Annotated in this window: 82 protein-coding genes and 4 pseudogenes; 46 read left to right on the top strand and 40 right to left on the bottom strand. The window is 37.4% G+C overall.

What is annotated here, in order from left to right:
* From SAGCYANO_RS10815 to SAGCYANO_RS10760, 13 genes and pseudogenes are all read left to right on the top strand, one after another.
* Positions 1-459, top strand: a 459-nt coding sequence (locus SAGCYANO_RS10815; protein ID WP_202220082.1) for a metallophosphoesterase, incomplete at its 5' end; no start/stop codon positions are given.
* A 312-nt stretch (positions 460-771) separates the two neighbouring features.
* Positions 772-930, top strand: a complete 159-nt coding sequence (locus SAGCYANO_RS10810; protein ID WP_202220081.1) for a hypothetical protein — start codon at positions 772-774, stop codon at positions 928-930.
* A gap of 21 nt (positions 931-951) precedes the next feature.
* Positions 952-1,299: pseudogene (locus tag SAGCYANO_RS47495) on the top strand (L-histidine N(alpha)-methyltransferase); the annotation flags it as partial.
* 41 nt (positions 1,300-1,340) lie between these two features.
* A complete protein-coding gene (locus SAGCYANO_RS47490) occupies positions 1,341-1,739 on the top strand; it encodes an L-histidine N(alpha)-methyltransferase (RefSeq protein WP_202220089.1) in 399 nt (132 codons plus the stop codon).
* A 455-nt stretch (positions 1,740-2,194) separates the two neighbouring features.
* Positions 2,195-2,926, top strand: a complete 732-nt coding sequence (locus SAGCYANO_RS10795) for a metallophosphoesterase (protein WP_202220080.1) — start codon at positions 2,195-2,197, stop codon at positions 2,924-2,926.
* Positions 2,927-3,072: 146 nt separating this feature from the next.
* Positions 3,073-3,252 carry a hypothetical protein gene (locus tag SAGCYANO_RS10790; protein ID WP_202220079.1) on the top strand — a complete coding sequence of 60 codons (180 nt, stop codon included), beginning with the start codon at positions 3,073-3,075 and terminating at the stop codon, positions 3,250-3,252.
* Between the two features lie 80 nt (positions 3,253-3,332).
* Complete coding sequence (locus tag SAGCYANO_RS10785) at positions 3,333-3,476, top strand: hypothetical protein (protein ID WP_202220078.1); 144 nt, start codon at positions 3,333-3,335, stop codon at positions 3,474-3,476.
* Positions 3,477-3,992: 516 nt separating this feature from the next.
* Complete coding sequence (locus tag SAGCYANO_RS49165) at positions 3,993-4,100, top strand: helix-turn-helix domain-containing protein (protein ID WP_202220519.1); 108 nt, start codon at positions 3,993-3,995, stop codon at positions 4,098-4,100.
* Positions 4,093-4,725, top strand: a complete 633-nt coding sequence (locus SAGCYANO_RS49160; RefSeq protein WP_307785865.1) for a transposase — start codon at positions 4,093-4,095, stop codon at positions 4,723-4,725. The genes SAGCYANO_RS49165 and SAGCYANO_RS49160 overlap by 8 nt, the downstream gene beginning before the upstream one ends.
* On the top strand, positions 4,709-4,996 hold the full coding sequence (locus tag SAGCYANO_RS49155; RefSeq protein WP_202220077.1) for a transposase: 288 nt from the start codon (positions 4,709-4,711) through the stop codon (positions 4,994-4,996). The genes SAGCYANO_RS49160 and SAGCYANO_RS49155 overlap by 17 nt, the downstream gene beginning before the upstream one ends.
* Positions 4,997-5,065: 69 nt before the next feature.
* Positions 5,066-5,218, top strand: coding sequence for a zinc ribbon domain-containing protein (locus tag SAGCYANO_RS49150; RefSeq protein WP_202220076.1), 153 nt, complete (start codon positions 5,066-5,068; stop codon positions 5,216-5,218).
* Between the two features lie 199 nt (positions 5,219-5,417).
* Entirely contained in the window at positions 5,418-7,667 is a 2,250-nt protein-coding gene (locus SAGCYANO_RS10765; protein WP_202220075.1) for a WD40 repeat domain-containing protein, read from the top strand.
* Positions 7,668-7,950: 283 nt separating this feature from the next.
* Positions 7,951-8,586 (top strand): FAD-dependent oxidoreductase, encoded by a 636-nt coding sequence (locus SAGCYANO_RS10760; RefSeq protein ID WP_202220074.1) that lies wholly within the window; start codon positions 7,951-7,953, stop codon positions 8,584-8,586.
* Here the strand turns inward: SAGCYANO_RS10760 and SAGCYANO_RS10755 are convergent.
* Positions 8,490-9,695 (bottom strand): RNA-guided endonuclease TnpB family protein, encoded by a 1,206-nt coding sequence (locus tag SAGCYANO_RS10755; RefSeq protein WP_202220073.1) that lies wholly within the window; start codon positions 9,693-9,695, stop codon positions 8,490-8,492. The two genes, SAGCYANO_RS10760 and SAGCYANO_RS10755, sit on opposite strands and share 97 nt — an antisense overlap.
* Before the next feature lie 116 nt (positions 9,696-9,811).
* On the opposite strand from SAGCYANO_RS10755, the gene SAGCYANO_RS10750 reads away from it, so the two are divergent.
* The 3 genes from SAGCYANO_RS10750 (at position 9,812) to hemB (ending at position 12,900) form a co-directional block, all read left to right on the top strand.
* Complete coding sequence (locus SAGCYANO_RS10750; RefSeq protein ID WP_202220072.1) at positions 9,812-10,519, top strand: FAD-dependent oxidoreductase; 708 nt, start codon at positions 9,812-9,814, stop codon at positions 10,517-10,519.
* 17 nt (positions 10,520-10,536) lie between these two features.
* The gene (locus SAGCYANO_RS10745) at positions 10,537-10,803 is read left to right on the top strand and encodes a hypothetical protein (RefSeq protein ID WP_202220071.1); all 267 of its coding nucleotides are present in this window, start codon (positions 10,537-10,539) and stop codon (positions 10,801-10,803) included.
* 1,092 nt (positions 10,804-11,895) lie between these two features.
* Positions 11,896-12,900 (top strand): porphobilinogen synthase, encoded by a 1,005-nt coding sequence (gene hemB / locus SAGCYANO_RS10740; RefSeq protein WP_202220088.1) that lies wholly within the window; start codon positions 11,896-11,898, stop codon positions 12,898-12,900.
* A gap of 1,596 nt (positions 12,901-14,496) precedes the next feature.
* Here the strand turns inward: hemB and SAGCYANO_RS10735 are convergent.
* The 10 genes from SAGCYANO_RS10735 to SAGCYANO_RS10690 all read right to left on the bottom strand — a co-directional run bounded on the left by SAGCYANO_RS10735 (position 14,497) and on the right by SAGCYANO_RS10690 (position 29,376).
* Positions 14,497-15,885, bottom strand: coding sequence for an MFS transporter (locus SAGCYANO_RS10735; RefSeq protein ID WP_202220070.1), 1,389 nt, complete (start codon positions 15,883-15,885; stop codon positions 14,497-14,499).
* Between the two features lie 159 nt (positions 15,886-16,044).
* Positions 16,045-16,860: a DNA repair protein RecO gene (recO, locus tag SAGCYANO_RS10730; RefSeq protein WP_202220069.1), complete on the bottom strand. Its 816-nt coding sequence runs from the start codon at positions 16,858-16,860 to the stop codon at positions 16,045-16,047.
* Between the two features lie 521 nt (positions 16,861-17,381).
* Positions 17,382-18,059, bottom strand: coding sequence for a deoxyribose-phosphate aldolase (gene deoC, locus SAGCYANO_RS10725; protein ID WP_202220068.1), 678 nt, complete (start codon positions 18,057-18,059; stop codon positions 17,382-17,384).
* 536 nt (positions 18,060-18,595) lie between these two features.
* On the bottom strand, positions 18,596-18,784 hold the full coding sequence (gene rpsU, locus SAGCYANO_RS10720; RefSeq protein WP_011613894.1) for a 30S ribosomal protein S21: 189 nt from the start codon (positions 18,782-18,784) through the stop codon (positions 18,596-18,598).
* Between the two features lie 643 nt (positions 18,785-19,427).
* On the bottom strand, positions 19,428-20,063 hold the full coding sequence (locus SAGCYANO_RS10715; protein ID WP_202220067.1) for a Uma2 family endonuclease: 636 nt from the start codon (positions 20,061-20,063) through the stop codon (positions 19,428-19,430).
* 89 nt (positions 20,064-20,152) lie between these two features.
* The gene (locus tag SAGCYANO_RS10710) at positions 20,153-20,296 is read right to left on the bottom strand and encodes a hypothetical protein (protein ID WP_202220066.1); all 144 of its coding nucleotides are present in this window, start codon (positions 20,294-20,296) and stop codon (positions 20,153-20,155) included.
* A gap of 64 nt (positions 20,297-20,360) precedes the next feature.
* Positions 20,361-20,504: a hypothetical protein gene (locus tag SAGCYANO_RS10705; protein ID WP_202220065.1), complete on the bottom strand. Its 144-nt coding sequence runs from the start codon at positions 20,502-20,504 to the stop codon at positions 20,361-20,363.
* 53 nt (positions 20,505-20,557) lie between these two features.
* The gene (locus SAGCYANO_RS10700; RefSeq protein WP_202220064.1) at positions 20,558-23,083 is read right to left on the bottom strand and encodes a WD40 repeat domain-containing protein; all 2,526 of its coding nucleotides are present in this window, start codon (positions 23,081-23,083) and stop codon (positions 20,558-20,560) included.
* A gap of 111 nt (positions 23,084-23,194) precedes the next feature.
* On the bottom strand, positions 23,195-26,863 hold the full coding sequence (locus SAGCYANO_RS10695; RefSeq protein WP_202220063.1) for a WD40 repeat domain-containing protein: 3,669 nt from the start codon (positions 26,861-26,863) through the stop codon (positions 23,195-23,197).
* Between the two features lie 1,094 nt (positions 26,864-27,957).
* A complete protein-coding gene (locus tag SAGCYANO_RS10690; protein ID WP_202220062.1) occupies positions 27,958-29,376 on the bottom strand; it encodes a P-loop NTPase fold protein in 1,419 nt (472 codons plus the stop codon).
* A gap of 442 nt (positions 29,377-29,818) precedes the next feature.
* Between SAGCYANO_RS10690 and SAGCYANO_RS47485 the strand changes: the two genes are divergently transcribed.
* The 4 genes from SAGCYANO_RS47485 to SAGCYANO_RS10675 all read left to right on the top strand — a co-directional run bounded on the left by SAGCYANO_RS47485 (position 29,819) and on the right by SAGCYANO_RS10675 (position 31,528).
* The gene (locus SAGCYANO_RS47485; protein ID WP_255502529.1) at positions 29,819-29,941 is read left to right on the top strand and encodes a hypothetical protein; all 123 of its coding nucleotides are present in this window, start codon (positions 29,819-29,821) and stop codon (positions 29,939-29,941) included.
* A gap of 85 nt (positions 29,942-30,026) precedes the next feature.
* Positions 30,027-30,281: a UPF0175 family protein gene (locus tag SAGCYANO_RS10685; RefSeq protein WP_202220061.1), complete on the top strand. Its 255-nt coding sequence runs from the start codon at positions 30,027-30,029 to the stop codon at positions 30,279-30,281.
* Positions 30,281-30,583 carry a hypothetical protein gene (locus SAGCYANO_RS10680; RefSeq protein WP_202220091.1) on the top strand — a complete coding sequence of 101 codons (303 nt, stop codon included), beginning with the start codon at positions 30,281-30,283 and terminating at the stop codon, positions 30,581-30,583. Before SAGCYANO_RS10685 ends, SAGCYANO_RS10680 begins: the two co-directional genes overlap by 1 nt.
* 87 nt (positions 30,584-30,670) lie before the next feature.
* The gene (locus tag SAGCYANO_RS10675) at positions 30,671-31,528 is read left to right on the top strand and encodes an Rpn family recombination-promoting nuclease/putative transposase (RefSeq protein ID WP_375339912.1); all 858 of its coding nucleotides are present in this window, start codon (positions 30,671-30,673) and stop codon (positions 31,526-31,528) included.
* Between the two features lie 573 nt (positions 31,529-32,101).
* Here SAGCYANO_RS10675 and SAGCYANO_RS10670 read toward each other — a convergent pair.
* Positions 32,102-32,971: an MBL fold metallo-hydrolase gene (locus SAGCYANO_RS10670; protein ID WP_202220060.1), complete on the bottom strand. Its 870-nt coding sequence runs from the start codon at positions 32,969-32,971 to the stop codon at positions 32,102-32,104.
* 1,285 nt (positions 32,972-34,256) lie between these two features.
* On the opposite strand from SAGCYANO_RS10670, the gene SAGCYANO_RS10665 reads away from it, so the two are divergent.
* On the top strand, positions 34,257-36,407 hold the full coding sequence (locus tag SAGCYANO_RS10665) for a Tex family protein (RefSeq protein ID WP_202220059.1): 2,151 nt from the start codon (positions 34,257-34,259) through the stop codon (positions 36,405-36,407).
* A 1-nt stretch (position 36,408) separates the two neighbouring features.
* Positions 36,409-37,029: pseudogene (locus tag SAGCYANO_RS10660) on the top strand (S1 RNA-binding domain-containing protein); the annotation flags it as partial.
* A gap of 419 nt (positions 37,030-37,448) precedes the next feature.
* On the opposite strand, the gene SAGCYANO_RS10655 reads toward SAGCYANO_RS10660, so the two are convergent.
* A complete protein-coding gene (locus tag SAGCYANO_RS10655) occupies positions 37,449-37,736 on the bottom strand; it encodes a hypothetical protein (protein ID WP_202220057.1) in 288 nt (95 codons plus the stop codon).
* Between the two features lie 1,284 nt (positions 37,737-39,020).
* Here SAGCYANO_RS10655 and SAGCYANO_RS10650 point away from each other — a divergent pair.
* Together SAGCYANO_RS10650 and SAGCYANO_RS10645 are read left to right on the top strand one after the other, a co-directional pair.
* Complete coding sequence (locus SAGCYANO_RS10650; RefSeq protein ID WP_202220087.1) at positions 39,021-39,815, top strand: radical SAM protein; 795 nt, start codon at positions 39,021-39,023, stop codon at positions 39,813-39,815.
* A gap of 42 nt (positions 39,816-39,857) precedes the next feature.
* Entirely contained in the window at positions 39,858-40,490 is a 633-nt protein-coding gene (locus SAGCYANO_RS10645) for a 4Fe-4S single cluster domain-containing protein (protein WP_202220056.1), read from the top strand.
* A gap of 971 nt (positions 40,491-41,461) precedes the next feature.
* Here SAGCYANO_RS10645 and SAGCYANO_RS10640 read toward each other — a convergent pair.
* Both SAGCYANO_RS10640 and mnmE read right to left on the bottom strand, forming a co-directional pair.
* Positions 41,462-41,854 carry a hypothetical protein gene (locus SAGCYANO_RS10640; protein WP_202220055.1) on the bottom strand — a complete coding sequence of 131 codons (393 nt, stop codon included), beginning with the start codon at positions 41,852-41,854 and terminating at the stop codon, positions 41,462-41,464.
* A 1,149-nt stretch (positions 41,855-43,003) separates the two neighbouring features.
* The gene (gene mnmE, locus SAGCYANO_RS10635) at positions 43,004-44,374 is read right to left on the bottom strand and encodes a tRNA uridine-5-carboxymethylaminomethyl(34) synthesis GTPase MnmE (protein ID WP_202220054.1); all 1,371 of its coding nucleotides are present in this window, start codon (positions 44,372-44,374) and stop codon (positions 43,004-43,006) included.
* Between the two features lie 408 nt (positions 44,375-44,782).
* Here mnmE and SAGCYANO_RS10630 point away from each other — a divergent pair, with 408 nt between their 5' ends.
* The 8 genes from SAGCYANO_RS10630 to SAGCYANO_RS10595 all read left to right on the top strand — a co-directional run bounded on the left by SAGCYANO_RS10630 (position 44,783) and on the right by SAGCYANO_RS10595 (position 52,844).
* Positions 44,783-45,079 (top strand): element excision factor XisH family protein, encoded by a 297-nt coding sequence (locus tag SAGCYANO_RS10630; RefSeq protein ID WP_202220053.1) that lies wholly within the window; start codon positions 44,783-44,785, stop codon positions 45,077-45,079.
* Between the two features lie 264 nt (positions 45,080-45,343).
* Positions 45,344-45,448 (top strand): hypothetical protein, encoded by a 105-nt coding sequence (locus SAGCYANO_RS50200; protein ID WP_202220086.1) that lies wholly within the window; start codon positions 45,344-45,346, stop codon positions 45,446-45,448.
* Positions 45,449-45,498: 50 nt separating this feature from the next.
* The gene (locus tag SAGCYANO_RS10620) at positions 45,499-45,849 is read left to right on the top strand and encodes a XisI protein (protein WP_202220052.1); all 351 of its coding nucleotides are present in this window, start codon (positions 45,499-45,501) and stop codon (positions 45,847-45,849) included.
* Positions 45,850-46,189: 340 nt separating this feature from the next.
* On the top strand, positions 46,190-46,738 hold the full coding sequence (locus tag SAGCYANO_RS10615; RefSeq protein WP_202220085.1) for a DUF2062 domain-containing protein: 549 nt from the start codon (positions 46,190-46,192) through the stop codon (positions 46,736-46,738).
* Positions 46,739-46,852: 114 nt separating this feature from the next.
* Positions 46,853-47,779, top strand: coding sequence for a serine/threonine-protein kinase (locus SAGCYANO_RS10610; protein WP_202220051.1), 927 nt, complete (start codon positions 46,853-46,855; stop codon positions 47,777-47,779).
* The gene (locus SAGCYANO_RS10605; RefSeq protein WP_202220084.1) at positions 47,713-48,237 is read left to right on the top strand and encodes a GUN4 domain-containing protein; all 525 of its coding nucleotides are present in this window, start codon (positions 47,713-47,715) and stop codon (positions 48,235-48,237) included. Before SAGCYANO_RS10610 ends, SAGCYANO_RS10605 begins: the two co-directional genes overlap by 67 nt.
* A 414-nt stretch (positions 48,238-48,651) precedes the next feature.
* Entirely contained in the window at positions 48,652-49,185 is a 534-nt protein-coding gene (locus tag SAGCYANO_RS10600; protein ID WP_202220050.1) for a COP23 domain-containing protein, read from the top strand.
* 362 nt (positions 49,186-49,547) lie between these two features.
* Entirely contained in the window at positions 49,548-52,844 is a 3,297-nt protein-coding gene (locus SAGCYANO_RS10595; RefSeq protein ID WP_202220049.1) for a serine protease, read from the top strand.
* Positions 52,845-52,850: 6 nt separating this feature from the next.
* Here the strand turns inward: SAGCYANO_RS10595 and SAGCYANO_RS10590 are convergent, their stop codons facing one another.
* A complete protein-coding gene (locus SAGCYANO_RS10590; protein WP_202220048.1) occupies positions 52,851-53,075 on the bottom strand; it encodes a hypothetical protein in 225 nt (74 codons plus the stop codon).
* Here SAGCYANO_RS10590 and SAGCYANO_RS10585 point away from each other — a divergent pair.
* The 4 genes from SAGCYANO_RS10585 to SAGCYANO_RS10570 all read left to right on the top strand — a co-directional run bounded on the left by SAGCYANO_RS10585 (position 53,074) and on the right by SAGCYANO_RS10570 (position 56,079).
* Positions 53,074-53,712, top strand: coding sequence for a Uma2 family endonuclease (locus SAGCYANO_RS10585; RefSeq protein WP_202220047.1), 639 nt, complete (start codon positions 53,074-53,076; stop codon positions 53,710-53,712). The two genes, SAGCYANO_RS10590 and SAGCYANO_RS10585, sit on opposite strands and share 2 nt — an antisense overlap.
* A gap of 70 nt (positions 53,713-53,782) precedes the next feature.
* Positions 53,783-54,424: a Uma2 family endonuclease gene (locus tag SAGCYANO_RS10580; RefSeq protein ID WP_202220046.1), complete on the top strand. Its 642-nt coding sequence runs from the start codon at positions 53,783-53,785 to the stop codon at positions 54,422-54,424.
* 70 nt (positions 54,425-54,494) lie between these two features.
* Entirely contained in the window at positions 54,495-55,133 is a 639-nt protein-coding gene (locus SAGCYANO_RS10575; RefSeq protein WP_202220045.1) for a Uma2 family endonuclease, read from the top strand.
* A 391-nt stretch (positions 55,134-55,524) separates the two neighbouring features.
* Positions 55,525-56,079 carry a Uma2 family endonuclease gene (locus SAGCYANO_RS10570; RefSeq protein WP_202220044.1) on the top strand — a complete coding sequence of 185 codons (555 nt, stop codon included), beginning with the start codon at positions 55,525-55,527 and terminating at the stop codon, positions 56,077-56,079.
* A 452-nt stretch (positions 56,080-56,531) separates the two neighbouring features.
* Here the strand turns inward: SAGCYANO_RS10570 and SAGCYANO_RS10565 are convergent, their stop codons facing one another.
* A complete protein-coding gene (locus SAGCYANO_RS10565) occupies positions 56,532-56,780 on the bottom strand; it encodes a hypothetical protein (protein ID WP_202220043.1) in 249 nt (82 codons plus the stop codon).
* 648 nt (positions 56,781-57,428) lie between these two features.
* Between SAGCYANO_RS10565 and SAGCYANO_RS10560 the strand changes: the two genes are divergently transcribed.
* Positions 57,429-59,642, top strand: coding sequence for a serine/threonine-protein kinase (locus SAGCYANO_RS10560; RefSeq protein ID WP_237396045.1), 2,214 nt, complete (start codon positions 57,429-57,431; stop codon positions 59,640-59,642).
* A gap of 1,162 nt (positions 59,643-60,804) precedes the next feature.
* Here the strand turns inward: SAGCYANO_RS10560 and SAGCYANO_RS10555 are convergent.
* The gene (locus SAGCYANO_RS10555) at positions 60,805-62,232 is read right to left on the bottom strand and encodes a PEP-CTERM sorting domain-containing protein (RefSeq protein WP_202220042.1); all 1,428 of its coding nucleotides are present in this window, start codon (positions 62,230-62,232) and stop codon (positions 60,805-60,807) included.
* Between the two features lie 317 nt (positions 62,233-62,549).
* Here SAGCYANO_RS10555 and SAGCYANO_RS10550 point away from each other — a divergent pair, with 317 nt between their 5' ends.
* The 3 genes from SAGCYANO_RS10550 to SAGCYANO_RS10540 all read left to right on the top strand — a co-directional run bounded on the left by SAGCYANO_RS10550 (position 62,550) and on the right by SAGCYANO_RS10540 (position 66,343).
* On the top strand, positions 62,550-62,717 hold the full coding sequence (locus SAGCYANO_RS10550) for a hypothetical protein (protein ID WP_202220041.1): 168 nt from the start codon (positions 62,550-62,552) through the stop codon (positions 62,715-62,717).
* 1,286 nt (positions 62,718-64,003) lie between these two features.
* Positions 64,004-64,876, top strand: a complete 873-nt coding sequence (locus SAGCYANO_RS10545; protein ID WP_202220040.1) for an S-adenosyl-l-methionine hydroxide adenosyltransferase family protein — start codon at positions 64,004-64,006, stop codon at positions 64,874-64,876.
* 372 nt (positions 64,877-65,248) lie between these two features.
* Complete coding sequence (locus SAGCYANO_RS10540; protein WP_202220039.1) at positions 65,249-66,343, top strand: SIS domain-containing protein; 1,095 nt, start codon at positions 65,249-65,251, stop codon at positions 66,341-66,343.
* 645 nt (positions 66,344-66,988) lie between these two features.
* Here the strand turns inward: SAGCYANO_RS10540 and SAGCYANO_RS10535 are convergent.
* The 4 genes from SAGCYANO_RS10535 to SAGCYANO_RS10520 all read right to left on the bottom strand — a co-directional run bounded on the left by SAGCYANO_RS10535 (position 66,989) and on the right by SAGCYANO_RS10520 (position 70,332).
* Positions 66,989-67,792, bottom strand: a complete 804-nt coding sequence (locus SAGCYANO_RS10535) for an SDR family oxidoreductase (RefSeq protein ID WP_202220038.1) — start codon at positions 67,790-67,792, stop codon at positions 66,989-66,991.
* Between the two features lie 47 nt (positions 67,793-67,839).
* On the bottom strand, positions 67,840-68,136 hold the full coding sequence (locus tag SAGCYANO_RS10530) for a putative quinol monooxygenase (protein ID WP_202220037.1): 297 nt from the start codon (positions 68,134-68,136) through the stop codon (positions 67,840-67,842).
* A 579-nt stretch (positions 68,137-68,715) separates the two neighbouring features.
* Complete coding sequence (locus SAGCYANO_RS10525; protein ID WP_202220036.1) at positions 68,716-69,426, bottom strand: glutathione S-transferase family protein; 711 nt, start codon at positions 69,424-69,426, stop codon at positions 68,716-68,718.
* A 285-nt stretch (positions 69,427-69,711) separates the two neighbouring features.
* Positions 69,712-70,332, bottom strand: a complete 621-nt coding sequence (locus SAGCYANO_RS10520) for an NAD(P)H-dependent oxidoreductase (protein WP_202220035.1) — start codon at positions 70,330-70,332, stop codon at positions 69,712-69,714.
* A 102-nt stretch (positions 70,333-70,434) separates the two neighbouring features.
* Between SAGCYANO_RS10520 and SAGCYANO_RS10515 the strand changes: the two genes are divergently transcribed.
* A complete protein-coding gene (locus tag SAGCYANO_RS10515; RefSeq protein WP_202220034.1) occupies positions 70,435-70,797 on the top strand; it encodes a helix-turn-helix domain-containing protein in 363 nt (120 codons plus the stop codon).
* 536 nt (positions 70,798-71,333) lie between these two features.
* Positions 71,334-71,510 carry a hypothetical protein gene (locus tag SAGCYANO_RS10510; protein WP_202220033.1) on the top strand — a complete coding sequence of 59 codons (177 nt, stop codon included), beginning with the start codon at positions 71,334-71,336 and terminating at the stop codon, positions 71,508-71,510.
* Positions 71,511-71,659: 149 nt separating this feature from the next.
* On the opposite strand, the gene SAGCYANO_RS10505 is transcribed toward SAGCYANO_RS10510, so the two are convergent.
* Complete coding sequence (locus SAGCYANO_RS10505; protein ID WP_202220032.1) at positions 71,660-72,415, bottom strand: phycobilisome rod-core linker polypeptide; 756 nt, start codon at positions 72,413-72,415, stop codon at positions 71,660-71,662.
* 637 nt (positions 72,416-73,052) lie between these two features.
* A complete protein-coding gene (locus tag SAGCYANO_RS10500; RefSeq protein ID WP_202220031.1) occupies positions 73,053-73,643 on the bottom strand; it encodes a phycobiliprotein lyase in 591 nt (196 codons plus the stop codon).
* Between the two features lie 238 nt (positions 73,644-73,881).
* Here SAGCYANO_RS10500 and SAGCYANO_RS10495 point away from each other — a divergent pair, with 238 nt between their 5' ends.
* Positions 73,882-74,052, top strand: coding sequence for an NblA/ycf18 family protein (locus SAGCYANO_RS10495; protein WP_202220030.1), 171 nt, complete (start codon positions 73,882-73,884; stop codon positions 74,050-74,052).
* A 449-nt stretch (positions 74,053-74,501) separates the two neighbouring features.
* Here the strand turns inward: SAGCYANO_RS10495 and SAGCYANO_RS10490 are convergent, their stop codons facing one another.
* From SAGCYANO_RS10490 to SAGCYANO_RS10480, 3 genes are all read right to left on the bottom strand, one after another.
* Positions 74,502-75,266 (bottom strand): RNA polymerase sigma factor SigF, encoded by a 765-nt coding sequence (locus SAGCYANO_RS10490; RefSeq protein ID WP_202220029.1) that lies wholly within the window; start codon positions 75,264-75,266, stop codon positions 74,502-74,504.
* Between the two features lie 949 nt (positions 75,267-76,215).
* Complete coding sequence (locus SAGCYANO_RS10485; protein WP_202220028.1) at positions 76,216-77,046, bottom strand: photosystem II manganese-stabilizing polypeptide; 831 nt, start codon at positions 77,044-77,046, stop codon at positions 76,216-76,218.
* Between the two features lie 335 nt (positions 77,047-77,381).
* Positions 77,382-78,695 (bottom strand): RNA-guided endonuclease TnpB family protein, encoded by a 1,314-nt coding sequence (locus tag SAGCYANO_RS10480; protein ID WP_202220027.1) that lies wholly within the window; start codon positions 78,693-78,695, stop codon positions 77,382-77,384.
* A 321-nt stretch (positions 78,696-79,016) separates the two neighbouring features.
* Between SAGCYANO_RS10480 and SAGCYANO_RS10475 the strand changes: the two genes are divergently transcribed.
* Positions 79,017-79,319, top strand: coding sequence for a hypothetical protein (locus SAGCYANO_RS10475; RefSeq protein WP_202220026.1), 303 nt, complete (start codon positions 79,017-79,019; stop codon positions 79,317-79,319).
* Here the strand turns inward: SAGCYANO_RS10475 and SAGCYANO_RS10470 are convergent.
* Together SAGCYANO_RS10470 and SAGCYANO_RS10465 are read right to left on the bottom strand one after the other, a co-directional pair.
* Positions 79,314-80,489 carry a calcium-binding protein gene (locus tag SAGCYANO_RS10470; protein WP_202220025.1) on the bottom strand — a complete coding sequence of 392 codons (1,176 nt, stop codon included), beginning with the start codon at positions 80,487-80,489 and terminating at the stop codon, positions 79,314-79,316. The two genes, SAGCYANO_RS10475 and SAGCYANO_RS10470, sit on opposite strands and share 6 nt — an antisense overlap.
* Positions 80,490-83,778: 3,289 nt before the next feature.
* Positions 83,779-84,441 (bottom strand): phosphoribosylanthranilate isomerase, encoded by a 663-nt coding sequence (locus SAGCYANO_RS10465; protein WP_202220024.1) that lies wholly within the window; start codon positions 84,439-84,441, stop codon positions 83,779-83,781.
* A 181-nt stretch (positions 84,442-84,622) separates the two neighbouring features.
* Here SAGCYANO_RS10465 and psaK point away from each other — a divergent pair, with 181 nt between their 5' ends.
* Positions 84,623-84,904, top strand: coding sequence for a photosystem I reaction center subunit PsaK (gene psaK / locus SAGCYANO_RS10460; protein WP_202220023.1), 282 nt, complete (start codon positions 84,623-84,625; stop codon positions 84,902-84,904).
* An 892-nt stretch (positions 84,905-85,796) separates the two neighbouring features.
* A complete protein-coding gene (locus SAGCYANO_RS10455; protein ID WP_202220022.1) occupies positions 85,797-87,002 on the top strand; it encodes a site-2 protease family protein in 1,206 nt (401 codons plus the stop codon).
* Between the two features lie 3,341 nt (positions 87,003-90,343).
* On the opposite strand, the pseudogene SAGCYANO_RS49145 reads toward SAGCYANO_RS10455, so the two are convergent.
* From SAGCYANO_RS49145 to SAGCYANO_RS10405, 11 genes and pseudogenes are all read right to left on the bottom strand, one after another.
* A pseudogene (locus SAGCYANO_RS49145) lies at positions 90,344-90,993 on the bottom strand (adenylate/guanylate cyclase domain-containing protein); the annotation flags it as partial.
* A 48-nt stretch (positions 90,994-91,041) separates the two neighbouring features.
* Positions 91,042-93,078: pseudogene (locus SAGCYANO_RS49140) on the bottom strand (PAS domain S-box protein); the annotation flags it as partial.
* Between the two features lie 1,175 nt (positions 93,079-94,253).
* On the bottom strand, positions 94,254-95,180 hold the full coding sequence (locus tag SAGCYANO_RS10445; RefSeq protein WP_202220021.1) for a nuclease A inhibitor family protein: 927 nt from the start codon (positions 95,178-95,180) through the stop codon (positions 94,254-94,256).
* Positions 95,181-95,701: 521 nt separating this feature from the next.
* Positions 95,702-96,601, bottom strand: a complete 900-nt coding sequence (locus tag SAGCYANO_RS10440) for a hypothetical protein (RefSeq protein ID WP_202220020.1) — start codon at positions 96,599-96,601, stop codon at positions 95,702-95,704.
* Positions 96,602-97,388: 787 nt separating this feature from the next.
* Positions 97,389-98,300: a nuclease A inhibitor family protein gene (locus tag SAGCYANO_RS10430; RefSeq protein WP_202220018.1), complete on the bottom strand. Its 912-nt coding sequence runs from the start codon at positions 98,298-98,300 to the stop codon at positions 97,389-97,391.
* A gap of 278 nt (positions 98,301-98,578) precedes the next feature.
* A complete protein-coding gene (locus tag SAGCYANO_RS10425; RefSeq protein WP_202220017.1) occupies positions 98,579-102,742 on the bottom strand; it encodes a hypothetical protein in 4,164 nt (1,387 codons plus the stop codon).
* Between the two features lie 87 nt (positions 102,743-102,829).
* Positions 102,830-103,765, bottom strand: coding sequence for a hypothetical protein (locus SAGCYANO_RS44525; protein ID WP_237396042.1), 936 nt, complete (start codon positions 103,763-103,765; stop codon positions 102,830-102,832).
* A 227-nt stretch (positions 103,766-103,992) separates the two neighbouring features.
* Positions 103,993-105,798: a hypothetical protein gene (locus SAGCYANO_RS44520; protein WP_237396041.1), complete on the bottom strand. Its 1,806-nt coding sequence runs from the start codon at positions 105,796-105,798 to the stop codon at positions 103,993-103,995.
* A gap of 190 nt (positions 105,799-105,988) precedes the next feature.
* Entirely contained in the window at positions 105,989-107,020 is a 1,032-nt protein-coding gene (locus tag SAGCYANO_RS10415) for a hypothetical protein (RefSeq protein ID WP_202220016.1), read from the bottom strand.
* A 315-nt stretch (positions 107,021-107,335) separates the two neighbouring features.
* Positions 107,336-108,292, bottom strand: a complete 957-nt coding sequence (locus SAGCYANO_RS10410) for a nuclease A inhibitor family protein (RefSeq protein WP_202220015.1) — start codon at positions 108,290-108,292, stop codon at positions 107,336-107,338.
* 478 nt (positions 108,293-108,770) lie between these two features.
* Positions 108,771-112,976 carry a hypothetical protein gene (locus SAGCYANO_RS10405; protein WP_202220014.1) on the bottom strand — a complete coding sequence of 1,402 codons (4,206 nt, stop codon included), beginning with the start codon at positions 112,974-112,976 and terminating at the stop codon, positions 108,771-108,773.
* Between the last annotated feature and the right edge of the window lie 163 nt (positions 112,977-113,139).

Here is a 113,139-nt window from a genome sequence, read left to right as displayed (position 1 = left end):
TTTGTTCATGGTAGTCCTCATAGTAACCATGAATATTTATTGCCAGATTTAGATGGATTTTTAGCAGTTGAAAGGGTAATTAGTAGTGGTGCTGATGTATTGTTTTGCGGTCATACTCATGTGCCTTATGTTCGTACTCTTGATGCTGGTCAATTATTAGTTAAAGTTAGTAGTTTTGGGAGCGAAAATTTAGAGTCAAAGAGTTGTATTGCTCCTCTGAAAAAAATTGTTAATGTTGGTTCTGTAGGAGAACCTCGTCATGGCAGACCGAATGCTACTTATGTTATTTATGACAATGAAACAGGGGAAGTAAATATTCGAGAGATTCCATACAATTATCAACTTACTTGTGAAGCTATAGTTAATAAGGGGTTGCCAGAAATTTTTGCTTGGCGTTTGGCTAGGGGTTTAGAATATGCTGAAAAAGCTGATGACCCTACTCATATTTGTGAGAGATAAGTAAATAATTAATAATTAATAATTAATAATTAATAATTGAATATTTCTGGTTTAAAGCTTCCTCTTCTAAAGGAAAAAAGAAATAATATTTCCTTATATTCAATTCCGTAACGGTTTTAACCAGAGGTAATTATCAATTATCCATTAATGAAAGTCCACCTACTACCTAAAACTTATAACCCAATACGGTTCAGTTAAGGATTTTTTTGGCAGTTTTGTAGTCTCAAAAGCCTATATAATGGTTAGATATCTTATGAGTTTTCGTTTTAACTCAAATGTATTGGCCGTTAGTATATCTCAACAGAAAAAATTATGATGGACTTTAGCGCTTTATTCCTTTCCGATGCAAAATCCCTATTTTTAGGACAACAGGAAGAAAATATGGCTGCTTATTTGTATAGCACTCCTGACCCAAATATTGAGAACGATCCTGCCAATGGGGAAGTATGTTATATGGAACTAATATCTTAAAATTTAGGTTACTATCTTTACAAAGAAGAAATCCAATTAATTAATAATGTAGCTGAAAAAATCGCTACTTATGTTCCACAAGAAGCTAATATTATAGAATTTGGTCCGGGTACAGATATAGCTTTCCAGAATAAAACTTTACCTTTTCTAAAAGCAGTTGAAAAATTTCAAAGTTATATTCCTGTAGATGTGTGCGAAACTTATCTGCACCAAACTCAAGAAATATTAGGACGGGAGTTACCAGAAATACCAGTTCAAATAATGCAAGATGATTTTATTAAAAATGTCGAACTCGTGCAAAACTTTGCTAAACCTGTAGTTTTTTTAAAGGCAGCACAATTAGTAATCTTTCTACCAGTAATTGCCTGAAGTTTTTCCGAAGAATTTCACAAGCATGAAAACCAGATGGCATTCTAATTGTTGGTGTTGATTCTAATCAAAATGAGTCGTCATTAAGAGAAGCTTATGATGAAGGAAGAATGGCAAAATTGACACTCAGTATTTTATTTTTCATCAATCGTGATTTACCAGTTTCTGGCTTCGATCCAACTGCATTTAATTATGAATTTAATTGGGTAGCTGAAACTCATTGTGTAGAACATAATGTCAGAGCAACTGCAGAACAAAATTTTGTTCTAGATGGTACTCCTATAAATATCAAGAAAGGCACAAAATTTCATCTCTTGAGTTCTTATAAATATCCAGTGGATTATTTTCAAAATCTGGCTATAGAAGGAGGATTAAAACCCATAGATTATTTTGTTTATGAAAATCAACGCATGGTTATTCATGTTTTAGGGGTTAGTTAGAATAACGATACGGTTCAGTTAAGAATTTTGTTTTACATTTCGGTAATCTGAAGTTCTACTCTAATGGTTTCATACCATGGGAGTTTGAATCTTATCTGAACCGTATTGACTTATAACCAAGCAAAGCAATATTTTTTGAAACAGGTATTATTTTTTTATGGCTGATGAAAACTAATTAGGGTTTGCTGAATAAAGTATGAGTGGTAGGGGTAGGAGACAGGAGACAAGAGACAGGAGGAATGGGAATGAGCAAGGAGGTAGAAGCAAGAATTATCCCTTGATTTTTTTGCCCAACTATGCGCCTAAAATACTAACTTTTTGAGCGTTTTACACGTGATACCAGGCGCTTTGTTCGACCCAAAAAATGCTAAAGTATTTATATTCAATGCTTTTAGATTTAATCAGCAAACCCTAATTAATCTCACTTTATCTAACCTAAAAAAGCAAAAAATTATATGAATTATTGGGCAATTTTAACTGGAATCCAAGGAAACATCACAGCTTATGAAGCAGTACTTGCTGATATTAAACGGCAGAAATATTCTGTAGAAGCTTTATATATTTTAGGCGATATAGTCGGGCTAAATATAGATTGCAAAAAATTAGTAGAGCGAGTACGTTATCCCAAAGAAAACGAACTTAAACCCCAAATTTGTACGGGATGGTGGGAAGAACAATGTTTGATTTTACATGGATTAACTACCACAGCTGAACCGACAGAATTAATAGCAGAATATGGCATAGATACTGTGAAAATATTATGGGATAATGTGGATAGAGAAACAGTAGAATGGTTGAGAAATTTGCCCTTTGGTTTTTCTGAACTTGACTGTTTATTAATTCACGGCAGCACTCTGGGGGTAAGCGATAAATTGACTCCCGATACTCCACCAATACAAATGTTAGATAGATTAATGCGTTTTGGCGTTAATAACTTATTTTGTGGTCGGTCTGGTTTAGCTTTTAAATATCAGTTAGAAAATGGTTCGGTGAGTAGTGGGGTGACAAAGTTGGGAGCTGAAGTGGGTGCTATTGAGACAACATCATCTACTCAAACTTTGACAACACTACGTCAGGTTATAGGAGTAGGTAATGTGGGAAGTGTGCCCGGAAATGCTACCTATACTCTTTATAATCCTGGTACTAATGAAGTGAAATTTAGAACAGTTAGGGAGGCATATTCATAATCTTGCTCTTACCTCCAGAACTGTAATTTCAGTTATCAGTTATCATTTCACCTGAGACTATTCTTGCCGATGATATCTTGACTTTTGCTGGATATTATACCAAATGCGGATTCGCATCTGTGGGGGGAAAAAATGGAAGGGTGAAAGTGGCTACCATCGACGTTCCCTATCTGAGGCCACGATGTTTAGACTTCTTCGTGATATTTGGAGGTAAGTTGCGACGACGAAAATTTGATAATCAGGCAGTGGAGTTGTTCATACAATGCGCCATGCTTAACCGTATGATTCAAACAGCTAAACCCAAGAGCTACAAAGTTGAAATCTAGTTCACTCCACTCAGGGGATCCAAGAGCTGGCTAAAGTCATTCCTGCCGAACAGAGAGATTTGTGGCAGGGCGACATCCCCATGTTTACTACTTGTGCTAACTCTAGAGATTTAGTTGCCAGCGATAACCATTTGTACCGAGATTTTTTTGAGGAATCTGGTATAGAATTAGTGGAAAAACGCCTACAGCAGTTAGACGAAAGAGATTTAGAGCGACAAATTTGATTGATCCGTGGTTCTCTCTCTACCCTCCAGTTCACGAATATTTGACCAGTTTATATTTATGGTCTTACTGTATGCTTGACACTCCACGGACTAAAGTCGCGTGGATTCTTCAGAGGAGCTATAAATCGGGTTAAAACCACGATTTTCACATTGCTCGTTTACGAAGTATGCCTTCAGGCAAAACAACCACATTGCCAGTACCGTACCGTAGTACGTATACAGCAGCAGTCCACGCTTACGGTGTCAATTGCCACTACTCTCTCCGGCCAAAAGGCCATTGAGGCTACTTTTTCAATTATTCATTAATAATAACACATTTTTTTGACTACGGGTTAAAACCCGTCGAGTCGTTTCCATCCACCGCTTAAAAGACGGTGGTTTCCCACTTACCGAATTTTTATGATGAAATTAATGGTGACCGAAAAAATGGGTCTCAAGCCTCGCCCTTCTAGGGCGACTTTTTATTGCTTGCGGGTTGATTTTTTTCAATAAATATGTTATTATGTTGTTAGTTTGATGCGTCAAGTTATGAAAGCTAGATTTAAGTACCGTATATATCCAACGCCGGGACAAAAATACCGATTAGCCAAGCTATTTGGCTGTGTCCGTGTGGCGAGTGAATGATAGTCTAGCTTGTTGCCAACAGAAGTATAAATCGGGAGAAAATAAGCCCACTAATTCTGAACTACAAAAGCTTTTTATTACTCAAGCTAAAAAGACTGAATGCAGAGAATGGTTGTCAGAGGTTTCTAATATACCACTGCAGCAGTCCTTGAATGATTTAAACCGTAGGGGCGAACGGCCGTTCGCCCCTACAAACTTTTTTAAATCAACTCAAGGCCAGAGAAAAGGTAAACCTGTTAAACCTCCTAAATTTAAAAGTAAAAAGTCGCTCGCAACTGCTAGATTTACAAAGGGAGGGTTTAAAGTTGGTCAACATAAAGTTTATTTAGCAAAGATAGGAAAGCTGAAAATTGTATGGTCAAGAGAGTTACCTGCTGCTCCATCATCAGTAACAGTAATTAAAGACGTAGGGGCGAACGGCCGTTCGCCCCTACATAGATATTTCTTGAGTTTTGTAGTAGAAATACAACCAGAAATCTTACCTCAAACTGATAATTCAGTAGGTATAGATTTAGGTATTAAAACCTTTGCTACATTTAGTGATGGTACAAAGGTTGATGCTCCTAAGCCACTGAAGAAACGAATTAAGAAATTAAGAAAGGTAAAGTTTGTCATTATCTCATAAAACTAAAGGCTCTAAAAGGTATGAAAAAGCACGGATTAGAGTAGCTAAATTCCATGGCAAACTGAAAGATACAAGAACAGACTTTCTACATAAATTATCCACTGAAATAATTCGTGAAAACCAAACAATTGTTTTAGAAGATTTGAATGTATCTGGTATGGTGAAAAACCGTAAATTATCCAGAGCAATTTCAGATTTAGGGTGGAGACACTTTCAGAACATTCCTAGAAGGAAAAGCAGAAAAATATGGTCGCGATTTCAGAGTAATTAGTCGCCCTTGAACCCACATCTCAAACTTGCTCTAGCTGTGGATTCAAAGGTGGAAAGTTAGACCTTGAAGGTGCGAGAATGGGAGTGTCTAAACTGCGGTGCAAAACATGATAGAGACGAAAATGCAGCCATAAATATATTAGTCGCGGGCGGGCAGTCCGAGACATTAAACGGACGTGGAGGCAAGCGTAAGACTACCGCATCTGGCAGCAGCAGCCTGTGAAGCGTCAACCCACCGAGGAGCTTCGGCTCGGTAGGAATCCCCGCGCCTTTAGGCCGGGGAGGATGTCAAAGATATATCAAGCTAACTTTACAAAAAATTACAATCCTGCACTTTGCTATAACTACGAAGTTCGGGATTGGTCGTAACAGCTTAAAATTAGAATTAACAAAAATTTAGAAAAAATTGCCAATTTTCACTTATGAAAACTAATATCCGATTACATCATCCCCAGTATAGTGAAACTAGAAAATTGTTAGAAAAAATTAATAGGGAAAAACAACAAAAGCGAGATTATCTGCATCTGCCTTTGGGAGCCACATTTCTCGGTGTTTTATTCTTAATCACTTTAGGGGGTCCTGGATGGGCTTTGAATCAGACAAAAAAAGCAAAACTTAATCTAGTAGATTCCTTAGCTATTGCTTCTATGTCTCTATTGGATCAAAGAAAATTGACAAGCAATATTTATGAAGGCAGTCAGCGCAACTATACGCAGGGAGATTATGGCCTAGTCTCAAGCGTCAGTATGAGCAACAACAATGGCAAGACCATTGTTTTCAGGATTCGTAACAACACCATCACAATCTGGGATTTGGCAACTGGAGACAAACTCCGCACTTTCCCTCTCACTGGATTTAATGGCCAAATCTTTAGCGTCAGCATCAGCAATGATGCCAAGACCATTGTTGTTGGCGGTGAAGAAAAAACCAAAGTCTGGGATAATGATGCCAAGACCTTTGTTTCTGGCAGTGAAGACAAAACCAAAGTCTGGGATTTGGCAACTGGAGACGAACTCGGCACTTTCTTTGGACATAATGGCGCAATCTTTAGCGTCGGTATCAGCAACGATGGCAAGACCATGGTTTCTGGCAGTGAAGACGGCACCATCAAAGTCTGGGATGTGGCAACTGGGGCCGAACTCCTCACTCTTATTGGACCTAATGATGCACTTGATGCCATCCAGACCGTCAGTATCAGCAACGATGGCAAGACCATTGTTGCTGGCGTTGGTAACACCATCAAAGTCTGGGATGTGACAACTGGAGCCGAACTCCGCACTCTCTCTGGACATGAGGTCGGAGTCATGAGCGTCAGTATCAGCAACGATGGCAAGACCATTGTTTCTGGCAGTGGTGACAAAACCATCAAAGTCTGGGATTTGACAACTGGAGCCGAACTCCGCACTCTCTCTGGAAATGAAACCACAGTCACAAGCGTCAGTATCAGCAATGATGGCAAGACCATTGTTTCTGTCAATTTTGACAACATCATCAAAGTCTGGGATTTGGCAACTGGAGCCGAACTCTACACTCTTACTGAAGATGAACGCGGAAGGGTCAGTATCAGCAACGATGGCAAGACCATTTTTTTTGTCGGTAAATACAAAACCAAAATCTGGGATTTGGCAACTGGAGCCGAACTCCGCACTTTACCTGGATATGATAGCCCAATCTATAGCGTCAGTATTAGCAACGATGGCAAGACTATTGTTTCTGGCGGTTATGACGAGACCATCAAAATCTGGGATTTGGCAACTGGAGCGGAACTCCGCACTCTCACAGGACATGAAAGCACAGTCAATAACGTCAGTATCAGCAACGATGGTAAGACCATTGTTTCTGGCAGTAATGACAACACCATCAAAATCTGGGATTTGGCAACTGGAGCGGAACTCCGCACTCTCACAGGACATGAAAGCACAGTCAATAACGTCAGTATCAGCAACGATGGCAAGACCATTGTTTCTAGCGGTTATGACGGCATAATCAAAATCTGGGATTTGTCAACTGGAGCCGAACTCCGCACTCTCACAGGACATGAACGCAGAGTCAATAGCGTCAGTATCAGCAACGATGGCAAGACCATTGTTTCTAGCAGTAACACCATCAAAGTCTGGAATTTGGCAACTGGAGCGGAACTCCACACTCTCTCTGGAAATGAAAGCACAGTCTATACGGGGTTTAGAATCAGTATCTTGAGCGTCAGTATCAGCAATGATGGCAAGACCATTGTTTCTGGCAGTAGTGACGGCACCATCAAAGTCTGGGATTTGGCAACTGGAGAGGAACTCCGCACTCTCACAGGAGATGAAAGCGGAGTCAATAACGTCAGTATCACCAACGATGGCAAGACCATTGTTTCTAGCAGTTATGGCAACACCATCAAAATCTGGGATTTGGAAACTGGAGCCGAACTCCGCACTCTCTCTGGACATGAAGACTCAGTCTATAGCGTCAGTATCAGCAACGATGGCAAGACCATTGTTTCTGGCAGTGAAGACGGCACCATCAAAGTCTGGGATTTGGCAACTGGAGCGGAACTCCGAACTCTCTCTAGATCGGGACTGACGGTAGGTAATGTGGGAAGTTTGCCGAGGAATGCTACCTATACTCTTTACAATCCTAATACTAATGAAGTTTCTTTTAGAACCGTAACTTATAAAAATGGCTAGCTTATTTAGTGGAAGAAAAGGTTAAATTTTTCACCAAAAAATGAGGAGGTCGTCGGATATATTTGTCCCTTGATTTTTCCGCCCTTCTGTGCTGAAAATGCTGACTTTTTGTAGCTCTCTAATCAGTAGTTCGACAGATTGACAATTTTGTGGAATCTAAATAAGGAAAATTATAGCAGATAAGCGATCGCTCTACCCTTCCCCAAACACTTTTTGACTATACTTAATGTTTATCAAATTTAGGCTAAAGTAACTAATGATCTTTTGATAAATCTAGCTAAAAATGAATCGACGATTATTACTACATGGAGTTACAAGTGGCTTACTTTTGAATTTCTTGCCCTGGCAAAGTTTTCAGGCAAAAAAACAAAAGCTTCTGGGCTACATCCGAACCAATTGGAGTCGCGATCCCTACACTTATGGCTCATATTCACACATCCCAAAGGGAGCTTCGCGCAGTGACATTGGTGCCCTGGAGCAGCCCATTGACAAGAAGATATTTTTTGCTGGTGAAGCTACTTTTCCAAAGCACAACAGTACAGTTCATGCTGCCTACGAATCCGGGCTTCGGGCAGCTAACTCAATTTTGCAAGGTAGTGCTGATAGGATTGCAATTATTGGTGCGGGAATGAGTGGCCTTGCTTCAGCACATAAACTTTCTACAAATGGTCGAGAAGTTACTGTGTTTGAAGCACGCGATCGCATTGGGGGACGGATATGGACAGATGACCGACTGGGAGTACCATTGGAACTGGGAGCTAGTTGGATTCATGGGATAAATGGAAACCGTACGAAAAAAACTGTAGAAAATCGTGACAGCTTTTATCTTGATACTGGATTAACCAATACTGGCTGTACGGCGCAGCTCACTATTCCCTCGGCAGTAAATGCCCCTGGGAATTTCTTTCTAATTATTTGAAGACTGCCATTGATATCGGCATTAATGACTATACCAGTTCTACTCCTGAATAAACCACGTTTGACTCGTTTACCCCCATAAGTTTCATGTTTAATTGGTTTCTCAAGGTCAAGGGCAGATGTTTTGCTTGTATAGCTTTCCTCTGTTTCAATCACCTTGATTCCTGCTAGCTGACATTTATAAGTAATTTGCTTGATTAACTTATTATGTGGTATTTGGGTGAAATTTTGGTTGTTTTTTTTGCCTATATTTGCACTTTGTTTCCAGTTATCATTTTTTCCTATGACTACAGTACCAATATTATTAATCACTAAATAATTGACAACTAATTTACTGGTGTTATGCAGATAATTCTCCACAAAACGATTTCTATGATAACTTAATGCTTCAATCTTACGACTGGTTTTTCTGTTCCCTTTGAGATAACTTTGGTACTTGGCTTTACGCTTGTTGTAAAGCTGATTAACACTTTTTAGTGGCTTCCCGTTAACAAGCATAGGCTTAACACCAGGCTTGTTTGTAGATAGAGCAACTAATCTGTCAATTCCTAAGTCAATTCCGGCTACATATGTTGAGTGTATTTGTGGCTGATTCGTTTTTTCATACACTACTTCAATTATATAGCAGCTAGTAGCAGGTACTATCCTGACTTCGATTACTGTTTCCACAACTACAGGTATTTTGATCTCACTCATTGATAAGTGACAAATACCATCTTTTAGACTTGCTCTATAGACTGATTCCTTTGAATATATAACTACATTTCTACCTTTGGTTTTGTCCTTATACTTTGGTATTTTTGGTTTACCTAAAAACTTCTCTGGATGTTTTGACCATTCTGTGATTGCCTGAAAATAACCACGCCAAGTTGCAACCAAGCATTTTATTATTTGTTTTGATACTTTAGTTGGTAATGCTCTATAGGCATCGCTATCTTTGGTGGTGTGGTACAGTTTAGTTAAATCTAGACTTTTTCCACACTTGAAAAAATGCTGACGACAATAATAGTTAGCCAAGTTGTACAAGTTTTTTGATTTAAAGGCTAACTCATCACACACTCGCCAATACTGATGTGTTCGGTTAATAATATGTCTGTCAACAAGTCGCATTCACCCGCTATAATTCATTTTAAGTCCTGTACCTGTTTAATATTACAACACTTTTCTTATAATAGCAACTACGCTTTTACAATTTTCATTCAACAGTTAATCACCCCCTTGTGGATTTGGCCGAGGGGTTAGGTCAGCGACTTATCCAAACGGAAAAAGAGGATTACATTATTCGAGGACGTGGTGGGCGTAAAATTAGAGACCGCGATGCCCCAAGATGGTTGGAAAATGTCGTTAGTATCCAGCACACGGCTGGAACAAATGAAGATCAAATCAATCAGTTGGCTTATCTATTTGTGAACGACTATGATGGTCCCGATGTCATATTCCCAAATGGATACGCAGGCATTTTGGAAGCTTTCAAGGGTGACTACAAAATTAAATTGAATACACTGGTTAAGGAAATTTCGAGAACTCAAAAAGGGGTAACACTGGGTTTTGAGAAAATTAATAATCAATCTTTTGATGCGGTTTTGGTCACAGTCCCCCTTGGTGTACTCAAAAGAGGAGATATCAAGTTCAATCCTGTATTGCCCACAAATAAGCAGCGAGCTATCGATAGACTCGGAATGGGGACTTTAGACAAAGTTTATTTGTTATTCGATCGGCCATTCTGGGATTTATCAACTACCTGGATATTAACTCCAGAAAACGATCTTCCTCGGGGGCAGTTTAACCAATGGTTTAATCTTTATCCATACATTAAAGAACCTATCATTATGGTTTTAAATGGGGGGCCCCCAGCTTTAGCTTTATCGGCACTTTCAGATGAAGATATTGTGCAAAGAGCCTTACAAACTATTTACACTGCCTATTCAGTTTAGAAAGGTTTTAAAGAAGATTGCTAATCTTAATTTTATTTTGTGGTCGCTCTGGTTTAGCTTTTCAATATCAGTTGGAAAATGGTTCGGTGAGTAGTGGAGTGACAAAGTTGGGAGCTGAAGTAGGTGCTATTGAGACAACATCATCTACTCAAACTTTGACAAAACTACGTCAGGTTATAGGGGTAGGTAATGTGGGAAGTTTGCCGGGAAATGCTACCTATACTTTTTATAATCCGAATACTAATCAAGTTTCCTTTAGAACTGTAGTCTATCAAAAAATATAGTTAATAGTTAATAGTTAATAGTTATTTATAACAGTTACTAGAAACAAAAACTAAAAACTAACTGAATACTGAAAACTAAAGGCTGTTAACTGTAAACTCTTTACTGATAACTAATAACTGATAACTGATAACTGTAAAGAGGAGGTAGTCGGATATATTTGTCCCTTGATTTTTCCGCCCTTCTTTGGCTTTGTTGCATGAAAGTAGCGTTCTTAACATCCATTCCGCAGCTATATCGCTCTCTTTCTATAGATTGATGTTCTATATCATCTATTGTCCAATAGTTATTGAACTACTGATTAAACCTCAAAGCTATTACAGGTAAAAGTTTCAGAATTTTTATGTAACTATTGTCCAATAGTAACAGCAGTTTCCGCACGTTATGAAGTACATATACTCAGCAAGTGTGGCAGCTATATGCTTTGATGGTACTGATTAAACCTCAAAGCTATTACAGGTAAAAGTTTCAGAATTTTTATGTAACTATTGTCCAATAGTAACAGCAGTTTCCGCACGTTATGAAGTACATATACTCAGCAAGTGTGGCAGCTATATGCTTTGATGGTACTGATTAAACCTCAAAGCTATTACAGGTAAAAGTTTCAGAATTTTTATGTAACTATTGTCCAATAGTAACAGCAGTTTCCGCACGTTATGAAGTACATATACTCAGCAAGTGTGGCAGCTATATGCTTTGATGGTACTGATTAAACCTCAAAGCTATTACAGGTAAAAGTTTCAGAATTTTTATGTAACTATTGTCCAATAGTAACAGCAGTTTCCGCACGTTATGAAGTACATATGCACAAGCAAGTGTGGCAGTTATATACTTTCATGCAACAAAGCTCCCTTCTTTGCTGAAAATGCTGACTTTTTGTAGATTCTCAGCGATCGAAAAGCTGGTACTTTTTTCGTGCTAATAAAGACTAAAGCCTTTATTTATCAATACTTTGGACATTAATCAGCAGAGCAATAATTATAGCAATCGTACTTAACTTGAGACCGGACGGAGATTGTCCCAAATCTCCATTGACTAGGTGTTATTTTCTGATTTATGATGATTGTCGTAATTACCAAGCAAGTTATCTACCCATGACAGAAGGAAATCAGTCTACAGCATCTCCAGTTGTACAACGCCCCCGTCGTCTCCGTCGCACTCCTGCTTTGCGACGTATGGTTGAGGAAACCCAGTTGACAGTCAATGATTTAATTTATCCATTGTTTGTGATGGAAGGAGAAGGGCAAAAAGTCGAGGTTGTTTCGATGCCAGGAAGTTATCGCTATACTCTAGATTTACTGCTCAAAGAAATAGAGGATGCTTATAATTTAGGAATTAATGCGATCGCTTTATTCCCCCTAGTTGAGGAAGCTAAAAAAGACAATGTTGGCACCGAAAGCTACAACCCAGACGGGTTAATACAAAGAACTGTAAAGGCGATTAAACAAACAATACCAGATATTGTCGTTATTACTGATGTAGCCCTCGACCCCTATTCCAGCGAAGGTCACGACGGTATTGTGGGGGAAAATGGAGTCATTCTCAACGACTCGACTGTAGAAGTTTTGGTCAAACAAGCACTATCCCAGGCCGAAGCAGGTGCTGATATTGTCGCTCCCTCAGATATGATGGATGGGCGTATTGGAGCGATTCGCAAAGCTCTTGATGCTGCTGAATACTTCGATGTGGGAATACTTGCCTACTCTGCTAAATATGCCTCAGCTTATTATGGCCCCTTTCGCGATGCTTTAGATTCTGCGCCAAAATTTGGGGACAAAAAGACTTATCAAATGAACCCTGCTAATGCTAGGGAGGCCATCAAAGAAGTAGCTTTGGATATTGCCGAAGGTGCAGATATGGTGATGGTCAAGCCAGCGCTCGCTTATTTAGATATTATTTGTGAGGTAAAAAAGACAACAAATCTACCTGTAGCTGCTTATAACGTTAGTGGGGAATATGCCATGATTAAGGCTGCTGGTCAGAAGGGTTGGATAGATGAAAAAAAGGTGATGTTGGAAACTTTAACCAGTATGAAACGAGCTGGTGCGGATTTAATTTTGACTTATTTTGCTAAGGAAGTTGCATTAATTTTAAAGTAAGCATTTCCTTCGGAATGCTGCGCAAACAGCAGTCAGCCGTCAGCTATCAGCTATAAGTTATTAATATGATTATCTTGGAAGATTGACATCCTCCCGACGCTGCACTTGCGTGACAGCGCGGGATTCCCTAGCATCACTGTTAGAGACTTTCTGTTTCTTATAGACAATTAAAAGAACATCTTTGAAAATATACTCCGAAAAAAAAGTATTCCGGAACATAAAAACTACAGACCAACCCCGACGAAAATTAAATGTAAGAATAGACAGTTAAAGTCTGCTCCGAAAAAAAAGTATTCCGGAACGGAAAAGCTAGGGGCAACCCGAGGAAAATTAAATGTAAGAATAGACAATATAAAAGAACATCTTTGAAAATATACTCCGAAAAAAAAGTATTCCGGAACGGAAAAGCTAGGGGCAACCCCGAGGAAAATTAAATGTAAGAATAGACAATATAAAAGAACATCTTTGAAAATATACTCCGAAAAAAAAGTATTCCGGAACATAAAAACTACAGACCAACCCCGACGAAAATTAAATGTAAGAATAGACAGTTAAAGTCTGCTCCGAAAAAAAAGTATTCCGGAACGGAAAAGCTAGGGGCAACCCCGAGGAAAATTAAATGTAAGAATAGACAATATAAAAGAACATCTTTGAAAATATACTCCGAAAAAAGTATTCCGGAACATAAAAACTACAGACCAACCCCGACGAAAATTAAATGTAAGAATAGACAGTTAAAGTCTGCTCCGAAAAAAAAGTATTCCGGAACGGAAAAGCTAGGGGCAACCCCGACGAAAATTAAATGTAAGAATAGACAATATAAAAGAACATCTTTGAAAATATACTCCGAAAAAAAAGTATTCCGGAACATAAAAACTACAGACCAACCCCGACGAAAATTAAATGTAAGAATAGACAATATAAAAGAACATCTTTGAAAATATACTCCGAAAAAAAAGTATTCCGGAACATAAAAACTACAGACCAACCCCGACGAAAATTAAATGTAAGAATAGACAGTTAAAGTCTGCTCCCGGTAAAAAGTATTCCGGAATGGAAAAGCTAGGGGGCAACCCCGACGAAAATTAAATGACTGATAGACAGTTAAAGTCTGCTCATGAAAATCTGCTCCCGGTAAAAAGTATTCCGGAACATAAAAACTAGAGAACAACCCCGACGAAAATTAAATGTAAGAATAGACAGTTAAAGTATGCTCCGAAAAAAAAGTGTTCCGGAACGGAAAAGCTAGGGGCAACCCCGACTAAAATTAAATGTAAGAATAGACAATTAAAAGAACAAAATGAAAATCTGCTCCCGGTAAAAAGTATTCCGGAATGGAAAACCTAGGTAGTAACCCCTCCTATAAAATCTGCTCCCGGTAAAAAGTATTCCGGAATGGAAAACCTAGGTAGTAACCCCGACGAAAATTAAATGTAAGAATAGACAATTAAAAGAACAAAATGAAAATCTGCTCCCGGTAAAAAGTATTCCGGATTTGTTTAGCTTCTACTACATTCTCAACCAAAGATTCGTATTTGACTATATTTTTATGAACTATTCAACTAAGGTCTATTAGCTCGCTGATTGTTAAGACTCTCAATGCTGGCCTTGATTAGTTGAGCTATGAACGGTACTGAAAAATATACCTGCTAATATTGCCACCCCTGCCAACCCAAGAAGAACTGTCGATAAACCCAAAAAAGTTTCTGCAACTCCCGCTAAAGCCAAAGGTAAACTAAGAGCAATATTAACCGCATTATTCTGGAGACCAAATACCTTACCCCGCATTTCTTCAGGTGTTTCAGCTTGAACAGTAGTTTGCATCGGCACTCCCACTATTGCACCAAACATTCCCAAAAGACCAATCAAACCCATACTCACCCACAACTGTTGGTTAAATATCGACAAACCAACTAAAGAAATTGCCATTCCTATAGATCCAATGAGACTGAGTTGGAAATGGGATAACCAATGTCCAAGTTGACCGACTATTCCAGCGCCTATAGCCATACCTATACCCGCAGCAGCTAATAAAAATCCAAATTCTTCAGCCTCCATACCAGGAATAATCTCTGCCAGACGTACAGCTAAAACTGCCAAAGCTGCAAAAATAGAAAATAAAATGATTTGTTGAATAATCGCGTTACGAACTTGAAGATGATTTTTCAGGTAATTTAGGCCATCCCCCAGGTCTGCCAAAATATGAGGTTGTTCCTTTTCACTTAAGTCCTTCTGTTCCCCAGTCTTGATTAAAATTAGTAATAAACCAGCGATCGCGTAACTCCCTCCCACAACTAACTCTTTACCTATAGCTTCCCCTATACCAATTTTGCTTACTAAACTATCAGCTAATTCTAATAATGGGTCTCCCACTGCAAAGCCAATAATTACAGAAGCCATCATAGTAGTTGTATATAAAGAATTAGCCGAAAGAAGATGTCGCTTTTCCACAATTAAAGGAATAACTGCTTGTTCAGCAGGGGCAAAAAATTGAGTTAGGGTAGAAACTAGAAAAGTCAAAAGCAACATTAAGCAAAATCCCAAAGGTAAATTGCCCAGATTAAAATCATTAGACAGCCACAATATCAGTGGCAGAATCAAAACTAATCCTCCTCTTAGTAAATTTGTGGCCACCAATACTATCTTTTTCGGCCACCTATCCACATAGACACCAGCTCCAGCTCCAAATAGCACCGCAGGAATAGTAAAAGCAATCATAATTGCCGATACCCATCTACTTATAGTCTGGTCTGCTGCTTGGAATTGATTAGCAATAATAGCGATCGTCAGTACCAGGTAAACTTTATCTGCAAGTTGGGAAAATACTTGACCACTCCAGAGGATTAAAAATTTACCATTTTTCAGTACTGGCAAAAGTCCACGTTCGGGTTCCATGTCTGCTAAGGATGTAGCTGAAATAGGATCTACTTTTGGTTGTGTTTGTTGTTTTTCTTCTGTATTTAACTCTGAATCAGACAATTGCATTTTTTATTAAAGGAGATATAGATTTTCATCAATGGATAATGGATAATTACCTCTGGTTAAAACCGAGAGGATTGAATATAAAGAAATCAGATTTATTTATAAACCTTAAAAGGAGAGGCTTTAAACCGAATGGATTAATTATCAATTATCAATTGTCAATTATCCATTTAAAAAGGTATCAATAAGAGCCGCAGAGCGGATAGAGTAACCCAAATGATATTGGGTATATTTTCTTAAAAGTTTTTCAACGATGACCCAATCTTGATGAGAAGTCAGTTCTACCTGAGCATTGAGCTGAGGTTGAGCTAACTGTTGAAATAGTGAAAGTTGATTGGCATTTAGCATAGTATTCATCCTAACTTGCTGCTGTGAAGATGAAATTACAGAATTATCGGCAAGTTTAATGGCTCCACCTGAATCTATACTAAATCCTACTTGCCAATTAGGATGATTAAAGTTTGGCTGTAATGGACGTCCAGTAATACAACAGATTTGTACTTGGGGAGCAATTCCTTCTATGGCTAATAGATGATAAATGCCATGAGCGAGATATGATATGAGTTGGGTATGCCAGAGACGGTCGGTTTTATTTTTTAGTTTTTCGATACGTTCCAAATGTTCGCTGAGAAGATAGAAAAGTTCTGTTTGAGGATGTCCGCTTAAGGCTTGATGGAGAACTAATTCTGCTAGATATTGACCTGCTGCTAGTTTTCCGAGGTTTTGACTAAGACCCGCGTAGGATAATATAGTTTCTGCTTGATTTATTCTATCAAGCGATCGCCCTTGGGAAATTAATAATTGATTTACGACAAATAATTCACTTCTGCCGCCCAATTTGGATTTTGGCTTCCTCACTCCTGGTGCCACTACTCGAATCAAACCATATTCTGGTGTCAAAATCGTTAATAAACGGTCTGATTCGCCTATGGGTATAGCTTTAAGATTTATTCCAGTTGCTTTGTAGGTTCGGGACATATTTTAACAAGGAAGAAGGAAGAGGGAAGAAGGAAGAAGGAAGAAGAAGTTAGAAGTCAAAAGTCAAAAGTGAATAAATAAGAAGTCAAAAGTCAAAAGTCAAAAGTCAAAAGTGAATAAATTAAGAAGTCAAAAGTCAAAAGTCAAAAGTGAATAAATAAGAAGTCAAAAGTCAAAAGTGAATAAATTAAGAAGTCAAAAGTCAGGATATCAATATTTACAGCAGATTTTGGGCAAATGATGTACAGGATAAATCGTGAAAATATTGTAGTGCGGGCATCTTGCCCGCGCGGGTGTACCTCATAACAACGGAAAGCGCTGTAATTACATAATTTAAGGAATATCCGAAACTTTTGATCGCTCCAGTTTTCCCTGTTAAATTTACCTAAAAATTGTGGTTTAAAGCCTCACCTTATTAAGGGGATAATAAATAAAAATTTTTTTTTGAGTCAATCCTATCCGTTTTCAAGGAGAGGTAATTATTAATTATTAATTATTAATTATTAATTATTAATTATTAATTATTGAAACCTATCACTTAAAGCCTTGAGCAATTCTAGACCACGAGATGTACCTAACCGAGTAGCACCCACAGAAATTAGATCCACTGCTTGTTCATAACTTTTAATTCCTCCTGCAGCTTTAATTCCCACATTAGTTTTGGTCATTTCTTTGAGCAGTTGTACATCCGCCACCGTTGCTCCACCATACCATCCCGTATTAGTGACAATAAAGGCCACACCAGAATCCATTAAGACTTCTGTCGCTAATCGCTTTTCTGCTTCTGTAAGTAATGCCATCTCTAAAATGGCCTTAACTGCTTTACCAGTTTCCTCAGAAATTTCGGCAATTTCCTGATGTAATTCATTAGTTTGGCCTGTTTTGATTTGACTCAAATTAATCATCACATCTAATTCTGAAGCGCCATTTTCTACAGCTTCTGAAGCTTCATATAATTTAGCTTTACCAGTAGTTTGACCATGAGGAAAACCAATCACAGTACAAACTTTTGGATGTTTGCCATGGAGAAGTTCAGCTACTTGTTTGACGTAGTAAGGATATACGCAAACTGATGGAAACTTAAATTTTTCAGCGTCCGTACAGAATTTTGAAACTTGTTCTGGGGTTGCGGTAATTGTTAATAAAGAGTGGTCAATAAAAGGGGAAATATCTATAAGTTCCGGCTGTTCTACAGCCATTTTTTTCTCTCCCAAAATATAGTGTCAAATTCAATTATTAAATTAATATTAATTTAACAGAAAATTCTTACTTGTAAAAATGATTTTTAAGATATAGGGTTTTTCACCATAGGTGAGGTACAATTATCTTTTTATTTGCTGTAGCTTGTTGCCTAAAACTTATAATTTTGTACCTCACCAAATATTAGTAATTGCGGATGTTTAGTTCTTTTGTTGTTATACCAATTCCCAAAAGTATTGCTATACTTGGACAGTACTTCAGTTATTAACTAATTAGCAAAAGTAAAATCACTTTTTTACTAATTTCAGCTAAGTTCATGTTAATTATCCTTGTGTTTGCTTCTCCCCCACTCCTCCACTCCCTCACTCCCCTGCTCAACAAAATGTAGAAAAGTTTTTGAGAAATGGTATTAATAGTGTCAGGGAGACGCACCCAGGCGTCTCAGCAACAGTTATCTTCATAGCTTCTTAATGACTAATAGACTTAGAAAGACACTAATTGACAACAAATTCAAATTACAATAAAGCAATAAAGATTAATAGCGGGAACGTCTTTTCCTTTGTTTTTGTAAAGCCATTGCTTTACGCTTCCGTTTTTCAATGGGTGTCTCAAAGTGACGATGCTTTTTCATATCTGGGAATATTCCAGCTTGAGAAACTTGTCGTTTAAACCGACGTAATGCAGATTCAATTCCTTCATTTTCTCCTAGTATCACTTGGGTCATCTATGCATTATCCTCCTAATAGATATTTTTACTTTATTTTTGTTTTGTTGTTTTGTGGAGCAAAAGTAGTTATTCTTTGCTAGTTCAGTTAATAGAAAGCAAGGTTAGCCAATTTTGGCTACTACTTTAAATAGCTCTAACATTTCAAGTTTTAGTATATTAGCATAAATTATCTAATCTTTAAATAAGGAAGAAAGAAATAGTCTAATTGTGGTATAATCGAAGTTAATACTTATGATTCAAGATTATTTCTGAACTTATATTAATCCCACCCCTCAGCAATGCCAAAAATTTTGGTTTTTCATAAGGATTATTTAATCTTGAGCGATCGCTATATAAAAATCCTGAAGCTAAAAAAAAATTGGTTAAGACTTATGCGGATGATGAATTTCAGTCCAGTAGGGTGCGTTAGCGGAACGAAGTGGAGCGTAACGCACCATTTTTGATGTTGCCTGGTGCGCTACGCTATTGCGCTTGAGCACCCCACTCTCTAATGATACAGCGGATTACACTTTAGTTAGGTACAATCACGCGAGCAAGATGCTCGCACTGATAAGATTTAATTATTAATATCTGTACTTCATATACTTGGAATTTGCTGTAAATCTCAAAATCTCGGAAATGTTGTTTCAACTATTCCCTACTATTGAAACTGACTGAATAACCAAGTATAAATTTCGAGTTGATTTTCTTGACGAGTGCGTTGCAGTGCTTCCTCTAATAAAGAAATTGCTAAACCAGGCAAAACTTGAGATTGGTTAATTCTTTGACTACCGACCTTGGCAATGGCAAAGGCAATAACTTCTAGCTTCTGTACGTCAACTATCCAATATTCAGCTACATTCATTGCTTCATACAGCAAAGGTTTTTCCCCTTTATCATCAGCAAGGGAAGTATTGGCAACTTCTATAACTAGATTTGGTGGAGGATAAATATCTAGGTCAATAATAGATGCTTCCCAAGAAACTACATCTGCATTTTCTCTAAAATAATAGGAAGCGTCTGGTTGAGCCACTCGAAGTCCTGTTTTGCGATAAATACACTCATTTCTGCCATCTACCTTAATCTTTTTTGCCATTGCAAATAAGTTAACTATGGTAGTAATAACCATGTGGTCTTTACTGTGCTTGTTTGCTGGTGACATTTCGATTCTGAATTTTCCGTTGTTGTAATAACTTTTGGCTTTTTCGTAACTTGGGTCTTCAATAATTTGGATATATTCTTCCCAAGTTGCTGTTATCCAAGTGTCTGTGGGTAGTTCGGTTTGGGTTTTGTTCATGGGTTTTGTGGGAAAAGTTGAAAAGGTGTATTTTTTATTATAGCCAAAACTGGCGATCGCTCTTTTAAGAAAAATACTTTAGTCAGAACTTACGCAAAATGTGAAACTATACACCAATTGTAGGGCGAATGCCATTCGCCCCTACTATATGTGGTGGTTATGCGTAAGTCCTGTTTAGTTTTATTTTTACGATCGCTTGACACTTCTTTCTCGCACTGCTTGACGATTTTCATCCCAGTTTTGTGCAGTCATGGGTTCGGAGGGACTAGACTCTATACCTTGGATTAATTTTGTTTCTTAGGGTTGCTTGGTTTGGGGTTGTTGATATTGCTGCACTAGGAGCAGAAAATACTCGCTGGCATTTTTATAACTACCAAGTTGTAGTTGTTCTTCGACGTAGACTCGCAGGGAGTGGGGTAGAGAAATTATTATGTTTTCCATACACTCGAATAATAATGAAGTTAATGAATATTGTAGGGTTTTTGAGGAAGGTTTTAATCGCAAAGATGTTTTATATCTTCATTTTCAGTGGTTTTCAGATAAGCACTCGCCCAATTACAAGCACGGTTGAGTAAGTCGTCTAAGTCTGCGTTTAAAAGTAAGACTCCTGACTGGTTTTGTACGGCGATCGCTTTCCCATCAGGACTAAATTTTTCCCCTAAGAATGAATTGGTTGTGTAGAGGTGGGTTTTTTGGGTAAATATGCCATTGAGTAGATAGAGTGTTACTTTACCATTTTTGCGTTCGATGGCTAGGATATCACTGTCAGGGCTAAAACTAATACTTTTAACTCCCTCGTTATTCTTGATCCGTTTTTTGATTTCCCTAGTTTTACTATCCCACAATATTATGTCATCAATATCATTACCAACTGAAGCAATCATCTTACCATCAGGGCTAAAAGTTGCTTTCCAAAGCGTACTCGTATGACCCTTAAAAGTGTCGATAAGTGTTCCATCTAAACTCCAAAGTTTTAACGTTTTATCATCACTGCCAGAAAGTATAGTTCTGCCATCGGGGCTGAAAGTTACAGTGTTTACTTCATCGTTTTCTTCAATAGTATTGATTTCTTCGCCATTCTTGCTGTTCCAAATTTTAATAGTTTTATCGTAGCTACCAGAGACAATTTTTGTTCCATCAGGGCTAAAACTTACACTACTCACCCTAGCATTATGACCTTTAAAAGTTTTGATTAACTCACCATTAATATTCCAGAGTCTTAAAGGATATTCTCTTTTACTCCAAGCAATTATCTGGCCATCAGAAGTGTAATCTAGAAATGAAGCAAACTCCTCACAAAACTCATACTCTTCAGGAGTTTCTAATTTTTTACCATCACGCTGCCAAAATATCAAAGTTCCGCACTTTGGATTATAACTAACGGAACTAATAGTATTGTTATAGTCTAGAAAAGAAAGCTGATTTCCTTCAATATTTTTTAGCCTATTACCTTCTATATCCCAAAAAATTATTGTTTCTTCCTTCTTAGCATATTCACCATCATTATCCATAGAGGCAAAAAAGTTTCCTCCAGGGCTAAAAATTATATTTTTAACAGGGTGTTTATGTCCTCTAAGCGTTTTTATTTCTTGACCATCCTCGCTATTCCAAAGCCTAATAGTTTTATCGTCATTAGCTATAGCAATTATTTCACCATCAGAACTAAACTCTACGTCATTAGTTTTTCCATAATTCTTCTCCATAGTCTCTATAGTCTTAGTTGATTTTCTATCAAGATTCCAAAGTTTGACAAGTTTACTAGAACCGTAAACAATAGCTTTAGCATCTGGACTTAGGCGAAGAAAATTAATAACGTAATCATCAATTTGATATTGCTTGATTAGAGTCCCATTGCTTTGCCATAGTTTAATCATTCTCTTTTCTGGTCTGTCTGAGTTAGAACTAAAAGTAATAATTCTCTTACTATCACGGCTAAAAGACAGACTTGTTATTTGATCTGTGTGTTCTAATGTGCCAATGTAAGTACCGTCTCTTCTCCAAAGCTTGACAAAATTATCATCACCAATAGAAGTAATAATTTGACTATCTGGACTGAAACCTATTGCTTGAAATTGTTGATAATGCCCCTCTAAATTTATAACTAATTTGCTATTCAGATTTAAGAGTTTTATTTTGTTGTGACTTCTAGTGGCAATTAATTGTTCATCTAAGCTGAAAATTGTTCCCTCAATTTTTTCATTATGACCATCAAAAGAATTAATTAACCTACCATCTTTAGTCCAAAATTTAATTTGATTTTCACTGATAGAAGCCAGGGTTTTGCTATCTAGACTGAAATGCAGTTTTTCTACCTGGTAATGTTTTAATTTTTTGATAGGGTCTCCTTGTTGGTTCCATAACTGAATAAACTTTTCATTACCATCACTATTACTACTAATAGTAGCAATTGTCTTTCCATCAGGACTAATTATGAGTTTTCTTACTGAGTTGTTATCAGTCTTTAAAGCTGTTTCTCTCCCATCATTTTTTAATATTGTGGCATAAGAATAATCCAGAGTGCTGCTAGTAATAAAATGTTGATTGCTAGGACTGAAACTTAGACGATAAAAATTTGACATAACAATTGGTTTTCTCGCTGTTAAACTTTGACCATTTTGCCAGATACTTACTTTTAGTTTTCCCAAATCTTGATTAACCGGAGTAATAATTACACTTAAACTTTTGTCAAAATTATTTTTCTGCTCCTTAAAAAATAAATCTCTATGAGCATAAGAATTTTTCAACCAATTATCAAGTTTCCAAAGTTTAACTGTGTTATCTTCACTTGCTGATACTAGAAATCTATTATTAGGACTAAAACTAAGATGAGATATACTATCATTATGCTTATTAAAAGGAATTGAAGAAGAATAAGAAGTAAAATAATGTAGATTTTTTTGTCGTTCTATTATTTGCAAATTATTTTGATCATCCTCATCAACAGTCACTATAAATCTTCGATTTTTGCTAATAACGTTACCAATATAATCTTTTCGAGATTTGCCATATCTCTTAATCAACTTTCCATCCACTTGATAAACTTTAAAATCATTCCCTTGACTAGATAAAATAACAGTTTCATTATCTATAAATTCAATATCAGTTGTAGCATAATTATTGATATTTACATCTTATTTTTCCTCATCAATAAACCAAAGCTTGACATTATCATAATCATCAGCAGAAGCAATAATTTTACCATTAGGGCTAAAAGAAACCTGTGCAACAGGAGCAGTGTGACTATCAAAAAAATTAACTAAATTACCATTTTTAATCTTCCAAATTCGCACTATTTTATCTTTACAAGCTGTAGCTAAAAATTGATTATCTGAACTAATACTAATATCCAAGACATCATCATTATGTTCTAAAACTATAGGCTTTCTACTCCCATCTATCCACCTAATTATTGCCCGATCATCTTTACTAGCAGAAGCAACTATTTTACCATCAGAACTAAAGTCAACCTGAGTAATATCATCAGTATGTTCATCAAAGGTTTTTTCCTCTTGACTACCATCAATCCACCAAAGTTTTACCGTATCATCTTTACTCCCAGTAGCAATCATTTTCTCATCGTTACTAAAGCTAACGTGAGTCACATCATCCTTATGTTTTTCAAATCTATTAAACTCTTTGACTTCCTGAATTGCTGTACTTAATTCTGACAAAACTTCCAGTTTAGTTCCTGGAGTTGCTGCAAAAGATAACCATTTTAATTTTTTTCCCGCTTCAATAGCAGATACTAACCGATCTAATTCTGTATTTGGCTTAGAAGCAGCACTTAAACCTGACAAATAAGTGTTAACTCCTACTAACGCTGCAATAACAGCAACTCCCCCAAATGCTAACACCATTCCCCCTAAAGTAATAGCCGCACGACGGGCAGTATTTAGTTGTTTTCGTAACGCCTGATTTAACATTTTTTCTGTCTGTTTGCGCAGCTCTCTTTCCTTCTCCAACTCAGCATATATTTGAGCTGCTTCAGGCATTTCTTTTCTGACAAAATATGCCAAATAATCGTGAGCTAATTGATAGTTATCTGACGGACTTGTGGGAATTATAAAAACCAACCTAGACTTAACTAACACAGTCAAAACTAATTCCATCCGTTCCGGTTCCTCAGTATATTCCTCCAACTCTACCCGACTTTTGAGAGGGCGAGTATTATTCTCATCTGTGAGGAAATATAAAACTACTTTTGCTAACCTTTCATTCTCCGGTCCACAATACTTTATTACCTCCTCTAAATACCGCCCGACAAATGCTTGTTTCGGACCCTTTTCTTGATATTCTACTAAAGTAGTAATATTCTCATTTTGCAACTGCGACCCCACAATTTGTAACTCAATTGGTCGTACAGTATTCAAACTTCCTGCTAAATCTTTCACTAATTCATCTATTAATTCTGGGGTTAAAGTAAAAGTAGTCTGGGATGTTATTCCTTGAATTACCGACTTAGCATTTTCGATAGAAAAATCACCAATATAATAGATATGCTTTTTGCTGAGAATGTCGTTATTAATAATATCTAAACTGACCAGACGATTACATTCTAAAAGATAGTTGATGAAATCTTCTCGCAGGGAAATAATTACATTAACAAAAGATATTTTCAAACATTCTTGAAGAAAATCATAAAATTGTAGTCGTTGATTTATATCCTTATTATTAAAGAAAAATTCCTCAAATTGGTCGAAGATTAAAACAGTGACTTTATTCTGCTTTTCTAGTCTTCTTAAAATTGACAGTAAGTCATCATTAGAATTAATAAAACTATCGTAGTTCTTTAATCTATGGGGTACAGTTTTAGAACCCCCCCTACCCCCCTTCTTAAGGGGGGAGTTTTCTAAGGGAGTCTTCAAAGTCCCCTTTTCTAAGGGGGAAGTCTTCAAAGTCCCCCTTTCTAAGGGGGATTTAGGGGGATCGTCAATGTGCCTCATATTTCTAAGAGGAGAGTCTTCAAAGCACTCCATTTCTGAGGGAGAAGTCTTCAAAGTCCCCCTTTCTAAGGGGGATTTAGGGGGATTATATTCCCTATTTTCTAACTCTGAAATAGCCTTTGCCAAACTATCACTAAGGTTTTGCCTCCAATTAGTATAAACTTGCTGCAAAACAGGCAAAATATCTCTAGCATCTACAGAATCTCCTTTCAAAATAGGAATTAATCCAGCTTCTACTAAAGAACTTTTACCAACTCCAGAAGAACCATACAAAATTGTGAATCTATGGTGAGAAACTTTAATCCGACTGACTAAATTCTCCACATCCGGCAACCTACCAGAAGTAGCTATTTCTTGAGTTAGTTTTTTTGATGCTTGAATCGAGGATAAAGCAGGATTAGAACGATGTTTTCTTGGCTGTAATTTCCCGGCTCCAATGAAAGCTTTAATAGCAAATTGAGTCTCAATTTCTTGTTGTTCTAGTTTTTGATTAAATGCTGGTAAATAATCTCCTCTATGGAAATAACAATTTCCCAATTCTTTCAAAATTAACCGATAAAGTTCGGGGTCGTAACTAGGCTTAGTAATATTTTTTGCTTCCTCTAAAGTTGTAACTGCTGTTTCTACTTGGTCAAGATTTTTTTGAGCTTTAGCTAAAGAAAATAAATACCAACCTTTGTGATAGTGGAGTTCCCAATCTAATACTTGGTTATTTTTTTCAGAATCATTGGATATTTCAGTAACAGCTTCTGCTAGTAAAGATAATGCTTGTTCAGCTAACTCTTGAGTTTCATGCCAATTTTTTCGATTCGACTTAACTTCTGCTAAAAATCCATAAGCTCTTGCCATCCTAAATTTGGTTTGATGATTTTGATGAATATTTAAAGCCTTTTCAGCAACTTTTTCCAACTCATCCCAATCCAAAAGTCGATGATTAACCTCTGCCAAATAATTAATAAATCTATCAACTAAATCGCTCCTTTGAGCAAATTCAAAACAATCTATACATTCCTGAAAATAATCTTTTGCCCGTAGACAACTATGCTGATATTCCTGACGATTTCCTTCAGCATAGTCTCGCCACCATAAACCCAAATAAAATAACAAATATCCTTGTTTTACCAGATTATTATTTTGTTTCCACAACTCTAAACTCTGCTCATAGTGCTGCCGAGATTCCTCCAAATCATCACCTAATCTTCCCAGAGCAAATTCAAAACTTGCCTCTAATTCCGATTCTATTTTTACCCCACTATTTAATAACTCTTGAAAAGCAGCCTTAAGTTGGATACCAGTGCAACTATCAAAATCATCTTTGCCCAGAAAAATATTCCCAGACTCGAAAGTTTTGCGATAAACATCTTCGCTAGTTGACCGAATAAAATCAACTACATTATTAGTAGAAGCTTCAAAATCAATTGTCACTGCCCAACTATAAAAATCAGGAGCTAAACGAATCATTTCAGCTAACACATTATCCGTCACCCACAGCACCAATGGAAAGTGAAAATTATCGCTAAATTCTCCCCGAATTTGATTAGCACTAGGCAAAAGTTGAGAAATTTCTTTCACAGACTCTAAACCCAATACCATTAAAGCTTGAAATTGTTCATTTCCTATTTGTTTTTCAATAGTAGTATAGAGAGTAATTGCAGATGGTTCTAAATTAAGTTGCTGAATTTTTAGAGAACAGATATTAGCCAATATTTGTATGAGATTATGTTGCAAACTCTTAAAATTACAACGAGCTAAAATCAAAGAAAAATTTTTCCCTTCAGCTTCAAGAGCAAAAGCTAATTCCTGTAAAGAATTTTGATTTTTCTGTGAAAGATTTTCTAATTTGTTTAGGTTTGTCATTGTGTTAGATTAAGTCCCCTAGCATTGATGTAATTAGATTTTGTAGGGGCGGGTTCCGCGTTAAGTTAGTGGTGTAACCCAGGGTAGGAAAACCCGCCCCTAGCATTGATGTAATTAGATTTTGTAGGGGCGGGTTCCGCGTTAAGTTAGTGGTGTAACCCAGGAGTAGGAAAACCCGCCCCTAGCATTGATGTAATTAGATTTTGTAGGGGCGGGTTCCGCGTTAAGTTAGTGGTGTAACCCAGGAGTAGGAAAACCCGCCCCCTAGCATTGATGTAATTAGATTTTGTAGGGGCGGGTTCCGCGTTAAGTTAGTGGTGTAACCCAGGAGTAGGAAAACCCGCCCCTAGCATTGATGTAATTAGATTTTGTAGGGGCGGGTTCCGCGTTAAGTTAGTGGTGTAACCCAGGACTGGGTAAACCCGCCCCCGCTTCACCAACACCTAAATTTGTTGGATTTCCTGCGTCAACCCAACCTACTGGGGCGACACAACTAAAACTGTGCAGAGCGATTATTGGTGCGGGGGCGGGTTTACCAGGTTCTGGGTAAAACCATTTACTTAACGCGGAACCCGCCCCTACCCGGGGAACCCGCCCCTACCCGGGGAACCCGCCCCTACCCGATGCACCATTTGGATTTCCTGCGTCAACCCAACCTACTGGGGCGACACAACTAAAACTGTGCAGAGCGATTATTGGTGCGGGGGCGGGTTTACCAGGTTCTGGGTAAAACCATTTACTTAACGCGGAACCCGCCCCTACCCGGGGAACCCGCCCCTACCCGGGGAACCCGCCCCTACCCGGGAACCCGCCCCTACCCGATGCACCATTTGGATTTCCTGCGTCAACCCAACCTACTGGGGCGACACAACTAAAACTGTGCAGAGCGATTATTGGTGCGGGGGCGGGTTTACCAGGTTCTGGGTAAAACCATTTACTTAACGCGGAACCCGCCCCTACCCGGGGAACCCGCCCCTACCCGGGGAACCCGCCCCTACCCGGGAACCCGCCCCTACCCGGGGAACCCGCCCCTACCCGGGGAACCCGCCCCTACCCGATGCACCATTTTAGGCGTGTTACGCCACTACGGTCTCTTAAATTAAATTTCCCAATTCTGCCAATATTGGATTCACTTGAAACCAAGACCCCTGACTGTCTCGATATTCATATACTAACCTAGTACCAACCAGAATTTGATATTCTTTATCACCCTTTACCTCTTGACTTTCTTGTACTTGACGCAACAACTCCCACTCTTGATCGTCCACTCCCAACTTCATTTGATTACCTTTGTCCCGAATAACTCTTTCTAACAATTCACGAGAAAGTGGTAGTTTCCGCTCTTTTGTTATTAAACTACGCAGCAGTTGTAATAATTCGCGGACGTGACCCCCACTAATTTGACAGAGGCGATCGAGTGTTTCTGGCGCATCAAAAACTTCCGAAATTAAACAAAGTCGCTGTTCGGGGTCTAAGTCAGGAAATGCTCTCGCCAAAACCATCTGTCGTAAATTCTTCATTCCCAAAGCACATTCATTACCATCTCGCAGTCTCACAGGCACCATTGGCAAAACTTTCGGTTCCACCGCAAGACGACTGGTCAGTCTATTGTAATCATTGGAAAACATTAGAGACAAAGGCATAGTATAAATAACATGACATTTGAGTAGGCGTAAATTTTCTCCCCTATCTACAAATAAGTATTCAGGTTGAGGGCGACTTCCAGATTTAATTACATTTTCTACACGGTCAAGGTTATCAACTATTACTACCAAGCCTTTTTTCCCATATTGTTTCAACTTCTCAACGGTAGGTTCAATTAATTCTGTGTTGATAGTTTCCAGAATATTATCTGTTTGTGGTTCCAAATAATCTTTTAATTTCTTGCGCAGTTCAAGACTTTTCTTAGTTTTAGCGGTAATTTTACCAATTCCCAAAGCTAGAGAAACTCCCTCATCATCGCTAGCTTTCACCCCAATACCAGGCAAACCTGCTTCCACAGAAAACTTACCCTCGGAACTAGCGGAAATTTCACCAACCCCAGGCAGTTTAGCTTCCGCAGACAACTCTATCTCTGTTTGTAAAAGTCTGGTCGCTCCATCAATAATTCTTTGAAAACCTCTTGCTTGGGGCAAAGTTATTTTTTCTAAGCTCCCAATACTTTCTGTGATTCGACGAGCGATCGCTAACATGATATCCCCAATATCAACGTCACCCATTTCTAAGTCTTGGGAAGATTCAAAATAAACCACATGAAATTCTGCTTTTTCTAAAGCTGCCTTCAGTCGCAATAATTCTGTAGATTTGCCACAACCGATATGACCTGTAAATAGTTCGCAGGTAGGTTCATCTGGAGAAAAGAATGTGATGTTTTCCCGAAGTTCTTCAATAATTTTGCCACCCCGCACTTGAGAAAAATCTATGTAATACTTTTCGTCTTCTGGGCTATCTGCTTTCAGAACCTGACTAGGGTTTGTCGCTTGATAAAATTTCTGTAAATCTAGTAATCCCATAATATTTAATGGTCAATTTAAAATAAGGAAGAAGGAAGGATTCAACAATTAATAATTAATAATTAATAATTAATAATTAATAATTAACAATTACCTCTCCTTGAAAGCGGATAGGATTGACAAAGAGATGAAAATTTTTCTTGATTATCCCCTTAAAAGGGTAAAAAGCTTGCTTTGTCTGAGTTTTGAGCTTTTGATATATCCTAACATTTTGCTACATCGCTCGCCCCTAAATCCCCCAATTTTGGGGGACTTTGAGAAGCAAATTGACTCTTGTTCCCCCCAAAGTTGGCTTGCTCGGGGGGCAAAATTCAGTATCAAAAAACTTTTCAGATATCCTCTTAATCTATTCTATGTCTATGTACCTGAAGTTGCTACCTCGTCATTTTTGAAAGCACCACAAAAATTCAGAACTTTTTCAGATAGTATTTCATAAAAAATTGTGATACGATATATACATTGGGGGTTGTTCGCCCATACACATGACTTTTTATTCAACCAAGAAATGATTGGTAACAGTAAGCGATCGCAACAACTTGTTGAATCTAAATCTAGATTAATCTAGCCTTGTTGAATTACAAAGCGTGCTTAACCAAACCTATAGTTAAGGTTTTTATTACTAAATTATTTAGGCTTAATACTAAGTATTTATGACACAAGAAATTACTATTACTATACCAGATGAAAGCTTCTCAGCACTGGAAATTACTCCCGAAAATTTGAGTGCAGAAATTCGTTTAATAGCTGCAATTAAATATTATGAAATGGGTAGAATTTCTACAGGTGCTGCAGCAGTCTTTGCTGGTATTCCCAAGGTGTTATTTTTAACAAAATTAGGGGATTATGGCGTTAACACTTTTAAACTAACTGAAGCTGAATTAATTGAGGATTTGGCTAATGCCTAATGTTATTAGTAATACTTCCCCTATCCAGTATTTATATCAGACAAATTTACTTTAATTATTACCTCAACTTTATGGAAATATTATTCTACCCCAGGGGGTCATTTCAGTTATCAGTTATCAGTTATCAGTTATCAGTTATCAGTTATCAGTTATCAGTTATCAGTTATCAGTTATCAGTTATCAGTTATCAGTTATCAGTTATCAGTTATCAGTTATCAGTACCTCATAGATTAAAGAACTGCTATATCATAATAGTTACCAAACCTATTAATGGTGAATCTGGAAAAAATATGCCAATATAAAACTAAATTAAAACCACCATGAAATTTATCAATCCCAAGGTCGATTATGCCTTTAAAAAAATCTTTGGCTCCGAATAAAGCAAAGACATTTTAATTAGCTTTCTCAATGCGATAATTTATGGAGGCAAAAAAGTAATTCAATCTCTAACAATTCTTAATCCCTTTAATCCCGGTCAATTGAGTAGGGGCGAATGGCCATTCGCCCCTAATTTAGACATCAAAGCAGTTTTAGTAGATGGCTCAATTGTAGTTATTGAAATGCAAGTAGCTAGAATGGCTGGTTTCAACAAACGAGTTGCTTACAACCTGGCTAAAGCTTATGCCAATCAGTTAGAAACTGGAGAGGATTATCTGCTACTAAATCCAGCCATAGCGGTCACAATTACAGATTTTATTCTGTTTGAAAAGAGAGATAATTTTATCAATAAGTTTGTGTTTAAGGAGGAGACTAAAAATTTTGAATGTCTTGATAAACAATTACGATTAATTTTCTTAGAGTTGCCGAAATTTAAGAAAGCTTTATCAGAGTTAAACAGTTTGACTGATAAATGGATTTATTTTCTGAAAGAGGCTAACAGATTGGATAGTATTCCAGAGAATTTAGGAGAAGTTTCGGAAATAGAAAAGGCTTTAAATATTGCTAATAGAATTAATATGACGGTAGAAGAATTAGATATAGTTGAGCGTCGAGCAATTGCAATGCAAGATGAAAGAGGACGGATAACTTATGCGGAAGAACAAGGAGAAGAAAAAGGAAGGTTAAATCAAACAATTGCTCTAGTTATACGTTTACTGAAAAAGCGTTTTGGAGAAATTCCGGCGACAATAGGTAGTCAGATTGAAGATTTGCTTTTGTCTGATTTGGAAAGTTTAACGGAGGATATTTTGGATTTTAATAGTTTGGAGGATTTAGAAAGTTGGTTACACGAACATTCGCCTTCTTAATGGGTGCATCTCAATTTTGAATAAAGCCAAAAATTTATCGCTTTTAGGCAACAGGCAACAGGCAACAAGCAACAGGGAATATATAGGAAAAAAGTATTTTTGCAAATATGAGATGCACCCTTCTTAATTGAATAGATTAGAATTTGTTTCATTCAAATAAAAGAGGAGATGTTAACGAAGTCAGAAGTCAGAAGTCAGAAGTCAGAAGTTATTTTTGTAACGGGGATTTGAGCGACTCACCAAAAATATTTCGCCAATCAAGGCGGGGTTTTAGACCCATATTATTTTGATAAAAAATAGGAAGGGAAAAAGCCACCTTGACCTTAATTTTTGAATCCTCTTTTTATAGTGCTATTTTTGATATAGCATTTCTCATAAAGATGAGGTACATTTACGATCCCCCTAAATCCCCCTTAAAAAGGGGGACTTTGAAACCTCCCCCCTTTTTAAGCGGTTCCCCCCTTACTAAGGGGGGTTAGGGGGGATCTAAAACTGTATCTCATAAATTAGAGAAGCGCTATAATTGAGATAAATCCTATCTATTTTACTAATCGTCATAACTGTTAGAAAAACTCATAATTTTTCCATCCAATTAATACACTTTTGTAACTGTTGTTCCATGGTTTTTGTATCAGCATGATATCGATGACCGTGACCAGGTAATATCCATTCAAAACTATAAGGTATGAGTTTACTTATAGATTTAATTTGTTCTGACCAAGAATACCCACAATAACGACGAAAAGCATAAAGTTGATTTAAACCACTAGACCAAGCTAGATGGTCGCCTGTAAATAAAAATTTTCCATATAGTAAGACTGTATGACCTTTACTGTGACCAGGTACAGGAATAATTAATAAATCAGGACTTAGGGAAAATGGTTCTGTACCAGTTAATTTTATTTCTACATCATTAGTATCTGAAGAAATATCATCTACATGAAGGATGCGATCGCAGTTAAAATGTTCTCTAAATTTTTGATGGTCTGCTACGTCATCTTGGTGGGTTAAATACATATATTTAATTCCTCCCATTTCTTCTAAACGCTTCACTAATGAAGGTGAAAATTGGGGTGAGTCAACTAAAATGTTTCCCTCTGGTCTGACAATAAAGTAACTCGCTGCACCAAAAGATTTTTCTGAATGATATCCACAATGATAAACATTATCTGTTACTAAAATTGGCAAGGTTTGCTGAATTTTTTTAATATCTTTTGGTGCTTCAATAGTACCGATAGAATTTGTCGGGCAAGATAGTAAAGCTTGCATTGCTTCTTGTCTTTCTTTGTCGTTTTCTGGTTGATGATAAACTGCCGACTTATCTCCACTTCGATGAAAAACTGTAGGTGACATCCAGCGACAAGTATCACAGTCTATACAGGTACTATCAACGTATATATCGCCATGAATATTTTCAGTACGTCGTAATTGAATTTTAGCCATTTTTACCTATTTTAAAAAGTTTATTATGAATTATGATTAATTTTGTAAGCATTTAGCTATTAGCGGTCAGCGGTCAGCTTTTTATTTTTGCTTAACCTGTTAATAATAATACCATTTCTCAAAAACTTTTCTACACTTTTTTAAGTAGGGGATTCATTAATGGATAATGGATAATGGATAATGGATAATTACCTCTTCCTTTTAGGGAGAGGATTGACTAAAAGGAAAAAAATTATTTTTTTCCCCTTTAAAGGCTATGCTTTATAAACATCTTTCTTAACATAAAACGTAGAGATTAGATGGAAGTTATGTGTTAATCATTGAATGGTTATTCCGGGAGAGTAAACGTATTTAATTAGGGCTTGCTGAATAAATCTAAAAGTATTGACATATATAACGTTTGAGAATTTTTTAGTTGAAGGTAGTCCAACCTTTTAGGTCGTAATGGTTCAAAAAATTAGCATTTTAGGCGCATAGTTGTGCAGAAAAATTAAGGGACTATTCTTCCTTCTAATTCCGCACCGAAAACCCTTTAAAAGTTAACTATTCCCTATTCCCTATTCCCTATTCCCTAGCGCTATAACATTTTCCGAGCTATAGCAATCAGGAATTCAGATGTGAGAATTTGAATGGTAAGCATTCAGCTATTAGCAGTCATCTATTCCTACGAAATGCTACGCAAACAGCAATTAATAATGAATAATTACTTCTCAGATTGGAGAAGGAGACTTTGACAGTAACTTTTTGTTCAAACCCAATTTCAAAGGCTGCTTTTACCTTTCCCAACATTAATAGCTGAAGTCCGCAGTTCCGACCTAGGAGGCTAGCTAATAGCTGACGGCTGACTGCTTACTTTGAATGGGGTGCATCTCTTATGTGCACAAATACTTTTTTCCTATATATTCCCTGTTCCCTGTTCCCTGTTCCCTGTTCCCTAAAAGCGATAAATTTTTGGCTTTATTCACGCATTGAGATGCACCCCTTTGAATGTTCCTTCAAAGTAGAGAATATAGCAGTTATCATGTTCATATATATTCATTTTTTTCTTTTTTTCTTTTTTCTGTTCCCTGTTCCCTGTTCCCTAAAATTATCCAATATTTCACAACTTAAATCATATTGCTATAAAAATAATTGATAATGGATAATTGATAATGGATAATTACCTCTTCCTTTTAGGGAGAGGATTGAATAAAAGGAAAATTTTTTCTTGTTTCTCCTTTAAAGGAGAGGATTTTTACCTTAATTATTCGGTAAAATCAAAAAAATATATTTATATAGATGGTTTATGCTGGACATAAATAAAATTTTAGCTCAAGAATTAAATATCAATTCTCAAAGTATTAAAAATTCTTTGGAGCTGTTAAATGGAGGGGCGACTATTCCTTTTGTGGCTCGCTATCGGAAAGAATATACAAATTCTTTGGATGAAACTCAATTGCGAAATATTTGGGATAGATTTACTTATCTTCAGGAACTTGAAGAAAGAAAAAAGGTGATTCTCAAAGCAATTAATGATGCTGGTAAACTTACTGATGAACTACAGGAAAAAATTGAGTTATGTCTACAAAAAACAGAACTTGAAGACCTTTATCTTCCCTATAAACCAAAACGACGGACTAGGGCGACAATTGCTAGGGAAAAAGGTTTAGAATCTTTGGCAGAATTTATTAAATCTCTGAATAACCCTCAAGCAAAATCTACATCTATTGAGCAAGAAGCTGTTAAATATATTGATGAAGAAAAAGGTGTAAAAAATATAGAAGAGGCTATTCAAGGAGCATCTGATATTTTGGCAGAATCAGTGGCAGAAAAAGCTGAGTTACGTTCTTACATCAGAGAATATTTTCTCAAATCTGGTTGTTTTAGTTCCAAAATTAAAGATGATTATCCTGAAGGTACGACTAAGTTTGAAATGTACCGGAATTTTCGGGTAAATGTTAAAGATATTGCTCCTCATAATATGTTGGCTTTGTTACGAGGAGAGAGTGAAGGGGTATTAAATCTAGAACTTGATTTTGACCGAGATTTTGTACTGTCTTACTTAGCAGATTCAGAAATTAAAACTAGAGTTAAAGAAGTCAGAAATTTTTATCAGGAAATGCTCAAAGATGCTTTGAATCGTTTGATGAAAAATTCTTTAATCAATGAAGTTCGAGGACAAAAGAAAGCTGAGGCGGATATTGAGTCAATTAAAACTTTTGAAACTAATCTCAAAGAGTTATTATTATCTCCACCTGCAGGGATGAAACCTACTTTAGGAATTGACCCAGGATTTAGAACGGGTTGCAAAGTTGTTGTGTTAGATGAAACGGGAAAATTCTTAAAATATCAAGCAATATTTCCCCATAAATCTGCGGCGGAAAAACAACAAGCTGCTACAACTATTAAGCAATTAATTCAAAAGTACAAAATTGAACTTATTGCTATTGGTAATGGTACGGCAGGAAGAGAAACAGATGAATTTATGACTGAAGTAATTTCTACTTTGGATAAAAAACCAATAAAAGTCATAGTAAATGAATCTGGTGCTTCAATTTATTCCGCTTCTAAAGTAGCAATAGAAGAATTTCCCGACTTAGATATTACAGTGCGGGGAGCTATTAGTATAGGCAGACGTTTACAAGACCCTTTAGCGGAACTGGTAAAAATCGACCCGAAGTCTATAGGAGTCGGTCAATATCAACATGATGTAGACCAAAAATTGTTGAAAAAAAAGTTAGATGAGACAGTAGAAAGTTGTGTAAATTATGTGGGAGTAGATTTGAATACTGCTTCAAAAGAACTACTAATTTTTGTTTCTGGTATGAGTTCGACAGTCGCTAAAAATTTAGTTAAATATCGGAATGAAAATGGAGCTTTTAAGAATCGTCAAGAAATTTTGAAAGTGTCAAAATTGGGAGGGAAAACTTTTGAACTTTGTGCTGGTTTTTTAAGAATTCGGAGCGGCGAAAATCCTTTAGATAATACCGCAGTACATCCAGAAAGTTATTCAGTTGTAGAAAATATAGCTCAAGATTTAGCTGTATCGATAAATCAGATTAATCAAATCTCAAATAGAGTAAAATCTCTGGATTTAAAAAAGTATGTAACCGACAAAATTGGCGAACCAACACTCAAAGATATTATTAGTGAATTGGAAAAACCAGGACGCGACCCTAGAGCAGAATTTAAGTATGCAACTTTTAGAGAAGGTATTAAAGAAATTAAAGATTTAGAAGTAGGAATGGAGTTGGAAGGAATAGTAACTAATGTCGCTAATTTTGGCGCATTTGTTGATGTGGGAGTACATCAAGATGGGTTAGTACATATCTCTCAATTAGCAGATTATTTTGTTAAAGATCCAAAGCAAGTTGTGAAAGTTGGGCAAGTAGTAAAAGTAAGAGTTTTGGAAATAAATGAAAAGTTAAAACGAATTGGGTTATCTATGCGAAAGTAATATCATGAAAAATTTAGTTAAATATCGGAATGAAAATGGAGCTTTTAAGAATCGTCAAGAAATTTTGAAAGTGTCAAAATTGGGAGGGAAAACTTTTGAACTTTGTGCTGGTTTTTTACGAATTCGGAGTGGTGAAAATCCTTTAGATAATACCGCAGTACATCCAGAAAGTTATTCAGTGGTAGAAAATATAGCTCAAGATTTAGCTGTATCGATAAATCAGATTAATCAAATCTCAAATAGAGTAAAATCTCTGGATTTAAAAAAGTATGTAACCGATAAAATTGGCGAACCAACACTCAAAGATATTATCAGTGAATTGGAAAAACCAGGACGCGACCCTAGAGCAGAATTTAAGTATGCAACTTTTAGAGAAGGAATTAAAGAAATTAAAGATTTAGAAGTAGGAATGGAGTTGGAAGGAATAGTAACTAATGTCGCTAATTTTGGAGCTTTTGTTGATGTGGGAGTACATCAAGATGGGTTAGTACATATCTCTCAATTAGCAGATTATTTTGTTAAAGATCCAAAGCAAGTTGTGAAAGTTGGGCAAGTAGTAAAAGTAAGAGTTTTGGAAATAAATGAAAAGTTAAAACGAATTGGTTTATCCATGCGAAAGTAAGTTTAAATAGGAGTCAGGAGTCAGGAGTCAGGAGTCATATCACATCCGGTTGAATACTTATTATATAGTTGGGAGTGGGGGAGTAGGGGAGTAGGGAGTAGGGGAGTGGGGGAGTAGGGAGTAGGGGAGTGGGGGAGTCGGTCCGATTAAATATTGAAGTAATTATAGAAGTATAAACAGATATTATATAACCAGATTCTATGTGCAACCCCACTGGATTTGATATCAGGAGGAAAGAAAGAAAAAGAAACAGCAATAGAAGAAGAAAGTTTTTTGTCGCGTAAGTGGAACGGAGTTCTATCACGTAGCGGCACTAGACCAGGATGCTCACACTAAAAAAATAATTTATCAAACAGGATTGGGTCGCGCAACTCCACCTTTGAAGGCGAAATATTTTTGGAGCGGAGATCAAATCCCTGTTACAAAAATAACTTCTGACTCTCTTGGTGCGCATTCCCTCTCTTGGTCAGCATTCCGCAAGCGAGCTGGCGTCGTCGCGGGGTCGCACCGCTTCTGACTTCTGACTTCGTTAATGGTGGTGGTGTATTGTCATTATTTTTGTTAACAGACACGATAGTGGGAGCATCTTGCTCCCGTACTGTTGCTCCCGTACTGTTGCTCCCATACTGTTGCTCCCGTACTGTTGCTTCCGTACTTTCTAGACCAGGATGCTCACATAAGAGAAAAGAGACTATTCCTGATGTCAAGTCTCCTTATACCATTTTGAAAAAAGAATGTTACGAATAATAAGCACCATAAAAAGACTTTCAAATAAAGTCTATTTCACGAAAAAGGTAATTTTAAACATCAAAAATGGTATTAAATCTATGCATTCTGCATTCGCGCATTCGCGCATTAGAATAAATACCCTAACTATTTGTAGCAAACATTTATCAATTTGGTATTATTCCTAGTGCAGGATGGGGGAAATAACTGGTTGCAAAATCGCGCGAACAATTACAAATCAAAAATGATTGACTTTTAAATGCATAACTTTTAACTTCCAGGTAGCGGCACTAAACCAGGATGCTCACACTCAAAAAAATAATTTATCAAACAGGATTGGGTGGCGCAACCCCACCTTTTAAGGCGAAATATTTTTCGAGCGGAGTTCAAATCCCCTACTTCCCTCCTGGGAGGGGTTAGGGTGGGTTGGGAGGGGTTAGGGGTGGGTTGGGAGGGGTTAGGGTGGGTTAACTTCTGAGTTCTGACTTCGTTAAGGGTGGTCGTGTATTGTCATTATTTTTTGTTACCAGACACGATAGTGGGAGCATCTTGCTCCCGTACTCTTGTTCAATAATAAAAATAAAATCAATTATCACACAGAAGTTACGGAATAATTAATAATTAATAATTAATAATTAATAGTTGATGGTTAATAATTATTCATTCAACAATTCACGCCTTGAAGCCGACCCTTTTAAGGGGATAAAGCGGTCGTTTGCGGAGCATGACCTAGGATGGGATGGCTCCGAAACCTGCGCCATATCCAATCGACCAAGAGAATCAAAAAAAATCCTTTTAGTCAATCAATTCCGTTTTAAGAAGAGGTAATTATTAATTGTTAATTGTTAATTGCTGAATAATTCTTTCTCTCTACTTCCTATATGTTGTCAGTTTATTAATTTATGTAAAAAAAGAATATTTGTATACTGCAATACTTCAAAGAATATCTACTTATATCTATCTTCTTAATAAATAGGTGAGGATAAATAAAGGCAATATTAAGGAGGAGGTTTTTAGAACTCGTAAGCGCTAAATTATTTATAGATAATAAATCAATGCAAATGCGAGAAATAAAAATTAAATCAATCATATCATGTCCGGATAATTAGTAATTAGTTATGAAAAAACTATCCTTTCTGTACAGGGCAAATCTTTTTATTTTCCCTACTCCCAAATTCCCTCCTGGGAGGGGAGGGGCGAGGGGTGGGTCCCTGCTCCCTAATCACTTATAAATAATTATTCAACCGGACATGATATCAAATCAAATGATTACAAAATTAACTGATGAATTTATACCAGTCTATGGACCAGTAAAATCTTGGCGATATGGTCGCTCTCTAGGAATAGACCCCATAGGCAAAATTTCTACCTGTTCCTTCAATTGTGTTTACTGTCAATTAGGAGAAATCGAACAAAAAATAAGCGATCGCTCAGTCTATGTCTCTACCACAGAAATATTATTAAATCTACAAAAATTTGCGCCGTGGGATGTAGATATTATCACTCTGAGTGGCAGTGGAGAACCAACATTAGCTCTGAATTTAAAAGAGATTCTACAAGAAACGAAAAAATTAACAAACAAACCAATATTAGTATTAACAAATGGCACAACTTTAACTAATCCAGAAGTTAAATCAGCCTTAGCTTTAGTAGATCGAGTATCAATCAAAATAGATGCAGTAACCTTCAAACAACTACAAGGAATAAATCGACCCGCAGAAATATTAAATCTGTCAGATATCTGGCAAAACATCAAAGATTTTCGAGATAAATATCAAGGTAAATTAGCAATCCAAACAATGATTTTATCTCCATGGAATACTCAAAACAAAATAGAATATATTAACTTGATAAAATCTCTCAAACCAGATGAAATTCAACTTAACACCCCCACTCGACCTAAACCCATAAAACGTCAATTAGATGGCAGAGGAAATCATACAGACGATCGTCCTTATGCAGTACAAAAATTAAAGTGTATTAGCCCAGAAAAGTTACAAAATTTTGCAGAAGAAATTCACAAAAATACTAACATTCCTGTTCGTTATAAACAGAAATAACATCCTGGTTGTTTGACTATAAAAAAAGCATTAAATAGAAATATGAGTAACTTAACAGCCAAATTATCAACCACAACACCAGTAGAAATTCCATCAGGATATCTCAATATTATGGGCTATATTGATGAATCCGAAGTCAACGGTCCTGGTTGTCGTGCTGTAGTATGGGTACAAGGTTGTAAACGTGGATGTACTGGATGTTTTAATCCTGATTCTTGGTATTTTGATATTAACCAATTAATAAGTATTGAAGAACTAGCAAATAAAATACTAAATAATCCTCGGAATACAGGAGTTACATTTTCTGGAGGGGAGCCTTTTTTACAAGCATCAGCACTAGCAGAATTAGCAGAAATCTTAAAAGCTCGTGGTTTAAATGTAATGTCTTTTAGTGGGTTTACCCTCAGAGAATTGCAATCCAAAAATGCCCCAGAAGGAGCTGAAAAATTATTATCTCAGTTAGATATTTTAATTGACGGACCATTTATAGAAACTTTAGCTATTCATTCTCCTAATTCCTTAGTTTCTTCTAGTAATCAAAGAGTGAGAGTATTTAATCCAGCATTAAAAAATCAATTAAATTGGGCAAGCGATCGCCTAGAAATTCATGTACTGAAAGATGGTAGTCGGATATTTACTGGTTATTGGGGACAGTTAGGTTTGGGCGAGAATTAGGGTTTGCGCTCAAAAGTCTTTTAGTAGGGGTAGGAGACAGGAGACAACCCACCCCTCGCCCCTCCCCTCCCAGGAGGGGAATACAGGAGAAATGGGAATGAGCGAGGAGATAGAAGTAAGAATTGTCCCTTGATTTTTCTGCCCAACTATGCGCCTAAAATACTAACTTTTAGAGCGTTTTAGAATGAAACAGGCGCACTTCTTTCGACACCAAAAAGGCTAAAGTCTTTATATATCAATGCTTTTAGATTTAATCAGCAAGCCTTAATTAAAAATCAGCAAGAACTTATCATACAAGTTTGATAAATGTTTGCTACGAATGATAAGTGTGATTAAAATACAAGTACAGGAAATATCTCTTTGACAAAAAAGAGAATTTATGACCTAAAAATTGGTACTGAAGCCATTCCCATACGACTCCTGACTCCTGACTTCCCCTCCCCTCCACGGTCGGGGTTAGGGGTGGGTTGGGAGGGGTTAGGGGTGGGTTGACTCCTAAAAAATACCCTAGCTATTTGTAGTAAACATTTATCAAATTGATATTAGACATCTCCAGAAAAGAGGGAATAGGGAATAGGGAATAGGGAATAGGGGGGAAAGAACTGATAATTTCTTTACGATAATTGATTTTATTTTTGATTTTTGGAGATGTCTATTATATCGTGTCCGTTGGTATCGTTTGTGTAAAAGTTGGGGAAGTATCTACCGTCATATAAGGTTTTTCCTTGCTTTGTAGGGGCGATTCGCGAATCGCCCCTACTTCTTCCTTACCTTCTCTATACAATACCGATGCTACCGGACATGATATTACTCAGAAAACAAAAAATATAGTAATCCTCAGTAGATATAAAAACTTAGCCATTGTGCAATAAACTTACTCAATGGTAAAGTTTCAAACCTGAAATTGGATTGCTATATTTTTCAGTCAAATTGATAATAATTACTTTGCCATCTAAATCTAGCAAAAGTAATTATTTCTTTTTCTTGATATCACGAGCCATACTTTTGAAATCTAGTCCACTATTAGAGTTACTAACGGTACGAGGTTTTACAGGAGTAGAGTTAAATGTAGAAGATTGTGTTGAACTAGAAGTAGATGTGCTAGAAGAAGCAGTTTTAGTTTCTCCTATAATTTCTTTCACTTGCATAGAAGAAGCACTCTTTTCTGTCTCTCCTTCTATCAAGTTAATCTTACCTGCTGCTTTGGGATAGCTCCTCTTAACTGCGATAGATTTCCGCATAAAATCTACATCACCAAGACTACTTGCACTATCTGCATCTAGGAAAAAAGCTTCACCGCTACCCTGATCTTCGGCCTTCTTACCGCTAAATAGTCCAAACAATGCTCCGATAAATCCACTCATTTGTTTTTATCCTTATGTATTATGTTGATATTGTTATGTTATTTGACATACTCCACTCCCTAAAGTGAGTGGATTCTCCCATACTCGTGCATCAGGGATTACTGGATCATTCAGACCACTTAACTATCTCTACTCACGCAGTAGCTAGCCAGAGGTGGAGTTGTCCCCAGTCGTTCAGGTGGTTAACCTCAGTTCTCGGATGCCCTCCGATACTGCTTTACCAGAAATACAGTTTGATTAAATAATTTGTACTTCGTTAGTTTTCCTTACTTTGTAAAATATTATCATAAATTATCACAAATATTCACAAATATTCTCATAATTTTTTCAATCTTCCAAAAAGAGTCAGGAGTCAGGAATCAAAAGTCAGAAGTCAGTGCCGCTACGCGGAAGTTCAAAGTCAAAAGTTATAGCAGAAGAAAGAAGGAAGAAGGAAGAAGGAAGAAGGAAAAGTATTACGTTGTCTGAGTTTTAAGCTTTTGACCTGTCCTAACCTTTACTTCGACTGCTATAAAAGCGAGTGTGTAATTCTGAGGTTTCCTCAGAATGTAAGACACACTCAATACAGTCAAAAGTCTTGATTGGTAAGGCTTTTAGGATTTTGTAACTGGTTAGTTATTTCTACCATCCTGCACTAGGAAGTTAAGAAGAGAGAGTTTTAAGGTATAAGGAGGGGAGATTCATAAGTAGCATAATTTTTTGTATTTCATATAAACATCAGAATAATTAACAATAATACCATTGTGAAAAAAGAATGTTACGAATAATAAGTGCAATAGAACTCCATTCCGCTGACGCGACCAAAAGACTTAACAGTATATGTCCCTTTGACAAAAAAGAAAATTTATGAGGTAAAAACTGGTATTGAACCTATTCATTATGACTCCTGACTCCTGACTTCCCCTCCTGGGAGGGGTTAGGGTGGGTTGACTTCTAAGAAATACCCTAGATATTTGTAGCAAACATCTATCAATTTGGTATAACTGGGGTGCTAATTATCAAAAAAAGTTATTCAGAATAATTGAAGTGTCACCTAAGTTAAGCATTATTTTTTCACCCTTCGCATCATAGAGAATGATGACCCAAATACCCAAATATCGAGATGACAGACAAAATATAGAAGAGACTCAAAAGTAAAACTCTGAGAAATTATTTCCCAATACAAAAGCGACTAAAAATTTTATCTAAAACAGACTCCGTTACATCCTCTCCCGTAACCTCCCCCAAAGCATAAATTGCTCCCCTTAAATCTATAGTCCAAAAATCTAGAGGTAAATTATTTTTAATTGTATTTAAACATTGCTCCAAAGCCACCTTTGCCCTAGTTAAAGCTGCTTCTTGCCTTTGATTAATAGCAAAATCTAGATTTTCTGCCTGCAAATCACCCAAATTTACAGAATTAATAATTGCTGCTTCCAGTTCCTCAATTCCTTGATTATTAATCACTGCTGTAGTCACAACATTCTTAATAGTTTCTGGATAAAAAATAGACTCCATAAATTCCGACTTAACCAGGTCAACCTTATTAATTATCAAAATTAAAGAACGATGTTTTACCTGCTGATAAATAACCTCATCTAACTCCGTCCACCCAGCACTAGCGTCAATAGTCAATAAAACAAGGTCAGCAGACTCAGCCGCTCGACGCGATCGCTCCACCCCCATTTTTTCCACCTGGTCCTCAGTTTCTCGAATACCCGCTGTATCCAAAACCTGCACCGGGATACCACCCACCACTAACTGAGACTCTACCACATCCCTCGTAGTGCCAGGAAGATTAGTCACAATAGCGCGATCGCTACGACTCCAGGCATTTAATAGACTCGACTTGCCCACATTCGGACGTCCGATAATAGCCACCTTCAAACCATTGCGTAACAATTCCCCTTGATTTGCACTTGCTAATATTCTTGACAAATCTACCAAAATACTATCCATTTTTTGACTTATTCCCGACTCATCCAAAGGTGGTAAATCTTCCTCAAAATCAATGCGAGCCTCTATCTCTGCTAAAATATCAATACAGTTAGCCCTTAACTGACGAATTGGACTAGCTAACTTACCTTGCAAACCAGCCAAAGCAACTTGAGCAGCGGCAGGAGACTGAGACCCCACAAGATCCGCAACACTTTCCGCCTGAGTCAGATCCAGTCTTCCATTTAAAAAAGCTCGTAAAGTAAACTCCCCTGGTTGTGCCAGTCTTGCCCCTGCCTCAATACATAATTGTAATACTTTTTGTATGGGAATAATTCCACCATGACAGTGAAACTCAACTATATCCTCACGAGTATAAGAACGAGGAGCTTTCATAATTAATAACAAAGCTTCATCTACTAACTGCCCAGTTTGGGGATGGCGAATATAACCATAGAGAATGCGGTGAGTTTCCCAAACCTGCTTCCCTGGTGCATGAAATAGAGTTTTAGCAATTTTCATTGCCTCAGAACCAGACATCCGGACTATCCCCACACTTCCTTGTTGGGGGATAATAGCAGTAGCGATCGCGGCAATAGTAGTCATTTTTTTCAGTTATCAGTTATCAGTTATCAGTTATCAGCAGGAAGATGGAAATACTGAGTTTGATTTTTTTCTGTGAGAATAATTATAACAATAAAAATCATCAGAATATTAATAGGAGAGAAGCACCCAGTAGGGGCGAATGGCATTCGCCCTTATAGGTAGTGCATAATTTCAGATTTTGTGTAAGTCTTGATAAAGTTAGCGTGGGTATCTACAGGAAATTTAAGCTTTTTTCTTGCCTGTTGCCAGATGAGCTGTTGCCTATTTACTATACAATACCGATGCTACCGGACATGATATAAGTCCTGTCTATATTATACCTGACTCCTAGCTACATTTTGTTGGGTTGCACTGTCGCTTAACCCAACCTACAATTAATTAAATATCAAACTACAGAAAAACTACCCCATGGCTGCTAAGGACTTTCATCACGATACTGTCAAAACTGCCTTAATAAAAGATGGTTGGACTATTACTGACGATCCACTGGTTCTTAGAATTGGCATTCGTAACGTCTTAGTTGATATGGGTGCCGAAAAATTGATTGCTGCAGAACGAGGTGCTACAAAAATAGCTGTTGAAGTCAAAAGTTTTATGAGTGCTTCTCTAGTTAATGAGCTGAAAAAAGCATGGGGGCAATTTTTTTGCGTTGCTGATTCTGGGTATGATTTTGCCCCCCGAGCAAGCCAATTTTGGGGGGAATAAAACTCTAAAAGTCCCCCTTTTTTATCCCCCTCCCGTCCCCCTTGGAAAGGGGGAAGCCAGAGGATGCTTCGCTTTTTGTTGAACGGGGGATTTAGGGGGCTTAACCAGAACCAAACAATCGCGCATTCATACTTCAATTCAGCAACGCCTTTTTTTTATATACAGGACTTACGCAAACTTGTAGATAATACGCTATCTGTAGAGGGCGAATGCCATTCGCCCCTACCAGATATAGTGTTTATGCGTAAGTCCTGATATAGTAGAATACTTAAGAAACAAGACTCGTTACGTCAAATATATTTGGCAGTCGAGCGCAATGTTTTTGAAACTTTCTTTAAGCAGGAAGTTGGAGAACTGCTGTTAGAATAACCTGGTTTTCGCCTGTTTGTTTTTGATGCCAAAATGGAGGAAATTATTCAATGGAAACCACAAGTCAACTCTTAGATCTGGAAAAATGGCGTGAAACACTCATAAAAATCTTGCAATACTACGCCGATCTCCCTTACCGCTATGGTGATGTGAAAACTTATGTAATTGTTAGTAGCGATCGCAACCATTTTCTATTAGTCAACGAAGGATGGCAAAATGGTCTCCGTTTATATGGTACGGTTGTTCATGCTGAAATCAGAAATGATAAAATTTGGATTCACCACGATGGTATCGAAGATGGCATTACCGATGAACTTGTGGATGCAGGAGTACCGAAGGATGGAATTGTACTTGCTTTTCATCCTCCTGAGATTCGTCAACATACTGGGTATGGGGTGTAATTTCAGTTATCAGTTAACAGTTATCAGTTATCAGTACCTCTGCTTGAAGTCAGAGACTTGAAATATTGAACTTGATTTTCTCTTGGTGATCGTTATTATTAACCTAACTGTAGGTTGGGTTGAGGTACGTTAGCGCCAGCTTATCCGTTAGGATAAACCCAACAACATCAGGACTTACGATAGATATACAGCGTTTTCCATTGTTATGAGCTACACCTATCGCGGGCAAGATGCCCGCACTACAATATTTTCACTATTCATCTTGTACATCATTTGCCCGAAATATGCTAAAATCTTACTTTTAACTTTTGACTTTTAACTTCCGTGAAATGCTATGAATATGTTCAAAAATATCTCACAAACTTCTCAGCAACTACTATCTAAACTGACTACAAAAAAATCTCTATCAAATAGAGATAAACCACCAAAATTGTATAGATATGGGCGATATTTATACTGGCGCTTCATTCGGATGCGGGGAACTCCAGAATATATTGCTAGGGGTTTAGCGACAGGGGTCTTTGCCGGATTATTTCCAATTTTTGGTCTGCAAACCATAGTGGGTGTAGCACTAGCAACTTTGTTCCGGGGTCATAAAATTGCTGCCGCTGCTGGTACTTGGGTGAGTAATCCTTTGACTTATGTACCAATTTATGCAATTAACTTTCAAGTTGGTAGATTATTACTCAACTCTAAAGAGGAATTTATGCCTGATAGTATTATTTCATTTCAAGAGTTAATGAAATATGGAACTCAGTTTGTAATAGCTCTATTTTTAGGTTGTTTTGTCATGGGTATAATTTGTGGAACATTCAGTTATTTTGTAGGGTTAAAATTGATTTGTTTGTGGCGTCGCGATCGCGGAAAAAAATCCTCTTCAATTGATTAACAATTTTCCCGATCAAAGCAATTCATAAATGCTGTTTTCTCTTCTTTACTATTGCCCATTTCCTTTTATTAGAAAAATATGACAAAATAGGAATGCTCAATACTCGTACTAAATATGCTAGTTGACAGAACACTACTAGGTCGCTACCGAATTACCGATTTTTTAGGTGAAGGTGGATTTGGAGAAACCTATTTGGCCGTAGATATGGCTTTACCAGGCCATCCCCAATGTGTTGTTAAAAAACTGAAGAAAAATCCTCATCCAGAAGTTTTACAGATAGCACGACGGTTATTTGAAACAGAAGCAAAAACTCTATATGAATTAGGGCAACACGAGCAAATTCCGCAGCTATTAGCACATTTTGAGGAAGATGGTGAATTTTATTTAGTTCAAGAGTTTGTTAAAGGACATGATTTGGATGAAGAAATAATTCCTGGCAAGTTATTAGATGAAACTTCTGTAATTCGGCTTCTTCAAGAAATACTAGAAATATTAAAGTATGTTCATAATAATAATATCATTCATAGAGACCTTAAACCTTCAAATTTAATGCGTCGCGAGCAAGATAATAAGCTGGTGATGATTGATTTTGGAGCGGTGAAAGAACTCAGCGTTTTAAGCTTAAATAAGCAAGGAAAAACAACTCCTACTATTGCTGTTGGTACTCCTGTATATATGGCTCCTGAACAAGCAAATGGCTTTCCTAAGTTATGTAGTGATATTTATGCTGTTGGGATTATTGCCATCCAAGCAATTACTGGTTCATATCCTCAAGAAATACAAAAAGATCATACTGGTGAAATTATTGGTTGGGAAAATTTTCAGATTAGCAAGCAGTTAGCAAATGTTCTGAAAAAAATGGTGCGCTACGACTATAAAGAACGCTATAAAAATGCTAGTGAAGCTTTGCAGGCTCTGGTAAATATTTCCCCAAAGGAACGTAAGTTTCCAATTAAAGTTATTATCACTTCAGTATTTGCTGCAATAGCTGGAATATCTTTATTTGCTATTATAAAAATCAAAATCCACAACCAGAATTAATCGGAAATTACAATCAGCTAGAAAAACATTTAAAAACTCAAGATTGGCAAAAAGCAAATCAGGAAACTATAGATATTATGCTGAAAGTAACTAAACAAAATAGTGAAGATGGTGAAGCTTTTTTCAAAGTAGATGAAATTGAAAAGTTTCCCTGTCAAGATTTAGTTCGTATTAATCAACTTTGGCAAGAATCTTACCAGAAAAAGTTTGGTTTCAGCGTTCAAAAATCTAAGTATGAAGAAACAGGTAATGTAATAGGGGAATACAAGGAAAATACTTTTAATGAATTCGGTAAGACAGTGGGTTGGCAACAAGAAGGAATCTGGATATCTGACCAAGAACTTAATTTTTCTAGTGAAGCATTACCAGGTCATTTACCTAGTAGTGCAATCCTTAGAGATACCTTGCGGAAAGGGGAATTATTCTCTCGCATGAATGCCTGCTCAAGAAACAGGTAATTAGGACTTACTTACCTGCAAAATATTTCCGTCATTGCGACCGACAGGGTTTGCGGAGCATTCCGGAACGGAAAGCAGTCTCAAATCCTAATTTTTCCTACCTTATGCGTAAGTCCTGGTAATATCAAATTCGGTAGCATTGGTATGATTTTAGATAGTTAGAAGTCAGAAGTTATGAGGGAATATAATTTAGAAATATTTGGTAATAGCTAAAGATATAACATTTGGTTTATCAGAAATTATACGGATTTAATATAATTTGTAGTTGACAAACAACCGTGTAATTTCTAGCTTGACAGTTCTTAAATCAAGTTGTTATTTTTAGGATGAATTTTTAGGAATTTAACTGGTAACTTCAGATTATAAATTCTAGTCTTAGCCTTACCTCTCTAGAAACATTACAAAGAATCATTTATGAAACTTAAATCTATTCTGTCAGCCATAGCTGCAAGTGCAGTTGCTATTGGTAGCATTGCTACATTTAGTCAATCCAGCTTTGCTCAAAGGGGCAAAACAGTCTATTTTTGCGGAAAAAGTAGCACAGGTATACCTACTACCTATGCTCGTACTGCAAGTGGAAAAAGAATTCCCATAATTAGCTGGCAAAAACCTTGGAGTAATGAATTTACTCCTGAAAAACGCTGTCAGATTGTTTCTCAGAAGTTCCAGAAAGCTGAAGAAGAAGGGGTTTTGAATTATCTCACTAGCGCAGTTGCCAGCAACTCCAATGTTATTTGTGGTACTCGTCGATATGGCGGACCATGTAACATAGTACTATTTACCTTAAGGGATGAAGATCAGCCTAATGAAGTGCTTGGCGCACTTTTTGGTACAGGTTTTAAAGCAAGTGGTCCACTGATTCAAAGTGAAGATGGTTCTCCTCGGGATTACTATGATGTTGCTTTTATGCTCACTCAAAAATCAAAATTAACTACTAAGTCAAGATAATTTTGGCTTTGTTCATATTTTAGAGGGGTGACTATTATAGCCACCCTCTAATTTAGGTGTATACAAGAGGTTGTCTGAGAAGTCTCATTTGCTACATCACGCGCCCCCGCGCATCCCCCAAAATTGGGGGACTTTTACCAGCTAATAGATTCTTGTTCCCCCCAGAATTGGGGGGCTAGGGGGGCAAAATTCAGTATTAAACAACTTTTCAGATGTCCTCTAAAACAAACAGAACTTAGGCATCAGATTTATAAACCACATTGTCACAACCGAAAACTCGTAGGGACCTTGCATGCAACGTCCTTACAGTGATATACCCTAATTAAAATCGCTGCAAATTATTGGGATTATAGGAAAAAATAATGATACCAGGAAACAAAAAATATAAATCACTAACTCTAATCGCTAGCATAGGAGCAATATTAATCTTACCCATTGTTGGCTACGAAATTAGTATTGCTACTCCCAAAGTTATTGCTCAACAAGTCACTTCCGAAAAATCAGCCGAGCAATTACAAACCCTAGCAAAATCTATTACTGTTAAAGTTTTATCCGGAGAAAATAGGGGTTCGGGAATATTGATTCGCAAACAAAATGGAGTTTATACCGTTTTAACTAACCAGCACGTTATAGAAAACGGAGCGTCTCACCAAATAGAAACCCCTGATGGTAAAATTTACCAAGCTAAAGCTGTTCCTGAAGCCAACTTTGGCAGCAATGACATGGCATTGTTGCAATTTAATGCTAGTCAGAATTATACTGTCGCTTTTCTAGGGAACTTAAAAACTGTTGAGAAAGGTTCTCCAATATATGTAGCTGGATTTCCTTTTGAACCTGAATCCTCGGATGCAAATGGATTTATTTTCCAAACAGGCAGAATTTCCTTAGTATTACCAAAACCATTAGAGGGAGGTTATCTCATTGGCTACACTACTGATGTTGAAAAAGGTATGAGTGGGGGACCAATACTCAATAGTCGGGGTGAAGTTGTTGGCATTAATGGTATTTTTGCACAAGCTCTCAGTTTCAGTCGTCCTTATGTATATGAAGATGGCACTCGCCCCAATGATGACCTAGAAGCTCGAATGAGACGCTCCAGTTGGGGAGTTCCCGTAGATAAGTTGGCTCAACTTGCTCCCCAGTTGGCCTCAGACAATACTGTAACACTAACAGTTGAGAAGCGTTCCCCAGAACCGATGGCTCCATTAGCAGAAAAAGTTAATGGTATTGCCCAAAAGGTTTCTGTATTAATTACTAGGTCAGACCAGGAAAATGGTTCAGGAGTAATTGTTGCAAAAGAAGGAAATACTTACTATGTGCTGACTGCTGGTCATGTTGCTAATGGGAAGGGGCTGAAAGTTTTCACCCACGATGGTCAAGAATATGTAGTTGATTCTAACAAAACCAAAAATTGGAGTAAATCTCAAGGTTTAGACTTAGCACTTTTAGAGTTTACAAGCAACCAATCCTATCAAGTAGTCACTATAGGAGACTATGCTAGAGGAATAGAAGACAGAGTAGTTTTCCTCTCAGGATGGCCAGCATCAAAACAGCCCACAGCAGCAAACCTAGAGTCTGACCGTCAATTTAATGCTGGCTACCTTTTAGGTCTAGGTGGGTTTAACTCAGCAAAAGATGAGCGTTCTTTTATTTCGGGTTTTGGGTTGGTCTACGGCAACTTCTCAGAAAAAGGTATGAGTGGTGGACCAGTATTAGATACAGAAGGTCGTTTAATTGGAATTCATACAGCAGCAGAATCAGTGGAGGGAGATGAAAGTCCAGTTTTGCAAAGGGATTCACAGAAACCTATTCTTGAAGTAGGTTATAGTTTAGGAGTTCCTATTCGCACCTTTTTGGCTAAACTGGAACAGGAAAAAATTAACCTCAGTATTAACCAACAGACTTCTTTGCCACAGCGACTAGACGCTGCAACTCAAGATTTAGTTATTAGTGACTTAATCAATTTACAAGAACCACAAAGTAATGCTACTGCAGTTGAATGGCTTAATTATGGTAACAAATTGTGGCGATTACGTCGATATGAAAAATCACTGGAAGCTTTTGAACAAGCAATTTCAATTGAACCAGATTTTTATCTAGCTTGGTATTCTCATGGCTGGACGTTAATGCGTCAGAAAAATTATCTAGAGGCAATAAAATCTTTGACAGAAGCAGCAAAGTATGCCAAAAATCTACCAGAGGTTGAATATAAGTATCGAGCATTATCTCAAGCTTGGCGTCAAAAGTCTAGTGCCCATTTCGATTTAGGACAATACAATGAATCTCTGCAAGCTTTGGAACAGGCGATCGAATATACGCCTAATGATTTTATTCTTTATCAATGGAAAAGCAGCGTTCTAAAGTATCTGGGATTGTACCAAGAAGCTCTGGAAGCTGCCGATCAAGCGATTGAAATGAATCGTGATAACTCTTATGGTTATCTCAGACGTGCTTGGGCAAGAGTCCACCTGGAAGATTCAGAAAAAACAACCTGGGAAGAGAAAGACTACGAAGAAGCGATCGCAGATATCAATAAGGCATTAGTTCTGAATCCAGGTAATGCCTTTACTTACACCCTTAAAGGACAAATATACACAAGGAAGGAAGACTATGCTCAAGCAATCGAATATTTTGATCGAGCTATAGAAGCGGAGCCAGATTTTGCTACTGCTTACGCAGAGCGAGGATTTGTTTACGCGAAACAAGGAAATAGACAGAAGTTTACGGAATATTTAGAAAAAGCTTTACGCTTACAACCCGATCATGGTGACCTTTACAGGATTCGCGGTAATGGCTATTTTGCTTTGAAGGAAAAGCAGAAAGGAATAGATGATTACGACAACGCCATCAAATTCTCCTCAGACCTACAGGCAAGCGCGCACCAATACTATAATTGGCGTGCTCAAGCACTTTATCACCTAGAAGACTATGAGGCAGCTTTGACAGATGTCAACAAAGCCATAGAATTGAAACCAAATTATGCCTTATATTATACTAACCGAGGCGATGCTTACTTTAAAATGGGAGAAAAGCAAAAAGCAATAGAAAGTTACAACAAAGCTATCAGTCTCGACCCCGAATCAGCCCATGAACGCTATAATGTACGTGCTCAAGCACTTTATCAGCTAGAAGATTATGAGGCAGCTTTGGCAGATTATAACAAAGCCATAGAATTGAAACCAGATCATGCCTTATATTATGCTAACCGAGGCGATGCTTATTTTCAAATAGGAGAAAAGCAAAAAGCAATAGAAAGTTACAACAAAGCTATCAGTCTTGACCCTGAATCAGCACATGAACTCTATATTTCGCGTGGTAATATATTTCTTAGTTTAGGAGACTATGAGGCAGCTTTGGCAGATTACAACAAAGCGATAGAATTGAAACCTGACAATGCTTTGTATTACGGCGAGCGAGGAGCTTTATACTTCCAACAGCAAAAATATAAAGAAGCGATCGCAAATTTCACTGAAGGAATTCGCTTACAACCAGAAGATGCTAGATTTTATGAGTGGCTAGGTCGCTCATACAGTGAAAGTGGAGAAAAAGTAAAAGCTGTTGAAAATTTCCAGAAAGCAGCAGTTCTATATCAGCAACAAGAAAACACTCAAGGATATCAAACAGCAATGGAACAACTAGAAAAGATTCAGGAACAATAACAGTAATTACTCAAAATTAGCAGCTAACTTTTCTAGTATAACCGAGGCGAGATAGCTGCCGCTAGGCTTCGCCAACGCTCTTTTTGTCAGAGAAAGGAGCGATCGCTTTTTACTGATAACTGATAACTGATAACTGATAACTGAAATTACCAGGCTCAAAAATGCTACAATATTCATTAACTTCATTATTATTGGAGTGTACCGACGATCGCTGATAACTGAAATACCCATGAACAAAACCCAAACCCAACTTCCCACAGACACTTGGATAACTGCCACCTGGCAAGAATATATCCAAACCATTGAAGACCCAAGTTACGAAAAAGCCAAAAGTTATTACCACAACGGAAAATTTAGAATCGAAATGTCACCAGGATACAGACACGGTAAAGACCACATGGTTATTATTACTTTAGTTAACTTATTTGCGATGGCCAAAAAGATTAAGGTTGATGGCATAAATGAGTGTATTTATCGCAAAACAGGACTTCGATCAGCTCAACCAGACGCTTCCTTTTATATTGGAAAAAATGCAGATGTAATTCCTCCTGAAACATCTATTATTGACTTAGATATTTATCCTCCACCAAATCTAGTTATAGAAGTTGCCAATACTTCCCTTGCTGATGATATAGGGGAAAAACGTTTGCTATACGAAGCAATGAATGTTGCTGAATATTGGATAGTTGATGTGCAGAATGTAGAAGTTATTGCCTTTGCCATTGCTAATGGAGGTAGTAAAAGAATTAACCAGTCTCAAGTTTTACCTGATTTAGCAATTTCTTTCTTAGAGGAAGTGCTGCAACGGACTTCTCAAGAAAATCAAATCGAAACTTACACTTGGTTATTCAGTCAGTTTCAGTCGTAGAATTTGCCAAGATGGAGCGATCGCTAATTTTGCCTACTAACGATTAAATATACCTTTTCTCATAAAACCCATGAACAAAACCCAAACTCAAATACCCACAGACACTTGGATAACAGGAACCTGGCAAGAATATATCCAAACCATTGAAGACCCAAGTTACGAAAAAGCCAAAAGTTACTACCACAACGGAAAATTTAGAATCGAAATGTCACCATTAGGAAGCCAGCATGGTAGAGACCATGCAGTTATTACCACAACAATTAATATATTTGCTGCTATCAAAAAAATTAACCTCACCTGTATAGATAATTGCACTTATAGCAAAACTGGACTTCGAGCAGCTCAACCAGACATTTCCTATTATATTGGAGAAAATGCAGATGCAATTCCTTGGGAAACATCTGTTATTAACCTAGATATTTATCCTCCACCAAGTCTAGTTATAGAAGTTGCTAATACTTCCCTTGCAGATGATAAAGGCGAAAAGCGTTTGTTGTATGAAGCAATGAATGTTGCTGAATACTGGATAATTGATGTGCAGAATACAGAAATAATTGCCTTTGCTGTTGCCAACGGAGGTAGTCAAAAAATTAATGAGTCTCAAGTTTTACCAGGATTAGCTATTTCTTTCTTAGAAGAAGTGTTGCAACAGACTCGTCAAATAAATCAAGCTCAAGTTTACACTTGGTTATTAAGTCAGTTTCAGTCGTAGAATTTGCTAAAGTGGAGCGATCGCTAATTTTGCCTACTAACGATTAAATATACCTTTTCTCATAAAACCCATGAACAAAACCCAAACTCAAATACCCACAGACACTTGGATAACAGGAACCTGGCAAGAATATATCCAAACCATTGAAGACCCAAGTTACGAAAAAGCCAAAAGTTACTACCACAACGGAAAATTTAGAATCGAAATCTCACCATTAGGAAATAACCATGCTACAGACCACATGATTATTACTACTACAGTTAATTTATTTGGGATGGCTAAAAAGATCGAGGTAGATGGCAAAGATAACTGTACCTACCGCAAAACTGGATTTCGAGAAGCTCAACCAGACGCTTCCTTTTATATTGGAGAAAATGCTAATGTAGTTCCTAGGAAAACATCTATTATTGACCTAGATATTTATCCTCCACCAAATTTAGTTATAGAAGTTGCCAATACTTCCCTTTCTGATGATAAAGGGGAAAAGCGTTTGTTGTATGAAGCAATGAATGTTTCTGAATATTGGATAGTTGACGTGCAGAAGCAAGAAATTATTGCCTTTGCTATTGCCGATGGAGGTAGTAAAAGAATTAACCAGTCTCAAGTTTTGCCAAATTTAGCAATTTCTTTATTAGAGGAAGCACTGCAACGCACTTATCAAGAAAATCAAACTCAAGTTTACACTTGGTTATTCAGTCAGTTTCAATAGCAGGAAATAGGGAGTTTAACGAAGTCAGAAGTCAGAAGTCAGAAGCGGTGCGACCCCGCGACGACGCCAGCTCGCTTGCGGAACGCGCACCAAGAGAGTCAGAAGTTATTTTTGTAACGGGGATTTAAGCAATTCTCCAAAAATATTACGCCTTAAAAGGCGGGGTTTTAGACCCATATTGTTTTGATAAGTGAAAAAAATTCCGCGTTCTCAAGGAATTCCTGGCATGGGAGCAAGATGCTCCCACTACCCTGCATCCTAACAAAAATAATTATGATGCACCACCACCTCAAAATTTTCTAATAACTGATAACTGACTCCCTGTTGCATTTCCAATAAATTTCCTGTTAAAATTCCACCTACAGTCTCAAATATTAACAGGAAATGCCTTATGTCTCTAACAGTTGAAGACTTGGAAAAAATCCAAACCCAACTAACAGAAGCACATTTAGACTACCGCACCGAATTAGTTGACGGGCAAATTATCATCATGGGATTATCAGACTACGTTTCCGAAGTTATTATCGCCCGGTTAACATTTTTCTTGCAAAACTGGGTGATACCAAGAGCATTAGGTTATGTTACTGGATCGGGTGCAGGTTTTCGTCTCCCAGACGGCAACTTACGCGGTCCCGATGTATCCTTTGTTCCTGCTGCCAAGATGCGTAAAGCTCCCCGTGCTTTTGCCGAAATCGTTCCTGACCTAACTATCGAAGTCAGGTCAGCATCGGATAACATTAAACCTCTAGCTGAAAAACTGCAAAGATTTATTGAGTTAGGCAGTCAAGTAGGTATTTTAGTAGACCCGAAAAACTTAACCGTAACTGTATATCGTGCATCTGGGGAACCAATAGTTTTAACCAATGAAGATACATTGACTATTCCGGAATTATTACCCGGTTGGGAACTGCCAATATCAGAAATTTGGCCGCCAGTGTTCGAGTAATATCAACTCAGGTGGAATAGTTGTTATGGCGACGAAAGAAAGCAATCTCCTAAACTCCTGAGATTGCTTCCTTCCACGGAGTGACCGTCGCAATGACTACAGGTATATTCAATAATTGATAATGGATAATGGATAATTAGGCGTTGCTGAATTGAAGTATGAATGTGCGATTGTTTGGTTCTCGCCTTCGCCCCCGCTGGTCCCCCATTCAACACAAAGGGCAGCAACATCTGGCTTCCCCCATTCAACACAAAGGGCAGCAACATCTGGCTTCCCCCATTCAACACAAAGGGCAGCAACATCTGGCTTCCCCCTTTCTAAGGGGGACGGGAGGGGGATCATACAGGGGGACGGGAGGGGGATCATACAGGGGGACTTTTAGAGTTTTATTCCCCCCAATTTTGGGGGGCTAGGGGGGCTTGCATCATACCTAAAATCAGCAACGCCGATAATTAATAATTAATTATTACCTCTCCTTGATAAGTAGTATAAATGCGGTATCCAGGCAAAACTAAACCAACTCCCCAAAAGCTATGAACAGTTCCTGGATAGTTTTCTTCCAGTAAACTACCTCCCAAACGCATTTTCAAGCATCCCAACCAAATGTAAAGACCAGGAATAAGAGTATCCATACTGTAGGCGATCGCTTGTAATTTGCGATCTGGATACTGAGAAGATGACGAAATTGTGTTTTTTTTCATATCTATAGCGGGGGAGCAGGAGAGTAGGGTAGTAGTAAACATAAGAATAATTAACAATAATACCAATTCTCAAAAACTTTGCTATACTTAAAATTTATATTTCTAAATACTATTTATTGACGTGATGTAAGCCTTTAATCATCTTTGCCATTTTGAGGCTTATTTTGACACTTTCCAAGTGTAGCATTACTTTTGATGAATGGTATAACTGGGGTGCTAATTATCAAAAAAGTTATTCAGAATAATTGAAGTTTTACCTAAGTTAAACATTCTTTTTTCACCCTTGGTATAATATAGCCTTTCTCAACCTAATCCTAATGAGGTACACCTATCTTTATTTGTCTTCTATTTGATATTAAAACTAAGAGAACGTAATGTTAGTTCGAGCAAAATAGTTATACTTTTTCTAGTAGTCATGATTCTCAAATCAGAATAAATATTTTATACCAAATCCCAAAAATCAGAAAGAGAATCAATTCTTATCCATAAATATTTTAATATTTCTTCAATGTTCCCTATTCCCCATTCCCTATTCCCTCTTTTATGAAGATATCTAATGCAAAATCTTTTAATTCCCCTGACTATTCATAAAATTTTTTTTAAAATTGGTATAAGACCTACCACCTAAAACCTAAAATCTACCACCTTATGAATAAAACAAAAATGATTGGTCAACTTTTAGATGGACGTTACCGCGTTGTTCAAATCCTGAGTGCTGGTGCATTTGGACAAACCTATCTGGCAGCCGATACTCGTCGCCCTGGGCATCCTCAATGCGTGGTCAAACAACTACGCGCTCCTGGCAATAGTTATACAATAGTTAAAACTGCTCACCGTTTATTCAAACAAGAAGCAGAAATATTAGAAAAATTAGGTAGGCACGACCAGATTCCTTTACTATTAGCTTATTTTGAAGAAAATAACCAATTTTATTTAGTTGAAGAATTCATTCCTGGAACACCATTAAATAAAGAAATTATACCAGGCAAACCTTGGCAAGAAAAACAAGTAATCAAACTGTTGTTAGAAATCTTAGAAGTTTTAGTATTTGTACATAAAAATGGTGTAATTCATCGGGATGTTAACCCATCTAATTTAATTAGGCGTCAACCAGATGAAAAATTAGTTTTAATTGATTTTGGTTCTGTCAAAGAAGTTAGTCATCGAATTGCACTAGAAAATGGAGAAGAACAACGAACAATAGCTACAGGTACTCCTTCCTATATGCCCATCGAACAATTTCAAGGCATTCCTCAATTTAATAGCGATCTGTATGCAGTGGGTATGATTGCCATTCAAGCTTTGACAGGTATTCCCAGTAGTGAACTCCCAAAATTACAAGACCTTAGTCCATCAAATCCTAGTGGTATTCTCTGGCGAAATCGAACTGAATGTTCTTCAAATCTGGCTGATATCCTCGACCGAATGGTACATTACCATCATACAAAACGTTACAAGTCTGCAGAAGAAGTTGTGAAAGCGCTAGAGAAAATTAGCAGTCGTTCTCAAACATTTACAGGACCATCACCTAGAAGTAAAAGCAGTCGCAATTCTCAAACTCAAACAAGCTTACTGAGAATGACATCTCATCCTTTATGGTTTGTTTTATTTGGTTTTGCTAGCGTGGGGGCGATCGCAGTGCTGATTGGGTTAGTGAATTTCTTGAATCGCCCCAACCCGGTCAAAGCAGAGAGAATATTTGAGAAAGGGAGAGAAAGTGCGAACAATGGTAATCAAAGAGCAGCAATTGCCGCTTATGACAAAGCAATTCAACTAAATCCCAATGAAGAAGAATATTACTATAAACGTGGCAATGCTTATTATAACTTAAAAAATTACCCACAAGCTATTGCTGACTACAGCAAGGTAATTAATTTGAACCCTAGCCATGTTAATGCTCATTTTAACCGAGGGACAGTTCGTTATGAGACCCAAGATTATGCTGGAGCAATTAATGATTTCACCCAAGTATTGCGCCTCAAACCGCAAGATGCTGAAGCGTATTATAAAAGAGGATTAGTTCACTACAGCTCTCAAAATTATCCTGCTGCTATTGCTGACCACACTCAATCTATTCGACTGCAACCCAATAATATAGATGCTTATCATGGTCGAGGATTAGCTCGTGCTGCCAATGATAATTTACAAGGAGCAATAGCAGATTATACTGAAATGGTTAGACTTGAACCAAATAAAATAGATGGTTATTATAGTAGAGGCAGAGCGCGCTTTTTTCTGGGAGATTATCAAGGCTCTTTAGATGATTACAACAAAGTTATTGAAATCAACCCGGAAAATGAAGAAGCTTATGCTAATCGTTGCAGCACATATTTGAATTTAGCTACTTATGAAAAAGCTATATCTGATTGCACTCAAGCAATTACAATTAACCCGGAAAATGAAGTTGCTTATAATAATCGATGTATTGCTTACCTAAATCTTAAAGAGTATGAAAAATCTATATCTGATTGTACAAAAACAATTGAAATTGCTCCCAAAAGTCCCTCAGCTTATACAAATAGAGGATTGGCTTACGCTTCGGCAAATCAACTAGAAAAGGCAATAGAAGATTATACTAAAGCAATAGCTATCAGTCCAAATAATGCAGAAGCTTATTCAAATCGTGCTAGTGTTTATTTTCAACAAGAAAATTATGAGCAAGCGATCGCTGACTATGTTCAAGCAATTCGACTTAATCCTGAATATGCTGATGCTTACTATGGTAGAGGATTAGTTAGAGTTAATCTGGGGGATAAAAGAGGGGCAATTAGTGATTTTGAAAAAGCAGCTAAACTTTATTTAGAGCAAGGTCGAACAGGAGGCTATAGAGATGCCCAATATCAAATTGAGCAGTTGAATTAGATAGGGAGTAGGGGAGCGGGGGATTCACAGGGATAGGTCTTTTACCGAAAAATTGGGTTTAAAGCCTCGCCCTTGTAGGGCGACTTTTTATTTTATTTGCAAGTGAATTGAATATATGCTACACTATTATTAGTTGCCGAGGCGCACTCGGAAACTCTAAACGGACGTGGAGGGAAGCGTCAGACTACCGCCAAGGAAGCAGCACCCTGTGTTAGCGACAGCTATGCGAAGCAAAGCGTCAACCCGCCGAAGAGCTACGGCTCAGTAGGAATCCCCGTGCCTTTAGGCCGGGGAGGATGTCAAATTCTCCCCATATTCCGCAGGTTATAGTAGAAATTTTGAATACTTTTCAAGTAAGGCAGGGCAAAGACTTCAATATTTTGGCCATCATAGATTGAGGTGAAAAATTCCTCCCTTTCAGTCCCAAATGCGATCGCATTTAATTAGGGTTTGCTGAAAAAGTCTGATGGGTGAGGGTAGGAGACAACCCACCCCTCGCCCCTCCCCCTCCGGTGGAGGGGAGGGGAATACTGGAGACAGGAGTCAGAATTTACGGGGAGTTTAGAGGTGGGAGTCGGAAGAATAGTCCGTTAATTTTTCTGCCAAGTGTGAGCCTTTAATACTAACACGCATGAACCTTTTTGACCTAACTTCTTGCACTTTTTCAATACCTAAAAAGGCCAATACCAATATCATTCAATGCTTTCATATTTAATCAGCAAGCCCTAATTACTTTCCTACCTACTATTAATATTTCTAGACTATTCACTTGACTTGGTTACTTGGAGAACGAGAATAGCGATCGCTATCTGAGTAAAAAAAATCCCCTTTCCAGCACTGTTAACCTGTGGCACAGGTTGGTTTAAGAAGTATTTGGTATAGTCTGTGGAGAATAATTAGGCCAAGGTTCAGGGTATAAAGGTGGCAAAAAAACTGGTTTACCATTCAGAAAAACTGATTACTACTACAGGGTTTTTGAGCAGGAAATAGCTTAAAGCGCCATTTCTCGCCTCAAACTTTCTGAAAATGACAAAAAAAGCGCAATTTTTGCCCACTTGCAGTATAACTCACTAACTTTGTAAAAAACCTACCCCTGTAAAATTTCCCCATCCCCCCATCTCCCTATCTCCCTATCTTTTATATGGGTTCTATATGACTTCACTTATCCATCTTTATTTGATTTGCGTTTATTTGAGGTCAATGCGCCTAGTGTGCCAAGACCTAAGAGAGCTAACATAGAAGAAGGTTCTGGTGCTTTGGCCAGTTTAATTTCAGTAACTTGGATAGACCATCTGTTACTGCCTGTAGCAATCTCTTGGAATGTCCAAAAGGTCAACGGATCTTCTGGATCGAGAACAGTGGCACTATAGTCCCCCCAACGGTTGCGCCCGATTCCATCGACTACTTCGTAAGTAGCAGTCCCTTCCTCAAGAATCATAAAGTCATCAAAAACTGTGGAACCACCAATATTCTGACCAACTACTGCACAACTACTGACAAACAACGCTTCTCCCGAACAACTGAATCCTATCACGACCTCTTTCCAATCGTTGACAGCTATAGAGCCATAGTAAAAATCAAGATTGGGATCGAAAATATCACCTGTCTCAACCACGGTATTATTAGCTTCATCAATTTTGAACCAGCGAAGCCCTGAGCGACCACCTACCTCTATAGAATGCACGCCCCAGACCCATCCGTCTTTTAGTACTAAATTTGAGCTAAAGCGACTGTTTGATGTATTGATAGTGTCTGGAATGCCAGGCTGCTGGGCAAGTGGAGGGCCAGTAAACCCAGGAACAAAAATATTTCCGTCTGAAATGACTGCCCCGTTATTTATATCCGAGCGCCGGTAAACGCCACTCGAAAAAGAGGAAAACGCCGGGTGCGGGTCTGACGTATTGTCCATATCGACAACAGGCTGCACACTAAAACCTGTGCTGTTGGGGCTGAGATTTTGTTCTAGACCGACAACATCTAAGGTATCCTTGTCCACCTCAAGGATGGTTGTATTAACACCGCTTCCACTCAGGGGAAACATATTGGCAGAGATGAAAAGATTGTCTGCATTGATGCCGAGAGTGGGAAAATCTGCCCAGTGGCTATTATCTGTGTCGCTGTCGATAGAAACTGCTGTCCAGCCATTAAGAGGATTGGAGTCAATGGAGGCAGCAACTAGAAAATTATTGGCATTCCCGGCATTGTCCACTGCAGTAGCATACCACCGAGAGCTAAAGGGATCGTACAAAATCCTCGGATCGAAGGAGAAACTTCCAGCAGGTGTTACTCCCGCATTAATCCAGAACTGGTCAAGAGAAGTTCGGGGTTGGGCTAGTAAACCGTTAGTCCCTTTGTCATAGACCGCATATGTACCATTAATCAATTCAACAATGTGGTCTGGACCGACTGCACCCATTGTATCGGGCGGAATGAAACCCAATGTACCTGGGTCAAAGCGTGTTGTTCCAGTGAAGTTTTCTCCAATTACAACCGATTCAATAAGTTTGGCTGCTTCGGCAGGCGTAGAAAAGCCAAACACAGTTGTTACCCCAAGGGCTGCTGATACTAAGATTTTCGACGAAATTTTCATTTATATAATTGACCCCAATAGTAATTTTAACCGCTAATTGGCGTAGAGCGAATCTGCATTACAACTGAAAGTAATAATAGTGCTAACTAAATAAATAAAGCAATAACAAGTCAGTATCTTTACTGAATTTTTATCTAGTTAAGAAGTATAAATATATTAGTTTTTAAATATTTCTAATTTATAGATAAAGTAATAAAAATTTCCATAACTTAACTAAGTGATACTAATTGTATTCAAAAGACTACAATAATTTGCTTAAAATATTTTGTTGTATAAAATTTTAAAAATTCGGATGAAAAATAATATTTAGATTATTAATGATTAAGGAGAAGGCAGAAGTACGAAGGCATAGGGCAGAAGGCAATCTGGCTGGTACTTCTGGCGACGGTCGGCGATCGAGGGTAAAACATCCCCCACTGAACAGAGTGTCAGTGGCTCCTTTTCAGGAGGAGATTCAAACCCCTCCTAATATAGAATCCGGTTGAATAGTTATTGTATAGTTGGGAGTAGGGGACCCACCCCTAACCCCGACCGTGGAGGGGAAGAGGGGAGTGGGGGAGTAGGGGACCCACCCCTAACCCCGACCGTGGAGGGGAAGTAGGGGAGTAGGGGAGTAGAGGAGATTAAAGGCTTGAAGTAATTATAGAAATTATCAACTATCAACATATACTATATAACCGGATTCTATATGAAAAGTTCCTTCTGCCTTCTTTAATCCCACATTCCGCACTTCAAGAGCGTAACATAAAAATTAGTATAAAATCCGTAGCTTGCTTAGGTATTTATACTGTATAAATTATCTTCATTTACCTCAATCGAGAGTCAAATTCTCAGATTACTTATGGCAGCATAAACACTTACTGAATCCTTGACTCTTATTGACTACTATAATTTACTTCTTACTTCTTACTTCTTAATGCATGACTTTTGACTTTTGACTTATTTTTTATACTACATTTTGTGGTGCGGAATGTGGGTTAATTCTCTCTCCTCAGTCCTCCTGACTCCTGTACGTCCCCAATCCGACGGCTCCCCTACCTGGCTCCTGACTCCTCTTGAAAAATTTATTTACTTTATACAAAATAATGTTGATTTTTGTGAAGTGTTTAATATCTAAAAACCATATAAAAACGGAGATACGTTGGATTTATAAGTAAAATTTATAGTAGATATCCAGAAATAAGAAGGGTTTGTCTTCATCAAATCTTCACAAAACTTGGCGACTACTTGAAAAATAGGTCGATATTATAGCAATGTGCGCTGGCATATTTACATACTATAGATTAATTACTAATGTAGCATTGCGGTAGCTGTATGGTCTGCATTTTTCAGAAATTACGCGATCGCGCCTGGGTCAAGATTATACTACAAATTAATTACCGAAAAATTGTGGGTATGCGCCTCCCCTTGATCGGGGATAATAAGCGGTCGTTTGCGGAGCAGTCCGTTAGGATGGGATGGCGAGGTCTCGGAGCCATATCCAATCGACCAAGAGAAGAAAAATTTTCATGAATTTGTCAATCCTATCCGTTTCAAGGAGAGGTAATTATTCATTATTCATTATTCATTATTAATTGTTGAACAATGTAGTATTGCGGTAGCTGTATGGTCTGCATTTTTCAGAAATTACGCGATCGCGTCTTCGTCAAAGTTTTAAGGATGCGTGTTCAGGTATTTACAATTTACAGCTTATAACTTATGATGTTTATATCTTAAAATAATTAGTGAGTGTTATATGTTGCCTATTGCCTGTTGCCTGCTATGAATAATAATGTCTGATAGAAAAATAGTTACACTCCTAACTGATTTTGGATTAAAAGATGTTTATGTCGGTGTGATGAAAGGTATAATTTATCAAATTAATCCGACACTAACCCTAATAGACCTCACCCATGAAATTCCTGCTCAAAATTTATTTGCAGCCAGATTTTGTTTAAAAAATGCTTATCCCTATTTTCCCCCTGAAACAGTTCATGTAGCTGTTGTAGATCCAGGTGTAGGAAGTGTCAGAAGAGCGATCGCCATTCAATTATCAACAGGTTTTTTCGTCGGACCCGATAACGGTATTTTTAGTGGAGTGCTGGAAAATGTAGAGACACAAGAAATAACAGTTGTCGAACTGACTAATTCTAACTATTGGCGCACAAATGCACCTAGCACAACCTTCCACGGTCGAGACATATTTGCTCCTGTTGGCGCTCATATTGCTAGCGGGGTTTCATTAGAAAATTTGGGAGAAAAAATTGACCCAGAAAGTTTAATAAAATTACCCTTAAATCAAATTACTCTCACAGACTCAGGTATTGAAGGTTCAGTTCAATACATTGACTATTTTGGCAATATAATTACTAATATTCCCAGAAGTAATGTTGAGGGTAAAACCTGGTCAGTCGTGATTCAAAAAAATGACGATCTTTCGTCCTATCAAACTATAGTCAGTGGCAATACTTATAGTGACTGTAAACCAGGGGAATTAATTGCAATTGTTGGTTCTCACGATTTTGTCGAAATCGCGGCTAATGCTAGTAGCGCTCAATCTCAGCTTAATTTGAAGTATGGGGATAGAGTTCAAATTATAGCGCTGCGCGCAGGCAACAGGCAACAGGCAACAGGCAACAGGGGGAATAAAAAGTTGATAATATAAGGCTTTTAGCTATTGGACACCTTCTGAAATTTGTAAATATGCCAGCGCACATTGCTATATATCATGTTCGGATAATCAGTGATCAAAAAACTTGATCCCTTTTAACCCTTTCTTCCCTCTCTTGGTGCGCATTCCCTTGCGTCTGACGCCGACGCGGGGTCGCACCGCTTCTGCCTCCAGCTCCCGCTGCCTTCTGCCTTCCTTCCTCCAAAGTGTAAGTATTCAACCGAACATGATATTACTCGGTTTTAACTCAGGATGGTTTTTTGATTATCGGAGATGTCTAGTATATGATTAATACTGGATAGCATTTTATTATACATTGTTACAAAAAAGTGCGTTTCCTTTATAAAAACAAACAGAAGTCTTATTATGTCTAGCGAACAAAGATCGAAACATCCCTTTCATATGTACGAGGCGATTTTTGCACAACCTCAAGCATTTACTAATGTAGCTAAACGCAATGAAGTCTTAATTGATAATTGCGCTACCCGTATAGCCTCCTGTGAGCGACTATTTTTAGTTGGTATTGGAACTTCATATCATGCAGCTCTCGTCGGTGATCACTTAATGCGTTTGTATGGGGGAGACCTTTTCACACAAACATTTCACTCATTTGATTTTGCCCTTTATAGACCCCGAATAACCCCAAGAGATTGTGTCATTGGTATTAGTCATCGCGGGAATAAACTTTATACAGTTGAATCTCTCAAATATGCTCGTGAAGTAGGTTGTTACACGATATTAATTACCGGTGAAGGTGTGGCTACTGAGGCTGTACAAAGTGATATCACCTTAACTACAGTTGCACAGGATAAATCAGCAGCTCATACCGTTAGTTATATTGGTACAATTTCAGTCTTATCTACTCTTGCAGATCGTATTGGTTTTCATCGTACCGGGACAAGTCTTCTATCGAAAAGTTTTCTAGAGCATGAACTTCCTGAACTACTGTCTGTAGCACTAGAAACGGAGAATGAGATGGTACGCTTCGCCCACGAACAAGTCAATCGGCGACGCATCTGGTTGGTTGGTGGTGGCCCAAATGCGATCGCAGCTAATGAAATCGCCCTGAAAATTAAGGAAACTTCTTATTTGCAAGCTGAAGGTATGTCAATCGAAACGATGCTGCATGGGCCATTTCAATGTACTGAACCAGAAGACCTCTTTATTTTGATTGCGCCGACTGGTCCAGCACAGAGGCGCGTTTTAGAGCTAGCGGGACTTATCCAAGAAATTGGTGCAGCCTATCTAGTGATTAGCGACGGGGCAGCGGAATCGCTCCGTGCTAGCGCAACAGGGTGGGTTATTGTTCCAAAAGTTCCAGAACCATTCTGTTCTCTAACCTGCCTTGTGTCGCTCCAATTATTTACCTATTACTTAGCATTAGAGTGCGGAACAAATCCTGATGGATTTCGGCTTGAAGACCCACGTTTTGGCCGTGCACGCTCATTAATACAGTTGTAGGGAGATGTAAATAATTGATAATTGATAATTGATAATTGATAATTACCTCTCCCTAAAACGGATAGGATTGAATAAAAGGAAAATTAATTCATTGTTTCTCCACGGCGTGTGAGAGGATTTTTACCTTAATCCTACCTACATTCCGCAGGTTTTAACCCACATTCCGCACTTCAATTTGTAACATGAAAATGAGTATAAAATCCTGAGGTTGCTTAGGTATTTATACTATATAAATTATCCTCATTTACCTTGATCGGGAGTCAAATTCTCAGTTAAATATTAAGCATAAATACTTAATGAGTAGTTGATTCCTATTGACCACTATAATTTACTTCTTACTTCTTACTTCTTACTTCTTACTTCTTACTTCTTACTTCTTACTTCTTACTTCTTACTTTTGAATTATATTTTTATGCTAAATTTTGTAGTGCGGAATGTGGGTTCTGCCTTCTGCCTTCTTCAATGAAAATCGCGAACTTAGATTATATCAAATCCGTTTAATTCGGCACGTAAAAAATGTTCCATCTTCAACCATTACCAAATATTTCTCCCCTCCAGGGAGGGGTTAGGGGTGGGTCCCCATTTCCCCATCTCCCTATCTCCCTACCTCCCTATCTAATTACACCGATGCTACCGGATTTGATATTAAACCTGAATATCCCACAAGTTTTCTTGATACTTCTTCACATCCTCAATAAAACGCTGAGGATAAACATTGCGAAATTTATGATTGTCTTGAGGAATAGTTTCGATCATGAAGTCAATCATTCCTTGAGGGTCGAGTTGCAAATCTTCCCCTGCAAATAGTTGCTGTATATCCCGAACTGGCTTCTCTGGGGTGAAGTTTCGGTCGGGGTCGTACCACTGGTCGAGGGTGTCGTACATACGATCGTTAAAGCCAGTACGAAATGGTCCGGGGTTAATAGTTGCAATCTGTACTCCAGTACCTTCCATTTCCTCACGCATCAACTGCACAATGGCTTCGAGGGCGTGTTTGGACGCGCAATAGGGTGCGAGAAACGGGAAGGTGGCAAACCCCGCGATCGAAGAAGTAAAGATAATCTTTCCCTTGCCTTTTTTGACAAAATGACGGGCGAACGGCTGGATAAATTCTAGCGTACAGAAGACATTCACCTCAAATACGCGACGTACTCGATCGACAGGAATTTCAGCTATAGGACCCGTTTCCCCAGTAGCTGCGTTGGGAGCTAAAATGTCGAGTTCCTCGCCATATTTCTCAAACACAAATTCACGTTCATCTTTATTCAGCAGATCCATCTTAGTGATTTCAACTTCTACACCTTCTTGTTCTGCTGCTGCTTTGAGTTCAGTAACTTGAGGCCAGTTTTCACAGGTAGCAATTACCTTATGACCTTTTTTTGCCAACCCCAGCACCGTACCTTTACCGAATCCCGATCCTGCACCCGTCATTAAAATTGTCTTACTCATAAGAAATCTCCTTTCTGGGAAAAAATACTTTGATTTATGAAACAAACTTAGATGATTTGATGGCTTTTATAGACGATTGGTTCGCCATCCAAAATGTCCTTGAATTTTTCAACCGCTGAAATAAGATGGGGTGTTTTCCAATGTGCAGATTCAAAATCCGTATCTTGCCATTCTTCAAAAGACAGTATGGTATTAGGATCTTCTTGGTTACGATAAAATCCATATTGCAACGCCCCTGCTTCCTGACGAGTCTGTCTTGCTAGCTCTTCTAGAACCGCAACTAGCTCGTTAAACTTTCCAGTTTGAGCCTTCAATACGGCAACAGTGTATAGTTTTTCGCTCATGATCTTTACTCTTTGTTTCTAATTTTGGCGTTGCTGAATTGAAGTATGAATGCGCGATTGTTTGGTTCTCGCCTTCGCCCCCGCGCATCCCCCATTCAACAAAAAGCGCAGCATCCTCTGGCTTCCCCCGTTCAACAAAAAGCGAAGCAACATCTGGCTTCCCCCTTTCCAAGGGGGACAGGAGGGGGATAAAATCGGGGACGGGAGGGGATTAATAATATAGAATCCGATTATATAGTATATGTTGATAATTTCTTAAATTACTTCAAACCTTTAATCTCCCCTACTCCCCCACTCCCCCACTCCCCTCTTCCCCTCCACCGGAGGGGTTAGGGTGGGTCCCCTACTCCTAACTATACAATCACTATTCAACCGGATTCTATATAAAGGGGGACTTTTAGAGTTTTATTCCCCCCAAAATTGGGGGGTTAGGGGGGCTTGCATCATACCCAGAATCAGCAACGCCCTAATTTTCTTTAGAGTTTTATTCCCCCAAAATTGGGGGTTAGGGGCTTGCATCATACCCAGAATCAGCAACGCCCTAATTTTCTATTGTTCACTAGGATTGAAGTTGATGTATCAGTTATCTTTAAATCTAGCTGCATTGGCAGCTTGGGCAGTGTCAACATCACCCCGACCAAAAAACGCAGGTACGGGTTTGGGTTTTTCTAAAGCTCTTTGGGTAGCAGGTCGTTCGTCAATACAGTCAAACCAAGCTTGAAGATTGTTCAACCCGTCTACAGAAACCTTTGCCCAATAGTAGGACCTCGCCCAAGGATAAGTAGCGATATCTGCGATCGTAAATTCATCTCCCACCAAGAATATTTTACCCTCAAGCTGTTTATCCAATACTTCCAGTAATCTACGCGACTCTTTTACATATCGCTCGATCGCAAACTCATCTCGATGTCCCTGGGGTTCGGCAATTCTTTGAAAGTACATCGCCTGTCCCATCATTGGTCCGATACCACCCATTTGAAACATTAACCATTGAAGTGTTTGAGAGCGAGCTTTTTCATTTTGAGGGAGAAACTTTTGATATTTTTCTGCCAAATACCAGAGAATTGCACCCGATTCAAAAACAGCAAAATCGTCATTACCCCGGTCTATGATCGTTGGAATACGTCCGTTCGGGTTGAGCTTCATGTACCAATCTGACTTTTGTTCTTTTTTAGAAAAGTCAATATAGGTCATGTCATACTCAACTTCAGCTTCTTCAAGAAAAATTACTGGCTTCCATCCGTTCATGGTGGAGGCTGTATAAAGATGAATATCTGGTTGTTGTGTCACGATCTTTTCTCGGTTATAAATTCATAGTGTCGCTACGCGGAAGTTAAAATTCAAAAGTCAAAAGTACTGATTTGTTATTGTTTTAGGATTTTGTAACTGGTCAGTTATCAAAATAATATGGATCTAAAACCACGCCTTTTAAGGCGAAATGTTTTTGGAGCGGATCTCAAATCCTCTACTTCCCCTCCTGGGAGGGGTTAGGGTTGGGTTAACTTCTGAATTCAGAATTCTGAATTCGTTAATTCCGCCATCCTGCAATAGTGTTTTTCGAGGAGAAATCCAGCATTAGCCAGCATTACTGACTATAGATGCTACTTGTTGAGTGTCTGCATTTATAAAAGGATTGAAATCAAGAAAAACTTTAGTTAAATGAAGAATGTACCGCTCTTTATCGGACTCAAATTGAGGATTTTTAACAATGTTGTGGCAAGAAAAATGAGGTAACTCCTCTAAACCACAATATTCCTGAGATTTACGCATTGGTAGCAATACTTCTTCTACCGATCGCCCTTCAAAAAAGCTATTCGGATTCTGATTATTGAAGACTTCGATGGGTGCATTCCAGGTAGTAGAGAGCATAAACTTTTTACCTTTCATCAGTCCACCCGATCCATATTCACCACCACTAAACGCAAAAAATTCACCATAAGCATAAACATCATCTAGGTATCGTTTTAAGCTTGATGGCATCATGAACCAGTAAACTGGGTATTGAAAGATTACTGCGTCAGCTTGTTTGAACTTGGCGATTTCTTCTGGAACATTGTAGCCTTCTTCAACAATAGTAGTCAAAATATTATAACGAGCTTTTAAAGTTTCTACTGCGGTCGCAAAAAGACTTTGATTATAGTTACCTTTAGCAAATTCATTAGTTTCTTTGCCTAAAATTAAGAGCAGAGTTTTCATTAGTTTGCCTTGATTTATTTGGTATTTGTCACTGCCTTAATTGAAAGATACAAAATTAAGTTACTATAGTCAACCAGTATATTTTTAGTAACCAGGTGGGAAATGAGTTCTAAGATTGAAATTGAAACCGACGATCTAGGTCGCAAGCGGGCAATTGAACCTTGTCTGGAACCTTGTCCAATCGAACGCGGAATGAGGCTTATAGGTGGAAAATGGAAAGGATCTATTCTTTGGCATCTCAAGGATAAACCTGTACGGTTTGGCGATCTAGTTCGTCAACTGGGTGGAGCGAGTAAAAAAATAGTAACTCAGAGGTTAAGAGAGATGGAGAATGATGGTTTGGTTAAGCGCGAGGTCGTTAGTACAAGACCTTTTGTTGTCACCTACGAGACAACTGATTTTGGGAAAACAACACTTTCTTTTTTAGAAGAGTTGAAGCAATGGGCAGAAGAGCAAAATATCTAATATAGGGTGTGCTGAAAAAGTCTTTTAGTAGAGCTAGGAGACAGGAGACAGGAGACAGGAGTCAACCTACCCCTAACCCCTCCCCTCCCAACCCACCCCTAACCCCGACCGTGGAGGGGAGGGGAAGTCAGGAAAAATGGGAATTATAGAGGAGGTATTCGGAAAAATTGGATATAGTGATTTTTCTGCCATAATCGTCCCAAAATACTAGCTTTATGTAGCTCAAAAAGCTGAAAACAGGCGCACTTTTTTAGACCAAAAAATGCTTTAACCAATATCAGTCAATGCTTTGATATTTAATCAGCAAGCCCTATCTAATTTTTCTTATATCCCACATTCCGCAGTTCTCAATATATCTTTATATCTGTTTACATTCCCAAAATTTCTTGAACGATAAAATGTACTTACAGGAGTTGCGATCGCCAATATTCCTTGTTTTATGAGAATTTTAGTAACAAAAGTTTACATTTTGGATTTTGAGCTTGAATGGCTGAAACAATTGCTGGCTAAGGATATTAGCCGAAGTATAAAAGGTAGTGCGTCAAGGAAGTGTGGGAAGTGTGGGAAGTGTGGGAAGTGTGGGAAGTGTGGGAGGAATAATTGTACTTGTATCTTTTTGGGAAGTGTCTCTCACCCGTCCTAACTTTTTAGTCGCTCAAGCTAAAAAATTTGCACTACAACCGTATAAAATTTATTTATCAATTAAATGTTAAGAAGTGCGGAATGTGGGTTATATAAAAATTTGTAGGGATAGAATACTCATGTTCCTAGTTTTGGCAAGTTAACCAAATACTCTGCACAAATATTCCACCCCTACAAAATTTAATTCTACTCAACAGAGATGCTAGAGTCAGAACCTAAGTTATACCTTACGATAAGGTACCATACCCAGATTGATATTACCTAGATTAACTCGTGCTGATGTACCTTGAACATTAAGACCCCGTGCTAAGTCTAAATAAAGAGAAGGATCGCCTTCTTTTGGTTTCTTTTCTTGGGGAGTAAAGCGACGTAATTGATTTTGGTAAACTATTTGAGGGAAACCAAGAATAGTCCGATAGTAGAAACCATAACGAGGTGTCTTTAGGTTAAAAGGAGTTTCTCCTCCGTCCCTTTGGGGTATAACCCGACGACGCTGGTAAGGTACAGTATCAAAACCAAAGTTGTCGAGGTATTCCTCGCTATCAAGCAACTCATCAATGAAACCTTCAATACCCTTGGTCGCTACAACGATAGACCAAGCAATTTTTTCCCTTTCGCTGTAAACATCACGACCTAAAACTCGTTGAACACATAACTCAACAAAGCGATAGTTGCTATTTGTCTCGTAGTTGTTACGACGGAATGGATCGGAAACTACCAAACCACGAATGAAATCTCGAACTGTAATTTGACCATCTTTGAGTTGAGATTCTAGGAAGATTTGGCGATCGCTCTTCAGAATCTGATGTTCGCTATAAATTTGGCGATAAGCTGCCCAAATTAACTCATCCCACTCTGAACCTGAAGGCAAAGATTCAGCTGAATAAATCATTGGTTGGTCATCACCAGGGATTTCATAACCTGCAACTCGTGAGTTTTGAGTGATAGGTTTGTATTCTAATAATGGAATCGCCACGTGAGAATCTCCTTAAAATATTAAAATTGATTTATCAAGTGTGGCCATAGCACACTAAACCTTGCTGCGATTCAAAAAATTGCATCATTGATATAATCTCTCGTTAAATCTCGCGATTATAACGGGAGATTCCCAAACCTCACGATTTAGGTTTACTGCTTGAGTGGCACTTATCTAGATTGTTTCCAACCCCCGACAGTACGCCAACGAGCGCCAATTTCTTGAACCACTATCTGCAAAGGCCAAAGTGACACCATTCTATCTCAATGGAGTGCTTATTGTTTGTTTGGTCGCGATTCATCTCCCGGTAAATTAGAGATTATACCAGAAGTCCTCTCGCTCCATTTTTGATAGCCAACCTTTAGATTAAGGGATTGAGGCAATCCAAGTCTCACTTTTATTAACTTACGCAACAATCTGTAACATTTTGATATCTATTTACTGACTTTGGGCATAATTTTATCCATCGCACTAGGCAAATAGGGGGCGGACTATAAATGCAGATGCAACCCCACGACGACAGTCGCATCTGGTAGCGCACCAAGCAGCTCAAAGTTAGTCAAGGATTACTTCTAACTTCTAACTTCTAACTTTTGACTTTTGACTTCTGACTTTTGACTTCTGAGTTGCGCTATATCTACCAGCCAAAAGCAGAATAAAACTGTGTAGTATTCTGTGAGGTTTCTACTTCAGAATCTGAGTTGCTTTCTTCTACTCGAACTTCTGTACAAAAAGTAGAAGTATTAAATCCACCAAACCGCTTCACTGCGCTAGTCCGCATCCTGATATTAGGGTTAGCAAACCAGAATCTTTCAATAGAACTCATAGTTTCATATTCTGTAATCAAATTTAGTCCATCTTCATCATCCATCTCAAAGCGTCCCACAACTGGCACAATTTCTGCATAGCCTCGTTCTCGCAACATTCTGCCTTTTCTAGGATTTTCTGGATCTGGAACAATCGCAAATACAGTGGACCCTTTGTGATTTTCATCATCTTTATCCCAGGCCATAGAACCATTCCAAGTCACAAAAGCGCCTCCAGTAGCCAAACTTGGGTCAATTTCGTGCATTTTACAGATTTCTAGTACTTTCGGATCTCCAGGACCCAAGCTGGTTACTTGAATATCTGAGCTGCCCATTTCTGCTTGTCTGAAGGCTAGATGATGGGTTGTTCGTTGCGATCGCCATTTACCAGCACTCTTTTGAAAAAATTCCATTGCATCCATTTGCCCTTCTCCATCTTTGAATTTTTAGGATATTAGTTCTAGCCTAATCATCATAATACTTCTAGCTTTTATTAATTTTATGTTAACTTTTGTCGAATAAATTAATTTTAAAATGTACATTATGGACAGAATGTCAAGCAAATGTTACGATAATTTACATAAGAGTAAAGACATCAACTTAACTGTGGCCTCAGTATATTGGCCAATATCTATGATCTAGATAAGTAAGGAGTAAACTATGGAAATGTCTAATAGCTTAACTATGGAGCAACAGTTCAAATTACAAGTTCTACGGGAGGAAGTGAAAGGCTTAAGTCGGGAAGAAGCTCAAGAATATTTAGTTGAAGTGTTGCGACAAACTATGGTTAAGGAGAATTTGTTTAAAAACTGGATGAAAGGCAAAATTTAACCGATGTTTCTGATTAAAAACAAGAATATATCGGTAATTAATAACTAACCCCACCCATCTACTAGATATGGGCGGGGTTTATACTTTTAATATCATGTTCGGTAGAACCGTTATAATATAGCGCTGTGCGCAGCTCATCTGGCAACAGGGTGAATAAAAAACCTATAATATAAGACTTTTAGCTATTGGACAGTTATTGCAATTTGTTTGTAACCCACATTCCGCACTTCAATTTGTAACATGAAAATTAGTATAAAATCCGTAGCTTGCTTAAGTATTTATACTATATAAATTATCTTCATTTACCTTTATCAGGAGTCAAATTCTCAGTTAAATATTAAGCATAAATACTTACTAAATTGTTGATTTTTATTGACCACTATAATTTTCTTCTGACTTCTGACTTTTGACTTTTGACTTTTGACTTTTGACTTTTGACTTACCTTCTTCTATTGCATAATCTTTTGCAAAGACTTTAACCCTTTCTTCATTCTTCGAGAAACAGTAACAGCACTAATACCCATCCGCTCGGCGGTTTCCTTCTGAGTCAAGTCACAGAGAAAAACAAACTCCAAAACTTTACGAGTACCTTCTTCTAGTTTGGCCAGGGCTTGCTGTAAACGAATTTGGTCTTCTTGAGCTAACTGAAAACTACGATACTGACTATCTGGAACTAATTCTCCTAAACAAGTGGTTCCATTTATTTCATCTTGAACTGGAGCATCTAAACTCAGAGGAGCGCGGTTACGACAAGCTAATTGAATTTCCTGCCACTGTTCCAAAGAAATATCTAATGCAGAGGCCACTTCTAAATCTGTAGGTTTCCGTTTTAACTTCACTCGGAGGTCTTGTATAACTTTTGTGGCCTGCCGATCCATAGCTAGCCAATTTCTAGGAATGCGTACAGAAGGACTTTTATCTCTTAGATAATGCTGAATTTCGCCCCGGATATAAGGAGTAGCAAAAGAACTAAAGGCTCGTCCCTTCGATATATCAAATCTCTCAATTGCTCTAATTAATCCAATACAGCCTACTTGGAGTAAATCGTCATATGTTTCGGTACACCTATTCAACCAATGGTAAACTTCTTTTCTGACAAGTCCAACATTAAGTTTAACTAATTGGTTGCGGAGATGATGAGAAGGGGACTGTTGATATTGACGCAACAGTTCCAGGTTTTCACTTTTTAGTTCTTGAGTGATAGTGGTAGACATAGGTATATTACGATTCTGATAGAAACCTACTGATGGTAAATCACATACGCACTATTTTTACACATCATAATACTTATAGTTATAGATATATACAATAATTGCCGTGACTATTGGAATCTTGGAGTGTGATATTAGACACAGTTGATTTATAAGAGTTTGAATTATGGCCTAAGACTTTTTATCTACAGTATTGCAATTGATTGTTTTATTAGGTAGTTACTTGATTAACTTGATTAAGTATCATAAATATTCAACACAAATATAGTCATATATAGTTATATGTAGTCTTTTGTCTCCAGAAATTAGAGCAACTATTGACATAATCTAACAATATCTGTGATAATAGAAAACCAAATAGTCCCAAGAATCAACGATCTGAGTTCAATAGGGTGAAATTCCTGGACTGACACGCTACCTCTAGACACATCAGAACCTACGTCCAAGCCTCTGTATTATGACCAAGTAGAAATTGAATCAGGGAGATAATCATGCAAAGAAGAAAAGAAAAAGTAGTCCCAAATGCTTTTAGCTATGGGATAGAGGGTGTTGTAGTTCACCCAGTCATGGTAACACCTGCAAAATAAGGATGTGTCATATTTGACTATATTTTTATGAACTATAAATATGTTTAATAATAATCATAATTATGACTTACGCATAACCACAACTTATGGTGGGGGTTAACGGCTGTTAACCCCTAAACTGTCTTTAACTACAAATGGCGTATAATTTTGTCTTTTGCATAAATCCTGAATAATATTTACAGAATAATTAAGGTTTAAAGCCTCTCATGAGCAAGGAGAAACTCTACTACCTGAATTTAAGAAAAAAGCATTTTTTAAGTTAAAGGAAACGATCGCTTATCTTCACAAACCTTCGATTTTTATTGGGTAGGGTCTTTAATCAAATAAGTTGCACAAACAATTTAATTTCAGACCCAATATCTAGCTTAAGAAGCTACATCTACCCTACCGTAAAAAGTACCACCAATTTTAACTTCTACAGCCTCCTTAGCGCCCAAGTCTGTATCAGAAGGCTGAATTGCTTCAAAGATACCAGCAATTTCACCAGTTTCGCTGTCTACTTTAGAAATTCTCAGGGAAATTTCACCAGCTTTGAGACTGGTATCTGCAAACTTGACATTAGCTTTACTAAACTCTGTATCATCTGCACGATTTGGTAAAGCTACTGCATTATCATATCCTGCAGTAACACCACGACCCTTTGGATCTAGGAAGCTAGAACCTCGATAGGAAGGAACATTATAGATACCCTCAAAATCGATAGAGGTATTAATAGCAGAAACACCAGGCTGACTTTTAGCAATAAGTCCTTTGACGGTAAATAGAAAAGGTACTTCCTCACCACCTGGTAAGAGAACAGTTATAGCCTGAAAATCTATACCATACTGCTCCTTAAATGTCAATGCATTATCTTGATCAAAGATCAGATCCCCTGTTACTTGGTCTAAGCTAGAAGTATATCGTGTCAATTTTCTTCCTTCTACAAATTCTGCTTTCTGGCGTTTGTTAGTAGGTTCTTCCTTGACAAAATATTCAGTTGGCTGTATGCACAAATCTGTCAAAATATAAGAGCTATCGCGGTCAAGGGCAATGGAACCACGAGCTGTTTCTGGTAACTCAGGACAGTTGTTAGCCAAACCAGTATTGACAATGTCATCATATGTAAGTGTTTGACTGCTACCTGGACCTTCTGAGCAAGCGGTCAAAAAACTCAAACACACAGCTAATAGTGCAGCAATTAAAGTGCGATACCTCATTGTTAACCTCAAGATTTAATATTCAACAATCAACATTGCTACTGCGTTTTGTGTTTACGCAGTATAAATAATCCAATTTTAGATTTTTGATTTTATCGGAATTTAGGGTAATGGAATCATAGTTGTACTTCACCCTCTAAAGTGGCTTTTGCCAAAGTAAATTTTCTATACTCTGTTAGCATTGATAGGTGTTTAAACTCATGTACATAAGCCCAGTTCCTGAAAAAAGGACAGTAATTCAAAGCATATTTATCTTTGTATTAATCCAAAATAGTATTTTACATTGCTTGTTACTTTATTCCTAAGCCAGTTATTTGACTACTCCCCTGGACTCTCTACCGAGGGGATTCTAAGTAGATACTACGCAACACCGATAAATCCGTGTTGCTCCATCTATTCTTAGCTGACCAAAGATACACTCTCTGGGGACAAGTCAAAGTGCCCCTACACAGTCGGCTTAAGTCTAAACCTAGCTTTCTGCTTACTTTTGTGATGATGTTTGCAGCCCCATTACAATCTGCATTCACGAAACAATTATTACCACTCCTATACAAACCACGCTTTATTCTTTTTCCTGACGGTTTCCAATCATTGGGTTTCTCACCATAAATAGGCAGATCGTCACCATCTAAAAACGAAGCGATACTTGTATAACTTTCTTCGGTTTCTATGAATATTATTCCATATTCATAGCATAATTGAGCTATTCTTTCTTTGAGTCTAGCTGTGGGAATTGGTACAAATTCTGAATTACTTTTTTTTCCTAATTTGATTTCATTTTTCTGACCTTTATTCCAACCAAATACAATTGTACCAATAGAATTTTTTAAACAATGGTTAATGACTATTCTGGCTGCTTTATTTATACCGTCACGAATTTGGCGGTTACGTTTTTCAGTAATTGCAGCTAGTTTATTTGACCAAAATCCAGTCTGTTTATTTTCTTTAATAGTTGATACTTGTTTGTTGTACCAACGATTCATTGATTTGAGATGTTTACCATCCACAATCAAGCTAGTACCGACATTAGATACACAGGTCAACCAATTATTTACACCATGGTCTATTCCTAAGACATTATCTTGATTTAATTGAGGTTTAACTACTATTTCTTTTTCATAGACAAATTCCCAATAAAAACATTTGTTTCTCGGTAATATTCTCAGTTCTTTAATAGAAGCAAAGTTGAGATTACTCGGCTTATGAATATAAAAACAATCTAGACCAAACCAGCGCTTACAGGTATTACCTAGTGGAACTCTAATTTGATTATCTTTAAGTTTTAATGCTTGCTTGGGGTAACTAACTGTAGCCATTCCTCCTTTTTTTCTGTAGTTAGGAATTTTTGGTCTGTCTGATATTTTTCCTTCACTGTAGGCTTTTATTAAACCATAATAAGACCTAAATGATTCAGCTACAGTTATCAATATTTGTTGTGCTGCTTGTGAATATAAAACTTTATAGTGATTGTTCTTTTTGTAGACTTTTTCCAAGTCAAACTTGCCCAGAGTTTTGTAAGACTTAAAAAATAATTGCCGACCATAATATATTCCCATGTTAGTGAGCTTGTGAGACTGTTCACATAAGAATGTTAAAATAGCAATTAATTCGGGATTTTTACCTACTAAAACTTGCTGACAAGAGTACATTTGAAACGGGGATTGGAAATTTTATTGTGGGTAATAATAGCACAGGACCACTTTGGTTGTCTAGTCTAAACAACTCACTCGTTTTCATCCCCCGGGTTAAAACACAGGGGCCTTCAACGTTGCTTTTCAGTAAATTAAAATTGCATAAGTAAATATGCTTAAGGTAGAATATCGCTGTAACTAATTTCAAATCAAATTAATATCTAGAACAAGCAAGATATTTTTGAATTACCCATACGAGGACAAATTAATTTAGAGTCTGGTAGTTTATATGAATAGGAAAAACTAATTAAAATAATTTTTTGATGTTAATTGATAATTATGGATACAAATACAGACAATCAGTCAACACAATTACACAATGATTTACAATCATTGACACATTCACTCAGAGCTTTAGCAAAAAATCATCACGACGATCCAATGGCAATGTTGGCTATGCTACGAACTCTGGAAGGTTTACATCAAGAACTTAGAGAAGGTTTATTTCAACAAGCATTACCAGATAATCGTCAAGCACTCTACAATTTACTTAAAGATATTGAAGCGAAGGGAGGTTGGCCTTATATTCCCCGGTTAAGACTACGCTCTATTTTAGAAAATTGGTCTGATGAGGATTTATAACATTTCTTGGTCTGATGTAGATTCAGGTAAAGCTTGACTAATATCATCTATAAAGTCTTCTTCTGTAATTATTGAAGCTGGAACATTTACTAATACGGCTAATAATCTACCATTATCAATAGTAATTAATGTATCTCTGAAATTTAAACCTGTTCCCTGTTCAAAAGTTAAATCGCCAAAAGTTAAGTCACCATCTAAGGCCAAGAAATCTTCCAAAGGACTAAAATCATTAATTACATCAATATTACCTAATTCTCCAGGTAGGACAAATATATCGGAACCTTCGCCCCCGGTTAAGGTATCTTCTCCAGCATCTCCAAATAATATATCGTTGCCTCGATCGCCTAACAAAGAATCATTACCATCACTACCTTGAAGTGTATCATTATCCTTTCCACCAAATAATGTATCGTCACCAATACCACCAATAACTAAGTCATTATTCGCATCACCAAAGAGGGAGTCGTTTTCTTGTTCTCCAAAAATTGTATCATTACCCTTTCCACCACGAAGATTGTCCAAATTGTCTCCACCAAAAACTTGGTCGTTACCTCTATTACCGTTAATAAAATCGCTTCCATTAATTCCAAATAAAGTATCATCACCTGCTTCTCCAAATAGAGTATCATCACCACTACCTCCATCTAGAGAGTCATTACCATCACCACCAAAAAGAGAGTCATTTCCTATACTTCCATTTGCAATATCGTTTCCACTATCTCCAAATATTACATCATCATCAATATTTCCAAAGAGACTATCATTTCCTTGATTACCTCTTAATGTATCGTTACCATCTCCTCCAGTAACTAAATCAATTCCTTCATTACCAATGACTTCGTCATCTCCAGTCTGTCCAAATAAGGAGTCGTTGCCTTCTTCTCCTGCTAGAAAATCATTTCCCGGACCACCTTCAATACTATCATCTCCAGGACCGCCTAATGCTGAGTCGCGACCATCTTCTCCTTGTAATAAATCATTATCTTCACCACCACTTAAAAGGTCCGATCCAATACCACCAATAATTTCATCTTCTCCTTCTCCACCATCTTGAGTATCATCTCCTGCTTCACCAAAAATAGTATCATTTCCACCAAATCCTCCCATTAGGTCAGGTTCTGGAGAACCTATTAAGAGGTTATCGTTGTTATCTCCTGATATATTGGCCATATTTTAGATACTCCTATGTTACTAATAATTTGATTTTTGAATAAAGTCAGGTTTAAGTAGGTAGGTGAGAAAATTTATAAGTACGTCATAGTGACTGAAACGGAGTGGAAGGAAGCAATTTCAATGGTTTCGACTTCATCAAGATTTCGTTAGATAATGAGGTTTATTCGTACCTACCTACTTATAGAGCAATGCAAAAATGTTCTAAATTTTAGGATTACATTTTTTTGATATTTTGCATTGGGTTTTGGCGGTCTATGTCCCTCCTCTCCTTACCAAGTTACTTGTGACTGAAAACTTAAGTATTTTGTTTCCTGTTTATGTCAGCATTTAGCCTGTTTTGTGAATTCAAGTCTACATTAGTTGGATAGTTCAATAATTAATAATTGATAATGAATAATTGATAATGAATAATTGATAATTACCTCTCCCTAAAAGGAAGAGAATTGACTCAAAGGATTTTTTTTTACTTCTCCTGCAAAGGAAAGCTTTTAAACCTGAATTATTCGGTAAAGTTGGCTAATATGTTTTAAGTTTTACTGTGAAATTTAATTTAGTTCAAATTTTTAATACTAATTACAATTATATTTAGTTATGAACTTGAAGATTGATAGCCGAATACTTCCATAAAATTAAATTGTTAATTCTATAAGGTTATGGAATACAGAAATATTAGTTATGGAAGCTTGCTCAGGGAAAATCTTTAAAATTATTACTGCTATATATTTACCGAAAAATTGTGGTCTAAAGCTTCCCTTTTTAATTTAAGGGGATAAAAAGCGGTGTATCTTCGGAGCTTCCCGTAGGGTGGGATGGTGAGGAAACCTACGGGATATCAAATCGACCAAGAGAAAGATAATATTCCTTGTATTAAGTCTCCTTATTGCAAGAGGTACTGAAGTCTGAAGTTCCGATCTTATGAGGCTAACTGATAACTGATAACTGATAACTGAAATTACTTCTCTTGATTATAGGTTTACCAAGAAATTGTGGTCTAAAGCCTCCCCTTTTAAGGGGATAATAAATAAAAATTTTCCTGTTCGTCAATCAATTCTGTTTTAAAGGAGAGGTAATAATTAATTATTAATTATTAATTGTTGAAAATAGTCCCCTACTCTCCACACTCTCTCTACCATTACTATTGGGTAAAATCTAACCCTATGATCCCCCCCAATCCCCCGAGGATGCGGGGGGAGAGGTCTATATTTTCTTAAATTTATCCAGATTTTCAAGCTAGACGTGCTAGTAGGTTCCCTTAAGGAAAAATTGTGGTTTAAAGTCTCTCCTTTTAAGGGAATAATAAAGAAAAATTTTCCTGTTCGTCAATCAATTCCGTTTTAAAGGAGAGGTAATAATTAATAATTGATAATGGATAATTGATAATTACCTCGGGTTTTAACCGTTACGGAATTGAATATAAGGAAATATTATTTCTTTATTTCCCCGATCAAGGGGAGGCTTCAAGGCGCGAATTATTTAATTATTAATTGTTGAAAATAGTCCCCTACTCTCCACACTATCTCTACCATTACTATTGGGTAAAATCTAACCCTACGATCCTCATTGAATATAAGGAAATATTATTTCTTTATTTCCCCGATCAAGGGGAGGCTTCAAGGCGCGAATTATTTAATTATTAATTGTTGAAAATAGTCCCCTACTCTCCACACTATCTCTACCATTACTATTGGGTAAAATCTAACCCTACGATCCTCCCCAACCCCCCTTAGAAAGGAGGGAGAGTTCTATATTTTCTCAAATTTATCCAGATTTTCAAGCTAGACGTGCTAGTAGGTTCCCTTAAGGAAAAATTGTGGTTTAAAGTCTCTCCTTTTAAGGGAATAATAAAGAAAAATTTTCCTGTTCGTCAATCAATTCCGTTTTAAAGGAGAGGTAATAATTAATAATTGATAATGGATAATTGATAATTACCTCGGGTTTTAACCGTTACGGAATTGAATATAAGGAAATATTATTTCTTTATTTCCCCGATCAAGGGGAGGCTTCAAGGCGCGAATTATTTAATTATTAATTGTTGAAAATAGTCCCCTACTCTCCACACTATCTCTACCATTACTATTGGGTAAAATCTAACCCTATGACCCCCCCAACCCCCCGAGGATGCGGGGGGAGAGGTCTATATTTTCTCAAATTTATCCAGATTTTCAAGCTAGACGTGCTAGTAGGTTCCCTTAAGGAAAAATTGTGGTTTAAAGTCTCTCCTTTTAAGGGAATAATAAAGAAAAATTTTCCTGTTCGTCAATCAATTCCGTTTTAAAGGAGAGGTAATAATTAATAATTGATAATGGATAATTGATAATTACCTCGGGTTTTAACCGTTACGGAATTGAATATAAGGAAATATTATTTCTTTATTTCCCCGATCAAGGGAGGCTTCAAGGCGCGAATTATTTAATTATTAATTGTTGAAAATAGTCCCCTACTCTCCACACTATCTCTACCATTACTATTGGGTAAAATCTAACCCTACGATCCCCCCCCAACCCCCCCTTAGAAAGGAGGGAGAGGTCTATATTTTCTCAAATTTATCCACATTTTCAAGCTAGACGTGCTAGTAGGTTCCCTTAAGGAAAAATTGTGGTTTAAAGTCTCTCCTTTTAAGGGAATAATAAAGAAAAATTTTCCTGTTCGTCAATCAATTCTGTTTTAAAGGAGAGGTAATAATTAATAATTGATAATGGATAATTGATAATTACCTCGGGTTTTAACCGTTACGGAATTGAATATAAGGAAATATTATTTCTTTATTTCCCCGATCAAGGGGAGGCTTCAAGGCGCGAATTATTTAATTATTAATTGTTGAAAATAGTCCCCTACTCTCCACACTATCTCTACCATTACTATTGGGTAAAATCTAACCCTACGATCCCCCCCCAAACCCCCTTAGAAAGGAGGGAGAGGTCTATATTTTCTCAAATTTATCCAGATTTTCAAGCTAGACGTGCTAGTAGGTTCCCTTAAGGAAAAATTGTGGTTTAAAGTCTCTCCTTTTAAGGGGATAATAAATAAAAATTTTCCTGTTCGTCAATCAATTCTGTTTTAAAGGAGAGGTAATTGTTAATTATTAATTATTAATTGTTGAACGACTGCTTCCCTACCTGAATCTTGATTACTACTAAAATCTTATATCATGTCCGGTTGAATAGTTATAATTAGAGCTTGTAGTAGGGCTAAAGTCCTAAAATAGATATAGATATTTTATGGGCTAGAGCAAAACTACAAACAAAAACTTTTAAACTTGTATCAGTTATAATACTTGATGTTTTTTCTACACTTTAATCCTCAGTTTCGCCAAACTATCAAATAATTTTTTGACTTTGACTAAATCTTTATCTCCGGGGGCTATTTCTACTCCACTAGATAAGTCTATACCACAGAATTTATGATTAGATTCAATGATTAATTGTTGAATTGGTACTGTGACATTTTCTGGTGTTAAACCACCTGCTAAAAACCATGGAAAAGTGGGATAAAAATCTTTAATAATTTTCCAATCTAAGGTTTGACCAGTGCCTCCTAATTTATCTGGATGATAAGCATCTAGGAGTAAAGTATCGACATAATTTTCATAACTATTTACTGTTGTTAAATCTTGAGGAGATTTGATTCTGAATGCTTTAATTATTTCTATATTATCTGGTATTGATTGACGTAATTGATGACAAAATTCTGGAGATTCGTCTCCATGTAGTTGTATACCTGTTAATTGGGTCTGAATAATTATTTCCGATAAGAAATCAATTTCTGAGTTAACAAATACTCCGATTTTATCAATATTTTTTGGTAGTTGAACAACGATATTTCTGATTTTTTCTGGAGTAATATACCGAGGCGATGTTGGAACACAGATAAATCCTAAAGCTGTTGCTCCCATTTGAGCGATCGCTTGTCCTTGCTCTAGTTTTGTAATTCCACAAATTTTTACGCGCATTAATTTTACCTGCTAAGAGCTTAATTGTGCATTTTTGTATTAAAACTTAAGGTTATTGTTAATTATTAAAACAAATTATAGCTTCTTACTAAAATTTCTTGATAATTTGCAAAACATAAATTGATTAAATCAAACATTTAAGGCAAATAGCCAAATTTTTGTAATTTAAGGAGATAAAAACTTGATTTACTCTTGCTTAATTTTAGCAGCACAATCTCAACCCCTCTCTGCACAGTGGTCTCCAAAAGTAGCAATTGTAATGATAACCTGCAACCTAGTGGCAATTGTAATTGGTTACTATGCTATTTCAAAGAACAATCGTGGACAAGGGCCTGATTTACCAGTATCATTACCAGCTATTTTTACTGGGTTTGGCGTACCAGAATTGTTAGCTACTACTAGCTTTGGTCATATTTTAGGAGCAGGAATAATTTTAGGGCTTGGTAGTGCTGGTATGCTATAGATATAACCTGATTTTAGTTACAAGTATAGGGGGTATTCTTTTCACACAGAAGAGATACCCCCATTTTTGATTTTCTAATAAAAGAAGGAAGAAGGAAGAAAGAAGAAGGAAGAAAAAAGAAGGACTGAAAGACCGAAAAAGTGGATGGGGATACTCATTTCAGTTATCAGTTATCAGTTATCAGTTATCAGTACCTCTAGTTAAAGTAAAGTGAATTGAAATATTGAACTTGATTTTCTCTTGGTCCATTGGATATGGCGAGGAGACCCGCTCTTGACATAGCCGCTCCGCTTTATATGTTGCGTAGCAAAACGCCATCTCTCGACCGCTTTTTAATCCTCTTCAAAGGGGAGGTTATTAACCTGATTTTTTGGTCAACGACCTACCACTTCGTGTCTTATAACCCCAAGCAATTTTAAATACCATGTAGGCGGCAGAGTATTATACCAATTTGATAAATATTTGCTACATTTTATTGAGTGGGAGAGCGTGGGAGTAGGGGAGTAGGGGAGTGGGGGAGTAGTAAACATAAGAATAATTAATATTAAATGAGCTGCTAATTATCAAAAAAGTGATTTAACCTGTTTTAATTACTTAATAACTGAAGTGTCGCCTAAGTATCGCATTACTTTTGGGAATTGTTATTAAATATATAGTAATTTCATTTGAGTTGCGTAAAAACCTGGTCGCTTTTAGCCAACAAGCAACAAGCAAAAGGTAAGAAGGTTTGCCGGACTTTTTACTGTTAGTAAATAACCAACTCTTGTTTGACATTTCATTTAAAAAAGCTATAGCATTATTTTTTCAAATTGGTATTAAACCAAAAAATAAAAAGATAAATTATATAGACTAGAACAAGTAAAAGTTTAAATAAATAATCAAATAAAACTTCATGCAGTCAGATTTGCGAATTGGCAATTTATTTGGTATCCCTTTATTTTTGGATTCTTCATGGTTCGTAATTTTACTGTGGATAACATATATTAATAGGCAAGACTATCAAGAGTGGGGGTTATTTTTAGCTTGTGGAGCTGGATTAATAATTGCTCTACTAATGTTTTTTTCTGTATTATTACACGAATTAGCTCATAGTTTAGTTGCTATTTCTCAAGGTATTAAAGTTAATTCTATCAGGTTATTTTTGTTTGGTGGAATTGCTGGAATAGACCGAGAATATCGAACTCCTGGAGAAGCTTTTCAAGTGGCGATCGCTGGACCTTTAGTGAGTTTGGTTTTGTTTTTTTTATTGGGTTTAACTAGCCTTTTTTTTTCTACATCAAGCTTGGTTGGTGAACTAATAAATCGGGTAGCAGAAATTAATCTGATTTTAGCTATTTTTAATCTGATGCCTGGTTTACCTTTAGATGGCGGACAAGTATTAAAAGCTGCTATTTGGAAAATAACTGGTAGTCGTTTTGTTGGGGTAAGATGGGCGGCTAAAAGTGGTCAAGGTTTAGGATGGTTAGGAATTATTTTGGGGTCAGTTTTAGTGCTAGTAACTCAGAATTATGGTGGTTTTTTGCTGGCTTTAATTGGTTGGTTTGCTCTGCGTAATGCCAAATTTTATCATCGGATAATTGATTTACAAGAAGTGTTAATTAAAATTAAATCTGTAGAAGTAATGACGCGAGATTTTCGTGTGGTAGATGCAAATTTGACTTTGAGTCAATTCTCAGATAAATATTTTTTGAAAAGTTCTAAATTTTCTATTTATTTTGCTGCTAGTCAGGGTCGTTATCTTGGTTTAGTTTCTTCTGATGCTATTGATTTTATTGAACGGAGTTATTGGGATACTCAAACTTTAAGGATGATTATATGTCCGCTAAATCAGATAGTTACTGTTTCGGAGAAAGCTAATTTAGTGGAAGTTATTAATAGTATGGAATTTCATCAGCAAAAACATATAACTGTTCTTTCTCCTGCTGGAGCAGTGGCAGGTATAATAGACCGGGGTGATATTGTTCGGGCAATAAATAGATACTTAAAATTGAAGATTTCAGAGGCAGAAATTAAGCGTATTAAAACAGAAGGTTGTTATCCTCCAGAAATGAAATTAGAAGCGATCGCTAAGGCTACTTATCTATCAAATTTAAAGTAGAAGAAGGAGGAAGGAAGAAGGAAGAGGGAAGAAGTAAGAAGGAAGAAGGAAGGAAAAATCTGGTTTTTTCTGAGTTTTAAACTGTGGAAATTGATCAAGAATAATTAGTCATTGAGGATGCAGAAGATATAAATATTTCTAAGATTTTGGCAATTTTAAGTGAGTCAATTCAAGGATTGAATATTTTTTAAATTGTATAGCGAAGGTAAAGAAGAAGGAAGAAGTAAGAAGGAAGAGGGAAGAAGTAAGAAGGAAGAAGGAAGAGGGAAGAGGGAAGAAGTAAGAAGGTAAGAAAAATCTGGTTTTTTATGAGTTTTAAACTGTTGATATTTCCGGGTATTTTGCTTCGACTGCTATATAATTTCTATAATCACAGGAACAAGGAAGAAGGAAAAGGGAAGAGGTAGAAAAAATCTGGTTTTTTCTGAGTTTTAAACTGTGGAAATTGATCGAGAATAATTAGTCATTGAGGATGCAGAAGATATAAATATTTCTAAGATTTTGGCAATTTTAAGTGAGTCAATTCAAGGATTGAATATTTTTTAAATTGTATAGCGAAGGTAAGGAAGAAGGAAGGGGGAAGAAGGAAGAAGGTAGAAGGTAGAGGCAGGAAAGGAAGGCTTAAGAGCAAGAAAGAAAACTTAAATTTCTTATATATATTCATGCTTGGGTTTACACAAACGCACCTCAAGGGACATGATATTGTACCAATTTGAAAAAAGAATACTACGAATAATAAGGGCGATAAAAAGACTTTACAGAAGATGTTCGTTTGACAAAAAAAGAGAATTTCCCATCTCACTAAAAACTGGTGTTTAAGTCATTTATTCTAACTTCTAACTTTTGAGTTTTAACTTCTGAATTCTAACTTCTGACTTCTAACTTCCGAGGATATCCCTGTGACAAAAAAGAGAATTTCCCATCTCACTAAAAACTGGTGTTTCAGCCATTTATTCTGACTTCTAACTTCTAACTTCTGACTTCCGAGGATATCCCTGTAACAAAAAAGAGAATTTCCCATCTCACTAAAAACTGGTGTTTAAGTCATTTATTCTGACTTCTAACTTTTGAGTTTTAACTTCTGACTTCTAACTTCTAACTTCTGACTTCCGAGGATATCCCTGTGACAAAAAAGAGAATTTCCCATCTCACTAAAAACTGGTGTTTAAGTCATTTATTCTGACTTCTAACTTTTGAGTTTTAACTTCTGACTTCTAACTTCTAACTTCTGACTTCTAAAGATATCCCTGTGACAAAAAAAGAGAATTTCTCACCTCACTAAAAACTGGTGTTTCAGCCATTTATTCTGACTTCTAACTTCTAACTTCTGAGTTCCGAGGATATCCCTGTAACAAAAAAAGAGAATTTCCCATCTCACTAAAAACTGGTGTTTAAGTCATTTATTCTGACTTCTAACTTTTGAGTTTTAACTTCTGACTTCTAACTTCTAACTTCTGACTTCTAAAGATATCCCTGTGACAAAAAAAGAGAATTTCTCACCTCACTAAAAACTGGTGTTTCAGCCATTTATTCTGACTTCTAACTTTTGAGTTTTAACTTCTGAATTCTAACTTCTGAATTCTAACTTCCGAGGATATCCCTGTGACAAAAAAGAGAATTTCCCATCTCACTAAAAACTGGTGTTTCAGCCATTTATTCTGACTTCTAACTTTTGAGTTTTAACTTCTGACTTCTAACTTCTAACTTCTGACTTCTAAAGATATCCCTGTGACAAAAAAGAGAATTTCCCATCTCACTAAAAACTGGTGTTTCAGCCATTTATTCTGACTTCTAACTTCTAACTTCTGACTTCCGAGGATATCCCTGTAACAAAAAAGAGAATTTCCCATCTCACTAAAAACTGGTGTTTAAGTCATTTATTCTGACTTCTAACTTTTGAGTTTTAACTTCTGAATTCTAACTTCTGAATTCTAACTTCCGAGGATATCCCTGTGACAAAAAAGAGAATTTCCCATCTCACTAAAAACTGGTGTTTCAGCCATTTATTCTGACTTCTAACTTCTAACTTCTGACTTCCGAGGATATCCCTGTAACAAAAAAAGAGAATTTCCCATCTCACTAAAAACTGGTGTTTAAGTCATTTATTCTGACTTCTAACTTTTGAGTTTTAACTTCTGACTTCTAACTTCTGACTTCTGACTTCTAAAGATATCCCTGTAACAAAAAAAGAGAATTTCCCATCTCACTAAAAACTGGTGTTTAAGTCATTTATTCTGACTTCTAACTTTTGAGTTTTAACTTCTGACTTCTAACTTCTAACTTCTGACTTCTAAAGATATCCCTGTGACAAAAAAAGAGAATTTCCCATCTCACTAAAAACTGGTGTTTCAGCCATTTATTCTGACTTCTAACTTTTGAGTTTTAACTTCTGACTTCTAACTTCTAACTTCTGAGTTTCGAGGATATCCCTGTGACAAAAAAAGAGAATTTCTCACCTCACTAAAAACTGGTATTTCAGCCATTTATTCTGACTTCTAACTTTTGAGTTTTAACTTCTGACTTCTAACTTCTAACTTCTGACTTCTAAAGATATCCCTGTGACAAAAAGAGAATTTCCCATCTCACTAAAAACTGGTGTTTCAGCCATTTATTCTGACTTCTAACTTCTAACTTCTGAGTTCCGAGGATATCCCTGTGACAAAAAAAGAGAATTTCCCATCTCACTAAAAACTGGTGTTTCAGCCATTTATTCTGACTTCTAACTTTTGAGTTTTAACTTCTGACTTCTAACTTCTAACTTCTGAGTTTCGAGGATATCCCTGTGACAAAAAAGAGAATTTCCCATCTCACTAAAAACTGGTGTTTCAGCCATTTATTCTGACTTCTAACTTTTGAGTTTTAACTTCTGACTTCTAACTTCTAACTTCTGACTTCTAAAGATATCCCTGTGACAAAAAAGAGAATTTCCCATCTCACTAAAAACTGGTGTTTCAGCCATTTATTCTGACTTCTAACTTTTGAGTTTTAACTTCTGACTTCTAACTTCTAACTTCTGACTTCTAAAGATATCCCTGTGACAAAAAAGAGAATTTCTCACCTCACTAAAAACTGGTGTTTCAGCCATTTATTCTGACTTCTAACTTTTGAGTTTTAACTTCTGACTTCTAACTTCTAACTTCTGACTTCTAAAGATATCCCTGTGACAAAAAAAAGAGAATTTCTCACCTCACTAAAAACTGGTGTTTCAGCCATTTATTCTGACTTATAACTTCTAACTTTTGAATTTTAAGTTCTAACTTCTAACTTTTGACTTTTGACTTTTGACTTTTGAATTTTAAGTTCTAACTTTTGACTTTTGACTTTTGACTTTTGAATTCTAATCACTTTTTCCCTAACAACCAATAAGTGACCATTTTACCTCTACCTTTAACTGAAGTTAAACCTCTTTCCTGAAAAATATATTTATCTTTTAATAGCTCATAAGTAGTAGCTGTAACTTGAATTTTTCCAGCTTTTCCAGAAGACTCCATTCTCGAAGCTACATTCACAGAATCTCCCCACAAATCATAAATAAACTTCTTTGTACCAATTACACCTGCTACTACTGGTCCAGTATTAATACCAATTCTAATTTGAAATTTATCGCCCATATCTGTTTGAAACTTATCAACTTCTTGCTGCATATCTAATGCCATATTAGCGATCGCTTCTGCATGATTTTCTTGGGGTACTGGCAACCCACCTGCTACCATATAAGCATCGCCAATAGTCTTAATTTTTTCTAAACCATAAAATTCAGCTAGATAGTCAAATTTAGAAAAATTTGATTGAGCAGATTAACTAATTCTATTGGAGAAACCCTCGCAGCAATAGGAGTAAAACCGACTATATCAGAAAATAAAATTGTAGCTTTTTCAAAATAATCAGCTATTGCACTGGTATCCTCTTTTAATCTAAATGCAATAGGTTCAGGTAAAATATTCATTAGTAGACGCTCAGACTTTTCTTGTTCTGCGCGTAATGCTGCCTCTGCTTGTTTGCGAAGAGTAATATCTTCTACAGTACCTTCATAGTAAAGAATTTCTCCATTAGCATCCCGTACAGCACGAGCTTTTTCAGACATCCAAATAATACTACCATCATAACGATAAATCTGTGATTCAAAATTTGATACTTCCTCATATTTATTAATAGTATCAATAAATTCTTGCCGACGATTAGGATTAACATATAACTGTTCTGCAATATTCCTCATACTAGCAATTAATTCTGAACAATCAGAGTAACCATACATTTTGGCCAAAGCTGGATTAGCACTTAAGAAAAAACCATCAGGTGTAGTTTGAAAAATACCCTCAATTGAATTTTCAAATATACTACGATATTTTGCTTCAGCTGTTCGTAATGCTTCTGCTGCTTCCTTCCGTTCTGTAATATCATTAACTATTGAAAGTAAACAAAGTTGCCCATCAAGAAAAACAACTTCTCCTGATAATAAACCAATTCTAACTTGTCCTGACTTTAGCCTCAAACTAATTTCTTGATTGCGAATTCTGCCCTGAGTTTCTAATATTTTATAAATATTACTTCGCTCTTCAATATTTACCCATAAATTTAATTCTATTCCCGTTTTACCAATAACTTCTTCGCGACTATAACCTGCGATATCCAGAAAACTATCATTAACTTCAATTATCCTATTATCTGAAAGTTTACTAATAGTAATTAATTCTGGACTTGCCTGAAAAGCTAAAGCAAATTTTTCTTCTGACTGACGCAGTGCCGCAGTTCTTTCTTCCACTCGTTGTTCTAGTTCAGCATTTGTCTTTTCTAAATTAGCAAATGATTGTTGTAATTGTTTTGCCATTAAATTAAAAGATTCTGCTAAAATTTCTAGTTCATTTACTGCTTTTATTTCAACTATTCGATCGAATTTTCCACTAGCAATTTCTCTACTAGCAGCACTTAAACGCATGACAGGATAACTAATCCAACGAGAAGTCAAAACTCCGATTACTGTTGCTACGAATAAAGCTATTAAACACAGTCTAATTGTGGTACGAGTGTTAACATTAATTTGCTCCATAAAATCTTCTTCTGGAACCACAACTACAATTAGCCAGTCTAAATTTTCACCATCAGAAAAAGGTACTACTTGTAAAAATTGTCGCTTGCCATTGAGTATAAATTCCAATTGTTGAGATTGCTTGATTTTACTAAAGCCACCAAAATATTTTATTAAATAATTTGCTGTAGTACCAATTAGGCAATTATCAACATTTTCAGCTTTGATTCTTGTGACTTCTTCATCTTTCAAACTAAATGGTTTTTGAGAAGTAGAAGAAGCCACTAAAAATCCAGAACGTTCTATGATGAAAGTTTGTCCTGATTTACCTATTTTAAAACTTTGAAGAAATTCTCTGATGTGAGAAAGAACAAAATCAACTCCAACTACTCCTATTAACTCATTATCATCTTGATAAACAGGTTGAACCAAAGTAACTTTCAATCTTAGCTCTTTAAAGTCAGCATAAATATCACTCCAGGTTGGTTTTTTTGCCTCTACTGCATTTTTGTACCAAGGTCTAATTCTGGGGTCATAATCATTGCCAATTTCTAATAATTCTGTAGGTTTTCCTTGATTATCAATACCAAGGCTATGAAATTTACCTTTCGTAGACTTACCTGCTCTACCAATTTGCCATTGATTATTATTTTGAAATCCTAAACCAATAAATTCTCCTTGAGCGCTACCAAAATAAATAGCAGAAATATTAACCGAATCAAACAAAAATCTTTGTCGCCAAAATTGCTGAGTTAAACTAGCCGTATCCTGAATATTCAAATGACCTAAATTAATAGCATCCCAATTAATTTGAGCAATAACCTTTGGTGCTTCTAAATAATCTTTTAATCTTTCTTGAATACGAGTACTAACTTCATTTCTTAATTGAGTTGTTACTTCATTAACAGCTTGCTGGCCATTGCGTAGAGATAGCCATCCTGTTAAACCTACAGCCCCAAAAATCTGAACCACAAATGGTACTATTAGAATAGCTCGTAGAGGTATATGACTGCTCACTTTGATACGGGGGAATAGTGATTTCAGAAACATTGTGGTAGTCGGGCTTAAGGCCATATATTTCTATGAGAATTCTTTGATTAATTTGGCCAATTTTTGATAAATTAATTGAAATTTTTACCCCCCAGTTTTGCGATTGAAACTAACTTAACTTGAGCGCGTTTTCCTCTATAAAATTCTGAGCGATCGTAATTACTTAATTTGATTGTAATACTATAGGTTTATTACCGTAGCATATTCTTCTGTTATATTAATTGAAATTAATTGAAGCTTATCTAAATTTTTGTAAAATTCCCTAATATTTATTTAAAATTTTCATATTTATTTAAAATTTTAGTTATTTTATAAATAAATCTTAAAATCTTATTTTGTAAGCTATCAGCTATCAGCTATCAGCTATCAGCTATCAGCTATTAATTTATTATTTTTTGAGCAGGAATTAGTATTGATAGATTTAAGTATAATTAAAAGTATTGGAAAAAAACTGACGTTGATGAGGGAGAGTGTATATTCATTATTTATGAAAAATCTAAAAGCTGAGTGCTAATAGCTGAATGATTACCTTATTTTAATCTGTAGCAATCCTAAATTATTTGTAAAAAATATCAGGATATTTAGGGTTTGCGTATGGAAAGTCTTTTTGCTGGGGTAGGATACAACCCACCCCTAGCCCCTCCTGGGAGGGGAATACAGGAGAAATGGGAATTAGCGAGGAGGTAGGATTCATTAATTGATAATTGATAATTACCTCTGGTTAAAACCGTCCTTGATTGAATATAAGGAAATATTATTTCTTCTCTTGGTCGATTGGATATGGCGAGGAGACCTCGCCATCCCTCGACCACTTTTTTCCCCTTAAAAGAGGAGGCTTTAAACCAGAATTATTTAATAATTAATAATTAATAATTAATAATTCGGTAAGAATTATCCCAAGATTGTTCTGCCCAACTATGAGCCTAAAATACTAACTTTTTGAGCGTTTTAGACTGAAATAGGCACACTTTTTAAAGGCCCCAAAAAGGCACTTTTCTTTATATGTCAATGCTTTTAGATTTAATCAGCAGAGCAATAATTAGCCATAATCAAAATGTTCTTCTTTTGAGAGAGAATATTTTTTCGGTGCGGAATGCGGAGCAAAGAAATTTCCCCTACTCCCCCACTCCCCTACTCCCCCACTCCCTCACTCCCCTACTCCCCCACTTCCTACACTAGGGATTATAATCAAATTCAAGTATTTTTTGCACCCCTAACCAATCTCCGTTTGGAGTTTCTGCTACTTCAAAAATATAGCCAATATCCCAAAAACTCAGACTATAAATTTTTGGGTCGCCCAATTTATCAATGAAAAATTGACACAGTTTTCTGCTGTCTCCAGATTCATCGGAGCTAAATTCAAGGTCAGAATCTTCCACTATCAACATTTGAGCAGCTTGCAAAGCTTTTTCCACCGCTAATATTTTACTATCAGCGATTGCATAGACTATTTGATGTTCGTAAGTGTAGTCATAACCTCCACCATAATATCCATAAAGCGTAATAGGTGGAATTTCCGAGAGAATATTATCTATTTTCCTTTGTAAATCTAATGTTTTTGGGTTGAGAGAGTTAGTTTCTTTCAAGCCAATTTTTGGAGGTTCAAAATCGTAGTCGCTAACTTGATCTGGCACAATAGGTGACAGACAAAACCAGTCTCCATCTTCCGTTTTGCCAATCAGAATATAGAAACAAAAATCAGGATACCTCCTCTGCAAATGTTCAACAGTAGTAAGTCGGAACGCCTGCAAATCTGACAATTCTGCTTTCAAAAGTGTTAATAACTGTTGATAACGTTCGACTCGAAATGCTTCTATTTCTGCATTCCAATCATCATCTCGCTCATCTCTCAAAGGTGCATACTCCCAACTATCTCCAATTTGATTAGTAGGTGTACCCCAATGCTCCACATTTTGCCAATGAGCGAGATAGCTGCCGCTAGGCTCCGCCAACGCTACTTCCACATCTGTTAAATTGACACAACCTTCAGAACGCATCAAATTCCAGACGTTAAATTTTCCCCATTTTTCTGTATCCCAAAAGAATGGTCTTCTGGCTAAAATTTCTAAAGTTCCAAGTAATTTTTCTGTTTCAAGTTTCATAATTAATTTAGGTATTAGGTGGTATTGATTAACATCAGGACTTACGCACATAAACTAAATCCAATCAGGGCGTTTTGCTACCGCATAACTCCGTTAACGCTCCGCGACATGTAAAGCGGAGCTTTGCGGAGCGCAAATGCCATTTGCTTGGCATAACTATCGTTAACGCCCCTACATTTTGTTGATATCAAATCCGGTTAATTGCACATAGAATCCGGCTATATAATATCTGTTTATAATTTCTTAAATTACTCCAATATTAGACATCTCTTCCACCCATAGGGAGTAGGTATGGAGGGGGAAATAATTGATAATTTCTGTACGATATAGATATTGATTTTTTATTATTGGAGATGTCTATCTAATCTCCCCACTCCCTCTTCCCCTCCACGGGAGGGGAGGGGCTAGGGTGGGTCCCCTACTCTCAACTATATAGTAAGTATTCAACCGGATTTGATATGACTCCCAATATTTTGATATTCAAGGGTTGTAAATAAACTCGCTATTTAGATAAAGTCCTACTAAATTTTTTCCCGGAGTTTTACCCAGGACATAAATAAATTCTTGAGCCCAAAAACTAAATCTATACATAAATATTTCCTCAAAAGTATGCTGAAAAAACGATTTATTGTATCGTATCTCTGAGATAATTCTTGATAATTATCATCCCTATACCAATCTTGTAAATAATCCGCATTAGGATAAAAATTATAAAACTGATTAACTTCTAAAATTTCCGAAGCTTGGATAATTTTTTCAAATACTAATTCCTTAGTTTTAGCAGTAGTAAAAACAATTTTATGTTCATAAGTATAAAGATAACCACCACCCAAATCTCCAGAAAAATGAATTGTACCTAGTTCGGAAATAATTTCCTGAATTTTTGCTATTAAATTTAAAGTACTTTCTTCTAAGTTTTCAGAATTTATTGAGATTTGGGGAGAGCAAGAAATCGTGTTTTTAGGAATTGCAGTCTCCTTATAAAAAGTTTGACCAATACCAATCCAATCACCAGATTTTGTCCTACCAATAATAAAACCAGGAAATTTAGCATATGCGTAATCGCTATGATAATCTAAGATAAAAGATTCTAAGTATTCCAAGTTATTTTCGAGGAATTGAAACAATTTTTTGATGCTATTTTCCCGGAATTTTTGCTCTTCTGAATTCAGATTAAAATCAGGAAAACCTTTGATGTATTCCAGATGTTGCCAATCCTTAAATGTGGCATCTGCATCAGTAATTTTTAGCCAACCATTGCTAAGACAAAGATTGCGGATATTAAATTTTCCCCATTCAGAGACATCCCACGCAAAAGGAAAAAAATTTCCTCCATCTTCGTGACCTGGTAAATCAAATCTAAGATGTGGGTGAGTGAGAAGTTCTAAAGTACCGATAATTTTTTCGATTTCAGGTTGCATAATTTTTAAGTGTAGTAGTATTGAATTTACAGCAGTTTTCTAGTTGATGAGGTACAAAGTTTTATTGCTCTAGGGAACAGGGAACAGGGAACAGGGAATAGGGAATAGGAAATATTAAGAATAGTCCGACAAGTGTACCTCACTATCCTCAAAAGAGCTGTAAGGTAAAAAAACAGGTAGATTTCATGGCTTACAATCCTGATCGACAATTAGAGCATGAAGTCGCTTTAACAAAGGCGATGAAAGTTTTTTGGGCACACAGCTACGAAGGAAACTAATATCATGTCCGCTTGAATACTTATTATTAAAATAGTAGGGGAGCGGGGGAGTGGGGAGTAGGGGAGTAGGGAAAATAGAAAGATTTACTGTTTAAGTAAGAGGATAAGTTTTTTCATCACTAATTATCCGGACATGATATAAATTGTTTTATCCTAACTTATACCGATTGTTCAAGGTTTTACATTAATATTGGGCGTTAGTAATTTGAGGTATGATACCATGTCCGGATAAGAGCGCGATAGAACTCCGTGACCTTTACCCGACCAAAAAACTTTCTCCTTCTACTCGGGGTTTCTTCTTCTTTCTCCCCTCCACGGTCGGGGTTGGGGGTGGGTTGACTCCTGATCTCCCCTCCTCCACGGTCGGGGTTAGGGTGGGTTGGGAGGGGAGGGGCGAGGGGTAGGTTGACTCCTCCTAACTTAACCATTCTATGGCTGTTTAACCGGATTTGATATGAGTGGCGATCGCTACTTTCATGCAGCAAAGCATAAAATATTATTGTTTGAACCTATGGATTAAATTCAAATTCAAGTATTCTACGCAGTCCTAACCAATCTCCTGTTGGAGTTTCTGCTACTTCATAGATATACCCAATATCCCAAAAGCTCAGACTATAAATTTTGGGACCGCCAAGATGATTAATGAAAAATTGACATAGTTTTCGACTGTCTCCACATTCACTACAGCTAAAATCGAGAGTTGAGTCTTCCACTTTCAGCATTTTAGCTGCGTGCAAAGCTTTTTCCACTGCCAATATTTTGCTCCCAGTAGTAGCATAAACTATTTGATGTTCGTAGGTATAAGCATAACCTCCACCATAATATCCATAGATTGTCATAGGTGATAGTTCCGAGAGAATAGCATCTATTTGAGATTGTAAATCTAATGTTTTTTGGTTGAGAGGATGAGTTTCTGTGGAACCAGTTTGTAAACGTTGAAGACGGCGATCGCTAACTTCGTCTGGTACAGTGGGCGAAAAACAAAACCAGTCTCCATCCTTTGTTTTGCCAATTAGAATGTGGAAATAAAAATTAGGATGTTCCCACTCAAAATAATCATCTGATTCTTTATTAATGCCAATTCGGAACCCTTGGAAATCTGATAATTCTGCCTTCAATAGTTTTAACAACTGTTGATAGCGTTCTACTCTAAATTTTTCTATTTCAGGATTCCAATCATCATCTTGTTCATCTCTCAAAGGTGCATACTCAAAATCATCTATTTGATTAGTTGGAGTACCCCAATGTTCTACATCTTGCCAATGAGCAATGACTAAATCTACATCTGTTAAATTGACAAAACCTTCAGAACGCATCAAATTCCAGACATTAAATTTTCCCCATTTTTCTGTCTCCCAAAAGAAAGGGTTTCTGACAAAAAGTTCTAAAGTGCCGAGTAATTTTTCTGTTTCAAGTTTCATAGTTTTAACTGTTAGGTGATATTTATTAACATTCAATTATTGAGTCGTTGGATAAACAGTAGGTTGGGTTAAGCGACAGCACAACCCAACAATATAGTGGAAGTCAGAAGTAATCTCTGAAGCTCGTTTAAAGATTTAGGAATGTTCTAAGCTTTGCTTCCACTGCTATAACACTTGAGTTAAGGATAATCGTAAGTTGGATTGAATCAACTACAAACTATCGGATTTGATATGACCTATCTGTTGGGTTTCTTTCATCAACCCAACCTACAAGTTAGCTACAAATTTGCTTTGGCAGTCGCTCGCACAATACGGTTACTATCATTGGTGAGTTGCTGCCGTATCTCTCCCAAAGTGGAGGGGTTCTCAGCAATTGCATAACGTTCTTGCCAAAATAGAGACTGACAACCCTCGGTAATACTATCAACAGGAGTTAACGGGTGCATCAAAGTCACAAAACGGACGAAAGCATTATCAGATTTGGCATATTCTGATAACAATGTTGGTAAATCATCCGTATCTGGCTTGTAAATACGGCTGAGTCCTGATAATGTGGTGCTAGCTTTACGGACATAAGGTAAGCCTAGTAAATCTTTCAGGGATTCCTGGAGAAGAGCAGGAGTGTTAGGGTTTTTGGCAACTGCTCGACGCACTTCCACTTTTTCATCTTGTCCCAACTGTTCCAAAACTATAACGTTAGTGTTTTGGTTGCCAGCAACAGCAGTACGAACTTCAGCCATAGAATCTTGAGAAAGAATATCTAGGGAAGTTGTGGGAGTATTGGGATTAGCTGCTACTTTTCGGCGCACCTCTGTATCTTTATCTAATGTTAGAGCTTCGAGAATATGGACGGACGTGATGCTAGAGGAAGCGATCGCTTCTCGCACTATTGCATTTTCATTCTCTGCTAGTTGCTGCCAAACTTCGGGAGATAATTCACCGGTCCGAATCAGATAAATAAGGAAATCGCGATTAGAATTACTAGATAGTTGTTGCAACGCCTCTGTTGTTAAGTTGGGGTTGTGAGTCAGTGCTTTTAAGACTTCTATATCTGATTCTGTAGTCGCCAGACTTTCCAAAGCTGTTGATGGCGTATTGGGATTTCTAGCGACGATTTTGCGAATATTGGTTTCCGGACTGTTGGCCAGAAATTCTAATACTGCTGCTGGTGTATCCAGACGTTTAGCTATGGGACTGATAACGGTATAATAGGCTCTATCTTTATGATAAGTTTTCAGCTTATCTATAGAGTACGATCTATATTTTTCATTCGGGTCTTCTTGTCTTGCAATCTTTTCTAGAAGGTGAGGAGGGGTATTAGGATTTTTAGCAACTCCGGCACGCACAAGATATTCGCTATCTTTATACAGTTTCTCTAAAGTTTGACTTGAAGTATTGGGGTTTTCGGCAACTTTAATACGGATATTGGAGTTGTTATCTTTACAAAGTCTTTCTAAAATATGACTTGGGGTATTAGGATGGCTTGCTACCAGTCTACGAATTTCATAACTTTTATGGTGTGACAACTCCAACTCATTAAGAATACTAGGAGGCATTTGAGAACCTTTAACTGGATTTTTTAACAAATTTGACAGTGAAGAGCTTGTATTTCTAAGATTACAATATTTTCTGACTGCCTTTTCAAGCACACTGCTAGGCGTATTAGCATTGCGAACATCAAAAATTCCCTCTTCTAAACCAAAACTTTCTAGTATTTCTACAGGAGTATTGGAATTACTGACCAATTTTTTCTTGACATTCTCGCTAGAATCATTTGCCAATTTCATCAACCCCTCAACAGGAGTATCAGGATTTTCTGCCACTAATTCCCTGACTTTTTCAGATTCATCATCTGCTAGCATTTCCAGAATTTCTACTGGAGTCTGTCGGTATCGATCTTTCCTTACTAATTTTATCCGTACTGAAACGCTGGAGTCGCAGGCAAGCTCTAACATAATATTACTCGGCAAAGCTCGGTTGTTCAGCAATGCGCTACGAACACTTTCGTCAGGATGTTTGGCAAGCTGCTCTAAAATATGAATGGGAGTTCGAGAGTTTCCAGCGGCATTATATAGATTATGGTGATTTATTCCACTATCTGTTCCGGAAGCACTACTTTTTATCATATCTGCCAATGAGGTGCGTCTACGAAGTCTGGTTGAGATAAATCGATCTGCTTTCGCCGTTTCTTCCTGCCACTCTTTTTCCAGTAATAACCGATAGCGTTCCAGTGGGGGTAAACTTGGATTATTCAATACCTTTTCCCAAATTACGGAATTATTCGCCAAACTTGACTTTGTTTTAGAAGTATCCGACTTTGGCTTTTCCAGAGTTTGAGTAGCCAACTGTAGCAATATTTCTACAGGAGTACCAGGATTTTCCGCCACCCAACGACGGGCTGTTTCGTTTGAGTTTCTAGAAACTTTTGGACGACCTGCACCACTACCTGTCATTAATTGAGATAAGATTTCCGGTGGCGTATTAGGACTACGAGCAATCGCCTCTTTATTCCTACTCATTGATAAAAGTTGTTGAAAATATTCCAGTCGCTCTGCTTCAGGAATTGCTGAATTATAAGCAAGTGCCTCTATGACATCAGTCGGGTTCTTGGTAGTAGAATCAATCAGTCGTTCCTTTAACTCTTCTCGCAATGGTGCGGGAGTGTTGGGATTCTTTAATAGGGCTAGCGGAATTGCTCGATTAGCAGTATTTTCTGTAGCAAATCCTAATAGTATCAACAGCCCATATAAATAGAATTCTGCTCCAGTCAAGGAATGATACTCTTGAAGCCAACGATCTTGTCGTGGCAACCCGCCACCCAGACCAATTGCTGGTAACATACCCTTACATACAACCTCCAGTGCAGTTCGGTCTGCTCCGTTTAAACTAGCTAAAAGTTGTCTCCATTCTTCCAACACCGACTCGCGAGAATTTTCATCCCGTAATAGAGATAAAATTCTCTGGGAAGACTGATATTTATTCACAAAATTGGTGATTTTATGTGGTAAATTTTCTGAGGTATTAGGTGTCATCTTCCTGAATAACTGTGCAGCTTGATTTCCTGTAGTAGAAGTTGAAATCAAACGTTCGAGAATCGCAACGGGAGTTTCTGGAGAGCGGGCGATCGCTCTTACTATTTCTTCATCGTCACCGAAGGCGAGTCGTAATAAAATTTGATTTTTCAACTGTTCTGGCGTTCGCGAGTTTTGAGCAACTGCTAATTGAACTTTCGGATGAGGAGAATCACTCAATTGTTCTAAAATTTCTACCGAAACTTTTGGGTGTTTGGCAACATCCACTAGAAATCGAATTTCATCTAGAATCCAACTTTCAATAACTTTAGCAGAATTTCGAGTTTTAAGACCTTGAGCTTCTTTTTCAGCTCTCACTGACTCAAGATCCACATTGGCCAACTCAGCCAAAATCCAAGTGGGTGTATTTACCTGTCTCAATAGCAAGCTTCGCAATTCATGTTGTTTCCAAATAGGCAAGCCTTTGCCAGTTTCTCCAACAAACCGTTCTAAAATACTAGCAGGTAAATTCCGCATTCCATATCCCAAGAAACGCTTCTCGGTCGGAAACAATTGATGCAAAATTTCCTCCGTTGCATTGGGATGTCTGGCGACTGCTGACTTAATTTCCTTTCCAGAATTTTCCGCCAATACTCCTAAAACATTTGCCGGAGTCTGAGGATTTTTCGCAACCGCCAACTTAATCTTAAATACCCCATCCCTTGCCAACTGCATCAGAGTTTCCCCACTCGTTGCCGGATTTTGAGCCACTGCTAACCGAATTAAATCCCATCGACTTTCTCCTAAAGTTGCTAACTGTTCCGCATCAGTATTCCAATTCCGAGCTGTCGCTAATTGCCCTTCCATCAACTCTATTAACTCTGGCGGAGTAGTGGGATTAGATTTTACCGCTGCCCGAATAGGCAATTCTAAATCCCCTGCCAATATTTCCAACACTGGTACTGGAGTTTCTCCACATTCTGCTACTTGCAAACGTAGCTCTAGGTTAGGTTCCCGTGACAGTCGCTCCAAATATTTCAGCCTATACCGTAACGGTAAATGAGGATTTTTCAATGCTAAAGTCAAATAACTTGCAGGGACAAACTCGCTGAGAAAATAATCCGGCACTGGAGCAATTTTCAGCAGTTCCACCGCCAGACGGTCATTTTGTCCTAATTCTTTTGTTTGTAAAGTTGTATCTGCTAAGTAGTGCCAATTTTCCGTAATTTCTCCCGCCCAATTGACATGGTGACTTGCTGCTTCTGCCACTAGGGAGTCAGAACTATTAACCAGGATTTCCAACAGATTAGTTGGTGTATCTGGATAATTAGCGATCGCTAACTGTAGCTCTCTAGTTTGCTCAGTTAGTAGGGACGGATTGGCCAAAAAAGGTTGTAAGTCGCAGGAATTTAAAAGTTTTGGTAGTGCCATAGTTTTCTATTTGATTGTGGATGCTGTTACATAGACTTAATCCAACCAACACAACAATTTTGTTGGGTTGATGAACCATTACTCAATCTACAAGTTTGCTTTGGCGGTTGCTCGCACAATACGGTTACTATCATTGGCAAGTTGCTCTAGTATTTCTCCTGGAGTAGAGGAATTATCGGCAACCGCATAACGTTCTTGCCAAAATAGAGACTGACAACCCTCGGTAATACTATCAACAGGAGTTAACGGGTGCATCAAAGTCACAAAACGGACGAAAGCATTATCAGATTTGGCGTATTCTGATAACAATGTTGCTAAATCATCCGTATCAGGTTTGTAAATACGGCTCACTCCTGCTAATGTGGGGCTAAGTTTAGGGATATAACGAGGGACATAAGGTAAGTCTAGCAAATCTTTCAGGGACTCCTGGAGAGGAGCAGGAGTGTTAGGGTTCTTGGCAACTGCTCGACGCACTTCTACTTTTTCATCTTTTCCCAACTGTTCCAAAACTATAACGTTGGAGTTTTGGTTGCCAGCAACAGCAGTACGAACTTCAGCCATATAATCTTGATAAAGAATATCTAGGGAAGTTGTGGGAGTATTAGGATTAGCTGCTACTTTCTGACGCACCTCTGTATCTGTATCTAAAGCTAGAGTTTCGAGAATATGAATGGGGGTATCGATGGAGGAAGCGATATACTCTCGCACATCCTTATCCTCATCCTGTGCAATCTGTTGCCAAAGTTCGGAAGTCATATTTGGATGATATACTAAAAGACTGCGAATTTTAGCACTGGGATCTTGTGCCAGTTTGGCCAAAATTGAGGAAGTTAAGTTAGGGTTGAAAGCTAACGATTCCAATACCTCTTCAACTGTTCTGGGGGGAATAATGTAGTCACGACACTCCTCTTTTTCCTCTCCATAAAATTCTCTTTTTGCTAACATCTCTAATACAGCTATCGGAGTACGAGTGTTTCTGGCGAGTTTCCTCCGAATTTCGTTATTATCTGCTCCTGCCATCATTGTTTTGAGAGCATCTTTAGTTCTTGAAGGGGCGTTAGCCTCACTTTCGTTATATCGAGCTAGCTTTTCCAGTGCTGTAGCTGGAGTATTAGAATTATGAGCTACGTTATAACGAGTTGTATAGTCTGGATGGGTAGCGAGTCGCTCTAGAATATGGGGAGGTGTTTGAGACTTTTTTGCAATCGCCCGAATCGCAGGAATATAGTTCTCATTAGCCAGCCTTTCTATTACCCTAACCGGAGTATTGCGATGTTCGATAACTCTATTACAACATCCGTCGGATTCTTGTTAGTAGAGTTAATAAGTTGTTCCTTTAACTCTTCTCGCAATGGTGCGGGAGTGTTAGGATTACTCAATAAGGCTAGGGCAATGCTGCGATTACCAGTATTTTCCGTAGCTAATCCCAATAGTGTCAACAACCCATATAAATAGAATTCTCCTGAAGTCACGGAATAATACTTTTCGAGCCAACGATCTTCTCCTGGCAACCCGCCACAAAAACCAAAACCAATTCCTGGTAACATACCCTTACATAAAACCTCCAGTGCAGTTCGATCTATTCCGTTTAAACCAGCTAAAAGTTGTCTCCATTCTTCAAACACGGACTCGCGAGAATTTTCATCTCGTAACCGATTTAAAATTCTCTGGGGAGACTGATATTTATTCACAAAATTGATGATTTTCTGTAGCAAATCTTCGGAAATATTAGGTACTATCTCCCTAGCTAATTTTGTAACTTGATTTCCTGTAGTAGCAGGCGAAATCAAACGTTCTAGAATTGCAACCGGAGTTTCTGGAGAGCGGGCGATCGCTCTTACTACTCCTTCATCATCACCGAGTGCGAGTCGTAATAAAATCTGATTTCGCAACAATTCGGGGGTTCGGGAGTTTTGAGCGACTGCTAATTGCACATCAGGATGAATACAATCACTCAATCCTTCTAAAATTTCCACCGAAACCTGTGGATGTTTAGCTACATCATATAGAAAGCTAATGTCATCTTGAACCAAAGTTTCTACAATTTCAGGGTAACCTGGTTCAAGGGCTTCATTCTCAGCTCTCACCGCTTCAATATCCACATTTGTCAACTCTGCCAAAATCCAAGTGGGAGTATTTAGCTGCCTCAAGAACAAATTTTGTAAATCATATTGTTTCCAAATAGGCTCGTCTGTGGCAGCTTCCCTAAAAAATCGTTCTAAAATACTAACAGGTAAATTCTTTCTTTCCCTCAAAACATCCTTCTGAGTTGGAAACAGTTGATGTAAAATTGACTCCGTTGCATGAGGATGTCTGGCAACTGCTGACTTTATTTCTACTGCCGAATGTTCTGCTAATAATGCTAAAACATTTGCCGGGGTCTGAGGATTTTGAGCTACTGCTAACCGAATTAAATCCCACCGACTTTCTCCTAAAGTTGTTAACTGTTCCGCATCAGTATTCCAATCTTTTGCTACCGCAAGTTGCTCCTCTACCAACTCTATTAACTCTGGCACAGTAATGGGATTAGATTTTACCGCCATCCGAACCGGCAATTCTAAATCCCTTGCCAATATTTCCAACATAGCAACTGGAGTTTCTGGACATTCTGCCACTTCTAAGCGTGGTTGTAGCTCAGGTTCTTGTGCCAGTCTCTCTAAATATTTCACTCGATATCGTAAAGGTAGATGAGGATTTTTCAATGCTAAACTCAGGTAACTTGCAGGGACAAACTCGCTAAGAAAATAATCCGGTACTGGAGCAATTTTCAGAAGTTCCACCGCCAGACGGTCATTTTGTCCTAATTCTTTTGTTTGTAAAGTTGTATCTGCTAAGTAGTGCCAATTTTCCGTAATTTCTCCCGCCCAATTAACATGGTGACTTGCTGCTTCTGCCACTAGAGGGTCAGAACTATTAATTAGGATTTCCAGCAGATTAGTTGGTGTGTCTGGATAATTAGCGATCGCTAACTGTAGCTCTCTAGTTTGCTCAGTTAGTAGGACATGCTTGGCCAAAAAAGGCTGTAAATCATCTAGATTTAATGCTTGTAGTGTCATTTCAGTTGTCAGTGTCAGTGTTTTAATTATTATTTCATGGAAGATAGGGACTTACGCAGGCGAACCCAGAAACCCGGTTTCTGCATAAGTTATGAATAGAAAGAAAACTTTCAATAAGCGATATAGCTGTCGCTAGGCTCCGCAAACGCTACTTTCATGGAGCAAAGCACAAAAATATTATTGTTTGAACCTATGGATTATAATCAAATTCAACCATTTTGCGCACTCCCAACCAATCTCCTGTTGGAGTTTCTGCTACTTGATAGATATACCCAATATCCCAAAAGCTGAGACTATAAGTTTTTGGTTGGTGCAATTGAGTCTGAAAAAATTGACTCAGCTTTCTGTTGTATTCATTTGACCTAAATTCAATATCTCTGTTTTCAAGTTTCAACATTTCTGCTGCTTGCAAAGCTTTTTCTATTGCCAATATTTTGTTGCTAGCAGTAGCATAAACTATTTGATGTTTGTAGGTATAATCGTAACCTCCGCCATAGTATCCATAAATTGTAATGGGTGGCAACTCCGAAAGAATAGCATCTATTTTTGATTGTAAATCTGATGTTTTTGGGTTGAGAGAGTTAGTTTCTGTGTCACCAGTTTTTAGAGGAGTGAAAGGGCGATCGCCCTCTTGCTTTAGTTTTGTAGGCAAAAAATAAAACCAATCTTCATTGTCTGCAAAGCGTTCGGTATGATGATTTGGATCGCTAACTTGATCTGGCACAATGGGGGAAAAACAAAACCAATCTCCATCTTCTGTTTTGCCAATCAGAATGTGGAAATAAAAATAAGGATGCCCCCTCTTTAAATGCTCAATAGTCGTAAGTCGAAAAGCTTGTAAATCTAGCAATTCTGCTTTCAAAAGAGTTAACAATTGTTGATAACGATCGACTCGAAACGCTTCTATTTCATCACTCCAAATATCCTCATCTTCATCTTCATCATATTTGAAAGGTGCGTACTCATAATCCCGATCGTCGTCTTCCTCATGTCTGAAAGGTGCATACTCAAAATCATCTTCAGTTTGATAGGTGGGAGTACCCCAATGTTCCACATCTTGCCAATGAGCGATGGCTAATTCCACATCTGTTAGATGAATACAACCTTCAGAAATCATCAAATTCCAGATATTAAAATCCCCCCTTTTTTCTGTCTCCCACAAGAAAGGATTTTTGACTAAAACTTCTAAAGTGCCGAGTAATTTTTCTGTTTCAAGTTTCATAATTAATCTAGGCATTAGGCAATATTTATTAACATTAAATTTGAGTATTTTTAACGGCAGTTTGCCACAAAAACTCAATTTTACTCCTTTGAAAGCTTTAAATGATTTTGTAAGCATTCAGCCGTCAACTATTAGCTATTAGCTATTAATTTTAGGGAAGGTAAAAGCAACCTTTGAAATTTAAAAAGAATAAAAAGTTACTACCAAAGTTCCTGGACAAAACCTCAGAAGTAATTATTCATTACTAATTGCTGATAGCTGACTGCTGATAGCTGAATGCTTACATAATTTTTTTAATTTCCAAGTTTTTAGTATTTAAGGGTTATAAGTAAAGTCGCCCTCTATATAAACACCAGCCAAATTTTTTCCCTGAGTTTGACCGAGTACATAGATACATTCTCGAGTCCAAAAACTAAACCGATAAATAAATGTTTGCTCGAAAGTATGCTGAAAAAAACGATTTATTGTATTGTATCTATGATACATTTTCTCAGCTTCATTCTCCTGGAAATAACACCAATCTCGTAAATATTCTATATCGGGATGAAAACTATAAAAGTGATTAATTTCTAGGCATTCTGTAGCCTGTAAGATTTTTTCAAATACTAATTCTTTAGTTTTGGCAGCAGTCAAAACAATTTTATGGTCGTAATTATAAGGATAGTCACCACCACCTCTATCTCCAGAAAAATTAATTGTGCCTAACTCCGAAGTAATTGCCTGAATTTTTGCTATTAAATCCACAGTATTTTCCTCTAGTAAAATATTTGAATCAATTTCAATTTGCTCCGAACGATCGATTATTTCTTGAGTAATTTCAGTTTCTTTATAAATAGTGTGAGAGACACCAACCCAATCTCCATCTTTTGTCTCGCCAATAAGCATACCAGGTAGATAAATTCCTCCATCCACCTCGAATTTAAAAACCAAGAAAAAAGATTCTAATGTTGTCAAGTTATTCTGAAGGAGTTGAAACAAAAAATCGATTTTATTTCTCCATAAATTCCGCTGTTCTAAACTTACATTAAAATCAGGAAAATTTCTGGGATATTTCATATTTTGCCATTGCTTTACTGTAGCATCTGCATCTGTAATTTCTAGCCAACCATTGCTAAGACAAAGATTGCGGATATTAAAATTTCCCCATTCAGAGACATCCCAGACAAAAGGAACAAAATTTGCTGCATACTCGTGACCGGGTAAATTACATCTCAGGGATGGTTGAGTTAGAATTTCTAAAGTGCCGATAATTTTTTCAATTTCAGGTTGCATAATATTATATTTCGAGAAACAGTAGGTTGGGTTAAGCGACAGCGAACCCAACAATAATTTTTTTACGAGCAAGCAAGTAGGTTAAGTTAAGCGACAGCGCAACCCAACAATAACCCCATACGGTTGAGTTATATCATGTTCGGATAATCAGTTATAAATAAAATTTAAGGGCTGACAGTACCAAAGAAATACTAAAATTATCAATACTATTTTCCCATATTTCATAAGCATTCCTCCTTTCTTCCCTCCTGACTCCTGACTTCCCTCCCTCCACGGTCGGGGTTAGGGGTGGGTTGGGAGGGGAGGGGCGAGGGGTGGGTTGACTCCTGACTCCTCACAACAGTTATTTATAAGTATTCAACCGAACATGATATTAAGGATAATCATAAGTTTAGTAGTTTAGAATATTGTTGGGTTTCTTTCATCAACCCAACCTACAAGTTTACTGGTTTTGTTGGGTTTCTTTCATCAACCCAACCTATAAGTTTGCTTTGGCAGTCGCTCGCACAATGCGGTTGCCATCATTTGCTAGTTGTTCCCGTATCTCTGCTGGAGTGGAGGGGTTCTCAGCAATAGCATAACGCTCCTGCCATAACAGAGACTGACAACACTCCCTAATACTGTCAACAGGAGTTAACGGGTGCGTCAAAGTTACAAAACGGACGAAAGCATTGTCAGATTGGGCATATTCTGATAACAATGTTGGTAAATCATCCGTATCTGGCTTGTAAATACGGCTCAGTCCTGATAATGTGGTACTAGGTATTGGGGTATATTGTAAGGCCAACAAATCTCTCAATGATTCCCGCAAGGAAACTGGAGTGTTTGGGTTTTGGGCAACAGCTCGACGCACTTCTACTTTTTCATCTTCCCCCAACTGTTCTAAAACTATAACGTTAGTGTTTTGGTTCCCAGCAACAGCAGTACGAACTTCAGCCATAGAATCTTGAGAAAGAATTTCTAGGGCAGTTGTAGGAGTATTGGAATTAGCCACTACTTTCTGGCGCACCTCTGTATCTATATCTAAAGCTAGAGCTTCAAGAATATTAATAGGTGTGTTATAATAGTCAGCGATCGCCCCTCGCACAGTTCGATCTTCATCCTTTGCCAGTTGTTGCCAAAGTTCGGGAGTTATATTGGGATGACGTACCAAAAGACTGCGAATCTCAGGATTGGGGTCTCGTGCTAGTTTGGCTAAAATTGAGGGAGTTAAGTTGGGGTTGTCAACTAATGATTGTAGTACATATTCAACTGTTCTGGAGGGGAAATAGTAGTATTCACCACGCTCCTCAGTTTTTTGCTCTCCGTAAAACTCTCTTGTTGCTAGCATCTCTAATACAGCTATCGGAGTACGAGTATTTTTAGCTATCGCAGACCGAATATTGTTTTTATCCGCGTCTGTCATCATTGTTTTGAGGCTATCTTTATTTCTCGAAGGAGAGTTAGCTTCACTTTCGTTATATCGAATTAGCTTTTCCAGCGCTGTAGCAGGAGTATTCCGATTAATAGCTACATAATAACGGGTTGTATAATCTGGATGGGTAGCGAGTCGCTCTAGAATATGGGGAGGTGTTTGGGACTTTTCCGCGATCGTCCTAATTGTATAAATATACTTATCATTAGCTAGCTTTTCTATTACACTCACCGGAGTATTGCGATGTCCGACAACCTCATATCGCACTGACTCAGAAGAATGGTCTGCGAGTTTTTCTAGAATACTTGCTGGTGTATTAGCATTACTAATATTAAAAATCTTCTCTTCTAAACCCAAACGTTCTAGTATTTCCACAGGGGTATTAGGATTACTGACTAATTTCTGCTTGACATACTTACTAGAATCATTGGCTAATTTCACCAACGTCTCAACAGGAGTATGAGAATTTTTTGCTACTAATTGCCTGATTTTTTCTGATTCATCATCTGCCAGAATTTCCAGAATTTCTACTGGAGTCTTAGAATTACTGACTAATTTCTCTTTGACAGACTTACTAGAATCATTTGCCAATTTCACTAACGTCTCAACAGGAGTATCAGGATTTTCTGCCACTAATTTCCTAACTTCTTCTGATTCATCATCTGCCAGCATTTCCAGAATTTCTACTGGAGTCTGTCGGCGAAAAATCTTCCTTGCTAGTTTGCACCGTACAGAAACGCTTGGATCGCGAGCAAGTTCTAGTAAAGTATCCCTCGGCAAATTCCGATTATCTAACAACGCATCACGAATATTTTCGTCGGGATGTTTGGTAAGTTGCTCTAAAATATGAATCGGAGTTTCACAGTTTCGAGCTACATTCTTGATAGCTTGGATGTTATTACTTTTCAATACTTCGCTCATAAATTGGGGTTGCTTTGACATAAATTTGCGTGTTTTCTTTATTTGTTCCTGTAGCTCTTTTTCCAGTAAAAACCGATAACGTTCTAGAATTTTCAAGTTGGGGTTATCAAGTACCAAATCTAGAAGGTCTCGATGTTTAGTTTCTGTATAGTTTTCATATAGATATTTCACAAATTGAATCCGTAACTCAAGTGGAGCATTTAGATTTTTAGCAATTTCTCTCAAAACAGACTCATTATCTAAAGACTCATTGGCAATTTGTCGAAGTAGATATCCTGGAGTGGCAGGACTGCTGGCTACCGCTTCTTGTTCTCCTTGCTCCCACATGTGCTCTAAAATTTCTAGGGGAGTCCGAGTATCTGTTGCAATATTTTGGCGGATACAACTCCATTGAACAAGTTCCCGTAAGTATTCTTCACGTTCTGTTTTGGGAACTTCTGGATTATAACCAAGTGCTAAAAATAAGTTTTCGTTTCTTTGATAATAGCAATCTTTTCTTTCGTCTTGTATAATTAACTGTTTTTTTAACTTTTCTCGCAGCATACTTGGAGTATTGGGATTGCCAACTAATGCAACAGCAGTACAACGGTACATCGATCTACGTTTTATGTTTTGAAGAATTATATCGCTCTCGTTAATGAGTGTATCAGTTACATTTCTAATTTGCTCTTTAGAAAACCCTGGTAATACCTCCCTCCATACAGAGTAGATGATATCCATTTCACTATCGACGTCATCTGGCATATTCTCTAAATTTTTAATTATACCAGAATTTTTAATCGCTTCTATCCAGCATTCAACATCTATAGTAATGTTTGCTGGGGATAAAAGCTTCTCTTTTAAATCCGAGATCGAATCCCACCAACCACTACTATTACAGTTAGATGTCAAAATTTGTCTCATTCCTGACAATAACTTCTTGTCAGTAAATTCGTTTTCCACCATCATTTCTAAAATATGTATAGGTGTATTGATATCTTTGGCAATTTCAATTTTAATGTCTTCCTCAGCATTAACCGATAAGTTTTCTAATAAACTCAGTCTTAGTACCTCCGGTGTTTGAATATTTAGGGCTACAGCTAACTGCACTTCAGCAATTGGAGCGTGACTTAATCGCTCCAAAATTTCCACTGAAACTTGTGAATGTTGAGCAACTTCAGCTAAAAATTCCATGTCCTCTTGAATAGAATATTCTACAATTTCAGCAGGAGTTGTAGGAAAGTTACCTATCAAGGGTAGTGCAGGATCTAGAGCCTCTGAGTCAGGATTGTCAAAATTAGCTAACCTCTCATATCTCACTGCTTCAATATCCACATTTGCAAACTCCGCCAAAATCCAAGTAGGAGTATTTGACTGCCTTAAGAGCAAATTTCGTAAATCATATTGTTTCCAAATCGGCTCATCCGTAGCTGCTTCTCGAAAAAATCGTTCTAAAATACTAGCAGGTAAATTCTTCCTTCCCCTCAAAACACCCTTCTGAGTCGGAAACAATTGATGTAAAATTTCCTCTGTTGCATTGGGATGTTTGGCGACTGCTGACTTAATTTCCTTTGCCGAATGTTCTGCCAATACTCCTAAAACATTTGCCGGAGTCTGAGGATTTTTGGCAACCGCGAACTTAATCTTAAATACCCCATCCCTTGCCAACTGCATCAAAGTTTCCCCACTCGTTACCGGATTTTGAGCCACTGCCAACCGAATTAAATCCCACCTACTTTCTCCTAAAGTTGCTAACTGTTCCGCATCAGTATTCCAATCTTTTGCTACCGCAAGTTGCCCTTCCATCAACTCTATTAACTCTTGTGAAGTAGTGGGATTAGATTTTACCGCCATCCGAATCGGCAATTCTAAATCCCCTGCCAATATTTCCAACATAGCAACTGGAGTTTCTCGACATTCTGCCACTTGCAAACGTGATTCTAGGTCAGGTTCCCATGCTAGTCGCTCTAAATATTTCACTCGATATCGTAAAGGTAGATGAGGATTTTTCAATGCTAAACTCAGATAACTTGCAGGAACAAACTCGCTGAGAAAATAATCCGGCACTGGAGCAATTTTCAGAAGTTCCACAGCCAGACGGTCATTTTGTCCTAATTCTTTTGTTTGTAAAGTTGTATCTGCTAAGTAGTGCCAATTTTCCGTAATTTCTCCCGCCCAATTGACATGGTGACTTGCTGCTTCTGCCACTAGGGGGTCAAAACTATTAACCAGGATTTCTAGGAGGTTTCTTGGTGTGTCTGGATAATTAGCGATCGCTAACTGTAGCTCTCTAGTTTGCTCAGTTAGTAGGACTGGATTAGCCAAAAAAGGTTGTAAGTCATAGGAATTTAAAAGTTTTGGTAGTGCCATAGTTTTCTATTTGATTGTGGATACTGTTACATTGACTTAATCCAACCAACACAACAATTTTGTTGGGTTGATGAACCGTTGACGCGCGTCATAATTCAGAAGTCATAAGTCAGAATTTTTAAGAGAAAGAAAAACTTTAAACAGGCGATATAGCTGCCGCACT

The sequence above is a fragment of the Okeania sp. KiyG1 genome (assembly GCF_014132355.1).
In the GTDB taxonomy this organism is placed as follows: Bacteria; Cyanobacteriota; Cyanobacteriia; order Cyanobacteriales; family Microcoleaceae; genus Okeania.
Note: the sequence above shows the minus strand (reverse complement) of the source record. Positions and strands in the feature narration are given on the sequence as shown.

Bases quoted from the DNA above. Each gene is read 5' to 3' on its own strand.
- SAGCYANO_RS10810 (WP_202220081.1), top strand. From the start codon at position 772: ATGATGGACTTTAGCGCTTTATTCCTTTCCGATGCAAAATCCCTATTT.
- SAGCYANO_RS10795 (WP_202220080.1), top strand. From the start codon at position 2,195: ATGAATTATTGGGCAATTTTAACTGGAATCCAAGGAAACATCACAGCT.
- SAGCYANO_RS10785 (WP_202220078.1), top strand. From the start codon at position 3,333: ATGTTTACTACTTGTGCTAACTCTAGAGATTTAGTTGCCAGCGATAAC.
- SAGCYANO_RS49165 (WP_202220519.1), top strand. From the start codon at position 3,993: ATGCGTCAAGTTATGAAAGCTAGATTTAAGTACCGTATATATCCAACG.
- SAGCYANO_RS10765 (WP_202220075.1), top strand. From the start codon at position 5,418: ATGAAAACTAATATCCGATTACATCATCCCCAGTATAGTGAAACTAGA.
- SAGCYANO_RS10760 (WP_202220074.1), top strand. From the start codon at position 7,951: ATGAATCGACGATTATTACTACATGGAGTTACAAGTGGCTTACTTTTG.
- SAGCYANO_RS10755 (WP_202220073.1), bottom strand. From the start codon at position 9,695: ATGCGACTTGTTGACAGACATATTATTAACCGAACACATCAGTATTGG.
- hemB (WP_202220088.1), top strand. From the start codon at position 11,896: ATGACAGAAGGAAATCAGTCTACAGCATCTCCAGTTGTACAACGCCCC.
- SAGCYANO_RS10735 (WP_202220070.1), bottom strand. From the start codon at position 15,885: ATGCAATTGTCTGATTCAGAGTTAAATACAGAAGAAAAACAACAAACA.
- recO (WP_202220069.1), bottom strand. From the start codon at position 16,860: ATGTCCCGAACCTACAAAGCAACTGGAATAAATCTTAAAGCTATACCC.
- deoC (WP_202220068.1), bottom strand. From the start codon at position 18,059: ATGGCTGTAGAACAGCCGGAACTTATAGATATTTCCCCTTTTATTGAC.
- rpsU (WP_011613894.1), bottom strand. From the start codon at position 18,784: ATGACCCAAGTGATACTAGGAGAAAATGAAGGAATTGAATCTGCATTA.
- SAGCYANO_RS10715 (WP_202220067.1), bottom strand. From the start codon at position 20,063: ATGAACAAAACCCAAACCGAACTACCCACAGACACTTGGATAACAGCA.
- SAGCYANO_RS10710 (WP_202220066.1), bottom strand. From the start codon at position 20,296: ATGAAAATCGTCAAGCAGTGCGAGAAAGAAGTGTCAAGCGATCGTAAA.
- SAGCYANO_RS10705 (WP_202220065.1), bottom strand. From the start codon at position 20,504: ATGGAAAACATAATAATTTCTCTACCCCACTCCCTGCGAGTCTACGTC.
- SAGCYANO_RS10695 (WP_202220063.1), bottom strand. From the start codon at position 26,863: ATGACAAACCTAAACAAATTAGAAAATCTTTCACAGAAAAATCAAAAT.
- SAGCYANO_RS10690 (WP_202220062.1), bottom strand. From the start codon at position 29,376: ATGGGATTACTAGATTTACAGAAATTTTATCAAGCGACAAACCCTAGT.
- SAGCYANO_RS10685 (WP_202220061.1), top strand. From the start codon at position 30,027: ATGACACAAGAAATTACTATTACTATACCAGATGAAAGCTTCTCAGCA.
- SAGCYANO_RS10680 (WP_202220091.1), top strand. From the start codon at position 30,281: ATGTTATTAGTAATACTTCCCCTATCCAGTATTTATATCAGACAAATT.
- SAGCYANO_RS10670 (WP_202220060.1), bottom strand. From the start codon at position 32,971: ATGGCTAAAATTCAATTACGACGTACTGAAAATATTCATGGCGATATA.
- SAGCYANO_RS10665 (WP_202220059.1), top strand. From the start codon at position 34,257: ATGCTGGACATAAATAAAATTTTAGCTCAAGAATTAAATATCAATTCT.
- SAGCYANO_RS10650 (WP_202220087.1), top strand. From the start codon at position 39,021: ATGATTACAAAATTAACTGATGAATTTATACCAGTCTATGGACCAGTA.
- SAGCYANO_RS10645 (WP_202220056.1), top strand. From the start codon at position 39,858: ATGAGTAACTTAACAGCCAAATTATCAACCACAACACCAGTAGAAATT.
- SAGCYANO_RS10640 (WP_202220055.1), bottom strand. From the start codon at position 41,854: ATGAGTGGATTTATCGGAGCATTGTTTGGACTATTTAGCGGTAAGAAG.
- mnmE (WP_202220054.1), bottom strand. From the start codon at position 44,374: ATGACTACTATTGCCGCGATCGCTACTGCTATTATCCCCCAACAAGGA.
- SAGCYANO_RS10630 (WP_202220053.1), top strand. From the start codon at position 44,783: ATGGCTGCTAAGGACTTTCATCACGATACTGTCAAAACTGCCTTAATA.
- SAGCYANO_RS10620 (WP_202220052.1), top strand. From the start codon at position 45,499: ATGGAAACCACAAGTCAACTCTTAGATCTGGAAAAATGGCGTGAAACA.
- SAGCYANO_RS10615 (WP_202220085.1), top strand. From the start codon at position 46,190: ATGTTCAAAAATATCTCACAAACTTCTCAGCAACTACTATCTAAACTG.
- SAGCYANO_RS10610 (WP_202220051.1), top strand. From the start codon at position 46,853: ATGCTAGTTGACAGAACACTACTAGGTCGCTACCGAATTACCGATTTT.
- SAGCYANO_RS10600 (WP_202220050.1), top strand. From the start codon at position 48,652: ATGAAACTTAAATCTATTCTGTCAGCCATAGCTGCAAGTGCAGTTGCT.
- SAGCYANO_RS10595 (WP_202220049.1), top strand. From the start codon at position 49,548: ATGATACCAGGAAACAAAAAATATAAATCACTAACTCTAATCGCTAGC.
- SAGCYANO_RS10585 (WP_202220047.1), top strand. From the start codon at position 53,074: ATGAACAAAACCCAAACCCAACTTCCCACAGACACTTGGATAACTGCC.
- SAGCYANO_RS10590 (WP_202220048.1), bottom strand. From the start codon at position 53,075: ATGGGTATTTCAGTTATCAGCGATCGTCGGTACACTCCAATAATAATG.
- SAGCYANO_RS10580 (WP_202220046.1), top strand. From the start codon at position 53,783: ATGAACAAAACCCAAACTCAAATACCCACAGACACTTGGATAACAGGA.
- SAGCYANO_RS10575 (WP_202220045.1), top strand. From the start codon at position 54,495: ATGAACAAAACCCAAACTCAAATACCCACAGACACTTGGATAACAGGA.
- SAGCYANO_RS10570 (WP_202220044.1), top strand. From the start codon at position 55,525: ATGTCTCTAACAGTTGAAGACTTGGAAAAAATCCAAACCCAACTAACA.
- SAGCYANO_RS10565 (WP_202220043.1), bottom strand. From the start codon at position 56,780: ATGAAAAAAAACACAATTTCGTCATCTTCTCAGTATCCAGATCGCAAA.
- SAGCYANO_RS10560 (WP_237396045.1), top strand. From the start codon at position 57,429: ATGAATAAAACAAAAATGATTGGTCAACTTTTAGATGGACGTTACCGC.
- SAGCYANO_RS10555 (WP_202220042.1), bottom strand. From the start codon at position 62,232: ATGAAAATTTCGTCGAAAATCTTAGTATCAGCAGCCCTTGGGGTAACA.
- SAGCYANO_RS10550 (WP_202220041.1), top strand. From the start codon at position 62,550: ATGATTAAGGAGAAGGCAGAAGTACGAAGGCATAGGGCAGAAGGCAAT.
- SAGCYANO_RS10545 (WP_202220040.1), top strand. From the start codon at position 64,004: ATGTCTGATAGAAAAATAGTTACACTCCTAACTGATTTTGGATTAAAA.
- SAGCYANO_RS10540 (WP_202220039.1), top strand. From the start codon at position 65,249: ATGTCTAGCGAACAAAGATCGAAACATCCCTTTCATATGTACGAGGCG.
- SAGCYANO_RS10535 (WP_202220038.1), bottom strand. From the start codon at position 67,792: ATGAGTAAGACAATTTTAATGACGGGTGCAGGATCGGGATTCGGTAAA.
- SAGCYANO_RS10530 (WP_202220037.1), bottom strand. From the start codon at position 68,136: ATGAGCGAAAAACTATACACTGTTGCCGTATTGAAGGCTCAAACTGGA.
- SAGCYANO_RS10520 (WP_202220035.1), bottom strand. From the start codon at position 70,332: ATGAAAACTCTGCTCTTAATTTTAGGCAAAGAAACTAATGAATTTGCT.
- SAGCYANO_RS10515 (WP_202220034.1), top strand. From the start codon at position 70,435: ATGAGTTCTAAGATTGAAATTGAAACCGACGATCTAGGTCGCAAGCGG.
- SAGCYANO_RS10500 (WP_202220031.1), bottom strand. From the start codon at position 73,643: ATGGATGCAATGGAATTTTTTCAAAAGAGTGCTGGTAAATGGCGATCG.
- SAGCYANO_RS10495 (WP_202220030.1), top strand. From the start codon at position 73,882: ATGGAAATGTCTAATAGCTTAACTATGGAGCAACAGTTCAAATTACAA.
- SAGCYANO_RS10490 (WP_202220029.1), bottom strand. From the start codon at position 75,266: ATGTCTACCACTATCACTCAAGAACTAAAAAGTGAAAACCTGGAACTG.
- SAGCYANO_RS10485 (WP_202220028.1), bottom strand. From the start codon at position 77,046: ATGAGGTATCGCACTTTAATTGCTGCACTATTAGCTGTGTGTTTGAGT.
- SAGCYANO_RS10480 (WP_202220027.1), bottom strand. From the start codon at position 78,695: ATGTACTCTTGTCAGCAAGTTTTAGTAGGTAAAAATCCCGAATTAATT.
- SAGCYANO_RS10475 (WP_202220026.1), top strand. From the start codon at position 79,017: ATGGATACAAATACAGACAATCAGTCAACACAATTACACAATGATTTA.
- SAGCYANO_RS10470 (WP_202220025.1), bottom strand. From the start codon at position 80,489: ATGGCCAATATATCAGGAGATAACAACGATAACCTCTTAATAGGTTCT.
- SAGCYANO_RS10465 (WP_202220024.1), bottom strand. From the start codon at position 84,441: ATGCGCGTAAAAATTTGTGGAATTACAAAACTAGAGCAAGGACAAGCG.
- SAGCYANO_RS10455 (WP_202220022.1), top strand. From the start codon at position 85,797: ATGCAGTCAGATTTGCGAATTGGCAATTTATTTGGTATCCCTTTATTT.
- SAGCYANO_RS10445 (WP_202220021.1), bottom strand. From the start codon at position 95,180: ATGAAACTTGAAACAGAAAAATTACTTGGAACTTTAGAAATTTTAGCC.
- SAGCYANO_RS10440 (WP_202220020.1), bottom strand. From the start codon at position 96,601: ATGCAACCTGAAATCGAAAAAATTATCGGTACTTTAGAACTTCTCACT.
- SAGCYANO_RS10430 (WP_202220018.1), bottom strand. From the start codon at position 98,300: ATGAAACTTGAAACAGAAAAATTACTCGGCACTTTAGAACTTTTTGTC.
- SAGCYANO_RS10425 (WP_202220017.1), bottom strand. From the start codon at position 102,742: ATGGCACTACCAAAACTTTTAAATTCCTGCGACTTACAACCTTTTTTG.
- SAGCYANO_RS44525 (WP_237396042.1), bottom strand. From the start codon at position 103,765: ATGATGGCAGGAGCAGATAATAACGAAATTCGGAGGAAACTCGCCAGA.
- SAGCYANO_RS44520 (WP_237396041.1), bottom strand. From the start codon at position 105,798: ATGACACTACAAGCATTAAATCTAGATGATTTACAGCCTTTTTTGGCC.
- SAGCYANO_RS10415 (WP_202220016.1), bottom strand. From the start codon at position 107,020: ATGAAACTTGAAACAGAAAAATTACTCGGCACTTTAGAAGTTTTAGTC.
- SAGCYANO_RS10410 (WP_202220015.1), bottom strand. From the start codon at position 108,292: ATGCAACCTGAAATTGAAAAAATTATCGGCACTTTAGAAATTCTAACT.
- SAGCYANO_RS10405 (WP_202220014.1), bottom strand. From the start codon at position 112,976: ATGGCACTACCAAAACTTTTAAATTCCTATGACTTACAACCTTTTTTG.